104 protein-coding genes, 1 tRNA gene, 1 rRNA gene, 1 other RNA gene and 4 pseudogenes (1 of these 111 cut by a window edge) are annotated in these 113344 nt (G+C 67.9%); 51 read left to right on the forward strand and 60 right to left on the reverse strand.

Annotated features, from left to right (window positions below; translation table 11 throughout):
* Window positions 1–83: ribosomal RNA gene (locus ACFYTS_RS20790) — 16S ribosomal RNA — on the reverse strand; the annotation flags it as partial.
* A gap of 452 nt (window positions 84–535) precedes the next feature.
* A complete protein-coding gene (locus ACFYTS_RS20795; RefSeq protein WP_387306452.1) occupies window positions 536–1636 on the reverse strand; it encodes an FAD-dependent monooxygenase in 1101 nt (366 codons plus the stop codon).
* 124 nt (window positions 1637–1760) lie between these two features.
* On the opposite strand from ACFYTS_RS20795, the gene ACFYTS_RS20800 reads away from it, so the two are divergent.
* Both ACFYTS_RS20800 and ACFYTS_RS20805 read left to right on the forward strand, forming a co-directional pair.
* Window positions 1761–1967, forward strand: coding sequence for a hypothetical protein (locus ACFYTS_RS20800; protein WP_357288735.1), 207 nt, complete (start codon window positions 1761–1763; stop codon window positions 1965–1967).
* A 273-nt stretch (window positions 1968–2240) separates the two neighbouring features.
* On the forward strand, window positions 2241–3668 hold the full coding sequence (locus tag ACFYTS_RS20805; RefSeq protein WP_387306454.1) for a sugar porter family MFS transporter: 1428 nt from the start codon (window positions 2241–2243) through the stop codon (window positions 3666–3668).
* A gap of 21 nt (window positions 3669–3689) precedes the next feature.
* Here ACFYTS_RS20805 and tuf read toward each other — a convergent pair whose 3' ends face one another.
* Together tuf and ACFYTS_RS20815 are read right to left on the reverse strand one after the other, a co-directional pair.
* A complete protein-coding gene (gene tuf, locus ACFYTS_RS20810) occupies window positions 3690–4886 on the reverse strand; it encodes an elongation factor Tu (protein ID WP_387306456.1) in 1197 nt (398 codons plus the stop codon).
* A 139-nt stretch (window positions 4887–5025) separates the two neighbouring features.
* On the reverse strand, window positions 5026–5316 hold the full coding sequence (locus ACFYTS_RS20815; protein ID WP_387306458.1) for a hypothetical protein: 291 nt from the start codon (window positions 5314–5316) through the stop codon (window positions 5026–5028).
* Window positions 5317–5455: 139 nt separating this feature from the next.
* On the opposite strand from ACFYTS_RS20815, the gene ACFYTS_RS20820 reads away from it, so the two are divergent.
* Window positions 5456–6961 carry a leucyl aminopeptidase gene (locus tag ACFYTS_RS20820; protein ID WP_387306460.1) on the forward strand — a complete coding sequence of 502 codons (1506 nt, stop codon included), beginning with the start codon at window positions 5456–5458 and terminating at the stop codon, window positions 6959–6961.
* A 324-nt stretch (window positions 6962–7285) separates the two neighbouring features.
* Here the strand turns inward: ACFYTS_RS20820 and ACFYTS_RS20825 are convergent, their stop codons facing one another.
* Window positions 7286–7621 (reverse strand): oxidoreductase, encoded by a 336-nt coding sequence (locus tag ACFYTS_RS20825; protein WP_357288750.1) that lies wholly within the window; start codon window positions 7619–7621, stop codon window positions 7286–7288.
* A 460-nt stretch (window positions 7622–8081) separates the two neighbouring features.
* On the opposite strand from ACFYTS_RS20825, the gene sucB reads away from it, so the two are divergent.
* From sucB to ACFYTS_RS20855, 6 genes are all read left to right on the forward strand, one after another.
* Window positions 8082–9830, forward strand: coding sequence for a 2-oxoglutarate dehydrogenase, E2 component, dihydrolipoamide succinyltransferase (gene sucB / locus ACFYTS_RS20830; protein ID WP_387306463.1), 1749 nt, complete (start codon window positions 8082–8084; stop codon window positions 9828–9830).
* Window positions 9831–9864: 34 nt separating this feature from the next.
* On the forward strand, window positions 9865–10764 hold the full coding sequence (locus ACFYTS_RS20835; RefSeq protein WP_387306465.1) for a TIGR01777 family oxidoreductase: 900 nt from the start codon (window positions 9865–9867) through the stop codon (window positions 10762–10764).
* 132 nt (window positions 10765–10896) lie between these two features.
* Window positions 10897–11409, forward strand: coding sequence for a GNAT family N-acetyltransferase (locus tag ACFYTS_RS20840; protein WP_387306880.1), 513 nt, complete (start codon window positions 10897–10899; stop codon window positions 11407–11409).
* Window positions 11410–11447: 38 nt separating this feature from the next.
* Window positions 11448–12200: a lipoyl(octanoyl) transferase LipB gene (gene lipB / locus ACFYTS_RS20845; RefSeq protein ID WP_357288862.1), complete on the forward strand. Its 753-nt coding sequence runs from the start codon at window positions 11448–11450 to the stop codon at window positions 12198–12200.
* A 22-nt stretch (window positions 12201–12222) separates the two neighbouring features.
* Window positions 12223–13263 carry a lipoyl synthase gene (lipA, locus tag ACFYTS_RS20850; RefSeq protein ID WP_357288759.1) on the forward strand — a complete coding sequence of 347 codons (1041 nt, stop codon included), beginning with the start codon at window positions 12223–12225 and terminating at the stop codon, window positions 13261–13263.
* Window positions 13264–13477: 214 nt separating this feature from the next.
* Window positions 13478–15676 (forward strand): elongation factor G-like protein EF-G2, encoded by a 2199-nt coding sequence (locus tag ACFYTS_RS20855; RefSeq protein ID WP_387306467.1) that lies wholly within the window; start codon window positions 13478–13480, stop codon window positions 15674–15676.
* Window positions 15677–15679: 3 nt separating this feature from the next.
* Here ACFYTS_RS20855 and ACFYTS_RS20860 read toward each other — a convergent pair whose 3' ends face one another.
* Window positions 15680–16369: a TetR/AcrR family transcriptional regulator gene (locus ACFYTS_RS20860; protein ID WP_387306469.1), complete on the reverse strand. Its 690-nt coding sequence runs from the start codon at window positions 16367–16369 to the stop codon at window positions 15680–15682.
* 90 nt (window positions 16370–16459) lie between these two features.
* Here ACFYTS_RS20860 and ACFYTS_RS20865 point away from each other — a divergent pair, with 90 nt between their 5' ends.
* Both ACFYTS_RS20865 and ACFYTS_RS20870 read left to right on the forward strand, forming a co-directional pair.
* Window positions 16460–17896 carry an MFS transporter gene (locus ACFYTS_RS20865; RefSeq protein WP_387306471.1) on the forward strand — a complete coding sequence of 479 codons (1437 nt, stop codon included), beginning with the start codon at window positions 16460–16462 and terminating at the stop codon, window positions 17894–17896.
* 161 nt (window positions 17897–18057) lie between these two features.
* On the forward strand, window positions 18058–18801 hold the full coding sequence (locus ACFYTS_RS20870; protein WP_357288771.1) for a DUF4191 domain-containing protein: 744 nt from the start codon (window positions 18058–18060) through the stop codon (window positions 18799–18801).
* Between the two features lie 122 nt (window positions 18802–18923).
* Here the strand turns inward: ACFYTS_RS20870 and ACFYTS_RS20875 are convergent, their stop codons facing one another.
* The gene (locus ACFYTS_RS20875) at window positions 18924–19835 is read right to left on the reverse strand and encodes an alpha/beta hydrolase-fold protein (protein ID WP_357288774.1); all 912 of its coding nucleotides are present in this window, start codon (window positions 19833–19835) and stop codon (window positions 18924–18926) included.
* A 273-nt stretch (window positions 19836–20108) separates the two neighbouring features.
* Complete coding sequence (locus tag ACFYTS_RS20880) at window positions 20109–20639, reverse strand: RDD family protein (RefSeq protein ID WP_357288777.1); 531 nt, start codon at window positions 20637–20639, stop codon at window positions 20109–20111.
* 438 nt (window positions 20640–21077) lie between these two features.
* Between ACFYTS_RS20880 and glnA the strand changes: the two genes are divergently transcribed.
* On the forward strand, window positions 21078–22514 hold the full coding sequence (gene glnA / locus ACFYTS_RS20885) for a type I glutamate--ammonia ligase (RefSeq protein WP_357096934.1): 1437 nt from the start codon (window positions 21078–21080) through the stop codon (window positions 22512–22514).
* A 21-nt stretch (window positions 22515–22535) separates the two neighbouring features.
* On the opposite strand, the gene ACFYTS_RS20890 is transcribed toward glnA, so the two are convergent.
* The 7 genes from ACFYTS_RS20890 to ACFYTS_RS20920 are packed head-to-tail and all read right to left on the reverse strand — an operon-like array spanning window position 22536 to window position 27759.
* Window positions 22536–22670 (reverse strand): hypothetical protein, encoded by a 135-nt coding sequence (locus ACFYTS_RS20890; RefSeq protein ID WP_357288780.1) that lies wholly within the window; start codon window positions 22668–22670, stop codon window positions 22536–22538.
* Window positions 22671–22723: 53 nt separating this feature from the next.
* Window positions 22724–23200: a hydrogenase maturation protease gene (locus tag ACFYTS_RS20895; RefSeq protein WP_387306474.1), complete on the reverse strand. Its 477-nt coding sequence runs from the start codon at window positions 23198–23200 to the stop codon at window positions 22724–22726.
* Window positions 23197–24489: a Ni/Fe hydrogenase subunit alpha gene (locus tag ACFYTS_RS20900; protein ID WP_387306476.1), complete on the reverse strand. Its 1293-nt coding sequence runs from the start codon at window positions 24487–24489 to the stop codon at window positions 23197–23199. The genes ACFYTS_RS20895 and ACFYTS_RS20900 overlap by 4 nt, the downstream gene beginning before the upstream one ends.
* Entirely contained in the window at window positions 24473–25246 is a 774-nt protein-coding gene (locus ACFYTS_RS20905) for an oxidoreductase (RefSeq protein WP_357288788.1), read from the reverse strand. Before ACFYTS_RS20905 ends, ACFYTS_RS20900 begins: the two co-directional genes overlap by 17 nt.
* Entirely contained in the window at window positions 25246–26094 is an 849-nt protein-coding gene (locus tag ACFYTS_RS20910; protein ID WP_387306478.1) for an FAD/NAD(P)-binding protein, read from the reverse strand. The genes ACFYTS_RS20905 and ACFYTS_RS20910 overlap by 1 nt, the downstream gene beginning before the upstream one ends.
* A complete protein-coding gene (locus tag ACFYTS_RS20915; protein ID WP_387306480.1) occupies window positions 26091–26600 on the reverse strand; it encodes a cyclic nucleotide-binding domain-containing protein in 510 nt (169 codons plus the stop codon). The genes ACFYTS_RS20910 and ACFYTS_RS20915 overlap by 4 nt, the downstream gene beginning before the upstream one ends.
* The gene (locus ACFYTS_RS20920; RefSeq protein ID WP_357288797.1) at window positions 26587–27759 is read right to left on the reverse strand and encodes a 4Fe-4S dicluster domain-containing protein; all 1173 of its coding nucleotides are present in this window, start codon (window positions 27757–27759) and stop codon (window positions 26587–26589) included. Before ACFYTS_RS20920 ends, ACFYTS_RS20915 begins: the two co-directional genes overlap by 14 nt.
* Before the next feature lie 641 nt (window positions 27760–28400).
* Here ACFYTS_RS20920 and ACFYTS_RS20925 point away from each other — a divergent pair.
* Window positions 28401–29282 (forward strand): tyrosine-protein phosphatase, encoded by an 882-nt coding sequence (locus tag ACFYTS_RS20925; protein ID WP_387306482.1) that lies wholly within the window; start codon window positions 28401–28403, stop codon window positions 29280–29282.
* A 56-nt stretch (window positions 29283–29338) separates the two neighbouring features.
* On the opposite strand, the gene ACFYTS_RS20930 is transcribed toward ACFYTS_RS20925, so the two are convergent.
* Complete coding sequence (locus tag ACFYTS_RS20930; protein WP_387306484.1) at window positions 29339–29788, reverse strand: hypothetical protein; 450 nt, start codon at window positions 29786–29788, stop codon at window positions 29339–29341.
* A gap of 145 nt (window positions 29789–29933) precedes the next feature.
* On the opposite strand from ACFYTS_RS20930, the gene tsaA reads away from it, so the two are divergent.
* The 6 genes from tsaA to ACFYTS_RS20960 all read left to right on the forward strand — a co-directional run bounded on the left by tsaA (window position 29934) and on the right by ACFYTS_RS20960 (window position 36694).
* Window positions 29934–30368, forward strand: a complete 435-nt coding sequence (gene tsaA, locus ACFYTS_RS20935) for a tRNA (N6-threonylcarbamoyladenosine(37)-N6)-methyltransferase TrmO (RefSeq protein WP_387306486.1) — start codon at window positions 29934–29936, stop codon at window positions 30366–30368.
* Window positions 30369–30417: 49 nt separating this feature from the next.
* On the forward strand, window positions 30418–31620 hold the full coding sequence (locus ACFYTS_RS20940; protein WP_387306488.1) for a PucR family transcriptional regulator: 1203 nt from the start codon (window positions 30418–30420) through the stop codon (window positions 31618–31620).
* Window positions 31621–31795: 175 nt separating this feature from the next.
* A complete protein-coding gene (gene lpdA, locus ACFYTS_RS20945) occupies window positions 31796–33253 on the forward strand; it encodes a dihydrolipoyl dehydrogenase (protein WP_387306490.1) in 1458 nt (485 codons plus the stop codon).
* Between the two features lie 11 nt (window positions 33254–33264).
* Window positions 33265–34419: a pyruvate dehydrogenase (acetyl-transferring) E1 component subunit alpha gene (gene pdhA, locus ACFYTS_RS20950; protein ID WP_387306492.1), complete on the forward strand. Its 1155-nt coding sequence runs from the start codon at window positions 33265–33267 to the stop codon at window positions 34417–34419.
* Window positions 34420–34438: 19 nt separating this feature from the next.
* A complete protein-coding gene (locus ACFYTS_RS20955) occupies window positions 34439–35422 on the forward strand; it encodes an alpha-ketoacid dehydrogenase subunit beta (RefSeq protein ID WP_387306494.1) in 984 nt (327 codons plus the stop codon).
* Between the two features lie 15 nt (window positions 35423–35437).
* Window positions 35438–36694, forward strand: coding sequence for a dihydrolipoamide acetyltransferase family protein (locus ACFYTS_RS20960; protein WP_387306496.1), 1257 nt, complete (start codon window positions 35438–35440; stop codon window positions 36692–36694).
* Window positions 36695–36834: 140 nt separating this feature from the next.
* Here ACFYTS_RS20960 and ACFYTS_RS20965 read toward each other — a convergent pair whose 3' ends face one another.
* Together ACFYTS_RS20965 and ACFYTS_RS20970 are read right to left on the reverse strand one after the other, a co-directional pair.
* Window positions 36835–38019, reverse strand: a complete 1185-nt coding sequence (locus tag ACFYTS_RS20965) for a hypothetical protein (RefSeq protein WP_387306498.1) — start codon at window positions 38017–38019, stop codon at window positions 36835–36837.
* 27 nt (window positions 38020–38046) lie between these two features.
* The gene (locus tag ACFYTS_RS20970; protein ID WP_387306500.1) at window positions 38047–38880 is read right to left on the reverse strand and encodes a hypothetical protein; all 834 of its coding nucleotides are present in this window, start codon (window positions 38878–38880) and stop codon (window positions 38047–38049) included.
* Between the two features lie 316 nt (window positions 38881–39196).
* On the opposite strand from ACFYTS_RS20970, the gene ACFYTS_RS20975 reads away from it, so the two are divergent.
* Window positions 39197–40108 carry an oxygenase MpaB family protein gene (locus ACFYTS_RS20975; protein ID WP_387306502.1) on the forward strand — a complete coding sequence of 304 codons (912 nt, stop codon included), beginning with the start codon at window positions 39197–39199 and terminating at the stop codon, window positions 40106–40108.
* On the opposite strand, the gene ACFYTS_RS20980 is transcribed toward ACFYTS_RS20975, so the two are convergent.
* The 3 genes from ACFYTS_RS20980 to ACFYTS_RS20990 form a co-directional block, all read right to left on the reverse strand.
* The gene (locus ACFYTS_RS20980) at window positions 40089–41294 is read right to left on the reverse strand and encodes an MFS transporter (RefSeq protein ID WP_387306504.1); all 1206 of its coding nucleotides are present in this window, start codon (window positions 41292–41294) and stop codon (window positions 40089–40091) included. The two genes, ACFYTS_RS20975 and ACFYTS_RS20980, sit on opposite strands and share 20 nt — an antisense overlap.
* Window positions 41295–41602: 308 nt before the next feature.
* Window positions 41603–42904: a YhgE/Pip domain-containing protein gene (locus tag ACFYTS_RS20985; RefSeq protein ID WP_387306506.1), complete on the reverse strand. Its 1302-nt coding sequence runs from the start codon at window positions 42902–42904 to the stop codon at window positions 41603–41605.
* A gap of 21 nt (window positions 42905–42925) precedes the next feature.
* Window positions 42926–43909: an alpha/beta hydrolase gene (locus ACFYTS_RS20990; RefSeq protein WP_387306508.1), complete on the reverse strand. Its 984-nt coding sequence runs from the start codon at window positions 43907–43909 to the stop codon at window positions 42926–42928.
* A 262-nt stretch (window positions 43910–44171) separates the two neighbouring features.
* Between ACFYTS_RS20990 and ACFYTS_RS20995 the strand changes: the two genes are divergently transcribed.
* The 3 genes from ACFYTS_RS20995 to ACFYTS_RS21005 all read left to right on the forward strand — a co-directional run bounded on the left by ACFYTS_RS20995 (window position 44172) and on the right by ACFYTS_RS21005 (window position 48363).
* Window positions 44172–45830 (forward strand): CocE/NonD family hydrolase, encoded by a 1659-nt coding sequence (locus ACFYTS_RS20995; RefSeq protein ID WP_387306510.1) that lies wholly within the window; start codon window positions 44172–44174, stop codon window positions 45828–45830.
* A gap of 3 nt (window positions 45831–45833) precedes the next feature.
* Window positions 45834–47297 (forward strand): M20/M25/M40 family metallo-hydrolase, encoded by a 1464-nt coding sequence (locus ACFYTS_RS21000; protein WP_387306512.1) that lies wholly within the window; start codon window positions 45834–45836, stop codon window positions 47295–47297.
* Between the two features lie 226 nt (window positions 47298–47523).
* A complete protein-coding gene (locus ACFYTS_RS21005) occupies window positions 47524–48363 on the forward strand; it encodes an alpha/beta hydrolase (RefSeq protein WP_387306514.1) in 840 nt (279 codons plus the stop codon).
* A gap of 27 nt (window positions 48364–48390) precedes the next feature.
* Here the strand turns inward: ACFYTS_RS21005 and ACFYTS_RS21010 are convergent, their stop codons facing one another.
* Window positions 48391–49836 (reverse strand): metallopeptidase, encoded by a 1446-nt coding sequence (locus ACFYTS_RS21010; RefSeq protein ID WP_387306516.1) that lies wholly within the window; start codon window positions 49834–49836, stop codon window positions 48391–48393.
* A 93-nt stretch (window positions 49837–49929) separates the two neighbouring features.
* Here ACFYTS_RS21010 and ACFYTS_RS21015 point away from each other — a divergent pair, with 93 nt between their 5' ends.
* Window positions 49930–50751, forward strand: a complete 822-nt coding sequence (locus tag ACFYTS_RS21015; protein WP_387306518.1) for a class I SAM-dependent methyltransferase — start codon at window positions 49930–49932, stop codon at window positions 50749–50751.
* A 74-nt stretch (window positions 50752–50825) separates the two neighbouring features.
* The gene (locus ACFYTS_RS21020; protein ID WP_387306520.1) at window positions 50826–52112 is read left to right on the forward strand and encodes a hypothetical protein; all 1287 of its coding nucleotides are present in this window, start codon (window positions 50826–50828) and stop codon (window positions 52110–52112) included.
* Between the two features lie 396 nt (window positions 52113–52508).
* On the opposite strand, the gene ACFYTS_RS21025 is transcribed toward ACFYTS_RS21020, so the two are convergent.
* From ACFYTS_RS21025 to ACFYTS_RS21035, 3 genes are all read right to left on the reverse strand, one after another.
* Window positions 52509–53930, reverse strand: a complete 1422-nt coding sequence (locus ACFYTS_RS21025; protein WP_387306522.1) for a DUF1254 domain-containing protein — start codon at window positions 53928–53930, stop codon at window positions 52509–52511.
* A 155-nt stretch (window positions 53931–54085) separates the two neighbouring features.
* A complete protein-coding gene (locus tag ACFYTS_RS21030) occupies window positions 54086–55021 on the reverse strand; it encodes a DUF389 domain-containing protein (protein ID WP_387306524.1) in 936 nt (311 codons plus the stop codon).
* Between the two features lie 172 nt (window positions 55022–55193).
* The gene (locus ACFYTS_RS21035; RefSeq protein WP_387306526.1) at window positions 55194–56870 is read right to left on the reverse strand and encodes a hypothetical protein; all 1677 of its coding nucleotides are present in this window, start codon (window positions 56868–56870) and stop codon (window positions 55194–55196) included.
* Between the two features lie 456 nt (window positions 56871–57326).
* On the opposite strand from ACFYTS_RS21035, the gene ACFYTS_RS21040 reads away from it, so the two are divergent.
* A tRNA-Glu gene (locus ACFYTS_RS21040) sits at window positions 57327–57402 on the forward strand.
* A gap of 303 nt (window positions 57403–57705) precedes the next feature.
* Here ACFYTS_RS21040 and ACFYTS_RS21045 read toward each other — a convergent pair.
* From ACFYTS_RS21045 to ACFYTS_RS21055, 3 genes are all read right to left on the reverse strand, one after another.
* Window positions 57706–58608: a phosphotransferase family protein gene (locus tag ACFYTS_RS21045; RefSeq protein WP_387306528.1), complete on the reverse strand. Its 903-nt coding sequence runs from the start codon at window positions 58606–58608 to the stop codon at window positions 57706–57708.
* 328 nt (window positions 58609–58936) lie between these two features.
* Window positions 58937–59176, reverse strand: a complete 240-nt coding sequence (locus tag ACFYTS_RS21050) for a hypothetical protein (RefSeq protein ID WP_357283233.1) — start codon at window positions 59174–59176, stop codon at window positions 58937–58939.
* Window positions 59177–59230: 54 nt separating this feature from the next.
* Window positions 59231–59377, reverse strand: a complete 147-nt coding sequence (locus ACFYTS_RS21055) for a hypothetical protein (protein WP_387306530.1) — start codon at window positions 59375–59377, stop codon at window positions 59231–59233.
* A 255-nt stretch (window positions 59378–59632) separates the two neighbouring features.
* On the opposite strand from ACFYTS_RS21055, the gene ACFYTS_RS21060 reads away from it, so the two are divergent.
* The gene (locus ACFYTS_RS21060; protein ID WP_387306532.1) at window positions 59633–59929 is read left to right on the forward strand and encodes a three-helix bundle dimerization domain-containing protein; all 297 of its coding nucleotides are present in this window, start codon (window positions 59633–59635) and stop codon (window positions 59927–59929) included.
* 282 nt (window positions 59930–60211) lie between these two features.
* Here ACFYTS_RS21060 and ACFYTS_RS21065 read toward each other — a convergent pair whose 3' ends face one another.
* The 4 genes and pseudogenes from ACFYTS_RS21065 to ACFYTS_RS21080 all read right to left on the reverse strand — a co-directional run bounded on the left by ACFYTS_RS21065 (window position 60212) and on the right by ACFYTS_RS21080 (window position 61792).
* The gene (locus ACFYTS_RS21065; RefSeq protein WP_387306535.1) at window positions 60212–60550 is read right to left on the reverse strand and encodes a hypothetical protein; all 339 of its coding nucleotides are present in this window, start codon (window positions 60548–60550) and stop codon (window positions 60212–60214) included.
* A gap of 86 nt (window positions 60551–60636) precedes the next feature.
* Window positions 60637–61053 (reverse strand): annotated as a pseudogene (locus ACFYTS_RS21070) (hypothetical protein); the annotation flags it as partial.
* Window positions 60942–61178, reverse strand: coding sequence for a hypothetical protein (locus ACFYTS_RS21075; RefSeq protein WP_387306537.1), 237 nt, complete (start codon window positions 61176–61178; stop codon window positions 60942–60944). The gene ACFYTS_RS21075 and the pseudogene ACFYTS_RS21070, both read right to left, overlap by 112 nt.
* A gap of 134 nt (window positions 61179–61312) precedes the next feature.
* Window positions 61313–61792: a hypothetical protein gene (locus ACFYTS_RS21080; protein ID WP_387306539.1), complete on the reverse strand. Its 480-nt coding sequence runs from the start codon at window positions 61790–61792 to the stop codon at window positions 61313–61315.
* 303 nt (window positions 61793–62095) lie between these two features.
* Between ACFYTS_RS21080 and ACFYTS_RS21085 the strand changes: the two genes are divergently transcribed.
* Window positions 62096–62500, forward strand: coding sequence for a nuclear transport factor 2 family protein (locus ACFYTS_RS21085; protein WP_387306541.1), 405 nt, complete (start codon window positions 62096–62098; stop codon window positions 62498–62500).
* Between the two features lie 279 nt (window positions 62501–62779).
* Here the strand turns inward: ACFYTS_RS21085 and ACFYTS_RS21090 are convergent, their stop codons facing one another.
* On the reverse strand, window positions 62780–63448 hold the full coding sequence (locus ACFYTS_RS21090) for a hypothetical protein (protein WP_387306543.1): 669 nt from the start codon (window positions 63446–63448) through the stop codon (window positions 62780–62782).
* Window positions 63449–63698: 250 nt separating this feature from the next.
* Here ACFYTS_RS21090 and ACFYTS_RS21095 point away from each other — a divergent pair.
* Window positions 63699–64244: pseudogene (locus tag ACFYTS_RS21095) on the forward strand (recombinase family protein); the annotation flags it as partial.
* A gap of 358 nt (window positions 64245–64602) precedes the next feature.
* The gene (locus tag ACFYTS_RS21100) at window positions 64603–64857 is read left to right on the forward strand and encodes an IPT/TIG domain-containing protein (RefSeq protein WP_357289723.1); all 255 of its coding nucleotides are present in this window, start codon (window positions 64603–64605) and stop codon (window positions 64855–64857) included.
* Window positions 64858–65135: 278 nt separating this feature from the next.
* Here ACFYTS_RS21100 and ACFYTS_RS21105 read toward each other — a convergent pair whose 3' ends face one another.
* The 4 genes from ACFYTS_RS21105 to ACFYTS_RS21120 form a co-directional block, all read right to left on the reverse strand.
* Entirely contained in the window at window positions 65136–65303 is a 168-nt protein-coding gene (locus ACFYTS_RS21105; RefSeq protein ID WP_387306545.1) for a hypothetical protein, read from the reverse strand.
* An 820-nt stretch (window positions 65304–66123) separates the two neighbouring features.
* Entirely contained in the window at window positions 66124–67074 is a 951-nt protein-coding gene (locus ACFYTS_RS21110) for a LysR family transcriptional regulator (RefSeq protein WP_387306546.1), read from the reverse strand.
* Between the two features lie 1098 nt (window positions 67075–68172).
* Window positions 68173–68907 (reverse strand): PAS and ANTAR domain-containing protein, encoded by a 735-nt coding sequence (locus ACFYTS_RS21115; protein ID WP_387306548.1) that lies wholly within the window; start codon window positions 68905–68907, stop codon window positions 68173–68175.
* 468 nt (window positions 68908–69375) lie between these two features.
* Complete coding sequence (locus ACFYTS_RS21120) at window positions 69376–69987, reverse strand: hypothetical protein (protein WP_387306550.1); 612 nt, start codon at window positions 69985–69987, stop codon at window positions 69376–69378.
* Window positions 69988–70651: 664 nt separating this feature from the next.
* On the opposite strand from ACFYTS_RS21120, the gene ACFYTS_RS21125 reads away from it, so the two are divergent.
* Entirely contained in the window at window positions 70652–71305 is a 654-nt protein-coding gene (locus ACFYTS_RS21125) for a hypothetical protein (protein WP_387306552.1), read from the forward strand.
* A gap of 664 nt (window positions 71306–71969) precedes the next feature.
* Here ACFYTS_RS21125 and ACFYTS_RS21130 read toward each other — a convergent pair.
* Window positions 71970–72236, reverse strand: a pseudogene (locus ACFYTS_RS21130) (ATP-grasp domain-containing protein); the annotation flags it as partial.
* 209 nt (window positions 72237–72445) lie between these two features.
* Here ACFYTS_RS21130 and ACFYTS_RS21135 point away from each other — a divergent pair.
* Complete coding sequence (locus ACFYTS_RS21135) at window positions 72446–73876, forward strand: gamma-aminobutyraldehyde dehydrogenase (protein WP_387306554.1); 1431 nt, start codon at window positions 72446–72448, stop codon at window positions 73874–73876.
* Here ACFYTS_RS21135 and ACFYTS_RS21140 read toward each other — a convergent pair.
* Complete coding sequence (locus tag ACFYTS_RS21140; protein WP_387306556.1) at window positions 73857–75365, reverse strand: PucR family transcriptional regulator; 1509 nt, start codon at window positions 75363–75365, stop codon at window positions 73857–73859. The genes ACFYTS_RS21135 and ACFYTS_RS21140 overlap by 20 nt on opposite strands.
* Window positions 75366–75453: 88 nt before the next feature.
* On the opposite strand from ACFYTS_RS21140, the gene speB reads away from it, so the two are divergent.
* From speB to ACFYTS_RS21165, 5 genes are all read left to right on the forward strand, one after another.
* Window positions 75454–76449, forward strand: coding sequence for an agmatinase (gene speB, locus ACFYTS_RS21145; RefSeq protein ID WP_387306558.1), 996 nt, complete (start codon window positions 75454–75456; stop codon window positions 76447–76449).
* Window positions 76446–77918 (forward strand): APC family permease, encoded by a 1473-nt coding sequence (locus ACFYTS_RS21150; protein ID WP_387306559.1) that lies wholly within the window; start codon window positions 76446–76448, stop codon window positions 77916–77918. Before speB ends, ACFYTS_RS21150 begins: the two co-directional genes overlap by 4 nt.
* Complete coding sequence (locus ACFYTS_RS21155; RefSeq protein ID WP_387306561.1) at window positions 77915–79543, forward strand: N,N-dimethylformamidase beta subunit family domain-containing protein; 1629 nt, start codon at window positions 77915–77917, stop codon at window positions 79541–79543. Before ACFYTS_RS21150 ends, ACFYTS_RS21155 begins: the two co-directional genes overlap by 4 nt.
* Window positions 79540–79920: a cupin domain-containing protein gene (locus ACFYTS_RS21160; RefSeq protein ID WP_387306563.1), complete on the forward strand. Its 381-nt coding sequence runs from the start codon at window positions 79540–79542 to the stop codon at window positions 79918–79920. The genes ACFYTS_RS21155 and ACFYTS_RS21160 overlap by 4 nt, the downstream gene beginning before the upstream one ends.
* Before the next feature lie 122 nt (window positions 79921–80042).
* Window positions 80043–80615 (forward strand): hypothetical protein, encoded by a 573-nt coding sequence (locus ACFYTS_RS21165; protein WP_387306565.1) that lies wholly within the window; start codon window positions 80043–80045, stop codon window positions 80613–80615.
* A gap of 368 nt (window positions 80616–80983) precedes the next feature.
* Here the strand turns inward: ACFYTS_RS21165 and ACFYTS_RS21170 are convergent, their stop codons facing one another.
* From ACFYTS_RS21170 to ACFYTS_RS21185, 4 genes are all read right to left on the reverse strand, one after another.
* Window positions 80984–81451, reverse strand: a complete 468-nt coding sequence (locus ACFYTS_RS21170) for a hypothetical protein (RefSeq protein WP_387306567.1) — start codon at window positions 81449–81451, stop codon at window positions 80984–80986.
* A 445-nt stretch (window positions 81452–81896) separates the two neighbouring features.
* Window positions 81897–82196, reverse strand: coding sequence for a hypothetical protein (locus tag ACFYTS_RS21175; RefSeq protein WP_387306569.1), 300 nt, complete (start codon window positions 82194–82196; stop codon window positions 81897–81899).
* Between the two features lie 636 nt (window positions 82197–82832).
* Window positions 82833–83096 carry a hypothetical protein gene (locus ACFYTS_RS21180; protein WP_387306571.1) on the reverse strand — a complete coding sequence of 88 codons (264 nt, stop codon included), beginning with the start codon at window positions 83094–83096 and terminating at the stop codon, window positions 82833–82835.
* 230 nt (window positions 83097–83326) lie between these two features.
* A complete protein-coding gene (locus tag ACFYTS_RS21185) occupies window positions 83327–83518 on the reverse strand; it encodes a hypothetical protein (RefSeq protein ID WP_387306573.1) in 192 nt (63 codons plus the stop codon).
* A 347-nt stretch (window positions 83519–83865) separates the two neighbouring features.
* Between ACFYTS_RS21185 and ACFYTS_RS21190 the strand changes: the two are divergent.
* Together ACFYTS_RS21190 and ACFYTS_RS21195 are read left to right on the forward strand one after the other, a co-directional pair.
* Window positions 83866–84536: pseudogene (locus ACFYTS_RS21190) on the forward strand (TetR family transcriptional regulator).
* 370 nt (window positions 84537–84906) lie between these two features.
* Window positions 84907–85446, forward strand: coding sequence for a hypothetical protein (locus tag ACFYTS_RS21195; protein WP_387306575.1), 540 nt, complete (start codon window positions 84907–84909; stop codon window positions 85444–85446).
* 16 nt (window positions 85447–85462) lie between these two features.
* Here ACFYTS_RS21195 and ACFYTS_RS21200 read toward each other — a convergent pair whose 3' ends face one another.
* Window positions 85463–85654, reverse strand: a complete 192-nt coding sequence (locus ACFYTS_RS21200; RefSeq protein ID WP_387306577.1) for a DUF397 domain-containing protein — start codon at window positions 85652–85654, stop codon at window positions 85463–85465.
* Window positions 85651–86598: a helix-turn-helix domain-containing protein gene (locus tag ACFYTS_RS21205; RefSeq protein ID WP_387306579.1), complete on the reverse strand. Its 948-nt coding sequence runs from the start codon at window positions 86596–86598 to the stop codon at window positions 85651–85653. Before ACFYTS_RS21205 ends, ACFYTS_RS21200 begins: the two co-directional genes overlap by 4 nt.
* A gap of 529 nt (window positions 86599–87127) precedes the next feature.
* Between ACFYTS_RS21205 and ACFYTS_RS21210 the strand changes: the two genes are divergently transcribed.
* On the forward strand, window positions 87128–87562 hold the full coding sequence (locus ACFYTS_RS21210) for a DUF6959 family protein (protein WP_387306882.1): 435 nt from the start codon (window positions 87128–87130) through the stop codon (window positions 87560–87562).
* Between the two features lie 16 nt (window positions 87563–87578).
* On the opposite strand, the gene ACFYTS_RS21215 is transcribed toward ACFYTS_RS21210, so the two are convergent.
* From ACFYTS_RS21215 to ACFYTS_RS21225, 3 genes are all read right to left on the reverse strand, one after another.
* Window positions 87579–90593 (reverse strand): bifunctional [glutamine synthetase] adenylyltransferase/[glutamine synthetase]-adenylyl-L-tyrosine phosphorylase, encoded by a 3015-nt coding sequence (locus ACFYTS_RS21215; protein ID WP_387306581.1) that lies wholly within the window; start codon window positions 90591–90593, stop codon window positions 87579–87581.
* Window positions 90594–90794: 201 nt separating this feature from the next.
* Entirely contained in the window at window positions 90795–92135 is a 1341-nt protein-coding gene (locus tag ACFYTS_RS21220) for a glutamine synthetase family protein (RefSeq protein ID WP_357278199.1), read from the reverse strand.
* A gap of 128 nt (window positions 92136–92263) precedes the next feature.
* The gene (locus ACFYTS_RS21225) at window positions 92264–93790 is read right to left on the reverse strand and encodes an alpha/beta hydrolase (protein WP_387306584.1); all 1527 of its coding nucleotides are present in this window, start codon (window positions 93788–93790) and stop codon (window positions 92264–92266) included.
* Window positions 93791–93947: 157 nt separating this feature from the next.
* On the opposite strand from ACFYTS_RS21225, the gene ACFYTS_RS21230 reads away from it, so the two are divergent.
* The 5 genes from ACFYTS_RS21230 to ACFYTS_RS21250 all read left to right on the forward strand — a co-directional run bounded on the left by ACFYTS_RS21230 (window position 93948) and on the right by ACFYTS_RS21250 (window position 98595).
* Window positions 93948–95078, forward strand: a complete 1131-nt coding sequence (locus ACFYTS_RS21230) for a S1C family serine protease (RefSeq protein ID WP_387306586.1) — start codon at window positions 93948–93950, stop codon at window positions 95076–95078.
* A gap of 109 nt (window positions 95079–95187) precedes the next feature.
* A complete protein-coding gene (gene panB, locus ACFYTS_RS21235; RefSeq protein ID WP_357278204.1) occupies window positions 95188–96039 on the forward strand; it encodes a 3-methyl-2-oxobutanoate hydroxymethyltransferase in 852 nt (283 codons plus the stop codon).
* Window positions 96040–96307: 268 nt separating this feature from the next.
* Complete coding sequence (locus tag ACFYTS_RS21240; protein WP_357278207.1) at window positions 96308–96748, forward strand: hypothetical protein; 441 nt, start codon at window positions 96308–96310, stop codon at window positions 96746–96748.
* Complete coding sequence (gene pip, locus ACFYTS_RS21245) at window positions 96748–97704, forward strand: prolyl aminopeptidase (protein ID WP_387306589.1); 957 nt, start codon at window positions 96748–96750, stop codon at window positions 97702–97704. The genes ACFYTS_RS21240 and pip overlap by 1 nt, the downstream gene beginning before the upstream one ends.
* Window positions 97705–98595, forward strand: a complete 891-nt coding sequence (locus ACFYTS_RS21250; RefSeq protein WP_387306591.1) for a CHAD domain-containing protein — start codon at window positions 97705–97707, stop codon at window positions 98593–98595.
* 33 nt (window positions 98596–98628) lie between these two features.
* Here the strand turns inward: ACFYTS_RS21250 and ACFYTS_RS21255 are convergent, their stop codons facing one another.
* From ACFYTS_RS21255 to rnpB, 6 genes are all read right to left on the reverse strand, one after another.
* Window positions 98629–98781 (reverse strand): hypothetical protein, encoded by a 153-nt coding sequence (locus tag ACFYTS_RS21255; protein ID WP_387306593.1) that lies wholly within the window; start codon window positions 98779–98781, stop codon window positions 98629–98631.
* Window positions 98782–98838: 57 nt separating this feature from the next.
* Window positions 98839–99183, reverse strand: coding sequence for a Uma2 family endonuclease (locus ACFYTS_RS21260; protein ID WP_387306595.1), 345 nt, complete (start codon window positions 99181–99183; stop codon window positions 98839–98841).
* A gap of 19 nt (window positions 99184–99202) precedes the next feature.
* The gene (locus tag ACFYTS_RS21265) at window positions 99203–100693 is read right to left on the reverse strand and encodes an RNB domain-containing ribonuclease (RefSeq protein ID WP_387306597.1); all 1491 of its coding nucleotides are present in this window, start codon (window positions 100691–100693) and stop codon (window positions 99203–99205) included.
* A 14-nt stretch (window positions 100694–100707) separates the two neighbouring features.
* On the reverse strand, window positions 100708–101034 hold the full coding sequence (locus ACFYTS_RS21270; protein WP_357278219.1) for a hypothetical protein: 327 nt from the start codon (window positions 101032–101034) through the stop codon (window positions 100708–100710).
* A 388-nt stretch (window positions 101035–101422) separates the two neighbouring features.
* Complete coding sequence (locus ACFYTS_RS21275; RefSeq protein WP_387306599.1) at window positions 101423–102241, reverse strand: slipin family protein; 819 nt, start codon at window positions 102239–102241, stop codon at window positions 101423–101425.
* 233 nt (window positions 102242–102474) lie between these two features.
* An RNA gene (rnpB, locus tag ACFYTS_RS21280) (RNase P RNA component class A) lies at window positions 102475–102906 on the reverse strand.
* 30 nt (window positions 102907–102936) lie between these two features.
* On the opposite strand from rnpB, the gene ACFYTS_RS21285 reads away from it, so the two are divergent.
* Complete coding sequence (locus ACFYTS_RS21285) at window positions 102937–103824, forward strand: alpha/beta fold hydrolase (RefSeq protein WP_357278223.1); 888 nt, start codon at window positions 102937–102939, stop codon at window positions 103822–103824.
* Between the two features lie 37 nt (window positions 103825–103861).
* On the opposite strand, the gene ACFYTS_RS21290 is transcribed toward ACFYTS_RS21285, so the two are convergent.
* The 6 genes from ACFYTS_RS21290 to ACFYTS_RS21315 form a co-directional block, all read right to left on the reverse strand.
* Window positions 103862–105088, reverse strand: a complete 1227-nt coding sequence (locus ACFYTS_RS21290) for a bifunctional RNase H/acid phosphatase (protein WP_387306602.1) — start codon at window positions 105086–105088, stop codon at window positions 103862–103864.
* A 272-nt stretch (window positions 105089–105360) separates the two neighbouring features.
* Complete coding sequence (locus ACFYTS_RS21295; RefSeq protein WP_357278998.1) at window positions 105361–106098, reverse strand: C4-type zinc ribbon domain-containing protein; 738 nt, start codon at window positions 106096–106098, stop codon at window positions 105361–105363.
* Between the two features lie 170 nt (window positions 106099–106268).
* Window positions 106269–107399, reverse strand: a complete 1131-nt coding sequence (locus ACFYTS_RS21300) for a Nif3-like dinuclear metal center hexameric protein (RefSeq protein WP_387306604.1) — start codon at window positions 107397–107399, stop codon at window positions 106269–106271.
* A 34-nt stretch (window positions 107400–107433) separates the two neighbouring features.
* Window positions 107434–108483 (reverse strand): Rv2231c family pyridoxal phosphate-dependent protein CobC, encoded by a 1050-nt coding sequence (cobC, locus tag ACFYTS_RS21305; protein WP_387306606.1) that lies wholly within the window; start codon window positions 108481–108483, stop codon window positions 107434–107436.
* Between the two features lie 139 nt (window positions 108484–108622).
* On the reverse strand, window positions 108623–109111 hold the full coding sequence (locus tag ACFYTS_RS21310) for a hypothetical protein (protein ID WP_387306608.1): 489 nt from the start codon (window positions 109109–109111) through the stop codon (window positions 108623–108625).
* Between the two features lie 52 nt (window positions 109112–109163).
* Window positions 109164–110375: a serine hydrolase domain-containing protein gene (locus ACFYTS_RS21315; protein WP_387306609.1), complete on the reverse strand. Its 1212-nt coding sequence runs from the start codon at window positions 110373–110375 to the stop codon at window positions 109164–109166.
* Between the two features lie 123 nt (window positions 110376–110498).
* Here ACFYTS_RS21315 and ACFYTS_RS21320 point away from each other — a divergent pair, with 123 nt between their 5' ends.
* The 5 genes from ACFYTS_RS21320 to ACFYTS_RS21340 all read left to right on the forward strand — a co-directional run.
* Window positions 110499–111104, forward strand: coding sequence for a TetR/AcrR family transcriptional regulator (locus tag ACFYTS_RS21320; RefSeq protein WP_387306611.1), 606 nt, complete (start codon window positions 110499–110501; stop codon window positions 111102–111104).
* Window positions 111105–111226: 122 nt separating this feature from the next.
* Window positions 111227–111724: a low molecular weight protein-tyrosine-phosphatase gene (locus ACFYTS_RS21325; protein ID WP_387306613.1), complete on the forward strand. Its 498-nt coding sequence runs from the start codon at window positions 111227–111229 to the stop codon at window positions 111722–111724.
* An 8-nt stretch (window positions 111725–111732) separates the two neighbouring features.
* Entirely contained in the window at window positions 111733–112683 is a 951-nt protein-coding gene (locus ACFYTS_RS21330) for an SURF1 family cytochrome oxidase biogenesis protein (RefSeq protein ID WP_387306884.1), read from the forward strand.
* A 64-nt stretch (window positions 112684–112747) separates the two neighbouring features.
* Complete coding sequence (locus tag ACFYTS_RS21335) at window positions 112748–112903, forward strand: hypothetical protein (RefSeq protein ID WP_387306615.1); 156 nt, start codon at window positions 112748–112750, stop codon at window positions 112901–112903.
* A 15-nt stretch (window positions 112904–112918) separates the two neighbouring features.
* Window positions 112919–113344, forward strand: partial view of a cobalamin biosynthesis protein gene (locus ACFYTS_RS21340; RefSeq protein WP_387306886.1) — the start only. The gene runs 576 nt beyond the window's last position; only the first 426 of its 1002 coding nucleotides appear in the window; its start codon is at window positions 112919–112921; its stop codon lies beyond the right edge, outside the window.

The raw sequence follows: 113344 nt of genomic DNA on the forward strand, positions 1-113344 counted from the left end.
CCCGAAGGGCCTTACCGCTCGACTTGCATGTGTTAAGCACGCCGCTAGCGTTCGTCCTGAGCCAGGATCAAACTCTCCGTTGAAGACTCTAGATTTACTGCCGAAGCAGCGAATCAGAAGTATCTCGAACCAGAGTCCGAAAACCTAGCAAAACAGTCGGCCGGAAAATTGACCGACTTAAATGTCCGACCCCAACACACGGGGGGTGTGAGGCCGGAACCAAATTTCAAAATTTGGCACTGACATTCATCGACACACTATTGAGTTCTCAAAGAACACACGCACAAGCCATCGATCCGAGCGGTGAGCCCGTTCGACTAGCTAGGCAACTTTTCAAGCTTAGCCCCGGCCATGCAGCAGAACCAAATCCGCTGGTCAGGTGGAACTAGTGTGATCATCAGGCGCTCCTCGTCCAACCTCGTTTCCCAGGCCCTTGGGGCTCCGGGTCGGTGTCCGTGTCGCTCTGACCTGGAATAAGTTACGTGGTGCGTCGAAGCAAAGTCAAATCGCCTCTCTACCTGCGGTTTTCCGGCGACTACGCGGAGGACTGCGGGGGCTTCCAGCCTTCGAGGATGCGGCGGCTGTGGGAACGGAACATCGCTACCGAGACTTTGTTCGGGATCGCGAGGAATGCGGCGTCGCGCAAGGCGGCGAGAGTGGCCGAGCCCGGGGAGGTCATGCGGGTTCCGTGTTTGGACAGGAAGCTCATCCGGGCGACTCGGCTCCGGCGGGCGGCGGAATAGTGGGCGAGATCCGGTGCGCAGGCCGCCAGGGTGACGGCGTCCTCCAACGCCATGCCCGCTCCCTGGCCCAGGGTTGGGCGCATCGCGTGGGCCGCGTCCCCGATCAGGGCCACGCGGCCATTCCACAGGTGGCGCGGGACATCGATTTCGAGCAGTTCATCGGTCACCACGGTCGAGCGGTCGGTGACGGCGATGAGTTCCGGTAGCGGATCGGGCCAGTCGGTGAAGTAGTCCAGGTCCGAGATGCCGGGGCGGCCCGCGGTGAAGACATAGGTGCGGTCGCCCGCGATCGGCACCACTCCGGCTTCGCCATGCCGGCCCAGGATCACGCCCACGGGGTCGGGCGCGGGAAGGTCGAGGACCCATCGCCACGCGGCGATTCCGGTCCGCTGCACCGGGCGCTCCCGCGGCCACAGCCGGCTTCGGACCACGCTGTTGACGCCATCAGCACCGACGACCAGGTCGTATGGGTCGGCTCCGGTGGCGGTTTCGACCCGCCCGTCCGCGTGGACGTCGATAACCCGGGTACCTGTGCGGACGCAGTCCGCAGGCACCGCGGCGGCGAGGATCGCGATCAGGTCGGCGCGGTGCAGGGCGACCACCCCGCCGGTGAAGTCGCTGATGCGTGCGTCCACGAGGACCCGCCCGCGATCGTTCCGCGCGAAGCCACGTCGATCCGGCAGGGTCCCCGCTCTCACCGCCTCACCCACCCCGAGCAGGTCCAAGGCATTCAAGGCATTGGCCGCGAGGACGATTCCCGCGCCCACCTCGGTGAACTGGGGCGCGCACTCGTAGACGACGACCTCCCAGCCCGCCGCGCGCAGTGCGATCGCGGCGGCCAGGCCGCCGATTCCGCCCCCGACAATCCCGGCCCTGCCCTTGGCTTCGGCCATGATCCCTTCCTGAACGTAGGCGTGGCGCGATCGTAAATCTCCGATTCATCCCGAAGTCGTAGGAGTGCGCTGGATCGCGGCACCGAATACCTCCCGACCGGAAATCGAGTGGAGGGCAAGCGGTATGGGTGGACAGGCGGATCGCACCGGGGTGTCGCGGGCGGTGGAGGCGGCGGTGGAGGCGGCCAAGCGGGGTGACGTGATCGCGGCTCGGCAGTTGCTGGCGCTGGCCGACCAGTTGGCGGCCGAGGCGCTCGCGCGCGAGACGGCGCGGGCGAATCGGCTGGGGCGGCTGCGGGTTCCGCGGATACCGGGGCTGCCGCGGCGCTGAGAGGGCGTGGACCGAGGCCCTTCCGCCCGATTGGTCCGCCCTCCGATGGGTTCACGCATGGCCCCGGCCGAGGGTGGGCGTTGGCCGACCACGGAACCGAATGAACCACCGGAGAACCGGACGACCAGTTCGGCGTTGCGTTGAGCATTCATGGGCATTCCCCCAGCAAGAATGGTCGAAGTACGCCGTCTGACGGGGTCTGTGCGTCATCTCGGCCGAGCCCAGAGAGGATGGCTTGGGTTTCACGACCCGGGTCCGGACGAAGGAGTCGGCGTGAACTCAACAGTGGGGTCGCGAACCTCGGACGATCAGGAGCGCGGGGCCGACAGCCTGGTCTACGTCGTGTTCATCACCGCGGCGGCCGCGATGGGCGGATTCCTGTTCGGATACGACAGTTCCGTCATCAATGGCGCGGTCGAGGCCATCCGCGATCGGTACGACATCGGGTCGGCGACGCTGGCGCAGGTGGTGGCGATCGCGTTGATCGGCTGCGCGGTGGGCGCGGCCATCGCCGGGCGGATCGCGGATCGGATCGGGCGCATCTGGGTGATGCGGATCGCGGCGACGCTGTTCACGGCCAGCGCGATCGGGTCGGCGTTGCCGTTCGCGCTGTGGGATCTGGCCATGTGGCGGGTCATCGGCGGGATCGGGATCGGGATGGCCTCGGTGATCGGGCCCGCCTATATCGCCGAGGTGTCGCCGCCGGCGTATCGCGGGCGGCTGGCCTCGTTCCAGCAGGCGGCCATCGTGATCGGCATCGCGACCTCGCAGCTGGTGAACTTCGCGATCCTGAAGATGGCGGGCGGTGAGCAGCGCGGGAGTATCGCGGGGCTGGAGGCCTGGCAGTGGATGCTCGGCGTGATGGTGATTCCGGCCGGGCTGTACGGGCTGTTCTCCTTCACGATTCCGGAGTCGCCGCGGTATCTGATCTCGGTCGGCAAGATCGAGAAGGCGAAGCAGGTGCTGGCCGAGGTCGAGCGCGGCACGGGCGATCTGGACGCCCGGGTCACGCAGATCGAGCAGGCCATGCACAGCGAGCACCGGTCGACGTTCAAGGATCTGCTGGGCGGGGGGTTCGGGTTCCTTCCGGTGGTGTGGATCGGTATCGGGCTGTCGATGTTCCAGCAGCTGGTCGGCATCAATGTGGTCTTCTACTACTCGGCGACGCTGTGGCAGTCGGTCGGCATCGATCCGTCCAGTTCGTTCTTCTATTCGTTCACCACCTCGATCATCAATATCGTCGGCACCGTGATCGCCATGCTGCTGGTCGATCGGATTGGGCGGAAACCGCTGGCGCTCATCGGCTCCACGGGCATGGTCGTCGCGCTGGGGCTGGAGGCGTGGGCGTTCTCGGCCAAGACCGGGTCCGGCGACGACGTGTCGCTGCCGCACGCGCAGGGCATTGTCGCGCTGGTCGCGGCGCACTGCTTCGTGCTGTTCTTCGCGCTGTCGTGGGGTGTGGTGGTGTGGGTGCTGCTGGGTGAGATGTTCCCGAACAGGCTGCGCGCGGCCGCGCTGGGTGTGGCGGCGTCGGCGCAGTGGATCGCCAACTGGGTCATCACCGCCAGCTTCCCCAGCCTCGCGGATTGGAACCTGTCGGGGACGTACGTCATCTACACGCTGTTCGCGCTGCTCTCGATTCCGTTCGTGCTCAGGTTCGTTCCCGAGACCAAGGGCAAGGCGCTGGAGGAGATGGGCTGACACCCGCGCGCGGCGGCCGGGCTATTTCAGGATCTTGGTGATCTGGCCCGCGCCGACGGTCCGGCCGCCCTCACGAATGGCGAATTTGAGGCCCACCTCCATGGCGATCGGCTGGATCAGCACGACTTCCATGGAGACATTGTCGCCGGGCAGCACCATCTCCACTGCCGTCGGCAGGGTCACGACGCCGGTGACATCGGTTGTGCGGAAGTAGAACTGGGGGCGGTAGTTGTTGAAGAAGGGGGTGTGGCGGCCGCCCTCCTCCTTCGACAGGATGTACGCCTGACCCTCGAACTGTGTGTGCGGGGTGACCGAACCGGGCTTGATGACGCATTGGCCGCGTTCCACGTCCTCGCGGCGGACGCCGCGCAGCAGCAGGCCCACGTTCTCCCCCGCCTGGCCCTCATCCAGGAGTTTCCGGAACATCTCGATGCCGGTGACGGTGGTCTTGGTGGTTTTCGGGCGGATGCCGACGATCTCGACCTCGGCATTGACCTTGAGTACGCCGCGCTCGATGCGGCCGGTGACGACGGTGCCGCGGCCGGTGATGGTGAAGACGTCCTCGATGGGCATGAGGAACGGTTTCTCCACCTCGCGGGCGGGGGTGTCGATCCAGTCGTCCACGGCGGCCAGCAGTTCGGTGATCGTCGCGCCCCACTCCCCCGTCGGATCGGACAGCGCCTGGAAGGCGGAGACCTGAACGATGGGGCTGTTGTCGCCGTCGAACTCGTATTCGCTGAGCAGTTCGCTCACCTCGAGTTCGACCAGCTCCAGGATCTCCTCGTCCTCCACCATGTCGCACTTGTTCAGCGCCACCACGATTTTCGGGACGCCGACCTGCCGGGCCAGGATGACGTGCTCCTTGGTCTGCGGCATCGGGCCGTCGGTGGCTGCGACCACCAGGATCGCGCCGTCCATCTGGGCGGCGCCGGTGATCATGTTCTTGATGTAGTCGGCGTGCCCGGGGCAGTCGACGTGCGCGTAATACCGGTTCTCCGTTTGGTATTCGACGTGCGCGATGGAGATGGTGATGCCGCGCTGGCGTTCCTCGGGGGCCTTGTCGATGGCCTCGAAGGGGGTGTAGGGATTCAGGTCCGGATATCGGTCGTGCAGGACCCGGGTGATGGCCGCGGTGAGCGTGGTCTTGCCGTGGTCGATATGGCCGATGGTGCCGACATTGACATGCGGCTTCGTCCGCTGGAATCTCGCCTTCGCCACTGGAACCTCCTGCGCACCCGTCGATTCCAGGGTAGGGAGGACGGAGGGCGGAAGAGCTGGAAATCGGGCGAAACAGACGTCGAGGACCGTTGACGAAAACCCGTCCCGAACAGAGGTTTTCCGCGAATTCGCCGAGCGGTCAGCGGCCGCCTGGCTCACCGGCGGATGTCGGCGGGGTCGGCTCGGTCGAGGTGGCCTGTTCCTTCGGGACACAGACCCACCGGCCGTCGGCGGTCAGACCCCATTGCGCGACGATGCGGCCGTCGGAGCAGTCGTCGCCGACATTGTGCTCGGGCTGGACGGAAGTCGGCGGTATCGACGCCAGCGTGGTGACGGTGGTCGGCGTCGGGGCCGGACTGGTGCCGGAGCAACTAGGCAGCACGCAGCCGGCGGACACGGCCGCGACCAGGGCGACAGCCGACCCGGCCATACGCGCCTTCCTCGGTGACGCCATATGACGACCCTTTCGTGCCGAGACGATTCGGGGCAATCAGCAATCACTTAGCAATCTATCGTGCGGTCCGCGCCCAACCGGCTGCGGCCGGAGCGGCGCAGTAACGTGGGCAGCTATGACAGCTGTTGCAGATCGTTCGCTCGGGCCGGAACTCGCCCGCACCGAGGGCATCGGGGAGGCCGATGTCCTGGTCATCGGACTCACCTCGTCGGAAGACGGGCTGGTCATCGCGCCCGCCGACGCGTTCGAGGATGTGCTCGACGGCGACACCCGCGACGCCCTGGTGAGCGCGCTGCGGGCGGTCGGGGCCAAGGGCAAGGGCGAAGAGGTCACCAAGGTGCCCGCGCCCGCCGGGCTGGGCGTGGACTTCGTGCTGGCGGTCGGGCTCGGGGCAGTGGACAAGCTCGACGCCGAGCAGGTGCGCAAGTCGGCCGGCGCGGCCGGACGGGCGCTCACCGGGGTCGCCACCGCGGTCACCACGCTGTCGGGCCTGGATCTGGGCGCCGCGGCCGAGGGGTTCTACCTGGGCGCGTACCAGTTCACCGCGTTCAAGTCCGCCAAGAGCGCGCCCAAGCCCGAAGAACAGCCGGTGCAGCGGGTCGAATTCCTGGTGCCCGCACCGGGATTCGGCGAGGAGGAGCTGTTCCGGGCGCAGGCCATCGCCGAAGCCGTCGCCACCGCACGCGATTTCGTGAACACCCCGCCGAGCGACCTGTTCCCGGCCGAATTCGCCAACCGCGCGGCCGAACTGGCCAAGGCGGCCGGTCTCCAGGTCGAGGTCCTCGACGAGACCGAACTCGAATCCCAGGGCTACGGCGGCATTCTCGGCGTCGGCAAGGGCTCCTCGCGGCCGCCGCGCCTGATCCGCATCACCTACGCGGGCGGCGACCCCAAGGTCGCGCTGATCGGCAAGGGCATCACCTTCGACACCGGCGGCATCTCGATCAAGCCCGCGCAGTCGATGGAGAACATGACCTCCGACATGGGCGGCGCGGCGGCGGTCATCGCCACCACGCTGCTGGCGGCGCGACTGAGCCTGCCGCTCACCGTCATCGCCACCGTGCCCATGGCCGAGAACATGCCCTCGGCCACCGCGCAGCGGCCCGGTGACGTGCTCACCCAGTACGGCGGCACCACCGTCGAGGTCATCAACACCGACGCCGAGGGACGCCTCATCCTGGCCGACGCGCTGGTGCGCGCGGCCGAGGACGAGCCGGACTACGTCATCGACGTCGCCACCCTCACCGGTGCGCAGATGGTGGCGCTGGGCACCCGCACCCCAGGCGTCATGGGCACCGACGCCTTCCGCGACCGGGTGGCGCGCATCTCGCAGGCCGTCGGCGAGAACGCCTGGGCCATGCCGCTTCCCGCGGAGCTGCGCGCCGACCTGAACTCCAAGATCGCGGATCTGCAGAACGTCGCACCGCACCGCTGGGGCGGCATGCTGTCGGCGGGACTGTTCCTCAAGGAGTTCGTGTCCGAGAGCGTGCAGTGGGCGCACCTGGATGTCGCCGGGCCCGCCTACAACACCGGCGGACCGTTCGGCTACATCGGCAAGGGCGGCACCGGCGTTCCGGTCCGCACGCTGATCGCCACGCTCGAGGACATCGCCGCGGAGTAATCGCGCCCCTGGTCGTGACACGGGTCCTGTGACAAAACGCCCGCCCCGCTTGCACAGCGGGGCGGGCGTTCGCGTCAGCGCTCGGCGCGGGGTGCACAGCAACAGCGCGGCCCCGAAGCTGCCCGGTCGTAACAGCCGCAGATCCAGCATCGGCTCCGGACCAGCAGGAGACCCTTGCTCGGCCATGCAGGTCCGCAGACCAGCGTCAACACCCGGGGAATGGTCGCGGCACCGACATGTCGCCGCCGGCCTCGATCGTGTTGGCGGCGGTGCCGATCGAGCACGCGCCCCCGAACAGCTTGCGGCCCAGGGTGTCCACGGGGCTCAGGCCCATTGGGCGGTGCGGCGTTCCAGGATGCGGCGACGGGCGTCGTAGTCGCGCATGCGCTGCGGGTAGCCGACGCGACGGGCGTCGTAGACCGGAATGCCGAGGGCGCCCGAGAGGCGCTGCGCTCCGCGTTCGCCGACCACGCGACGGGTCCATTCGCCGTCATGCGCGACGAGCAGCACCGTGACATCGGTGACCGTGGTGCGCGGCTCGACGAAAGCCTCCACGCCGTAATGGTTTCGCGTCCAGGCCACGAGATGGCCCATGTCGGCCGGATCGGCCTCGCCTCGGCGCGCGGTACCGCTGTGCCCGAACAGATCCAGGAAACCCATTCTCGTCAACCTCCTCCCCGGCTTCGGAAAACCGCCGGATACTTCGATAGTGCGCAGCTCACGCCCACTTCGCCAGACCATCGGCCATTTCCATAGCAGCTGCACAGAATCCCTTCAGAATCGGCTCAGCGGGGGTGCGCGGTCCGGTCAGCGGCACGCCGGAAAGGCCAGGACGGCGCAAACGTGATACGTGTCATGGCATCCCGCTATTTCACCCGCGCGCCGTGGCGTTCGACGCTCACGCCGGGAAATGTGGCGAAGAGAGGTCGGCACAACCGCCGCCCTGTGACACGCCGCACCCGGACGAGTGCAAGGATGGGTGGCTGGAACAAGAACCAACACGGATCTCCGGTGCCATCACCCTGCGGTGGCCGTCCGGGACGACACCGCGACCCGCGGTGCCACGCCCGCGGAGAGACGAACTGTTTAACCCGACGAGCAGTCAGAGGAGTCAACGGACATGACCTTCTCCGTCCAGATGCCAGCTCTTGGTGAGAGCGTCACCGAGGGCACCGTCACCAGGTGGCTGAAGAAGGAGGGAGACACGGTCGAGGTCGACGAGCCGTTGCTCGAGGTCTCCACCGACAAGGTCGACACCGAGATCCCGTCCCCGGTCGCCGGCGTTCTCGTGAAGATCGTCGCCCAGGAAGACGATGTCATCGAGGTCGGCGGCGAACTCGGCGTGATCGGCGAGGCCGGTTCCGCTCCGGCCCCGGCCCCCGCCGCGACCCCTGCCCCGGCCCCCGCGCCGGCGGCTCCCGCCCCGGCCCCGCAGCCGGTCGCCGCCGCACCCGCCCCGGCTCCGGCCGCCGCGCCCGCCCCCGCCGCTGCCGCCTCCGGCACCCCGGTCAAGATGCCGGAGCTCGGTGAGTCCGTCACCGAGGGCACCGTCACCCGCTGGCTCAAGCAGGTCGGCGACCAGGTCGCCGTGGACGAGCCGTTGCTCGAGGTCTCCACCGACAAGGTCGACACCGAGATTCCGTCCCCGGTCGCGGGCACCCTGCTGGAGATCTCCGCGCAGGAAGACGACGTCATCGAGGTCGGCGGACAGCTGGGCGTCATCGGCAGCGGCGCCCCCGCGGCCGCCCCGGCGCCCGCTCCGGCCCCCGCGCCTGCGCCCGCTCCGGCCCCCGCGCCTGCGCCCGCTCCGGCTCCGGCCGCCGCGGCTCCCGCGCCCGCTCCGGCCGCTCCGGCCCCGGCTCCCGCGCCGAAGACCGCCCCGGTTCCGGCCGCGGCGACCCCGGCCGACGAGCCCTCCAGCAACGGTGGCCCCTACGTCACCCCGCTGGTGCGAAAGCTGGCCGCCGAGAACAACGTTGACCTCGCCGCCGTGACCGGCTCCGGAGTCGGCGGCCGCATCCGCAAGCAGGATGTCCTCGCCGCCGCGGAGGCCAAGAAGGCTCCCGCGCCCGCTGCCGCCGCGCCCGCCGCCGCTGCTCCGGCCGCCCCGGCCGCTGCCGCCGCCGCGCCGCGTCCGTCGCTGTCGCACCTCACCGGCACGGTCCAGAAGGCCAGCCGTATCCGGCAGATCACCGCGGCCAAGACGCTCGAGTCGTTGCAGACCACCGCGCAGCTCACCCAGGTGCACGAGGTCGACATGACCAAGATCGCGTCCCTGCGCAACCGCGCCAAGGCCTCGTTCAAGCAGCGCGAGGGCGTGAACCTCACGTTCCTGCCGTTCTACGCCAAGGCCGTCATCGAGGCGCTGGCCGTGCACCCGAACATCAACGCCTCCTACAACTCGGAGACCAAGGAGATCACCTACCACTCGGTGGTCAACCTGGGTATCGCGGTCGACACCGAGCAGGGTCTGCTCTCGCCGATCATCCACAACGCCAACGACCTGTCGCTGGCCGGACTGGCGCGCGCCATCGCCGACATCGCCAACCGCGCCCGCACCGGCGGCCTCAAGCCGGACGAGCTGGCCAACGGCACCTTCACCATCACCAACATCGGCTCGAACGGCGCGCTGTTCGACACCCCGATTCTGGTGCCGCCGCAGGCCGCCGAGCTCGGCACCGGCGCGATCGTCAAGCGCCCCATGGTAATCACCGACGACGGCAACGAGTTCATCGGCATCCGGTCGATGGCCTACCTGCCGCTCACCTACGACCACCGCCTCATCGACGGCGCCGACGCGGGTCGCTTCGTGACCACGATCAAGCACCGTCTGGAAGAGGCCGCGTTCGAGGGTGACCTGGGCCTCTGAGGCCGGAACGGAGACGGGTCGGGGGTTGGATCGGATGAAGATCGTGGTCGCCGGTTCGTCCGGACTGATCGGGACGGCACTCGTCGCGGCCCTGCGCCGCGACGGGCACGAGGTCACCCGCCTCGTGCGCCGTCCCGTGCACGCCCGCGACGAATTCACCTGGGATCCGGTCCGTTCCAACCTGGACGAGCGCGCGCTGCGCGGTGCGGACGCCGTGGTGAACCTCTGCGGCGCGAGCATCGGGCGGCGGCGCTGGAACGGCAGCTACAAACAGGAGCTGCGCGACAGCCGCATCGTCCCCACCGACGTCCTGGCCGCCGCGGTCGCCGACGCCGGAGTGCCGACGCTGGTCAACGCCAGCGGTGCGCACTACTACGGCGGCGAGACCGGCGAGCGGGTCGTCACCGAGAGTTCCCCCGCCGGAACAGGATTCCTGGCCCGGCTCTGCGCCGACTGGGAGGCCGCCACCGAACAGGCCGCCGACGCCGGAGTGCGCACGGTGCTGCTGCGTTCGGCGGTGGTGCTGGCACGGCACGGCGGCATGCTCGGAATGCTGTACCCGCTCTACTATCTCGGGCTCGGCGGGCGGCTCGGCAGCGGGCGGCAGTACGTCCCGTGGATCTCGCTCGACGACGAGGTGGGGGCGATCGTGTACGCGCTCACCCACGAGAACCTTTCCGGGCCGGTCAATATGTGCGGTCCCGCGCCGGTCACCAATGCCGAGTTCACGCGGGCGCTGGGGCGGGTCATGCATCGGCCGACGCCGTTGATGGTGCCCGCGTTCGCATTGAAGCTCGCGGTCGGCGAGTTCGCAAACGAGGCGATTCTGCACGGGCCCAGGGCGATTCCCACCGCGCTGGAGGAAGCCGGGTACCAGTTCCAGCACCCGACCATCGGCGCGGCGCTGACCGCGACGCTCGGCCACTCGGGCTGACTACGGGCCGACGGCGGCTGCGGCCAGGGCACTTTCGGCCGACGCGGGGACGCCTTCGGCTGACGCCGGGCGCGGTGCACGTCACAGCAACCGCGCGGATACCGTGGGGGCGTGACCAATCAACCGTCCGTCGTGGTGGTGCGGGACGCACGCGAGAGCGATCTGCCCGAGATCCTGGTGATCCACAACAACGCCATCGCCGAGACCACGGCCATCTGGGATACCGAACCGGCCGACATCCGCGAGCGCGAGGCCTGGTTCGCGGCGCGGACCGGCGCCGGCCATCCGGTGCTGGTCGCCGAGATCGGCGGCAAGCTGGCGGGGTACGCGAGTTACGGGCAGTTCCGGCCCAAGTCGGGCTACCGGTTCTCGGTCGAGAACTCGGTGTACGTGTCAGATATATTCCATCGCCGCGGCGTGGCCACCGCGCTCATGCGGGCGCTGCTGGCACGAGCCGAGAGCGGCGACGTGCACGCCATGATCGCGGCGATCGAGTCGAGTAACCGCACGTCGATCGCCCTGCACGAGAAATTCGGCTTCAGCACCGTCGGGCAGCTGCCCGAAGTCGGGCACAAATTCGGGCGCTGGATGGACCTGACGCTCATGCAACGGACCTTCCCCGAAGGAGTAGCGTCGCCATCGTGAGCGAGAGCACTACGGCCACCGCGGCGTTACCCCGCGCGGTGTCGGCTCGCTTCGACAGCACACCCCTCGCGGTCGAAGATCTGGGCCTGATCGACTATCAGCGAGCCTGGGAACTGCAGCGGTCCATCGCCGACGAACGCGCCGAAGGCATCGGGCAGGATCGACTGCTGCTGCTGGAACACCCCTTCGTCTACACCGCCGGACGCCGCACCGAGCCGCGGGATCTGCCCGTGGACGGCAGCCCGGTCATCGCGGTCGACCGCGGCGGGAAGATCACCTGGCACGGGCCGGGGCAATTGGTCGGCTACCCGATCGTGCGGCTGGCCGAACCGGTCGATGTCGTCGCGTACGTGCGCCGCCTCGAGGAGGCGCTGATCGCCGTGTGCGCGCGGCTCGGGCTGGAAACCGGTCGGGTGGAAGGCCGTTCGGGCGTGTGGGTCCCGGCGAACCAGTTCCTGCCCGAGCGCAAGGTCGCCGCGATCGGCGTGCGCGTGCAGCGTGGCGTCGCCCTGCACGGCATCGCGCTCAACTGCGATTCCAGCCTGGACGGTTTCGACGCGATCGTGCCGTGCGGCATCCGCGATGCCGGGGTCACCACCCTGAGCCGCGAACTCGGCCGGGACGTCACCGTCGCCGAGGTGCGGCCGCTGGTCGCCGACGCGATCGCCCGCGCCCTCGACGGCGAGTTGACGGTGGCCGACCACACCGTGTCCCGTTGCGCCGCAGCCGCCGCCGAATGCCCCGAACCGATCCCCGCGGCGCGCGACGAAGCGCCCGTCAAGGCCGAATGACCACAAGCGTAGGGTGAACCAAGTGACCTCCGTCGATACCCCGACACCTAACGATCCGGCCGCACCCAACGGCCGCAAGCTGCTTCGCATCGAGGCCCGCAACGCCGAGACCCCGATCGAGCGCAAACCCTCGTGGATCCGCACCCGCGCCACCATGGGCCCCGAGTACACCGAACTCAAGGGCCTGGTGAAACGCGAAGGGCTGCACACGGTCTGCGAGGAAGCCGGGTGTCCCAACATCTTCGAATGCTGGGAGGACCGCGAGGCCACCTTCCTCATCGGCGGCGAGCAGTGCACGCGGCGCTGCGACTTCTGCCAGATCGACACCGGCAAGCCCGCCGCCCTCGATCGTGACGAGCCGCGGCGCGTGGCCGAGAGCGTGCAGGCCATGGGGCTGCGCTACTCCACCGTCACCGGCGTCGCGCGCGACGATCTCGAGGACGGCGGCTCGTGGCTGTACGCCGAGACCGTGCGCGCCATCAAGCGCCTCAACCCGCACACCGGCGTCGAACTGCTGATCCCCGACTTCAACGCGGTGCCCGAGCAGCTGGCCGAGGTGTTCGAGTCGCGGCCGGAGGTGCTGGCCCACAATCTGGAGACGGTGCCGCGCATCTTCAAGCGCATCCGTCCCGCCTTCCGCTACGAGCGGTCGCTGGCGGTCATCACCGCGGCCCGCGAGGCCGGTCTGGTCACCAAGTCCAACCTGATCCTGGGCATGGGCGAGACCCCGGAGGAAGTCACCCAGGGCCTGCGCGACCTGCACGAGGCGGGCTGCGACATCATCACCATCACCCAGTACCTGCGGCCCTCCCCGCGACACCACCCGGTCGACCGGTGGGTGAAGCCGGAGGAGTTCGTCGAGCACTCCCAGGCCGCCGAGGAGATGGGCTTCGCCGGTGTCATGGCCGGTCCGCTGGTCCGGTCCTCGTACCGCGCGGGCCGCCTCTACGCCCAGGCCATGCGCCACCACGGCCGCGAGATCTCCCCGGAGATGGCGCACCTGGCCGAGGAGGGCAGCGCCGCGCAGGAGGCCACCAGCGTGCTGGCCCGCTTCGGCTCCTAGCCGCACCCGATTCACCGCAGACCGCGCGCCGCGACCCACGAGGGACGCGGCGCGCGGTCGCATATGCGGAACCGCTGCTCCGGTGGCGCGGACGTGAATGCCGCGCGGCCTTCGCCGAAACGCCGGTAGACGAGTTATCCCGCGATTCGTGGACGGGAGCGCGCCGCTGGTGGGAAGCTCGAAGGACCGCAATGATCGACCCACGGAGCGAGCCATGGTCGAGCGAACGATTTCAGCGCACGGTGTCAACGGCAAGGCGGTCGTGGCCGAACGGCCCGGCGATATCCGCAATGTGGTGCTGGTCGGGCACAGCGGGTCCGGGAAGACCACGCTGGTCGAGGCGCTCGCGGTGGCCGCCGGGGCGGTGCCCAGAGCCGGGCGCGTCGAGGACGGCACCAGCGTCTCCGACTACGACGACATCGAGCAGCGCCAGCACCGGTCGGTGCAGCTGTCGGTGGTGCCGATGGGGTGGGAGAAGGTCAAGGTCAATCTTCTCGACACCCCCGGATACGCCGATTTCGTCGGGGAGCTCAGGGCCGGTCTGCGAGCAGCGGACGCGGCCCTTTTCATTCTCTCCGCGGCCGCCGGGGTCGAGGGCGTCAGCGGACCCACGCTGGCGCTGTGGGAGGAGTGCGCAAGCGTCGGCATGCCGCGCGCCATCGTGCTCACCCATCTGGACACCGCACGGGCCGATTTCGAGGACATGACCGAGACCTGCCGCCAGATCCTCGGCGGCGGGCGCGCGGAATCCATACTGCCGCTGCATCTTCCGGTGTACGGGCCCAAGAACCCCGACGGGCACCGGCCGGTGACCGGGCTGATCGAACTGCTCACCCAGCACGTCTACGACTACGCGACCGGGGAACGCGTCGAGACGCCCGCCTCCGCCGAACAGCGCGAGCAGATGGAGGAGGCCCGCAACCGGCTCATCGAGGGCATCATCGCCGAGAGCGAGGACGAAACCCTCATGGACCGCTACATCGGCGGGGAGGAGATCGACCTCGCCTCGCTGGTCGCCGACCTGGAGAAGGCGGTCGCGCGCGGAAGCTTCCACCCGATGCTGATCGCCGCTCCCCCACCCGAGAGCGCGCGCCAGGGGCTCGGCACCGTCGAGATCCTGGACCTCATCACCCGCGGATTCCCCACGCCCGCAGAGCATCCGGTGTCCGCGACCGGCAGCGGCGGCAAGTCCGCGGCGCTGGCCTGCGATCCGGACGCGCCGCTGGCCGCCGAGGTGATCCGCACCGCCTCCGACCCGTACGTGGGCCGGTTGTCGCTGGTGCGGGTGTTCTCGGGCACCCTGCACGCCGACGACACCGTGCACGTGTGCGGGCACGGCACCGGCACGAACGGAGATCACGATGCCGACGACCGGGTCGGCGGGGTGTCGGCGCCGTTCGGGAAACAGCAGCGGCCGCTGCCGCAGGCCATCGCCGGGGACATCGTGTGCGTGAGCAAACTGACGCACGCCGAGACCGGGGACACCCTGTCCGCCAAGGACAGCCCGCTCATCATCGAGCCGTGGACCATGCCGGATCCGCTGCTGCCGGTCGCCATCAAGGCGCACGGCAAAGCCGATGAGGACAAGCTCTCCCAGGGGCTGTCGCGACTCGTGGCCGAGGACCCCACGGTCCGGGTCGAACAGAATCCCGACACCCACCAATTGGTGTTGTGGTGCCTGGGCGAGGCGCATCGCGAGGTGGCGCTCGAACGGCTGCGGTCCCGGTTCGGGGTGCAGGTCGACGTCGTCGACCACAAGGTGGCCCTGCGCGAAACCTTCGCCACCCAGGCGGCCGGTCGCGGGCGGCATGTGAAGCAGTCCGGCGGACACGGGCAGTTCGCGGTCTGCGAGATCGAGGTGGCCCCGCTGCCGGAGGGTTCGGGCATCGAGTTCGTGGACAAGGTGGTGGGCGGAGTCGTTCCGCGCCAGTTCATCCCGTCGGTGGAGAAGGGTGTGCGCGCCCAGGCCCTGCGCGGGGTGGCGTCCGGATATCCGCTGGTCGACGTGCGGGTGACGCTCTTCGACGGCAAGGCGCACTCGGTGGATTCCTCCGACGCGGCCTTCCAGACCGCGGGCGGCCTGGCCTTGCGGGAAGCCGCCGCCACCGCCCGCATCAGCGTGCTGGAACCCATTGCCGAAGTGCTGGTGGTGGTTTCGGACACCTACGTCGGCCCGGTGCTCGGCGACCTGTCGAGTCGCCGCGGCCGGGTCCTGGGCACCGAGCCGGCGGGGTTGGGCCGCACCGCGATTCGGGCCGAAGTCCCCGAGCTGGAGCTCAGCCGCTATGCCGTGGATCTGCGTTCACTGGCCCATGGCGCGGCGAGTTTCACCCGCGCCTACGCGCGCCACGAACCGATGCCGCACCAACTGGCCGACAGTCTGCGGGAGCAGGCCAAATCCGGCCACGCCTGACCGTCAGGACTCCTCCGCGCCGACCCGCGCGGGCAGCGGCAGCGCGGCCAGGGCCGTCATGAAGAAGTCGAGGCCGAAGCCGTAGTGCCGATCGGCCTCACAGGAGGTCAGCGCGTCGGCGGCCTGCACGATCCGCGGATAACGCTGCCGCGGAAGGGTTTCCAGCCGGAGGCGCTTGCGGCGAATCATCTCGGCATTGTCGTCGGCGGACTGCTGCGGCGCCGGAGCGCCGGGCTCGCCCAGCACCAACATGACGGCGGTTCGCAAGGTGTTGCCGCAGATCGCGGCGGCGGAGTCGACGTCCACGCCGTATTCGGTGAGGATCTCGAGCGCGGCCTCGGTGGCATCCAGGAATCCGGGACTCGGGTCGTTGTCACGGGACACCTGGAACAGCGGCACCAGGGTGCGGTGCCGGCGCAGCACCGTCACCAGCGATTCGGCCAGGGCGCGGAACTGTTCCAGCAGCGAGCGCGACCGGTCGCGGGTGGTGTCGACCTGTTCCCACAGCCGGTCGACGACGCCGGCCAGCAGTTCGTCCTTGTTCTTGAAATGCCAGTACAGCGCCATCGGGGTGACGCCCAGTTCCTGGGCCAGTCGCCGGATGGTCAGCGCGTCGAGGCCCTCGGCGTCGGCCAGCGCGATCGCGCCGTCGGCGACGGTCTCCCGGCTCAATCGGTTCTCCGCTTTTGCCACTTGACAAATATACAACGTACAGGCTTTCCTGTACCACGTACATGTACAACGTATGCGAATTATGTACAGGAACAACGCATAGGAGTTGTGATGCCACTATTGCCCCGCCGCTGGTGGGCCCTGATCGGGGTTTCCCTGGCGACCTTCATGACATTTCTCGACAACAACGTGGTCAACGTCGCGCTGCCGTCCATCCAGAGCGACCTGGGGCTGTCCATCTCCGGCTTGGAATGGGTGGTGAGCAGCTACATCCTGGTCTTCGCCGGGCTCATGCTGGCCGGTGGACGACTCGCGGACCTGTTCGGCCGCCGCCGGATGTTCCTCGGCGGACTGGCCGTGTTCACCCTCGCCTCACTGCTGGCCGGACTCGCCGACAGCCCGGCCATGCTCATCGGGGCCCGGGTGCTGCAAGGCGTCGGCGCTGCCGCCGCGATCCCTCCGACCCTCGCCATCATCGCCGGACTGTTCCCCGACGACGCCGAACGCGCCAAGGCGGTCGGCGTATGGAGTGCCATCGGCGCACTGGCCTTGGCGCTCGGGCCGTTCACCGGCGGCGTGCTCAGCCAGCACGTGGACTGGAGCTGGATCTTCCTGATCAATGTGCCCTTCGGAGTCATCACCTTCGCGCTCACCGCGCTGACCCTCGACGAAACCCGCGAACGGGTGCGGCACCGGCTCGACCTGCCCGGACTGGTGACCTCCGCGATCGCGCTGTTCGCGGTCACCTACGCCCTGATCGAAGGACACAACCGCGGCTGGACCTCGTCGGTGATCGTGGGCTGCTTCGCGGTGGGCGCGGCCGCGCTCGCGGCGTTCGTCGTCATCGAATCGCGCCGGCCGGACCCGATGGTGGATATGTCGATGTTCCGCTCTCGCGCCTTCAGCGGCGGCATCGCCGTGATGATGCTGTGGGGGTTCGGGGTGATGGGTATCTACTTCTTCACCGCGATGTATCTGCAGAACGTGCTCGGCTTCTCGCCCACCGCGGCGGGGGCGGCGTTCATTCCGATGGCGGTCGCCATGGTGCTGGTGTCGCCGCTCGCCCCGCTGGCCGCGCGCCGGCTGGGCACGAACGTCACCGTGGCACTGGGTGTGGCGGGCATCGTCGGTGCGCTGCTGGATATTTCGACGATCGGCGAGCACGGGCACATCCTCGACCTGATGCCCGCGTTCATCGGCTTCGGCATCGGATCGGGCCTGCTCATGACTCCGTTGAACACGGCGATCATGGACCGGATGCCGCCCGCCGTCGCGGGCGCGGCGGGGGCGGTGGTCAATGCGAGCCGCGAGATCTCGGCGCTGCTCGGTGTCACGATCGTCGGCGCGATCCTCACCACTCGCGCGGCGACCGTGGCCGGGCAGGGCGCGGCTCCGATGCACGCGTTCCTCGAGGGCTACCGCCTGGCGATCATCGTCGCGGGCGTCATTGTCGCCGTGGGTATTCCGCTGGCCCTGATCACCCTGCGGACCCCGCGCGCCGAAGCACCCGTGGCGGCGGCCACCGAACCGGTCGGGGCGGCGGTCTGACGCCACGAGCGCCGCATCGACTGGAAGAACTCCGGCCGATGCGGCGGCTCCGGCCGACAAACGCTCGCGCCGACCGCGATTCGGGCCATCGGGCACCGACCGGTCGCGTCACTGTCCATCCCATCGCGAACCGGGCGTACCCGGCGATTAAGCTGGACCGCATGGCAGCAGGCAAGGGCGGTAATCCGTCGAAGGAAGCGAAGGCCGCGGCGAAGGCGGCGCGCAAGCAGGCGTCGAAGGACCGTCGCAAGCAGCTCTGGCAGGCGTTCCAGATGCAGCGCAAGGAAGACAAGCTGCTGCTGCCGCTGATGATCGGCGCACTGGTCGGCGTGACCGTGCTGTTCCTGGTGATCGGCCTGATCTTCGGGCTGCAGTGGTTCCTGCTGCCGATCGGCCTGGTGCTGGGCGTGCTGGCCGCGTTCATCATCTTCGGGCGCCGGGTGCAGAAGAACGTGTACGCCAAGGCCGAGGGCCAGGCCGGCGCGGCCGCCTGGGTGCTGGACAACCTGCAGGGCAAGTGGCGGGTCACCCCGGGTGTCGCGGCCACCACCCAGCTCGACGCGGTGCACCGCGTGGTCGGCCTGCCCGGTGTCGTACTGGTCGCCGAGGGCTCGCCGCAGCGGGTGAAGTCGCTTCTGGCACAGGAGAAGAAGAAGGTGTCGCGACTGGTCGGCGACACCCCGATCTACGACATCGTGATCGGCAACGAGGAGGGGCAGGTTCCGCTCAAGGAGCTGGAACGCCACCTGCGCAAGCTGCCGCGCAATATCGACGCGGCGCGCATGGACAATATCGAGGGACGTCTGTCGGCCCTCGCCACCCGCGGCGGCCCGGCCCTGCCCAAGGGCCCGCTGCCCAACGGCGCGAAGATGCGCGGCGTCCAGCGCTCGATCCGCCGCCGCTGATCACTCGAAAGCAGAAGGCCCGCATCCCCCAGGATGCGGGCCTTCTACTTTTTCGCCGAGTGGCACATGGTGGCGGAGAAATCGGACGAATCCCCTCCCGGGTGTGCCACTCGGCGAACGGGTCAGCGGAGGTGGCGGGAGAGGAAGCCGATGACGTCGGGGGTGACGGTGCGCCAGTACTCCTCGGTGTGGGTGCCGGGGGTGATCAGGCCGACCTCGGGGCGGGCGGTCGCGATGAAGCGGCGGCAGCCCTCGATGAAGCGGTCGCGGTCGCCGCACCACAGGCCGACGGGGACCGGGCCGAGTTTGTCGAGGTTGCGTAGCGGGTCGAGGGCCGCCCACTGGTCGGCATTGATGAACGCGTTGCGTTTGGCCATTTCGGTCCACGAGGTGAGCAGACCCGGCGACATGGTGGCTACCGCGCTCAACGGGCGGTTCTGCTCGGCGCGGCGACGCGCGTAGACCAGAGCGCCGAAGCCGCCCATGGAGGTTCCGGTGCAGGCGAAGGGCTGTCCGTCCTTACCCGCGAGGCGACGCTGGGCGAGCCAGCCGGGGACCTCGTCGAGCAGCATGGCCATCGGGTCGTCGCCGGTGCCGTGGTCGTGCCAGTAGTTGTCGCCGCCGTCGAGGGCCACGAAACCGAAGGCCGGGGTGAGGCGGGTGGCGACCGCGGCGGCCAGCAGGTCGGCGATATTGCCGACGGCGGCGTTGCGGGCGGTGCCGTGCAGGCCGTGCAACAGCAGCGAGATGGGGATGTTGTCGGCGGAGACGCCGGGCGGCAGGATCGTGACCAGGTCGACCTCGCACCGGCGGGCCTTCGAGTAGACGCGTTCGGTGCTGATGATCGGGGCGGGACCCATTGCCGTCTGGCCGATGTCCTCGGCATGCTGGGTGCGCTGGACGCCGTCTTCGGTGGCGGCGTTGACGCCCGCGGCGACGGCCGCACCCGCTGCGGCCAAACCAACCAGTCCGGTGGTCGCGAGCAGAGACCGGCGGCTCAGGGTCCGCGCGGCCGCCCGGTAGTCCTCGACCATCGATCCCTCCATCGGCACAGCAACAGCTACCGCCCTGACAACGACCGGGTGGCTGCATCAGGGCAAATCGCCGCCACCATACCGATCGAAAGCAAACAGCGGTGAACATTTGGCAACGCCTTGCAACACACTGCACCAACAGCATCGCAGGTAACGCGGCTGATCCGCGCCGACTCGACGCGGCGTGATGTGTTCGAATCACCCCGAGCACAAATTGTGACCGGAATCGACGGGTCCGTGACCGGGGCCGGTGAACGCGGTGACCGCGCGGGGTCAGCGGCTGTAGACGAGGGCGGTGCCGGTGGCGCGGTCGTGCATGCCGCGGCCGTCACTGTCGGTGAACAGGGCGGGGATGACGAACAGCAGGATGAGCTGCCGGCCCAGCGCCCGGACGAAACCGACCGGCGCGTCGGCGTCCACGCGGCTGACCTTGATCTTCAGGAAGTACTGCCCCGGCGTGAAACCGAACAGTGTGACCGCGACGATCCCGAGCACGAACCACACGACCAGCGTCGGAGTCGACAGCGCCTGGGTGACGACCTCGAAATGCGAGGGCGGCTGCTGTCCCTTCGGGATGGTCATCTTCGACAGGATCTTGTCCGCGTCGGGCCGCACGATGATGGCGGCCAGGCCCATGGAGATGAACCAGTCCACCAGCACGGCCAGCACGCGGCGGGTGAAAGGGGCGAGCGCGCCGGGGCCGGAGGCCGGGAGGCCGAGTTCCTTGCCCTGGTAGTCACCGAGCGGGTTGTCTCCGGATTCGGCGTTCGGTCCGGACAGCCATGAGCCGGTGATGCGTGCCATGGACTCAGCTTATGCGCCGCCTGCGGGCGGGTCGCCGACGCCCGTCGATCGGCGGACGAGAGGGGAATCGTATATGTTGTCGGCGCCTTTCCGGAGGCTGTCGCAACTGTCCGGCGGCCCCGGTTGCCAGGCGGATGCCCGGCGGTGAGGATTGTCACCATCACCGGGTCGGACGCGGTGAGGCCTCTAACTTTTCAGAGTCTTAACAGCCGGTTCGAGCAGGTCGGTGGCAGGATATCGGTGCTGGTCGAGCATTGCTCGGCGACCGCTGCGGCGTCCACGCGAACCCGGGGGCACCGCCGAACCCCCGGCCAGCAGTGCGTGTAACACTGGCGAAACACAGCCTTGATTGCAGGGAAACACCGCATCCATACCGTGTGGTCGCGACGAACCCATGCAGTCACCACTGGCTGGGAACCGATCCGTAAGGAGTACTAAGTGGCGTTCAGCACGGCCGACGAGGTCATCAAGTACATCAAGGAGGAGGAGCTCGAATACGTCGATATTCGCTTCACCGACCTCCCCGGTGTGCAGCAGCACTTCTCGATCCCGGCGAAGGCGTTCACCGCTGATCTCGCCGAAGAGGGCCTGGCGTTCGACGGTTCGTCGGTCCGCGGCTTCCAGTCGATCGACGAGTCGGACATGCTGCTGCTGCCCGATTACAGCACCGCGCGGGTCGACCCCTTCCGTGCCGCGAAGACGCTGAACATGAACTTCTTCGTGCACGACCCGTTCACCCGTGAGGCGTACTCCCGCGACCCGCGTAACGTCGCCCGCAAGGCCGAGGAGTACTTGGCCGCGACCGGCATCGCCGACACCTGCTACTTCGGCGCCGAGGCCGAGTTCTACATCTTCGACTCGATCCGCTACGACTCGGCGATGAACGGCTCGTTCTACGAGATCGACTCGGTGTCGGGTTCCTGGAACACCGGCGCGGAGTACAACGCCGACGGCACCCCGAACCGTGGCTACAAGGTGCGCAACAAGGGTGGTTACTTCCCGGTCGCGCCGTACGACCACTACGTCGACCTGCGCGACAAGATCTCGACCAACCTGCAGAACGCGGGCTTCGAGCTGGAGCGCGGCCACCACGAGGTCGGCACCGCCGGTCAGGCCGAGATCAACTACCGCTTCAACACCCTGCTGGGCGCCGCTGACGACCTGCAGCTGTTCAAGTACATCGTGAAGAACACCGCGTGGCAGGAGGGTAAGACCGTTACCTTCATGCCGAAGCCGCTGTTCGGCGACAACGGCTCGGGCATGCACGCCCACCAGTCGCTGTGGAAGGACGGCAAGCCGCTGTTCCACGACGAGGCCGGCTACGCGGGCCTGTCGGACCTGGCGCGTCACTACATCGGCGGCATCCTGCACCACGCCCCGTCGCTGCTGGCGTTCACCAACCCGACCGTGAACTCGTACCACCGTCTGGTGCCGGGCTACGAGGCCCCCATCAACCTGGTGTACTCGCAGCGCAACCGTTCGGCCGCGATCCGTATCCCGATCACCGGCTCGAACCCGAAGGCCAAGCGCATCGAGTTCCGCGCGCCGGACTCCTCGGGTAACCCGTACCTGGCCTTCGCCGCCATGATGATGGCCGGCCTGGACGGCATCAAGAAGAAGATCGAGCCGATGGCTCCGGTCGACAAGGACCTCTACGAGCTCCCGCCGGAGGAGGCCAAGAACATCCCGCAGGCCCCCACCTCGCTGGCGTCGGTCATCGACCGCCTCGAGCAGGACCACGACTACCTCACCGAGGGTGGCGTGTTCACCGAGGACCTGATCGAGACCTGGATCAACATCAAGCGTGAGCAGGAGATCGCCCCGGTCAACCTGCGCCCGCACCCGTACGAGTTCGAGCTGTACTACGACGTGTAATCCTGACCTGCGCGAACGCGGCTAATCCCCGCGTTCGGTGCGCAGTGCGTACGCGGTAGACGGATCAGAGTCCACCCGCTGGGCGATCATCTCGGTGATCACTTGGCGGGTGGACTCGTCTGTATCGGGCCAGCGCTGTACCGAATCCAACAACACGTCGCCATCACCTACGGAATCGGGATCGGGGCTTCGGACCCACCGTTGAGCGTTCATTCATTCGTCGGGATGCCGAGACGGGCGAGTTCGGTCCGGACGGCGGCGATGATGTCGGGGAGGGCGGCGGCGACCGGGGCGGAGAGGCCGACGCCGAGGTCGAGGCGGTGGGCTTCGACGGCGAGGACGACGAGTTCGGCGGGGACCTTACCGAGGGCGCGGCCCAGGGGGAGGGCGTCGGGGATGCCCATGGCGTGGGAGCTGGCCGCGTGGGTGAGGCCGCGCAGGGCATCGACGGTGGTGCGCCAGACCCGGCCGGGGGTGGAAGGTTCACAGAGGACGGCATCGACCACGATCGCCAGCTCCGCGGCGGCCCAGAGATCCAGCAGACCAGTCGGCTCGCCGTCGCTCGATGCCACGAGAACGTCGGGCAGGCCCAGCCTTTCGAGTTCGGTGGCCACGGCGGGGCCGATGCCGTCGTCGTGCCGGTACTCGTTGCCGACGCCGATGACAACGGCTCGCGGACCGCTCATCGGCGCACCACGTCGAGCTCGAGGAAGTGGGCCGAGCAGGAGATGCACGGATCGTAGTTGCGGATGGTGCGCTCGCACAGGGTGGTCAGCGCCGCGTCGTCCAGGTCGAGGTGCTCGGACACCACCTGGCGTAGATCTTCCTCGATGGCGGCCTGGTTCTGGGAGGTCGGCGGAATGATGGTGGCCGCCCGGATGGAGCCCGCGGCGTCGATTTCGTAACGGTGATAGAGCAATCCGCGCGGGGCCTCGCTGATGCCGTGGCCGGCGCCAGGCTGTGGGGCGCAGGGCACCGCGGGGTGGGCTGGCGGCACGTAGTCGGCAATGAGACGTAGCGCCTCATCGATGGCGTACACCACCTCGACGGCGCGAACCACGATGCTGCGAAACGGATTACGGCACTCCGGGCCGAGTCCGGCCGAGGCGGCGACCTGGCGGGCGAGTGGGGAGAGTCGCCGGGAGTTGAGACTGTATCGAGCCAGGGGACCGGTCAGGTAGCGTCGCCCGTCCAATCGCGCGTGCAGCGCGGTGGAATGCGGAACCTGTTCCTCGACCACGTGCTCGCCGAATTCACTTGCGGGGAAGTCGAGTCCGGTGCTGGTCGACACGGTGCCGTCCTCGATGGCGTAACGGTCCGGTGTGGTGGCTGCGAGTAGATCGTGGTCGAGCTCCAGGTCCGGGAAGTCGAACTGTGCGACCCGGCAGGCGGTTTCGATCGCGTAGTCCTGGGCCCGGCGCAGCTGTTCGGCGACCGGTTCCAGATCGGCGCGGCCGGGCACCGAATAGAAACCGCCGACCCGGACATTGATCGGGTGGATGGGACGGCCACCGATCAGTTCGAGCAGTGTATTGCCCGCCTTTTTGATGGCCAGCCCGTGCTCGACCAGTTCGCGATGGTCGGCGGCCAGGGCGATGGCGTCCGGGTAACCGAGGAAGTCGGGCAGGTGCAGCAGGTGGATGTGAAGGGAATGACTCGAGATCCACTCGCCGCAGTACAGCAGGCGGCGCAGCGCGGTCAGTGGCGGATCCAGTGCGATGCCGCAGATCTGTTCGAGCGCGTTGCAGGCGCTGGTCTGATACGCCACCGGGCAGATGCCGCAGATCCGGGCGGTGATATCGGGTGGCTCGGTGTACGCCCGGCCGCGCAGGAAGGCCTCGAAGAATCGCGGCGGTTCGTAGATATTGAGCTCTGCCCGCTCCACCCGGCCGTCCTCGACGACAACCCGCAGCGCGCCCTCGCCCTCCACGCGCGCCAGCGAGCTGACCCGCAATTGCCTACTGCGATGGCTCATCCCGGCTCCTCTCGGCGAAGTCCGGCGCGGCGACCGCGACCGTGCTGAACACTCGGTCGATAGCGACGGCATCCATGCCGTTGATCCGCAGGATCGGCAGCAGCGCACCGATATTGGGCCGTTCCATCGGGCCGAAGCAGCCGTAGCAGCCGCGATGGTAGGACGGGCACAGGGCGCCGCATCCCGCCTGGGTGACCGGGCCGAGACAGGGAATGCCGTCGGCGACCATCACACAGGTATTGCCGCGGCGTTTGCATTCGGTGCAGACGCTGGTGTTCGGCAGGTCGGGTTCGCGCCCGGCCAGCAGCGCGCACAGGGTTTCCAGCAGTTGGCGGCGGTCGATCGGGCAGCCGCGCAGCTCGTAGTCGACCGGCACGTGCGCCGCGATCGGCGTCGCGGTGTCCAGCGTCGAAATGTACTGCGGGCTGGCATATACCACCGACGCGAATTCGGTGATGTCGGCGAAGTTGCGCAGCGCCTGGATGCCGCCGTGACTGGCGCAGGCGCCGATCGTCACGAGAATCCGTGACTGCGAGCGGATCTCGAGGATCCGGCGCTGCTCGTCGGGCGTGCTGACCGAACCCTCGACCAGCGAAACGTCATAGGGCCCGGGCTCGACCGCGCTGCTCGCCTCGATGAAGTGAGCGATGCGGACCCGGCCCGCCAGCGCGAGCAGTTCGTCCTCGCAATCCAGCAGGGTGAGCTGGCAGCCGTCGCAGGAAGTGAACTTCCAGACCGCGAGAGTGGGCGTCGTCATCAGAGCTCCCGTACCGACAGCAGGGGTTCGGCTACCGCGTAGTCCACGACCGGGCCGTCGCGGCACAGCAGCAGCGGACCGAGCTGGCAATGGCCACAGCGGGCCACACCGCATTGCATATTGCGTTCGAGGGTGACTCGGATATCGGTGGGCGGGACGCCCTTGCGCAGCAGGGTGTTCGCGCAGAACCGCATCATCGGTTCGGGACCGCAGAGGAATGCCGTGGTGTTGCCCGGATCGACGACCAGTTTCGCGAGCGGTTCGGTGACGAAGCCGATCGGTCCCGTCCAGCCGGGAGCCGGATGGTCGACGGTCTGATGCAGTTCGAGCAGGCCGTCGCTGGCCCAGACCTGCTGGTCGTCGCGGAAAAGGATGTCATCGGGTGTGCGCGCACCGGTGATCAGGACGATCCTCCGAAACTCGGTGCGCCGCGCCAGCGCCTCCAGTACGACCGGGCGCAGCGGCGCCAGCCCGACTCCGCCGCCGACGATCACCAGATCGCGCCCGATGGCGGAGCCGAGATCCCAACCGGTCCCGAACGGTCCGCGCACTCCGATCGCCGCGCCGACCGGGGCGTCGTGCAGGGCCGCGCTCACCGCGCCGACCGCGCGGATGGTGTGCTCGAGGAAATCGACTGCGGCACAGGGATTTCCACTGACAGAGATGGCGACCTCGCCCACGCCGAAGCGGTAGAGCATCATGAACTGCCCGGACCGGAACCGTTGTGCGGCAGCGTCGACCGGGGCAAGCACCAGGGTCGCGGTGTCGCTGGTCTGCGGGATGCGGCGGGTCACCCGATACGGGAGCATGGTGTCCGCGGACGCGCGGGCGCGGGCCTCGGCGATCATCGATCGTCACCTGACGTGCCCAGGCGTATCGGTGTGGCGGTGCAGGTTTCGCCGGGATTGCGGTAGAGATCCAGCAACCGGGCGCGGGTGGCCTGCAGTCGCTCGAGGAGCGCCTCGAACAGCAGCAGCGTCAGTGCATGGCCGAAACTCGGGTCGGCGGCGGCGAATTCGGTCAGCCGAGTCGAATCGAATTCGATCGCTCGCACGGGTTCGGCGGTGATCGCACCGAAATGCCATCGGTACGGCGGAACCAGCCACGACCAGCCGAGCAGATCGCCCGGACCGAGTGTCTGCACCACGACATCGCCACGCCCCGGCACCCCCGCGTCCAGCACTACCCGTCCTTCGCTGATGAGCCAGCAGCGGTCGGCCCGTCGGCCTTCCACGATCAGGCGCTGCCCGGCCGGATAGTGCACCGCATGCCCGGCCCGGGCCAGCGTTTCCAGTTTCGCGCCGTCGAGTGCGGCCAGCGAGGTGAACGCGGACAGTTCCTCAGTGGTGACCATCGTCGGCCTCCTCGCGCAGTTCGACGAGCCGGCCCATCTCAGCGGTCAGATCGATCCCGGCCGGGCACCATGCGATGCAGCGTCCGCAGCCCACGCAGCCGGAGCTGCCGAACTGGTCGTACCACGTGCCGAGTTTGTGGCTGAGCCACTGCCGGTACCGGCTCTCGCCCGACTGCCGGACGCTGCCGCCGTGCACATGGGAGAAATCCAATTCGAAGCACGACGCCCAGCGCTCCCAGCGTTCGGCATGGTCGCCGGTGAGATCGGTGACGTCCTCGGTAGTGGTGCAGAAGCAGGTGGGGCACACCATGGTGCAGTTGCCACAGGTCAGGCAGCGGCTCGCCACGTCCTCCCACTGCGGTGATTCGTGGGATTCGCGAATCACCGCGCGTAGGTCCGCGTCCGGCATGCTGCGGCCCATGCGACCCGCCGCGGCTGCCACCTCGGCGCGGGCATCCGCGATCTCGGCCTGGGTCGCCGGGTGCGAGCGGAGCTCTGCGAGTATGCGCTCGCCCGCCGCAGTGCCCACCTCTACCAGGAACCGATGCCCGCTGTCGTCGATGCGTTCGGTGAGCGCGAGATCGTATCCGACGGAGACGCCCGGCCCGGTGCCCATCGACGCGCAGAAACACACCCCGCCCGGCTCGGTGCAGTTCACAGCGACGATGAACAGACCGGCGCAGCGGGCCGCGAAAGCCGAGTCCGGGTAGGCGTCTCCGCCGAGCACCCGCCCCAGAATGCGGATGGCGGCCATATCGCAGCCGCGCACACCGAAGAATGCGGCGGGGCGATCCGGTTGCGGTGGCTGCGACGACGGCCCGGTCGCCGGTGTCGGGCCCTCTCCGGCCGCTTCGAGATTCAGGTCGGCGTCGAGTCGTGCGATCAGGCGGTGCGGTGGATGCAGGAACTGTTTCCACGACCCCGGCCCGGCCGAATGCGCGAAGACCGCCTGGTCGGAGCGGCGATACACGCGATACCGGCCTGGCTCGGTGTGCACGCCCCACCCGGCGGGCAGTGCGGCCGGAGTGTCGAGTTCGTCGAGGATGATCGCGTTGTCACGCATCGTCGGGCCGATGACCCGATATGAGTTCTCCTGTAGCACCGCGACCAGCCGGTCGAGCCCGTCGCGGTCGATTGTCACGGTGTCGCCGATGGTCACGGAAGCCTCCGTTCTCCCACACGTCGTTCGATTCCAGTCTGATCGGCACGGCGCGGCCGCGAACAGCGCCGAAGGTCCTCGGTGCGGGGCCGGAGTGCCCGGGTCGGCAGGTCAGTGGCGAGAGCCGACATCCTCGCATCCAAGGTCCCGAACTCGCTCCAGTTCTTGGATACCGCCGGTAGGTCCATCCCGAAGGTGCGACTTGCACGGCCGGGCCCCGGGCGGCGAGAGCGGAATCGCGATCCGCTCTCACGCGTCCCGAGGACCCATGACCGCCGTATTCGCCGCCACCATCACCGTCACCGGAACGCTCCTGGGATCGGCGCTCACGTACTTCTTTCGACGCCAAAGATCCGAGCGGGCTCCGCGTGCTCACTCGAGCTGCGGGAAACTCCCGCAATCGCACCAAGCTGGGTCAGGTCACATCCCCGAGATTCGGTTCCAGGACCTTCGGGAGTAGAATGGTTGCGCGAGAGTTACTGGGGTGCAGAGGCGTTCGGGGTGGTCCAGGTGGGGTCCCGGTGGGTGGGGACGGGGCACCGGTGGGTGGGAGGACCGGTGGGTAACCGGGCGGGGTGCGCGTAAGCACCCCTAGCGTCGCGGCCGTGAACATCAAACGATTTGCACGACTTCGTATTTCAATGCTCGTTGTGACTGCTGCGGCGGGGGCGCTGCTCGGGGGCGGGGTGGCCGGGGTGCCGTCCGTGGCTCTGGCGGCGCCGCCGATCATGCACACCGAGGCGACTCGGATCACGTTGCAGGGGGCCGTCAATGTGCGCGATATCGGGGGGTATGCGACCTACACCGGGGATTCGACCAAGTCGGGGAAGGTGATTCGGGCGGATGCGCTCGGGAAGCTGACCGACGCCGATGTGCAGCAGCTGGGGGCGCTGGGGATCAAGTCGGTGATCGACTTCCGGACGCAGGCCGAGGTGGGGGCGCAGGGCGCGGATCGGGCGATTCCGGGGGCCACCGCGGTGTCTCGGCCGATCAGCGACGGGGGGATGTATCTGAAGATGGTGCAGGCCATCGGGTCGAAGGATCCGGCGGTGCAGCAGGCGGCGCTGGGTGACGGCAAGGCCGAGCAGATGATGCGGGACATGTATCAGAGCTTCCTGACGCCGGATTCGATGGCGAAGTTCGGGCAGACGATCAAGGACATCGCGGCATCCGGCGGCGCGACGCTGTACCACTGCACCGCGGGCAAGGACCGCACCGGGTGGATGACGTATGTGATGCTGCGCGCCGTGGGTGTGCCGGAAAACGTTGCCCGTCAGGACTACCTGCTGTCGAACCAGTACCGGTCGGCCGCGGATGCCGCGCAGCGCGCGCAGCTGAAGCAGGCGGGCATCATGCAGAACCCGGATCTGCTGATCCCGTTGCAGGTCGTCAGCGACGAGTACCTGAACAACGCGATCGACAAGATGAACGCGCAGTACGGTGATTTCGGCAAGTTCCTCACCAAGGGTCTGGGCATCGACGCCGCGACCATCGTGAAGCTGCACAAGACCCTGGTGGGCTGACCCTCACTCGTTCCGGCCCCGTCGTACCGCGTGCGGCGGGGCCGTCGCGTGCCCGGCTATCGCCGGGAACTCAAGGCGGACAGGTCCAGAGCGGTTGTCTCCGCCCAGGCGCTGGCGCGCAGGTCGCCGGGGTCGCCGACGCCGAGGGCCTCGTGCAGGCCGCGGGTGGCGGAGCGGGCGAGGTCCTCGAAGGCGGTGCGGGTGATCGGCCAGCGCAGGGTGCGCCGCCAGTTCTCGATTTCGCGTTGCAGGGCGGGAGCGGTCCAGCCGAGGTCGCGCAGTAATTGGGCGGCGGCCTCCGAAATCGGTTCGGGCAAATAGTAATTACCGGTGAGTTCGGCGGAGAGATTGATGTCGAACTGCTGGAATTGCACGTATCGATTGCCGGTGGCGACGAGGGTGAGGGTGGCGCGGGATGGCAACCCGGCGAGAAAGGTGGCCAGCCTGCGCGCGAACACTTCCCAGTCGGTGGTGACTATTCGTTCGCGCTGGCCCTGGATGCCCATCCCGGCCGATCATACGCCGTCCAGTGCAACCACCGGACGAATTACCGTGCCGCCCAGTCCGATCACGGAAATATTGGCGACTTCGATCAGCACAGACGATCATGGACATCGCCATCATCGCCACGGTGCAAGGAGCAGAAGATCCATGTCCTCGGAATTCTCCGGCAGCCCTGACCATTTCGAGGTGCGCCCGGTCGGCCACGTCCGCTCCCCGCTCACCGGCCGCGCCGGGGCGCCGCGCCAGCCCGATGAGGACGCGCCGCCCGCCGAGGTGGTACTGGCGCCCGAATTCGCCGCGGCGGCGGCGGATCTTCAGCCCGGTATGCGGGTGATCCTGCTGACCTGGTTGCACGCGGGCAACCGGGAAGTGCTCGCGGTGCATCCGCGGGGGGACCGTTCCCGTCCGGCGACCGGTGTCTTCGCGACCCGCTCCCCCGACCGGCCGAACCCGATCGGCCTGCACGAGGTGACGCTGACCGAGGTGTCGCCGGACGTGCTGGGGGTGGCGGGGCTGGAGGCGATCGACGGGACGCCGATTCTCGATATCAAGCCGGTGCTGGGCGGGGTCGAAACCCGCTGACCGGCCCGGATGGGACGGGCGGGCGGCCCTCGGGAGTAGGTTGAGTGCCATGGCGGCACCCAGGCATCCGATCCCGGCGGTCGGCACTCAGAGGCTGGCCGCGGCGTGTCAGGCCGAGGTGCCCGCGTTGACCAAGCAGTTGATGGCGGCGATCTTCACGGACAACCCTGGGTGGACGGATTACACGGCGGTGCCGCGCGCGGATCTGCGGGACGGCTGTCGCCGGTATCTGACGCGGATTCTGGATCTGCTGGGCGGGTTGCCGCGGAATCCGGACGGCGACGATGTGGCCGCGGCGATCGGCAGGCGGCGCGCCGAGCAGGGGGTGCCGCTGGAGGCGATGCTGCGGACGTTCCGGCTCGGCGGCCAGATCGTGTGGGAAGCGTTGCTGGACAAGGCCGATGACATCGGGTCGGCGGAGACCCGGCAGGTCGGGTCGGCCATGTGGGCGGTGGTGGACGGCATGTCGTCGGCGCTGGTCACCTCGTACCGGAACACCGAGCTGGATCGGGTGCGCAGTGATGAGCGGCGCCGGCATTCGCTGATCGAGGACCTGCTCGCCGGGCGCGCCCACGACGCCACGTTCGCGGCGCGCGCCGGGCGCGAGCTGAATCTGCCCGCGCACGGCGCGTATCTCGTGGTGGTGGCGCGCGGTGAGGGCGGGCCGCGGCTGCACACGGGTGCGGAGGCGGCGCTGGGGGTTTCGGGGGTGCGCTCGGTGTGGCACGAGCGGGTGGATTCGACGGTCGGGCTGGTGTCGCTGGAGCATCGGGACAGTTCGGTTGTGCTGCAACAGCTTCGGCCGTTGATCCGGGGCCGGGCGGGGGTCTCCCCCGCGGTCGCCGGGCTGGCGGGCATCGATACCGCGCACGGGCTGGCGGTGCTGGCGCTGGATACCGTGCCCGGGGACGCGGCCGGGCTGCTGGTCTCGCTGGACGAGCGCTATCCGGAGGCGCTGCTGCTGCGCTCCCCCGATCTGACCGATCTTCTGGTCGCCCGGACCCTCGGCCCGGTCCTGGAATTGCCGCCGAAAGAACGTGACATTCTGCTGCGGACTTTGGCCGTCTGGCTCGCCGAGAACTGCTCGGCGGCCAATGCCGCACCCAAGTTGCACTGCCATCGGAACACGGTCATCAACCGGTTGCAGCGCATCACCATGCTGCTCGGCCGACCCTTGGAAGGCCAGCGCGCCTACCTGGAACTTTCGCTCGCACTGGCCGCTCTGGAATTGCCCGGGACCACCCTCGGCTGAACCGCCGAAAGCACGCTACTCACTGGTACAAATTGTGCTCTCCGCCCAGTCACGCACTGACATATATGGGCTTCGAGTGCATTGATTGTGCAAATGGGGACCGACAGACTCGTTCGCAATGACTCGCATCACAACCGATGGCGGGTCGAGTTATCGAGAACGAGGAGCACCACGAGTGCCGGAATTCGATCTTCTGGTGATCGGTGGCGGTCCCGGCGGGTACGTCGCCGCCATCCGCGCCGCTCAACGAGGCCTCACCGTCGGCCTGGTCGAGAAGGAACGCCCGGGCGGCGTCTGCCTGAACTGGGGCTGCATCCCGACCAAGGCGATGCTGCGCTCGGCGGAGGTCTTCCACACCATCGCGCACGCCGCCGAATTCGGCATCTACGCCGATAACCTGCGCTTCGACTACGCCGCGGTGCGGCAGCGCAAGGACGGCATCGTCAAGGAACTGACCGACGGGGTCGCGGGCCTGCTCGAGGCCAATGGCGTCACCGTCATCGAGGGCCACGCCCGGTTCACGAGCCCGACCACGGTCGAGGTCGTCGAGGCCGGTCCGTCGCCGATCTTCGAGGGCGGCCCACGCTACGCCGCCGCCCCGACCGCCAACGCCGTGCGCACCGTCAGCGCGAAGGACGTCATCGTCGCGACCGGATCGGTCCCGGCCGTCCTGCCGATCCCGGGCGCGGACCTGCCCGGCGTCATCACCTCCGACGGCGCGTTCGGTCTGACCGAGGTGCCCAAGCGCCTGGTCGTCATCGGCGGCAGCGCCGTGGGCGCGGAGTGGGCCAACCTGTTTCACGAGTTCGGCGCGGACGTCACCGTGGTGGAGATGCAGGATCGCCTGGTTCCGTTGGAGGACAAGGAGATCGGCGCCGCGCTGGTCCGCTCGTTCACCAAGCGGGGCATCACGGTGCTGACCGGCGCGACCGTCACCGCCATCGCCGAGGGCGATGCGGGTCTGACCGTCACGGTCGGCGGAGACAAGCCGCAGGAGCTGCCCGCGGACGTGGTGCTGGTCGGCGTCGGCCGCCGCCCCAATACCGCCGGGCTGGGCCTGGAGGTCGCCGGAATCGCCACCGACGCACGGGGTTTCATTCCGGTTGACGAGCACCTGCGCACCGGCGTCGAGCACGTCTACGCCATCGGTGACGTCACCGGTAAGGCGCTGCTCGCGCACGTGGCCTCGCATCAGGGCCTGGTCGCCGCCGACACCATCGCCGGTCACGCCGCCCACATCGACTACAACGTGATCCCGGCGGCCACCTTCACGCATCCGGAGATCGCGAGCGTCGGCCTCACCGAGGACGCCGCCAAGGCCGCGGGCCACGACATCGTGGCCGCCAAGTTCCCGTTCGCGGCACTGGGCCGGGCCAAGTCCTTCGGCGATCAGGAGGGCTTCCTGAAGATCGTCGCGGGCAAGAAGCACGGCGAAGTGCTGGGCGTGCACATCATCGGCCCGTCGGCCAGCGACCTGATCACCGAAGGGGCCCTGGCGATCTCGCTGGAGGCGACCCTCGACGAGCTGGCCGAGACCATTCACGCCCACCCCACCCTCGGCGAGATCGGTATGGAGGCCGCCCTGGTCGGGCTGGGCCTGCCGATTCACGTCGCGCCGCCCCGGAAGCGTTGAGGAGTTCCGTCATGACCACGACCACTGCAGCGGAGCTGACACAGACCACCGCCGCGCCGCGCAAGCCGGCGCGCAAGGCCACCCGCCCGGCCGACCAGTCCGCGGACGTAGCCGTATCCGGCGCCGAAACCCTGCTCGGCGGAGCCGATTTCGGTGGCACCGACGCCGCGACCCTGCGCGAGCTGTACAGTGAGATGCTGTTCATCCGCCGCTTCGAGGAGCGCACCGCGCAGGCGTATCAGCAGGCCAAGATCGGCGGCTACTGCCACCTGAACCTGGGTGAGGAAGCCACCGTCGTCGGTGTCGGGCGGGCCATGCGTCCCACCGACTACCTGTTCACCAACTACCGCGAGCACGGCTACGCGCTGGCCAAGGGCATCGAGCCCGGCCGCGTCATGGCCGAGCTGTACGGCCGCTCCACCGGCACCTCCAAGGGCTGGGGCGGGTCGATGCACATGTACGACACCGAGACCCGGCTGCTCGGCGGTTACGCCATCGTCGGCGGCCAGGTGCCGCTCGCCATCGGCGCGGCGCTGGCCATCGACTACCGCGGCGGTGATGACGTCGTGGTGTGCCAGATGGGTGAGGGCACCACGAACATCGGCGCGTTCCACGAGTCGCTGAACATCGCGGCGCTGTGGAATCTGCCCGTGGTGTTCCTGGTGATCAACAACCAGACCGGTATGGGCACCACCGTCGAGAAGTCCTCGGCCGAACCGGATCTGTGGAAGCGCGCCGCCTCGTACCGCATGCGCGGTGAGCGGGTGGACGGCACCGATGTGCTGGCCGTGCGCGAGGTCGCCGCCGATCTCATCGAGACCGCGCGCCGTGAGGGCAAGCCCGCGCTGCTGGAGGCCGTCTCCTACCGGCTCAAGGGGCATTCGGTGGTGGACCCGGCCAAGTACCGCGCCGAGGACGCCGTCTCCACCGCGGTCGCGCACGACCCGATCGTGTTGTGGCACAACCGTCTGCTGGAGGCGGGCGTACTGACCGAGGAGTCGGCCGCCGCCATCGAGGCCGATGTGAAGGAACGCGTGCGCGTCGCGGTCGATTTCGCCGACCAGTCCCCGCATCCGGACCCGGCCACCCTGTTCGATTACAACTACGCGACCCCGGTCGCGGGCGATTCCCATCGCCTGCCCGGTGATCCGCTCTTCACCGCCTAAGGACATCACCGTGGCTGTCATGACCTACCGTGAAGCGCTGCGCGAGACCCTCCGCGAGGAGATGCGGCGCGACGACGACGTCTTCCTCATCGGTGAGGAGATCGGCGTCTTCGAAGGCTCGTACAAGATCACCGCCGGCCTGCTGGCCGAGTTCGGTGAGAAGCGGGTGCGCGACACCCCGATCGCCGAAGAGGGTTTCGTCGGCGCGGCCATCGGCGCCGCCATGCTGGGCCTGCGCCCGGTCGTCGAGATCATGACGATCAACTTCTCGCTGCTGGCGCTGGACCAGATCGTCAATCATGCCGCCAAGATCTACGGCATGTTCGGCGGGCAGACCGCCGTACCCATGGTCATCCGCACCCCCGGGGGCGGCGGCCAGCAGCTGGGTGCGACGCATTCGCAGAACATCGAGCTGTACTACGCGTTCGTGCCCGGCCTGAAGGTCGTCGCGCCGTCGACGCCCGCCGACGCGGCGGCGCTGATGAAGGCCGCGATCGCCGACAACGATCCGGTGCTGTTCCTGGAGAACCTGTCGCTCTACAACACCAAGGGCGAGGTCCCCGAGGACCTGCCGCCGGTCGAGATCGGCAAGGCCGCGGTCACCCGCGAGGGCACCGACATCACCCTGATCGGCTACTCCCGAATGGCGAACGTCTGCACCCAGGTCGCCGAACAGCTTGCCGCCGACGGCATCTCGGCGGAGGTCATCGACCTGCGCAGCCTGCGCCCGCTGGACCGCGACACCATCATCTCCTCGGTCAAGAAGACCGGCTGCGCCGTCATCGGCGAGGACGACTGGCTGACCTACGGCATCGGCGCGGAGATCGCGGCGTCCATCTCCGACGGCGCGTTCGACTACCTCGACGCCCCCGTCCGCCGCGTCGCCATGGCCGAGGTGCCGCTGCCCTACGCCAAGCCCCTGGAGAAGCTGGCGCTGCCCTCGCCCGAGTCGCTGTACCGGGCCGCCACCGAAACCCTTGCCGCCGTGGGCAAGCGCCGCTGAGATCCGGAAGGAACCATGTCCGAAGTAACCATGCCCCGGCTCTCCGACACCATGGAGGAGGGCGTCGTCGCGGCCTGGCTCAAGCAGGTCGGCGACCAGGTCAAGGCCGGCGAGATCCTGGCCGAGATCGAAACCGACAAGGCGCTCATGGAGCTCGAGGCCTATGAGGACGGGGTGCTCGAGCGGATCATCGCCGAAGCCGGTGCGCGCGTGCCGATCGGTGAGGCCATCGCGATCCTGGGTGACGGGAGCGGGTCCTCCTCCGCCCCGGCCGCGCCCGCCGCCGCCGCGGCTCCGGCCCCCGCCGCTCCTGCCGCGCAGGGCAATCCGGCCGCCGTGAACGGAAGCGGCGGCACCCCCGCGGTTTCCGCTGACGGCGAGCGCAAGAAGTCGTCTCCGCTGGCCCGCAAGGTCGCCAAGGAGCTCGGCGTCGACATCACCGCGGTGACCGGCACCGGCCCCGGCGGCCGCGTCACCAAGCAGGACGTCGAAACCGCGAGCAGTACAGCCGCTCCCGTCGCGGCCGCACCCGCCGCCCCTGCCGTGGCTCCGGCTCCGGCGTCCGTGTCCCCGGCCACCGGCGACTACGACGAGATCCCGCTGACCACCATTCAGCGCGTCTCGGCCCAGCGCCTGACCGAGTCCATGCAGCAGGCGCCGCACATCTACCTGACCAGCGCCATCGACGTGACCGAGCTGCTGGCCTTCCGCGCGCAGATCAACAAGACCCTGGAGGAGACCGGTTCCGGCAAGGTCAGCGTGAACGACCTGCTCGTGAAGGCGGTCGCCACCGCGCTGCGCCTGGATCCGTCGGTGAACGTCTCCTTCGCGGGCGACAAGCTGTTGCGGCACAAGGCGATCAATATCGGCATCGCCGTGGCCACCGACGCGGGCCTGTTCGTGCCCGTCATTCATGACGCGGACCGCAAGTCGGTGTCGGCCATCGCGGCGGAGGGCCGGGAGAAGGCCGGTCGCGCCCGCGACCGGAAGCTGAAGGGCGAGGACATGTCCGGCGGCACCTTCACCATCTCCAACCTGGGCATGTTCGGTATCGAGCAGTTCACCGCCGTGATCAACCCGCCGGAGTCGGCGATCCTCGCGGTCGGCGCCGCGCAGGACGAGTTGAAGCTCGACGGCGAGAAGGTGGTGTCGCGCAAGACCCTGCGCGTCACGCTGTCGGCGGATCACCGTTCGATCGACGGCGCGGTCGCGGCGAAGTTCCTGCAGCAGCTGAAGGAACTCATCGAGCACCCGCTGCGCATAGTGACCTAGTCACCCCGAGACCGTCGTCCGATTTTCTGATCCAGGATCGGACGGCGTTGCCCGCCGTGAGCCGAACTCACCCGGTGGCGGGCGGAATCGCCGGATGGCGTGGACCGGTTTTACCCGGCCGGTCCCCGTCATCCGGCTTTTCACGTTTCGGTCGATGGCGCGGGCCGGGACTGTCCGGGTCCGGCCGCCAGTTCGACGACCACCAATGCGGTGACGGCGGCGAGCACCGTCCAGATGACCACCGGTCCGGTCGGGTACGACCAGAACGTCAGCGTGATCGCCACGACGGCGAGAACGGCGATCCGCAGCGAGCCCCGGTAGCGGGCCACGACGGATCGGATCGCCCGTGGATCGCGCACGACTCGGTGCGATTGCGCGGCCAGCGCGATCACCACGGCCAGAGCGAACATCGCTCGCACGGTGGTGTCCAGCCGTATCAGGAAGGCGTCGATCACCGCCGCGGCGGCTTGCGGGGTGAGCACGTCGTCCGGCACCGCGTCCAGGTAGGCCGATCGTGCGATGCCGACGGCGACCGCGAGCAACGCCATCGCCAGCGCCAGCGTCGCACCCAGCCAGGTGAGGGCGCGACGCCGCGCGCCCGCGGGTGCGACCCAGACCGCGACGGCCGCGACGAGCACCGTGATCCAGGGCAGCACGTCGGCCACCCGATCGAGGAGCATCACCCAGCGTCGCGCCTCGACCAGTTCGGGAGACCGGAAGAGCACGAACGAGCGGTCGATCGCGGGCACCTGGTCGGCGAACGTGAAGCCCCGGTCGGTCAATTCGGACCGGACCCTGTCGATGATCGGGCCCAACGCCACACTCACCGCGCCGTTCTGGTCCATTCCGACCGCCGCCGGGGCCTCCCCGGTCAGCACCACGACCAGCCCGCGATGCGCCTGCCGATTCGCCTCGATCCATACGGTTCGGAATTGATCGGACGCCAGAACGGATTCGGCCGTGTCACGCACGAGACCTCGCGCTTGCCGGGTGGCCAAGGGAGCCAGCCCCGTCACCGCGCGCGGAACGCGCGGGTTGCTGTCGGCCAGCGCCGCCAGGGCCTGGGCGGTGACGGATTGGACGTCGACGCTATCCATGATCGCGTCGGTGGCCCGGTCGGCCAGCATTTCTCGCAGTGCGGGGTCGGCGGACAACGGCGTGACGGTCCGGACGTAGCGGTCGGTGTCGAGCAATTCTCGGTGCGCGAATCCAGCGAGGACCGATGCGATCGCCAGGACGGCGAACAGTGTCAGCAGTACGGCCGTGGCCGTCCACCGTCCCGCGCTACGGCGTGGGCGTTCGGGTTCGGGTTCGGAAGCCGCCATGACTGTCCCGCCTCGATCGTGCGATGGTCAATTCGAGCCGTGCAGAAACCGTCCGATCACGGTCTCGTCCTGGGCGAAGGCCTTGATGATCGAGGCAGCGCCGACGATCACCACCGACATCACGAAAAGCCAACTGACAGAAGTGAAAGCGAGCCCCAGGGGTCCGAAGTGCCGCATGGCGTTGGCCGTGATCCGCGGCAGCACGACCCGCCCGGCCAGATGCACGGCGGTCAGCCCGGTCGCGGTCAGCAGCCCGGTCGCCCAGGCCACGCGCCCGGTCAACGCGCCCTTCGTGAGCAGGAACGGCGTGAACGCCCACACCAACGTCCAGATGACGAGCTCGCCGGCCAGCACGAGCGGCCACCCGACATAGCTGACGTGCGCGAGGTTCTGGGTCTGCCCGACCAGCGCGACCGCCAAGGCGACCGCGAACAGTGCCGCGAACCACCGCCACGCATCCCGTGGACCGATCGAATTCACCTGCCACACCGCCCCGTAGACGCGTCCGAGCGCGCGGGCGAACGACGTGCCGCTGAATACGACCATCAGCAGCCCGACCACACCGAACGCGGCCAGCGACGAATCCGACACCTGCGCCGCGTCACCGACAGGCAGCGCCCCGAGATCGAACCCGAACTGGAAACGGATCGCGCCGGACGCGGAATGCCAGCCACTCAGGGCCGTTGCCGCCATGATGACCGGCAATACCGATGTGAAGATCTGCGCGGACAGCGCCAGCGATCGATCGACGAGCTCGATCTCGAACAGGCCCTGGAACACCCGCCCAGCGGTCCGGCCCCAGGGTGTGCCGCGCAACCAACCGGCAGCGGTGTCGATCACCGCCGCAGCCGTTCTCGGCATCGCGTCCACGACGGGCTCAGCCGTTCGTCCTGCCTTCGAACACCGTCGATCGGGTGCGGCCGCCGGGTCCGAACGGCCGGAAGTCCACGCTCACCTCGGTCATCTCGCTCCTAACGCATGGATTCGTCAGTACGGATATTCGGGTATCGCATCGTCATTCATGACTTCGGACCGAGACTCGGGCCGGAATCGATCGTATCCCGTTCGATCGTGACGGTTGCCACTCCACCGACATGATGAGAAGATTCGGTAGTTACTCTCTCATCCTGTCGGCGCGTGACAGCCGTCAGGAACGGTCGATCAAAGGAGATCCACCATGACCGCCGCCGTCGCGCTCGCCGAGGGATCCGGAGCAGCCCGCCCCGAACGCCGTCCGTTCGAACCCGGCAGCCGGATGTGGGAGGACACCGGGCTCATCACCTTCTCCCTCACCGCCGGCTCGGCCTTCCTGCTGCAGACCATGGAACCCAGCATCGCCGCGGTGGTGGACGAGCACTCCAGCTTCCGCACCGACGCGCTGGGCCGCGCGGCCCGCAGTATCGCCTCGGTCATGATGTGGATCTACGGCGGCGAGGAGGCTCTTGCCGAGGCCGACCGGCTGCGCAAGATGCACGCCACCTTGAATTCCACCGACGCCCACGGCGTCAAGCACCGCGCACTGTCCTCGGGCCCGTGGGCGTGGGTGCTGCACACCGCGGTCTTCGCCTTCACCGAGGGCAACAAGTACTTCTCCAGCGACAAGCTGACCGAGGCCGAGAAGGAGTCCTACTACCAGGAAGTCGTGCAGCTCATGCGCAACTTCTCGGTGCCGCCCAAGGAGATTCCGGCCACCTACGCCGAATGGCTCCCCTGGTTCGAGGACCAGATCGAGAACCACCTGGTTCCCACCAACGTCGCTCAGGACTACCTGAAGGTCATTCGGAACATTGCCCCGCCCAGGCAGATCCCGTCCGCCCTACACCCGGTGTGGCGCGTGGCGACCCAACCCATCGGCCGCCTCCAGTACTTCTGCACCGTCGGCACCACCCCCGGCTCCGTCCGCGACCGCCTCGGCCTGGAGTGGACCGCCAATGACGAACGCGCCCTGCGATTCCTGGGCTGGGCCATCGGCCGAACCGTACCGAAACTGCCCGAGCGCATCCGCTACTTCCCCATCGCCTACGAGGCCCGCCGCCTCGAACGCGACCGCGCCCGCCTGCGCAAGATGATCACTCTGCGCCCGATCTGACCGTCACCCGCGCCGGGAACCAGCGGCGGATGGCGACCGCACCCGCGGTCGCCACCGCTCCCAGCGCGACCCCGGCGGAGCCGAGTGTGGCTGCCGCACCGATGATTCCGACCGCGATCGGGCCCGCGAACATGCCGAGATCGTGGGTCAGCCGCCAGGCGCCGAGGAATTCGGCCCGCGCTGACGGTGGGGCGACATCGGAGCCGACGGTCATGATCAGACCGTTGCTGAGGCCGTTGGCGATTCCGAGGATCACGGCGATCACACACAATCCGGAGGCCGTCGTGGCCAGGGGCAGAGCGGTGTAGCCGAGCGCGAACAACAGCAGCGAGGGTGTCCCGGTCGCGCGTCGCCCGTACCGGTCCAGCCAGATACCGGACGGATAGGACAGCAGGACGTCGACCGCTCCGGCGATCCCGAAGATCAGTCCGATGGCCGGGGCGCTCATCCCGATATGCGCCGCCCACAGCGGCAGCAGCGACACACGTGCCGCCCGCGCCGCCCCGGTCGCCAGCGCCCCGAACCCGAGTGTGCCCAGCACACGGCGGTTTTCGGTGACCACCGCCCGCAGTCCGCGCCGGATCCGCTCCGGTCCGTCGTCGATATCGCGCACCGACATCATCAGGGTCCCGCCGACGAGGATCGCCGCCAGTTGCAGCCACATCGCGCCGGTCACCCCGAACGCGTGCGTGGCGCCCGCGCCGATCAAGGGCCCCGCGAACACCCCGAACCGCTGTGAGCCCGCCAGCAGGGACAGTGCCCGCCCGCGGTCGCCGTCGGGCACGACGGCCACCAGATAGGTCTGCCGCGCCAGTCCCCACAGCGCCGAGGCCGCACCGGTGAGCAGCATCCCCGCGGCCAGCCACCCCAGATTCGGCGCGACGATGGCCAGCACCACACCGACCGCGCCGCCCACCGACGCCGCGGCGACCGCCCGCCGCTCCCCGACCCGGGCGATGAGCTGTCCCGCGGGCAGATCCGCGAGCAGCTGCCCGAACCCCGAGAGCGCTACCACGATTCCCGCCGCCCCGGCGCTCGCACCCAGTTCGAGCGCGCGCAGCGGATACATCGGGGCGGCCGCTCCGCCACCCATCCCGAACACCGCGGTCGGAACGAACACCTGCCAGGTCAATGCCCGCAGCCGCATCACCGGCGCCGCGAGGTCGGCGACGCCTTCACCGCTCATCGCACTCGAACCCCGAACAACCCCACGGCAATATCCCGGCTACAACCACGTCCGCATCGAATCAACCGGCGCGGTGGCGGAACACCCTTTTCCTGCCGCTGATTCCAACCCCGGAACTGGCGACTCGATGGCGAGCCGACTCATCAGCCAGCACAGAGAGCCGAGGAAGGCTGGTCGCGCAACGCCCGCCAGTCGCCGAGATCGCCCAGCGCCTGGGCCATCTCGAGGTGTCGAGCTGCTCGCGGGCGTTCCGCCGCTGGAAGGGCATGGGCCCGCGCGCCTTCCGGCAGTTGCGACCGGCCTGAGCGCTATCGGGCCGCGGCGGGCGCGCGGTGCAGTTGTTTGCGGTCGTAATAGCCGGTCACGATCAAGCCCACCAGCAGACCGATCAGCAATCCGAACAGGGTCTTCCAGCACGCGTGACTCAATCCGGCCGACCCGTCGCCGTTGAAATAGAGGATGGCGCGCACGCCGAGGTACACCTGGTGCATCGGTTCGAACGCGGCCAGCCAGTCCATCGGCCTCGGAATCGCCTCGAGCGGCACCGTGCCGCCGGAGGAGGGCAGACCGAGCACGATGAACAGCACCAGGTTCACCAGCAGGCCCATGGTGCCCAGCGCGGACACGATCGACAACGCGGTGACGCCGACCGCGGTGATCGCGAAGGTGCTGTAGAGGAACAGCAGCAGCGGCCGGTCGATGGGCATGCCCAGCCACTGGCCGACTCCCATGAAGATGCCCGCCACCACGGGCGCGGTCCCGGCCATGACCGCCCATTTGAGGAACAGGGTGCGCAGACGAGAAATCGGCACAGACGGATTGTGCACATACCAGGGCCCGAACTCGGTAGGTGCGAAACCCAGTGCGGCATCGACCATTCCATTGATCACCATGGCGCCGGTGAAGCCCGCCAGCAGGATCATCACCGTGTAGAAGAAGGCGGTGAGACCTCCGCCGGTGCCGCCCGGCAGCGGATGGAACGGCGTGACCGTCACCTCGATCGGTGCGGCCAGCATGAGCTTGCTCAGCCCCGGTAGTGCGGCGACGCCACCGGAGGGTTGCAGCCGGGTGTTCACGGTGCCGGTGAGCTGTTGACCAACAGTGTCGTTGGCCTGTTTCAGCGCCGTCGCCGCGATGTTCTGCATCACCTGCGATCCGAAGGTCCCGGTACGCGGATTGGTGAACACCGTGATCTGCGGGCGGGTGACGTCGCCGGGCACGGCGCTGGCGGCCGCGAAAATGCCCAGCCGCTTGGTGAAATCACTGGGGATGACGATCGCCCCGTACACCTTGCCCGTGTTCAGCTGCTGCTGCGCCTCATTGATGCCCAGCACCCGCAGATCGAACTTGTCGGCCGGAATCTGTTGCACCAGCGCGTCATTGATCTGCTTGCCGACATTGGTGGGCTGCCCGCCGATCACATCGCCGGAGTCCTGATCGACCAGGGCGACGGGAAAGCCGTGCAGATGCTTCGACGGATCCACCACGTACGCCAGGTACATGGTGGCCAGCAGGGCCATCAGCAGCGACACCACGACCGCCGGGGCCAGCCACACCCGGGGGCTCTTGCGCGGCAACGATTCGGGAGCGGTTTCCTCTACATTCGCCATGGGGTACCCGACTCTCTGTGATCAAGGGTTGGTGCCGGTGACCTCACGCACGAACGCGTCGACGGCCTCCTCCATCTGGGTGAGACCAGGTTCCTCGAGCGGATAGTGCCCCGCGTTCTCGAGCATCACCAGCGTCACCGGAACCTTCTTGATCGGGTCGAGCGCGGGTTTGCTCAATTCCAGCGGCGTCCAATGATCCTCGGCGGGCTGGGTGTGGAGAATCGGGCAGACGTCGAAGTCGGCGGGTTCGATATCCGGGACATAGGTGCGGTAATCGGCGAGGAATTTCATCGACGCCGCACTGCCCGCCGAAGTCTTGTCGGCCAGAAAGACTTTCATGGCGTCCGCGTTGTTGCACAACGCGCTCATCTTCGAGGCGAGGCTCATCGGAAACTCCAGGCCCTTCATCGGCGAACGGGCCAAAGCCCCGACGCCTTTCATGCCCACGGTGGCGCTGAATTTGTAGCGCGCGGTCGCGATCCACACGTCCCGATTGCGCTGGTCGAGGAAGGTCAGGCCGACGATTCCGTGCACGGCGCCGCGCGGTGCGTGCGCGGCGACGTGGTAGGTGACCATGCCGCCGGCCGACAGCCCGAAGAGCACGATCGGGCGATCGTCGCGCGACTTCTCGTAGGCGAGATAGTCGGTGACCATCTGGATCCACTGGCCATACCCGTAAGTGCCGCCGGGGCGTACCTGCGTCATGCCGTAGCCGAGATTGTCGATGGCGGTGACTTCCCAGCCCTGGTCCGCCAACGGTTTACCGATAATGAGGTTCATCTGCCGTCCGTTGGTGCCGACGCCGTGATGCAGGATCACTTTCGCCGGGGCCCCGGGGTTCAGATATTGATCGAGATGGATGTTGTTGCTCTCCCACTCCCAGAAGTCCTCGGTGGGGAGGTCCGCTTCGACCGTGAGCCGGAGCCGGGGCGGGAGGAACTCCTGGAGCTTCCACCACGCCGATTGATCGTGGTACAGGGTGTCGCGCCCGGTTTTGCGCTTCATCGAAAACCCCTCATGTAAGAGCAGTTTGCGAGCCGTTCGATCTCCACTGTGGCCAGCGCGTCCAGGGCGCCAACAGTCGGCCACCCCTCGCCGATAGAGCCTACAGAACAGTACCTACTACACAGGTATACGATCGCCGCCCAGGAACGGTTCTTGGTCCGGAAACTCGCGGCCGACACCCACTGAATGACCGGCGCCGCCGACCGCCGTGCACCCCGGTTCCTGGGGCTGGTCAGGGGCGCGCACAACCACCAAGGTCACTATGGTGAGCATGCGGATGGTGGTGTGGCGCGCGGTGGTCGGCGTGCTGTTGGTGATGGGAGCGGTGGTCGCGCCGGGGCAGGCGAGCGCGGATCCGGGGTATCAGTGGCGGGAGGAGTTCATCACCGCACCCGACGGGACGCGGTTGCACGCCGACGTGCTGCGGCCGGTGGGGCTCGGGGACGAGGTGCGGACACCGGTGGTGATGACGGTGAGTCCGTATCGGTCGCACGAGGCGCGGCTGACCGAGTTGCGGCCCGGCGGCGGGCCCTCGACCGGGGATCTGCCGGTGCCGATGCTTTTGGCCGCCGGATACACCTACGTGATCGTGGACCTGCGCGGGTTCGGCGGATCCAACGGGTGCCCGGATTTCGGCGGGCCGGGTGAGCGTTCGGATGTGAAGACCGCGGTGGAATGGGCGGCGGCACAGCCGTGGTCGACCGGGCGGGTCGGGTTGTACGGGGTGTCCTACGAGGGGTGGACCGGGCTCATGGGGCTGGCCGAGAAGCCGGCGGGCCTGGCGGCGGTGGCCTCGTTCGAAGTCGTCGCCGACCCCAACGCGTACCTGTACATGCAAGGCATCGCGTGGAAGTTCTCGCTGAAACCGATCAGCGAACAGGGCTTCCGGCCCGGGGACATCGCCGGATTCGAGCACCTGCTGATCGCGTCGACGCCCGCGCACCCCAATGACTCGGCCGAGTACAAGGCCAACGCGTCGTCCATCGACCCGGCCTGCTACCAGCAGTATCTGGCCGAGACCAGCAACCACGACGCGAGCACGCCGTTCTGGCGCGACCGCGATCTGGTGGAGAAGCTGCGCGGCAACACCATTCCGCTGTTCCTCGGCCAGGGGTTCGTCGACTACAACACTCGCGCCGACCGGGTCTTCCAGCTGTGGAACGGGCTCGGCCCCGGCGAGCACAAGGCCATGTTCGGGCAGTGGGGGCACCGCGATTGCAGCGAGAAGTGCGGTGCCACACAGTTCTCCTCGGAACTGCTGGCCTTCTTCGACCGGCAGGTGGCGGGCAAGGATGTGACGGTGCCCGGCCCGCGCGTCACGGTCGGGCAGTTCGACGGCCGCTGGCGGGCGGAGACGGCGTGGCCGCCGGCCGACAGCCGCGCCGTCGACATCGATCTGCGCACGGGACGGTATACCGATCGCGGTCTGCTGCCCGGCGCGGACCGGGAGATATGGACCGTCTCCCCACCGCTCGCCCAGGATCAGCAGCTGTCCGGTGCGCCGACCGCCACGCTCACCCTGGACGGTCCCGCCGCGGCCAGCGTCACCGTCGAGGTCTACGACATCGGACCCGACAATCGGGCCACCGTGATCACCCGCGGCATCGCACCGGTCACACCGACCACACAGGTCCGGCTCCTCGCCCAGGACTGGCCGATTCCCGCCGGACATCGCATCGGCATCCGCGTCACCGACGTGGTCGACGACGTGTGGGCGCATCAGCCGGCCAACGCCCCCGTCACCGTGACCGCCGCCCAACTGCACCTGCCGCTGCTGTCCGGAATCCGCACCCCGGACCTGCCCGGCGACCTCAGCGAGGCGATTCCGAAGTGGCGAAACGAGAAGACGGTCTCCCTGATCGCCGATGTGGTGAACAATGCCACTGTGGCCGTGACCTTCCCTCCCCGGACCGGCGGTTAGCCCGTGACCAGCACCGCGCCGACCCACGCGCCCACCGTCGACGACGCCACCGCCGAGCGGCTGGCGGGGGCGCTGCGCTGCCGCACCGTCTCCCACGAGGACCACAGCCGCATCGACCCGGCCGAATTCGAACGCCTCGCCGGCCACCTGGAGAAGTGCTTCCCCCTGGTCCACGCCCACCTCACCTGGGAGAGCTTCGGCCATAGCCGCCTGTACCGCTGGGCGGGTAGCGCGGCGACCGAGCACCGGGCGGGCACGGCCGGGCCGGAAGCGAAGGCAGCCGCCGCCGGGGCGGCCGGGAGCGCGCGGCAGGGCACGTACGCCGGAGAGCCGGGGGCCGAGGCCGTGGCGGCGATTCTGCTGGCGCACATGGATGTCGTGCCCGTCGACGACCACGACGGCTGGCCGTATCCGCCGTTCGGCGGGGTCGTGGACGACGAATTCATCTGGGGCCGGGGCGCGATCGACGACAAGAGCCGGATGATCGCGATTCTCGAGGCGGTCGAAGCGGCGCTGCGGGACGGCGTCGCGCCCACGCAGACGGTGTATCTCGCGTTCGGCCACGACGAGGAGATCTTCGGGGCCGACGGCGCGGGCAGGATGTCGCGGCGGCTGCGGGACGCGGGGGTGCGGGCCCGGCTGCTGGTGGACGAGGGCGGTGTCATCACCGTCGGCGTCGCCGAGGGCATCGACGTGCCGGTGGCCACGATCATGGTGGGCGAGAAGGGCTTCGCGACCGTGCGGCTCTCGGTCACCGACGTGGGCGGGCACTCGTCCATGCCGGGGCGGCAGACCGCGGTCGGGCGGCTGGCGCGGGCGGTGGCGCGGATCCAGGACCACCCGTTCCCGCTGCGACTCACACCGGTCGCCGTCGACATGCTCACCCGGGTGAGGAAATTCGTGACCGAACCGCGGCGCACCCTGCTCGGGCTGGTCAATGTGGCCGGGCCGATCGCGGCGCGGGTGCTGGCCGCCCGGCCGCAGACCGAGGCGCTGGTGCGGACCACCACCGCCCCCACCGTGATCAGCGGCGGGGTCAAGTCCAACGTGCTCCCGCAGCGGGCGGAGGCGTACGTGAACTTCCGTATCCTGCCCGGTGATTCGGTGGCCGGGGTGCTGGCGCACTGCCGGAAGGTGGTGCGCGACAACGGCGTCACCATCGAACTCGACGGCACCTGCTCCGAACCGTCGGCCGACCCGAGCGCCGGACCCGATTTCGACGTCGTCGCCGATGTCGCGCGCGCGGTGGTGCCGGGGCTGGCCGTCACCGTCGGCGTGGTTCCCGCCGCCACCGACTCCCGCTACTACGACGATCTGGCGCGGACCCGCTGCAACTTCGCCCCGATCATGCTGTCCGCCGCCGACCTGGAACGCATCCACGGCACCGGCGAACGGATCTCCCGCGCCAACTATGCGCGATTGATCCGGTTCAACCGGCTGCTCATCGACCGCATCGCCGCCTTCTGACCGGCGCCGCCGTCCCCGGTGCACCGGCCGCCCGCGCGCGATCGGCGCCGGCACCGATGATCGATCGTGCGCGCGGCTACCGGTGCCCGCCCCCATCACGCGTCCGATGAGCGAGAATGGCTCCGCCGGTTGGCGACATTTCGGACGCATACGGTGGCGTCCGAAACCGCGACCCGGCACCCTTGCCCTCGTAGGTACGTGACGACCTCGACTCGAAGGAGCGGCGATGACCCGCACGGAGACCGGTGAATTCCAAGGCGCGGGCGGCCGCGTGTTCTGGCAGGCGTGGCTGCCCGACGGCGACCCTCGCGCCGTGGCGGTGATCGTGCACGGCTACGCCGAGCATTCCGGCCGGTACGCGCACGTCGCGCAGCGGCTCACCGAATCCGGGTTCGCCGTCTACGCGCTCGACCACACCGGGCACGGCAAGTCCGAGGGCGCCCGCGCCAATATCGGCTCACTCGACACCGCCGCCGACAATGTGCGCACCATGCTCGCCACCGCCACCGGCCGCCACCCGGGACTGCCGAAATTCGTCATCGGCCACAGCATGGGCGGGCTCACCACGGCTTACTTCGCCACCCGCGACCAGCCCGAGGTCGACGGCCTGGTGCTGTCCGCCCCCGCGATCGACATCGAGGCCGGCAATGCCGTGCAGCGCCTGGCCGCGCCGCTGGTGGCCAAGTATCTGCCGAATGTGCCCGTCGTGAAACTGGATTCGAAGCTGGTCAGCCGCGACCCCGAGGTGGTGCGCGCCTACGACGACGACCCGCTGGTGCATCACGGCGGCGTGCCCGCCCGCACCGCCGGGGAGATGCTGCGCGCCGGGGAGTACGTCAAGGCGCACCTGGATCGGCTGACCGCGCCGCTGCTGGTCCAGCACGGCAGCGCCGACGGCCTCGCCTCACCCACCGGCACCGACAAGGTGGAACGCGACGCCGCGTCCAAGGACAAGACGGTCATCCGCTACGACGGGCTCTACCACGAGATCTACAACGAGCCCGAGCAGGACAAGGTGCTCACCGACGTGGTCAACTGGCTCGAAGCGCACCTGCCCAGCGCCTGATCAGGTTTCACCGGAGCCCGACCGGGCTCACTTGTAGGTCTTCAGGCAGGCGTCCTCGCCGTCGAGGACGCCGGTCCGGAACGCCTCCAGCCGGACGAAACCACTGGGCACCACGGCGCCGTTGACATCAGCGGCGGCCAGGCCGTCCATCAGCAGTCCGGAGATGGCGGCGTCGAGATCGGTCGCGGACAACTGCAGATCGCTGCCGGGGCGGCTCAGCTTGGTGCTGTACGCCCCGGAGAAGCAGGCGGCGCGCAGCCCGGCGGTATCGGCTCCGGAGATGCCGAGCCGGCGGGCCTGCTGCACGGCGATCATGTAGCGCGAGACGAAGACCACGAAGGCGTTGTAGTCGCCGCCGACGGTCGCGGAGAAGAGGTCACCCCTGTCGCCGGTGGCCGCGCGCGCGGCCAGGCTCGGGATGTCGGTGCCGATCACATTGGTGGTCGGGCAGTACGAAACCGGCTGGGTGACGGTCACTTTCGGGCAGGTGCGGGAGACGCCGCCGTAGTCGAAGGCGGGTGCGGGCTGGATCGGGTAGGCGCGGGTCAGCGACTGCGCCACCAGCGCCAGATCCGGCTGGTCCACCGGCAGCTGGCGATCCTTGTCGCCTGGCTGGAAGCTCGTCGGCAGGGTGCCGCGGCGCTGCTTCAGTTCGGCGCGGGTGATGCCCTTGCAGGCGGTCGCGCCGTCGGTGTAGCCGATCTGCACGGCGGTGACCCGTTCGAACGCGGTGCCGTGCTCGTCCGGGGACGCGCCCGGTTCGCGGTCGCGGAAGGAGATCACCGCGGCCAGCACGCCATTGAGGCCGTCGGTGGTGTTGAGGGTGAAATGGCGCGAATTGCCTTCGGCCACCGAACGCAGGAAGACGCCGGCGAAGCAGTCGGCCTGCTGTTCGCGGACCACGGTCGGGGTGAAGAAGCCGTTCAGCTTGGCCTGCGCCTGGATCGAATGGCCGTACTCGTGGGCGAGGACCATGACCACCGCCATCGGGCCGAACTTCTTCACCAAGCCGGGCAGTAGAGTGCCGCGGTCGAATCCGATGGTCTTGTCGACACTGCAATAGGCGGCGTTGACCTCCTGAAAGGTACTGCCGCGGCAGAATTCGACGGCCTGGGCGCGCGGGGCGGTGGAGTCCCAGGAAATGAACCGGGTCACCGGTTTGAACACGCCCGGAAAAGTCTTGGCGTACTGGCCGTTCCAATAGTCGGCGATATCCGCGATGGCATTGAGGGCCAGTTTGTCGACCGCGCCGCCGTCCCCGTTCTCGGCGGTGAGGGTCGCGTCCGCCACCCCGGAGCGGGGTCCGCTGGGCCCGGCGGCCGAGGTCTGGCCCGCCACCACCCACGGATTGTCCGTCACCGGAGCCGAAACCTGCTGCGAGTCGGTGCTTTTCACCGTCGAGCAGCCGGTCAGGGACACCCTCGCGACCGCCAGCAGTACGACCAGGCCCCGTCGAATCCGCGACGTCCCCATCTCGCCTCCCACACCACTCGGGACCAGTATCCACCGAGATATCGCGCGAAGTCCCCGGTCCCGCAACGACAGTTCGTGACACAGTCGAGGATCATGAGCGACTATCGCGGCCTGAACCGGGCCAATTGGAACGATCGCGCCCCACTGCACGCCGATTCCCTCGACTACCACTTCGACGACTTCCGGACCGACCCGTCCTTCCTCAGCCATGTGGTGCGCTTCGATCTGCCACGGCTCGGCGACATTCGCGGGGTCGACGCCGTGCACCTGCAATGCCACATCGGCACCGACACGCTGTCACTGGCCCGGCTCGGCGCGACCGTGACCGGACTGGACTTCTCCCCCGCATCACTGGCCGAGGCTCGCAAGCTGGCCGACGCCGCCGCCACGCCGATCGAGTACGTCGAATCCGATATCTACGAGGCGGTGTCCGCGCTCGGCGGGAGGCGGTTCGGGCTGGTCTACACCGGGGTCGGCGCGTTGTGCTGGCTGCCCGATATCCGCCGCTGGGCCACGACCGTGGCCGCGCTGCTGCGGCCCGGTGGCCGCCTGTTCCTGCGGGAGTACCACCCGGTGCTGTGGTCGATCGACGAGACCCGCACCGACGCTCTGACGATCGGCTACCCGTATTTCGAGACCGCGGAGCCCATGGTGTTCAACGACGAGACCACCTATGTCGAAACCGATTCCACGGTGACCAACACCATCACGCACGAGTGGAACCACGGCCTCGGCGAGATCGTCGAAGCCCTGCTGCAGGCCGACCTCACCCTCACCCAGCTAATCGAACACGACAGCGTCCCGTCGAACCCGTTGCCCGGCCGCATGGTCCACGACGAACACTGGGAATGGCGTCTGATCGACCGCCCCGAACGCCTGCCCCTCAGCTACACCCTGCAAGCCCGCAAGGGCTGAGCGGCGGCAGCGGGAACCCGCACCGACCCTCCCGCGTCCAAGTACTCGGAAGCTGGACGACGGGAGGGACGCCGATGGAACCGGAAGCCTTGCGGCGCAGCGCCCGCCTGAGCCAATCGGGCGCCGAACACGACCAGGCCCGCCTCGCCGACCGCACCACCGACCCCGACTACATCGACCACGTCGAAGACTTCACCCGGCTCTCCCACCAGCAGATCCACGACGCCGTCCAAGCCATGAACCCCGCCGACATGCACGCCGCCGCCGACACCTGGGTCACCATCGCAGACAGCATCTTCGGCGCCGTCACCGCCCTGCACGCCGCCGTCCACACCGCCCTCGCCGACAGCATGACCGGCCACCTCGCCGACGCCGCCGCGGCCGCCGCCCGCCGCTTCGTCCAGGACGCCACCGACACCGCCGAGATCGCCCACAGCACCGGCCACCGCATGATCGCCGCCGCCTTCGGCGCCGAAGCCCTCCGCAAAACCGTGCCCCCACCGGTTACCCACGGCCCCCAATCCGACCGAGACGAGCAATATCAGCTCGCCCTCGCGGCCTTGGACGCCAACTACACCCCGATCTACCCGCCCGCAGGCTCGGGAATACCGGCGTTCTTCACGATCACCACACCGGGCGCTGCCGATGCCTCCGGGAAACGCAGTGGCGCAACGGATCCGAGCCCCGCCTCCGATGCGCGAGCCATTACCACGCCAGGGTTCACTCCGAACCTGGACGCGTGGCGCAATCCGACCGACCTCGACACCCACCGGCCACAAGCAGGTGAGGAGACCGCCACGGCGACCAATTCCCCATTCGCACAGCACATCCCCCAGGATCAAGCGGCCACCGACGAGCCGGACGCACGCCATCGAAGCGCGACCGACCCCGGCGCGGATCGGTGGCGACCGGACACCGATCCCGATCACCGCTCGACCACCACCGAAACCCACCCCACGGCGATCCTCCCGACCTCGACGACGCCCACCGACGATCCCACCCGTGCAAGCCAGCCCAGCTCCCCCACCGGCGCCCCATCGAACCGATACTTCCCCAACCCCTTTCCCGACCTCGCCCACAGCTTCCGGGGCCCGACCGTGCCCGATCCGACCACCCAGCCCCGCCCCCTCACACCACAGCTTCGCCCCGAATCTCCCGGCACCGCCATGCCGCCGGGCATGTTCGCTCCGGGCACCCGCCCGACCACGCCCGAATCGGCCCACACCTGCCCACCCTGGCTGATCCGCAACCGCGAGGTCGAGCTACTCGGCAGCCCACTCCCGCACGTCCCACCCACTCTCGGAGCCGAATTCCCCTCCGCCCGAATCGACCCCGCACCCACGCCGGACGACCACCTGTGACCCGCAGGCCGAGAAGTGCCTGCCGCGAAATTCTCCGCCCAACGGGTTTTCGCCGCCCGACCCGGAAGGCGTGCGTTCGTACCGAGCGCCCATTGGCCCGCCGCCAGACGATCATCAATACGCTCTTTGAGTCGGCGGCGCCGATCGACCCCGGATCCATTGTGGAATGAGCTGTTCGTGCCGATGCACTGCGACCGCATTCGGGCACTGTTGCTGTTCGACGCCTCGAGCATGGCGCGGGCCCCGCGAACTGCTCGACGCTCGAAGACATCGAGCTCGCATCGGAGCCGACTCGGCACAGTTCCAGCGGCAGACCGCAGCCTGCGGCCGGTTAGGTCAGCGCGGTATGCGCCATGAGCGTGCGCTCTGCACCGCACCAGGCTCCGAGTGACGCTCTCAGCTGGTCTTCTTGACGGGAGGCAGGTACTTGCCGAGGGTTGCGGGATCCTTGGCGTCGGCGGTGGGGAGGTAGATTCGGTAGTTCAGCCGGAACAGTCCGCTGGGTGCCGAGGGCAGCCAGTTGCTCGCGTGGTCTGCCGGTTGCTGGTTCTGGATGTAGATGTCGAGTGATCCATCGGGATTCTTGGTCAGGCCCGGCGTGCGGTCACCGATGGAGTAGCGGTTGATCGGGTTCTTCACCAGCTGAAAATCAGCGCCGTACATGGTGATCGACCAGAATCCGTTCGGCAGTGTGGGTGGGAGCTGGTCGGCGTTGAAGTGCAGCACGTATCGCTGTGATCCGTCGAGCAGGTTGGCGTCGCCGTCTTCGTAGGTGCTGAAGTACTCGGCCTCGTCGCGGTCGTGAACGAACAATCCCTCCAACGCTCCGGCGGCACGGTCGAAGTAGTTGACTCCGTAGGTTCCTGGTTCGAGGTTGTTCCAGCGAGTGGGGTACGGGGTGCCGCGGTACTTCACCTTCCACGACATGACTTGCGGACCGTCGACGGCCGCGCGCGCCAGGCCCTTTCGCGTCGGTTCGCTGAGAGCGTTGACGTCCATGGGTTTGCCGAGGGTGATCCCACCCCGGCGAAGTAGTTCGATGGCCGCTTCGTTGCCTGGGGCCGGTGGGTTTTCGGCCGCCAGATCGGCGATCGTCTGGAAGATCGCCAGATCGCCGTCGTAGTGCGGGCGCTTGCCCAGATCGGGCACGGTCACCTGGCCGTGTTTGGCCGGATCACTCCAGTTGGACAAGGCGGTCGTGGTGAACTTCTCTTGCAGCGCATTGACTTCGGCGAGATCGGTGGCGTTTTCGGGCAGCACGCCGATGCGGATCGCCACCATCGCGCTGTTGTTGGGCAGCCGATGCTCGATCACGCCGGGCGGCAGTTCACCATGCCAGTTCGGTCCTACGAAGGCGTGGTCGCCGCCCTTGCCGCCGGTCGCACGGGTTCCGATATAGAAGACATTGTTGGTGTAGGCGTCGGCGACCTCGACCGACCAGTATCTGTCCATGATGTCCGGGGCCGTCAGGATCATCGGCTCATCGCGAAGTTCCATCCCCACACCGCTGTAGACGGTGTCGTTGTTCGGCGTGTACGGCATCTTGTCGTCTGCCGTAGCAAGGGTTTTCATGTGGCCGATCTGGTTCAGCGGAGCAGCCGGCGCGTACGCCTTGGCCTTCTCCAACGCCACCGGATCCAGCCGCAGTGCGCGCTCCCGCTCCGAGATCGTCAGCGGGAGTCCGAACACGTAGTTCTGAATGCCGACCGAGTAGGCCCAGTCCTCCTCGGCCTTGGCATCCGCTGCCCGAGTGTCCGAACTCTGGGGCGAGGCGTTGTCACTCTGGTGATTCGTGCCGGTCGAACATCCCAGCACCATGGCAGACACCCCCAACAGCACCATCGGTACCCGAACACAAACCGATAGCCGTCGCAGCAGGCGGGGAAGATCGACGTAGCGTGCACTCATTGGGCAATGATGGCACCACTGAGCGAACTTGTAGCAACACTCGAGGGGTCGAGTTCCGAAGCGGGTCAGCGTTTGCGGGGAAGTACGCCGTCGCGACGGTCGGCGGCCTGCAGTAACAGCAGCACAGCTACCCCGGCGACGACGATCCCGATCAGGTTGACGCCGAGTTGAGCGAGAGAGCTCAGTGCGGCATGCCATTTTCCCGCGAAGGCCGCGACCGCCGCCAATCCGGCGGCCGGCACGGTCGTCACCGAGATGAACACACCCACCAGCACGGCGGAGGTGGAGGTGACCACGGCCAGCATCCCCGCTACCCCGGCCAGCAGGGCGACCACCAAGGAGAACGGCCCGACCTGGTAGATGAAGTCGAAGGCGTGGGCGCTCTCGACGTTTCCGACCCCGATCCAGCCGAGGCGGACCCACAACAGCGTGGCCAGCACGGTGATCGCCATCGCGGCCGGGAACGAAATGGCCAGGGTGCGTGCCGAAGCCCGCACCAGCCGCGCATCGCGGCGCACCAACCCCACCGAAAGCGCTGCCAGCGGCCGGAATTCGGGTCCGACCACCATCGCGCCGACCAAGGTGAGTGGCGACGCTGTCGTCACCCCGACCGCCGACAGCAGGATCGCGATCGTCAGGAACGCGAGGAAGGTGGGCGTGAAGCGGGCCCCTTCGCGCGCCTGCTCGAGCAACTGCTCCCACACCACCGCCTGGTCCGGCGGCCGGGGCGCTGCGGCATCGGCCCGCCGCGCTGAACTGGACAACATGGTTCCCGTCGGCGCGAACGAGATACTGCCCGTCCGAGCAAGATCCAGCGCGCTCAGCGCGGAGACCACGGCATTGACGGAGCCACGCGCCAGATCGGCTTCGATCACATCGCCGGGTGGATCCACGGCCTCACCGCGTGCGAGCGTCACATGGGCGGCACCGGGTTCCGCGACCAGGATGCGCAGCACGTCGCCGCTCCGCTCACTCGGAGAAACGATGCGCAGATGCAGCACGGTATGGCCTCCTTCAGCCCGGTGGTGGGCTGAGTCAGCGGCGGAGGCAGCCCGGTTCATTTCCAGCAACCATAGCGGCAGCGGGCCCGAATACCGTCCCGCCCCGGGGCTGACGCGTGACGGCCTGTCCCGGTGGGATCGGGGCCGCCTGTCGGGTGTGAGTGTCGCGGCGTTACTTGGCGATCTTGGCGCGGAAGGGTCCGCCGATGCTGTTGAACAGCAGGTCGCCGTTGGGGAGACCTTCGATGATGGCGTAGGCGCCGTTGCCGAGGTTGGATTGGCCGAAGATGGTGCGGTGCACGGTTTCTCCGGTCTTCCAGTCCAGGCCGGTGACTTCCCAGCCGTCGGCTCTGCTGTAGCCGTTGACGAACACGACCCCGGTGGTGCTGGAGATGGCTGGGACCATGGAGGTCGAGGCGACATCGCCACGTGCCCACACCGAGTTCCAGCGGTGCCCGGCAAGGTCCCACTCGAAGCGTTGCATGCCGTGCGGCGGGGCGTCGACCGGGCCGTTGGCGAGGACGTCGATGAGCCGGTCGGGTTCGCCGCCGCTACCGATGTTCTGGACCACGAACGCACCAAACCCGTTGACCACGACCGACTGTTCGGATTGCACGAACTCCGGTAGCGGGTCGGGCAGGCCCGCGGTCACCTGGACCTGGTCGGCGATGCGGTTGGACTTGGTGCCCGGCTTCTGCTGGAACCCTTCAGGGATCTTGTTGCGCCAGAACGCGACCAGATGCATCTGGTCCGCGCCGTCGGTGATCACGACCAGCTCATCGGATTTGCCGTCGAATCCCATCAGGGTGGGGGTCGAGCCGGTGCCGGTGCCGAACTTCACCGCCGGGGGCCGGCGACCGGTGTCATAGGGCGAGGACCACGCGCCGTCGGCTTCGTCGGTCGAGAGTTTCGACCCGGTCCACACGATCTTGCGCATGATCTTGTTCGAGGCGATGTAGATGCCGTTGTGCTCGTCGATGGACATCGAGTTCGACACGGTCTCGTCGGCACCGAAACGCACCCGCTGCGGGGCGGCGTCGAGGTTGGTGCGGTCGAAGGCCAGCAGCCCACGGGTGGCGGCCACTACCAGGTGGCCGTCGTAGGTCAGATTCACCCCGACCACGTTCTCCGGCAGGCCCGTGGCGGTGGTGCCGGTGCCCAGGAACGGCTTCAGGTCGAGGTGCTTGATCACCTGGACGCCGTCCTCGGGCTTGTCGTTGTTCACGAGCCCGAACACGTACAACTGAGAATCGTTGGTGGTGTAGTAGACGCGATTGTCCTTGTCCACCAGGCTGTAGACGCCGTTGGCGATACGGGTCCAGTTCGCCGCACCCCAGTCCTGATTCACCGCGTCCTGGATCTGGGCGACGTCGGTGAAGTTCTGATTCAGCACCGCGTCCAAGGCCGGCGCGGAGATCGGCGCTATGCCGGGGGCGTCCATCCCCGCGACTTCCTTGAATCCGTCGTCGGAGACATCGACATACCGCACGCCCGCGGACGAGGAGACCCACCGATACTTCGGGTCGGTGCCGGCCAGGGTGATGATGCTGACCGGACCCACCGTGACGCGCGGCATCTGCGCCGGATCGATGTGGAAGGTGCCCCGCGGTACCGGGTCGTCGAAGGTGTCGGTCTGGCCCGAGTCCAAGTGGGTGACCGCATACTTGTCCGCGGCCAGATAGGGATTACGAGCCGGACCCTTCCCGGCGGCGGCCGGAGAAGAGGTGCCCGACGAGCCGCTGTCACCCGAATCCGAAGAGTTGCTGCTGCAGGACGAAACCGCCAGTGCCGTGGCTAGAGCCACCGCGGCGGCAACGGCGCCCGTGCGCAGATATCGAGGCGAACTCACCGGTGCATCACTCCTGTCCCTCGCGGCCGAAAGGACGCGAACTTGCAGCTGGAAAGCCGGAAACCGCTGCAGCCCGCCCGGCGAGGGCCAACTACCACAGCCGGTCGAAACGAACAGAAGTCTCCGAGTTCAGCGAACGTAACACGCCTTTTCGGCGGGCCAGGAAATTGATTGCCACTGTGTTGCTGAAGGCTCTCGACTCTCTGGGGCGCGCGTCCGCGAACGCGGGTCTCCCCGGAGTGCACGCCTTTCGGCAGATGCGGACGTTCTGAACAGCACCGGGTCCCGGCCGCCGGACGCCCCGCGCTGGCCGGTTCGGTCAGCGCGCGCAGCGGCATGACCGCGCACTACCCGCAGCCGTATGACGCGGCCCAGTCGACGTCCAACCTCGGTTCAGGCTCTGTAGCGGGAATTCCCTTGCTGCAACGACCTTCAGTCCTTACGCTCACGAATGGTCGCGGAGTAGCTCAGTTGGTAGAGCACCCTTCGCTCAGTCGGGGAGGCGCGGGTTCGATTCCCGCCTTCGCGGCCAGCCAATCACATGCCTCGGCCCCGTCATCGACAGCCGCGGACGCTCCCTGAAACACAAGCGGTCTGAGACGATCTTGGGCCGCTCGTCTTCCGCCAAGATCAATGCCCATGACCGCGCTCAATGCGGCAATACCGTGCATAGCTGGCGGGCCCGGTCAGGTGAGATGATCTCAGCCCGTTGATCTTCGGAGACCCCCGCTGGCCGGTTAGATCAGCGTGGTCAGCGGCCACTTGAAGAGCCCACTTTCTGTGGCTCTGGTCAGGGTTGCCGCTCGGAGTCCATTGATGGGCTGCCCGGTGGCGGTCAGTGGGCGGTCGGGAACAGCCATTGCAAGGAGTCGAGGCTTTTGTCGAGGTATTCGGTGTGTCCGGTTCGGAGTGCGTAGGCGAGGTCTTCGAAGACACTGCACCGGGCGTAGAACTGGGCACGGGCGTGGGTGCCTTCGTCGGCGCGGGTTCGGGTTCGGTAGGTGCGCATTGCGATGGTCAAGGCGGTGGGGCCCAGGTCGCGGTAGAGGAGCCCGAAGTCGTAGGCGGGGTCGATCATCGCGGCGTCGCTCCAGTCGAGGATGCCAGTGACTCGGGCGGCGCGGGGATCGAACAGGATGTGCTCGATTCCCAGATCGTTGTGCGAGAAGACGATGTCGGCGCAGTCGGCTGGGGGCGGGGTCGAGAGGAAGGTCTCGGCCGCGCGGCGATGGATCGATGGTAGGGCCGTGGCGACGGCAGCGTAGTTGTCCGCGGCCTCGGTCAGCCACAATTGCATTGGCTGAACGTCGATCTCGACGAGGTCACCGATCTGGCTGTGTGTGGTGGCGTGCAAGGCGGACAGTACCTCGCCCATTACGGCGGCGACGGAATCGGTGTGAGTGGCCCTGATTCTGCTGGGTAGATCGATCATGGGTCGACCGGCGAGTTTGCGGTAGGCCAGATACCCCAGCTCGGGAGCGATGAAGATCGGATCGGGGACCGGTACCGGCGATATAGAGGCCACCATAGCCAGTAGACGTGCTTCGTCGCTGACCAGCTTCGCTCGGCGATCCGGATCGCGTTCTTTACTGAATCGGATGATCAACTCGCCGTTGATCTCATAGGAAACGTTGTCCAGTCCTTGGCCGAGACATACCGCCGAAGCAACCCGCAAACCCGGAAGATAATGGCCGAGGAGGTCGGTCACCGCCTCCGCATCAGGAACTCGAGCGTCCATCACATCACCTCTTCGATCGACTTCACGACAGACCGGCGGCCACGAAGTGCCTGTTGCCGTCAGCGAACCCGACATCTAGGCGAGCACAGCCTGCACGCACCATACGGTGCGCCGGCTAGATCAGCCGGCTCGATATCGCGTCGGTCATGGTTTCGTCATCGACGCCGACTCGAGCCGGGGTCCGGCTACGTGGCAATTGGAACGAGGCGAGCAATGCATGCACTGCATTCGGCAGTAGCGGATGTCTCTGCGCCGCTGTCGGTCTCGCCGTCGGCCGCACCGCTTTCGGTAACCTTCAGTGGGATTGGGCGGAACGTACAGCGGCAGGTCAAGCGTTGTCGTCCGGTGCGCGGCGTCCGAGGAGGAAGTATGCGACGGGGAGGGCGCCTATCGAGTTCACCAGCACGATCGAGGTTGCCCATACGCGTTTGGAGCCGCGGATCTGCTCGGGCGGCCGTTGGAGCAGATCCAGCAGGGCCGCGACCTTCGCGATACCGTCGATCACGCCCGCGCCCACGATCAGCCCGCGAGTGCGCACGTTCAGATCATGCCACTGCTTTCGGATCATCTCCGATTCTCCTTCTTCGGCTCAGGTGTCGATTTGCATGCATAGGGTCGCCGGTCAGCGTGCCATTCGGAGTGTCTGCAGGGCCGAGCTGGTTTCGGCGTACATCACCCCGTGCCACCAAGAGTCCAAGGGACTGGGGTCGGGCCAGACTACCGAGTTCCGTACGCGGCCGATGGCGGGCTGGGCGGTGGTGTCGCTCATGCGATTCTCCTGATGTGCACGAACATTCCGGAGGGGGCAGCGACTACGCTGGCGCTGCCTGATCCAAGATCGCCCGCCACGCTGGCTCACCACAGGGGCCGAAGGTCAGTTGTGGGGACCCCGAAGGGCACATCACCGTTGCCACAACCGAGCCGTCGGTCCTGGACGCTGCGCACAACCGTTGGTGGCCAAGGCAAATCGGGAGAAGCCTTTCGGCCCTGCCGTGGCGTCGACGCGCACTGCAGCCTGGTAGCCGTGATCATGGTTCTCGATACCACGCAGTCGCGGCACACGATCGATCCCGGAATGTACGAGCGGACGGTGACGCGGCTATCCGCGGAGTTCGGCGGCGAGGTATCGCGGCGGCAGGTGGAGTCGGTACTGCGAAGGTGCCTGACCGATCTGGCGGGCAGTCCGGTCGGTGCGATGCCGGAGCTGAGCGAACGCCTGGCCAGGCAGCGATTGACGGATGAGCTCGACGTCGGCGTGCTGCTGCCGGTCGTGTGGACCTACACGGGCGCTCCGTTACCGGCGTCGAACCGCGTGGCATGAGCAAAGCCGCTGTGCTGGTCCAAGTTTCGACGGCCCCCAACTGGTTTCCCGGTGATGCGCCCCCGCCGAGCAGCCGCACATCCAGGATGGTGACATCGGGTCGCAACGCCGGCACCTCCGCCAGAGCGGTGACGACATCACCAGCTCCACGAGGTTGAGGCGGTATGCCCATGCCCCTACATCGGGCCCTGCCGCTGTCGCGGTGTAATCGGCTATTACAGGGCGTTCGCCCGCGCCGCATTGCCGTCATACACCGCGGTCTGCGGCTTGCGGATGGGCGGATCAATTGGTCTCGGGGATGGTGATGTCCTCGGGTGCGCGGTCGAATCGCAGTCCGCGCCAGGATGGATGGCGCAGGCCGGTGGCGGTGCGTTCGCGGTAGGCGATATCGCCGACCAGCCGCGGGGTGACCCAATGCGCGGTGACCGCGATCGACGCCGGTACCGTGCCGGCGACCGGTGGGGTGGCGGTGGCCAGCGCCAGCAGGGAGCGGCGTGCGGCGTCGGAGAACCCGGTCCTGACCGCGCCGAGGAGCACCAGCTGCCCGTCATGGTCGTGGGCGGCGACGAGCAGGGATCCGAACACCTCGCCGCCGGCGTGGCCGGGCAGCCAGCCGACCACGACCGCCTCGGTCGCCCGCGCAGGGGGAGCTTTCGCCAGGCCTGAGACCTGCCGGCCCTGTATGTGGAGTCGATGCGCTTGCCGATGACGCCTTCGATGTCGTGTTCGGCGGCGACTTCCAGCATCCGCGAGACCGAGATATCGCGGTAGGACGGCGAGAGCAGGATCGGGCCGTGCGGCAGCGGCAGTCGTTCGAGGCGTTCGCGGCGGTGCAGGTAGGTCAGCGTGCGCAGGTCCCGGTCCCCGAACCCCAGCAGGTCGAACACGTACAGCCGCACCATCACTCCCCGGATCAGCGCGGGGCTCGGATGGGTCATGCCCAGGCGGCGGCCGATGCGGGAGAACCGCGGTACCCCGTCGCGGTCGGGGGCCACGAGCTCGCCGTCGAGGGTCATCTCCCGGCCGGCGGCGAGGTGACCAGGGCGTGGGCGATCTCGGGGAAGGCCGCGTTCAACGAGTTGCCGCTGCGGCTGACCAGGTGGCACACCCCGCCGGAAATCCATGCCAGGGCACGGATTCCGTCGTACTTCCATTCGTAGGCGTACCGGGTGTCGTCATCGGCGGGTACGGGGCCCGGGGTGGCGAGCATCGGCGCCGGATGGCGCACCATGACCAGCAGCGTACCCACGAAACAAACCGAAAGGTCTCAACCATTGCCGGTCAGGGGGAACTCACGGCCAGACGCCCGGACCACCTGAATCCTGGGGGCGGCCCGAGCGGCGCCACTCGGTACCGCCGCCTGTGTTGGCGGTGCAGCCAGGCTCAGGCGCCGAAACTGCCGGTAGGGCTGTTGGTACCGCAGCTGGTCTGAGCCGGGATCGGGGTACCGGGCGGGGCCGGTTCGACGGTGACCGTCACGGTTTTGGCGCGCGAGCCCCACCTGACCTGCAGTGTGTGCGTGCCGGCGGTCGTCGGTGTCCAGTTCATCATCTTGATGCCGGTACCGTTCGCCCCGACCATGTCGTAGTGGACGCATTGACCGTTGTCGTAGAGCCAGATCGGATTGGGGCCGGTGAACGGGTTCGATGATGAACCGGTGCTTGTTTCCCCCGAAGTGACCTTCAGATCGTCCACCACTTGGTAGGTGCTGCCCACTTGCACAGGCATCGGACTGCCTTGGATCGTCAGGCTCGGCGAGTCCGCCGCCGCAGCGGAGCCCGCCGTCCCGAGGACGGTCGCGCTCGCGACCGCCAATCCACCTGCAGCCCAGCCGATTCGACTCAGAATATGGCTCGATGCCATATGCCCTCCCCGTGTGTTCGTAGCGCTCCCGCCGGACCCCGGATGGTGCGGGAAGCCGGTCGGGCGCCGTGAATACTAGCGGTGTCGAATTCCGGAGTGGCCCGTTTCAGATCGGCGGGGGTGCCCCAACTTCCGGGGGCGAAGGCCAGCCCGAGATGGCCGCCGGACGCGACGCCGTGAGCGCCTGGCGCCCATTCAGCAGCGTTCGGAAAACGATCCAGCGAGTGCCGGGCCTCGAAGGCGAACGACAACACGACGGCGCCATTCACCCCTACGCGAGGAACACCAGTTACCGTCCCCAGCATGGACACCGACCTCGACGCGCCCACGGCAGTGCTGCTCCAGTACGTCGATGCCTTCAACAACAGTGACCCGAAGGCGATGACTGCGCTGTGCGCTGACCCGATGCAGATACTCGACGGCATGTCCCCGCATGTCTGGCAAGGACCGACAGCCAGCGAGGACTGGTGGCGAGACGTACTCAGGGAGGGCGAGCACACGGGAGCATCGGGCTACCACATTGTGCTCGGCGAGCCGCGGCATGTCGACGTCACCGGTGACCACGCCTATGTCGTTGTTCCCGCCACCATGACGGTCAATCTGCAGGGCAAGCAGGTAACGCAGACCGGCTCCCTTTTCACCGTCGCGCTCGGCAAGGTGGGGACACAGTGGCGGCTGACAGCCTGGGCTTGGGCAAAAGGTGCCTGAGGTGGCGTGCGATGGCTGGCGATGCCGCTTGACCTAAAGCACCCGACATCTCTCTCGCTACATCGGTGTTCGGAAAACGATCAGCTAGCAGCGGCCATAACGAGCTAGTTGCTGTGGAGGTCGTCGCGCGCCTGGTCGACGAACCGGTGAGCGATATCGGCATTCTTGTTGAGGTAGCCGTCGAGTGCGGCGGCGATCACAGCCGCGTCCCGGTCCATACTCGTGTCGTCGCCGGCGGCGCCACCAGTGAAACGTGCTGGTGGACAGCCAGATCAGCTCTCAGAGGGCCTGCGGATAGCCGATTTCGGAGATGTCTTTGGCCAGGTCCGCCAGGGTGACCTCCACGTTCAACGACGACACGAGTTCCTGGTCCAGCGGCCGCAACGCATACACCTCACTCACCGCTTCCAGGTCCACAGAGACCTCGTAATAGTCCTCGGCGAAGCGCTGGAACGCTTCAGGTGAGCGGTCGACCAGAAGTTGGAACAGACCTGTCGCCCCATCAGGATCGGAACGATCCGAGGGGAACTCGATCGTGCCGTGGTGCCACCGATCATCCGTCGCCTCCCGCCACAAGCAGGCTGTCACCACGGGCACACCGTCTTCGTCGGTGAACGCCGGCTCCTCGACGAAGGGTTTGAAGACATCGGGAACATGGTCGATCACTCCCGGCCAGGGCTCGCAGTCATGGCCATATGGGCTCATCGGCGATTCGTGGCTGAAGCCGCGGACATAGACCCCGGCCACCGAGAACACGATGGAGTACTCGTCTCCCGACCCGTCGCTCATCGAGGCCACCTCCTCGCCTTCAGCCCAAGCGGCATTGAAGGAGTAATACCGGCTTTCCCAGTCCGGGCTCAGGATCGCGTCGAGCATCGCAAGCGAGCGGCACAGGTCCCGCAGGCCGGCGATGGTCGGAAGCTTGCGGGCTACGTCATAGACAGTCACGGGCTCATCCAACCGGATCCCTCTGGCAGCAGCCGCGCCTCTGCCAGACATCACGCGGTTCACAACACCCGCGACACCTCGGCGCGGTGTGGTTCGGAGTCCCAGGTCGCCCGAACCGGCCATGTGTCGAAAAATGTTGGTGTCCAACAAGTCTTGTCGGCCTTTCTCGCACAGTCCGGGTATGGCCACCGCGACACGCGATCCAGACAGCCCAGCCCCGCTCGTCCTCGACGGCGACGCGCTCGACCCGATCGGCGGCGGGGGTGCGCTCGTCGGCTACGCGCGGGTCTCGACCACCGACCAGCTGCTCGACCGCCAACTGCTCGCGCTTCGCGCGGCCGGATGCCAGAAGGTATTCGCGGACAAGAAGTCCGGCAAGAACGCCGAGCGCGAGAAACTGCAGCGCTGCCTGGAGTACCTGCGCCCCGGCGACACCCTCGTGGTGCCGGCGCTGGATCGGCTCAGCCGCTCGATGCAGGACCTGCTCGCGATCGTCGCCGAACTCCGCCGCCGCGGCATCGGATTCCAGTCCCTGCACGAAGCCTCGACACCACCACCCCCGGCGGACGCCTGGTCTTCCACGTTTTCGCCGCGCTCGCGGAGTTCATCCGCGAGCTGATCGTCGAGGGCACCAACGAGGGCCTGGCCGCCTCCCGCGCCCGCGGGCAACGCCTCGGGCGGCCGCCCGGCCATGACCGAGGAACAGATCCGCCAGGCCCGCGCTCTGCTGACCCGGCCCGACGAATCGGTGTCCTCGATCGCCCGACTGCTCGGCGTCTCGCGGTCCACGATCTACGAGTACGTACCCGAGCTGACCCAGGGCGGCCCAAGGCAACTCATCGCCGGAGAGGACCGACTGATGCCCAACGTCAGCAAGTACGACGAGCCGCTGCCGTCTCGCCGAGCAGCCGAGGCGTAGCACTCAGTTCATGCTGCGACCTCGCGCACCGGCTGGGTGTGGGGGTGAGTTGTCCTGACCCTGTTGCCGCGAATCACCGGGTCGAAACCGGATAAAACCGGAAGGGTAACGAACTGTGGATCCCGTTGCCGAAGTGCCAGCGCCGGAGGCTTACTGGATAGGTAACGGTCCGCAGCAAGATCGGCATCCGTTGCAAGGCAACCATTTTCATTCATTTTCGGCTTGGAGTCCGACCATGGCACCTGTTCTCACTTCCCTGACACCCGCTTCCGGCCCTGCGACGACTTTCAGCTCTGTGGTGATCACCGGCTCCGGGTTCGCCAATGTCGGTCCCTTGACCGTGCGGTTCGGTACCACGGCAACCACATTCACCATCGACTCCGACACCCAGATCACGGCCATCTCCCCGACGGGGACAGGCACGGTGAACGTCACCGTCAAGGTGGAGCTGGACGGCACCAGCAACGGACTGCCCTTCACCTTTGTCTGACGGCGGGTGTGGCTGGGCCGTCGGTGGGCAATTGCCTGCCGACGGACCAATCCGCGTTGCGGTCACGGGTAGGGGCAGTAGATACCGCGGGTCCGATCCGGCGTCGAACTCGTCGAGTTTGGTCTGCCGCACCGTGGTCGCCCACCCGAGCTGCGCGTCGGTCCCGGTCAGCTCGGGCCAACCCGCGGCCCGGGCCCGCTCGACGTTGCGTTGTGTTCGTTGATGGCGTCGTACTCACCCATCCGACGATGTTGCGCCGCAACCGATCTGCCGCGCACCTAGTAGAGCGTTCGGTACGGCTGCCTTCTCGGCGGGCACCAGGTGGGCCAGCCGCGCTGGGAACGGGTAGCGGCCGGGCGCATCGGCGTCAGCGATTCGACGACGGCGTGGTCGCCGTCGATCTCGCGGACCTCGAACACCGATAGCCCACCAGCCACCAGCAGCACGCACCGACGTTCACCATGCCCGCAGCCTATACCGGCCACACGATCTGTTTATGCAATGATCGAATGCGTGTTCGAGTACTGGGATAGCGAGTTCGCCGCCGCGCAGCGCCGCGTCGTCGACCCGGGACACCGGGTTCTCTGGGGTCACCAGGAGGGCAAAGCGGTTCGAGCGCAAGTTTCTGCAGCTCAGTAGCTTTGGCGGGACTGTAGCAAATCCCAACAGGTGTCGTGCTGATCATCGGGGATTCTGAGTTGCCTCGATTTGCTCTGCGCGCCGTTCGCGCGGCTCAGTTCGGCAGGGCTGGCTGATCTTCTACCGCTGGGCGCTGGCCGGTCTGGTCAGCGCGGGAAGCGGCATGTGCGGACGTTTGAAGCGGTGTTGGATGTCGACGTGGCTGTGCGTCCAGAGCGTCGGGCAGCCATCGACCGGTGAGGACGGTCGGTCCAGCTCAGAAACGGCAGTGCGACGCGTTCGGACGAGTCGAAGTTCTCGTCGGGAACACCAACGGCCTTGTCCGCCAATGCCTTCCCCGACACCTCGACCTACGCACCTAAACCAGACCGACCTCGACGCCATTGCTGACGAACTCAACGGCCGCCCTCGACAAACCCCCGGATTCCGCACACCAATCAGAAGCACTCGAAGAAGTGTTGCGATGACCGCCTGAGCCCGCAGGCAGTAGCGGACGTTCTGCGGCGTAACGGGTTCCGGCTGCCGGCGGGACCTCCCACCACGGCCCCGGACCGCGCGGGTAGCCGCATGAAAGTACCACTTCAGAGATATCAGTGACTCCGACTGTCGAGGGGCCAGGGGTGTGGATCAGAGGTGAGGCGGCATCGTGCAGTCCGCGAAATCGGGTTCCTGCAAGAGCTTGACCAGCTCCGGGTGGGTGTCGCGGATGCCGCGGGCGACCTCCACGAACGAACGGACCAGCGCCGATTCGTGTGCACGGCGCCAGCCGACCGCCACCTCGTTGGACGGGGCATCGGCGACCGGCAGCAGGTGCACACCCGGAAAAGGGATCCAGCGCGCACAGGCCGCAGTGAGGACGATGCCGACCCCGGTGGCGACTTTGTGCAGCTCCTCGAGCAGTGAGTTCGACCGGGACACCACCGGGGCCGGAGATCCGTCGCGGAAAGCGTCCAACTCCCAGAACGCGTTCCACACCGGATCGGTGGTGGCGGCTCCGAGGAGAGGCTCGTCGAGCAACTCGTGCGCGAAGACCTCGGTGCGACCGGCCAGCCGATGACTGGCGGCCACCATGACCATCAGTGGTTCGGCGAACAGCGGCTCGAAGTCGACCCCCGCGTCGACGAACGGGCGGCGCGCGAAGGCCACGTCCACCGAGCCCGTGGCGAGCCCCGCCGAGGGGTCCTCGTAGGTGAAATGCCGCAACTCCACGGTGATCGCAGGATGGCGCTGGCGGAAAGCCGACAGGATCGGCTCGGTCAGGGTCAGGGCCGCGCCCTCCAGCGCGCCCAGAACCAGCCTGTCCTGCTCACCGCGATGCACCGACCGCGCCCGCTCGATCGCGACGTCCAAGCCGGTCAGCGCACCACGGACATCCTGAAGGAATGCGGCGCCGGCGGCCGTCAGTTCGACATTGCGGGTGGTGCGGGAGAACAACACCACGTCCATCGCGTGCTCGAGCTGCTTGATCTGGATGCTCAAGCCCTGCTGGGAGACATGCAGTCGCTGCGCCGCGCGGGTGAAGCTCAGCTCCTCCGCCACCGCGATGAAGTATTGCAACTGACGGGTGTGCACTTCCATGGCGCACAGTCTAGGTCGATTGGTTATCGGAACTGAATTCTATCGTCGAATCGCCCTATTCATTCACAAGCCGGGCTTGTGGACTATCCACGAATATTGGTTTCTCTTCGACTTCCCGGTGCTCTAACGTTTTCAGGGCATTCACTGTTACCGGAGCAGGAAGCATTGCTTCTTAATTGCGTTAATCGCGCAGTTCGGTGGGTGAACCAATTTCCGGCATCGCATCGTGACGGCTGACGATTGGTCAGCCGCCCGAGATGCCCTGGGCCCGTTGATCTTCCGATATGCAGCGCTGGCCAGTTCGGTCAGCGACATGACAGCGCATACGAATCTCGACGCTGAGTGCCACATTCCAGGCTTCTCACAACCCCGTACGGATCGAAACCCGAAATACGCGGGGCCAGAAGCAGAGGAGACCGGCTGTCGGCCCCGCGTCTTATCGTGGCGGCGACGGTTCAGAACCTGCCGGTGTGGTGTTCGATTCGGTGCCCGATTCGGGCGGAGAATTCGGTGATGAAGTCCTCGGTGAGGGGCCCCGTGCGGTGGCCTCAGCGTCGGTGTCGTTCGGTTCGCGTGTTCTGGGGCCAAGGTCACTACCGGTGCGGACGCGCCGGTGCCACGCTGAAGGCGTCGGCGTGTCGCCACAGAATCGAGACGGCCATGTGTGAGATCGAGCGAAGGGTTCATGACGCTCCGTACCGGATTCGGTGGTCTCCGGCCCAGCAGCAGTTCGTCGCCTGCACCGACACCTTCCCCGGCCTCAGCCACGGAGCCGACTGGCCTGCCGCCGCGGTCCGCGGCCTGCAGGACACGATCCGCCGACACCTCCTCGCTCAGAGCAACTGATCCGATCGCCGCAGTCCAGCGCAGTACGGCCACCGTGGGAGACAGCATGGGATGACATCCCTGCGGCACAGTTGGTCAGTGGACCGATCGCCCTGTCGTTTTCCCGATGGGGTAGGCACGCCGAGCCATATAGCCAGGTCCTGAGGCGCGCCTGGCGTGCGGTCTACCTGCCCATCGGATGTGCGCTACACGGCCAGGAAGGGCAGGGGTCAGCGTTTGCCGACGGCTCACCAACTCCGGAGCCTTGCGCAATCAGCGCCGTTCAGTCCCTGGGTGAGTTTTCGAGGTGTGAGGCCCTTGGTCGACCGGCGTGGGAGGGGCGTGCTGGTGCAGGGTTAGCAGCAGGTGATCGAATTGCGAGCGTGTCGCCGGTGTGATCTGGATGGCGGCGATTTCGGTGATCAGCCGGGCCGCGAGATCTCGCAGGCGGATGTTGGTTTCCTGTGAGCGCCACACCAGTACTCGGAATGCTTGCTCGGCGCTGATGCCGTAGACGAGCATCAGCGCTCCTTTGGCCTGCTCGATCACTACCCGATGTTGGAGTATCCGCGGTAGCAGGTCGTCGAGGATTGCGTGGGTCTGTGCGGGGTCGCGGTCGGTCAGGTCGATGTAGTAGCCCTCGGTGCCGACCACGGTGCCGGCGTCGTCGGTGACCGAGTCCGACACCACCACGACATGGTGCTCGATGCCGTGGGTGTCGATGATGCGGTGGCGGCTGGAGAAGGGCGCGTGGTCGTGCACCGAGGAGACCAAGGCCGCTTCCACCCGGTCGCGGTCATCTGGATGTTTGTGCGACAGCAACAGCTCGGTGGTCGGGGTCACGTCGCCGGGCGTGTAGCCGTGCATGTGGGCCACCTCGTCGGACCACTCCCAGCGTTGGTCGGCGAAGTGGAACCGGAACCAGCCCGCTTGCAGTGCGTTGCCGGCGGCGACCACCTTCTCCACCGAGGCCACCACCTCAGCGGTGCCGCGGTCGTCCTCGGTCATGGCCTCAGTGTCGCACCCGGCGGCTGGGCGGGAGCCATGATGGTGTTCCACCAGGATCGCAGGGGGCTGGGTTCGGGCCAGTGCACCACCGGTGCGTCACCGGAATCGGGGGCGGTGGTGGGTGTTGAACCAGGCGCTGAGCGACCTCGACCGTGCCGCAGCCGCCGGGCGCAACGAGGATGCCGGCACCGATGGAATGCGCCCGATCTCTGATGTGCCTGTGTCCCCGGATTTCCATGTGGCGCAACGCGGTAACCCCCACGATGCGCATGGAGGTTACCGCCTTGGTGCTACCGCAGACGGCGGCACGGCGCGTGGCCCCGGGGCCGTCGCCTGCCGTGGGAGTCGGCCGAGACCGTGGCGTATTTCGCCAGGCGTAGCCCTGATGTGTGTCCAGACAACGCAATCAGCATCGGTGACGGCGTAAGGACATGTGACAGCTTCTCCGCGCCTTCGGGGCGTCGCGATTCACGACCCGATCGCCACACGGACGGCGGATTCGGTGCAGCCGGCGCCGAGCCGCTGGTGGCCTTCCTGGACCCCACGCGTTGTCCGGTGTTGTCTTCTCATCGACCGGCCTCCGTAGTACTGCGGTCTCACCGGAGGGCAGTACCGCAGGCCCAGCAGCCCGAGCATGGCGACCAGGGCGAAGTCCGGCGGGTTGTCCGAGTCGCGGGCGGCGCACAGCAGTGCCTCGAACTGCGGGGGTGAAAGTCCCAGTGTCGGTGACTCGTTCGATACCCGCGGCCGGCGGACATACTCGGCGGGTGAGCGGTCCAGGACGCCGTCGATAACGCAGGTGCGGTAGAAGCCTGCGACGACGGCCAGGCGGCGGGCGACGGTGGCGGGTTTGAAGCGGCGGACCTCCTGCATCCACCGCGTGCACCGTTCGACCTCGGTGCGGGCGGCCGCGAGTGGGGTGAGGTGCTGGTCGGTGCACCAGTAGAAGTACAGGCGCAGATCGGATCTGGCGTGGGTGCGTGAGACCGCGGAGAAGCGGGCGAGGTAGGCGAGGGCGGCCAGCCGGAGCACGAGTTCGTCAGCGGCGAAGGTGACATCGATGTCGGGAGAGGGAGCCATCCTTCACGATGCCGCGATCCCGGAGAACCGCCCGAACAGACGCGCGGTATGCGGTGCGGGCTCGCGGTCATCGCAACACGTCTTCGAGCGCTTCTGATGGTGTGTGGTGCACCAGGTTCCGGCCGGCGTCGCCCAGCGCCGGCCGGTTCGGTCAGCCCGGTATGCGGCAATAGCGTGCGTTCCGGCGTTCCGATATAGGGAGAGGCAGTTGGAGATTCTGGCGATGGACTACAGCCGGATTGGTTTGTTGCAGGGCGCGGTATCCGGCTGCCTCGGAGTCTTGGCGGCTGACGGCAGCAATCAGGCAGATCGGATTGATAGTCTGGATGTGGCTGCCCGAGGGGCGGTTCGGCCGGGTTTTCCCTCCGACCCGCACGCAAGTGGTAGGCGAGGGGCGGTGTGTGGTGTGCAGCAGATCAAGGCTGGCTAGCTCTCGTTGCCGCCGCGATGGACCATGAAGACGTTCCAGGCGTTGGTGTCTGGGCACGTGGAACGTCCTCCTGATGCGCTAGTGGGGCTCGCGCTTCCAATTCCATTTGAGCGGTAGCGGGAGATCGGACCCCCCGCTGGCATGCCGAAGCGTGTGAAACGATCGTACGTAAGATCGGTGATGGATTTCCTGCCGGAGCAGTCGCGGCGGCGGGTTGTGGACGAAAGGACCCCGATGACCACCGAGACCACCGAAGACACCCGCCAGGCGGAGACCCCGCAGGCGCCGATGACACGGGCCGATCAGTTGCGCGCGGTGGTGACGCTGGTCAAATCGGGTGGATTGAAGCCGCTGGCGATCTACGTGTACGGCGAGCGGAAGAAGGCCGCCAAGAACTCCATGTACCAGTACCTCGGCAAGGGGGTCATGGCGGGAACAGCCGCGCTGCACCGCGCCCTGGTGCCTGTGGCGACCGCACCCGGCGCGGGGCCGGTGCGTGACCGGCTGATCGAGCTGCTCGACCGCCAGGCCGAGGTCATCCATGCCGCACCGGTGCGCAAGGTGGCCCTGACCTGGCTCGCCGCCGGCACCCCGGTCGATTTGAGCGCGCAGCTGAGCAAGGCTGACATGTTCCGGCTGGCGTTGAACTACCACTACCGCCAGCCGTTCGAAGAGTTGTTCGCGACCGAGGACGGCCGTGCGGCGATCGGTACGGACAACGTGGCCGCGGCGGTCGCGCAACTGGTCGGCCCGATCGCCTACGGTCGGCTGGTCGGAGCCGCCCGCACCACCCACAACGACCACGTTCGCATCGTCGACGAGTTCCTGGCCGCGCACCGGCAGCCGGAGACCGAGGCCGAGCCGGCCGACGCCGCTGCGGAGTCCTGACACAGGTCGCAGGTTCGAATCCTGTCCTCGCTACTACGAAAAGGTCAGCGAACCCGATCTGCTACGTGGTTCGGCAAAGACGATGGCCTCCTCGCTTCGCCGCTCAACAAGTCTGTGTCCGAATGGTTCTCGGAAATGTGTGCTGATCTCGAGAACCAATTCGACTGGCGACCGTAAGCCGGGTCACCCGCTGCCGATCCTGTCTTGGCAGCGATGGTTCCGGTGATGGCGACAGCCGATCCCTCCGAGATCCGGGCCGCAGTGTTGTGGGTGCTCGATTCCGGGGAGGCCCGTGCCGGCGCCGAGCTCGGTCGCTACTTTGCCCACCGCTTCCGATGGGACTGGCTCGAAGACGAGCTCCGCCACCGGTTCCGAGACCGCAGTAGTGCCAGAGACTGGCGTGCGACGCGCCGGTACGAGTGAATCCTCGAAGCCTTCGATGACGACTGGGACGATATCGACTTCTACCCGTCGCGGAGGACGCCGCCCCAACAGTGATTGGGACATGCGCACCGGCCACCGAACGTGTACTGATCGTCGATCTTTCGAGACTCGCTGGCCGGTTCGGTCAGCGCGGTATGCGGTCTAACAGGATGGCCGAATCTTCCGGAGAGGGGCTGCTGGGTTCGCGCAGAGTCGAGAAGTTCGTTCCACCGACGCAAGATCAGCTCCGCGTATTTGTCGGCGTCGTTACTGTACGCACCCAGCATGTACCGTCGTCGGCTTCGACGAGAGTGGTCTCACCAGTTGCGAGGACCCCGAAATCGATGCCGTACGCACTCGGCGCCGTCGCGGAACCGTGGTACGCGGCCAGCGCCGAGTCCACCGCGCCCATATCGAGCAGAATCTTCGAGTCGCCCTCGTAGTGGTCGACGGAGACAACTCGCTGATCGACTACGTCGAGGGGGTATTCCGCCACCTGACGGACAACCTCCGAACATCCTGGAGCCGAAGCCGCCGAGCGGGGAGCCGGGCCAGATCGTCGCCCTCACGCTCGCAGATCACTCGCATCGCCACGGTCCAGGACGGCTGACGTGGTGTCGAATGGGCCGCCTGACGGTTGTACATGACGTCGTAGCGCAATGTGGGCTACCACCGGCAGACTCGATCTGATCACTCCCCACAAGGATGGACAGAAGCATGGCGAGTCGTGTGCTCGAGAACTTCATCGATGGCAAGTTCGTGGCCTCGGAATCGACGGACACCCTCGAGCTGGTGAATCCGGTTGACGAGACCGTCACCGGTCGCGTGCCGGTGTCGACCGATGCCGAGGTCGATTCAGCAGTCATGGCCGCCGCACGGGCTTTCCAAGCCTGGGGCAGAACTACGCCGGGGTACCGCCAGACCGCTCTGCTGAAGCTGGCCGATTCCATCGAGGCGCACAGCGCCGTACTGGTCGAGGCGCAGTGCCGCAACACCGGCCAGCCGAAGGCGGTGATCGCCGCTGAGGAGATCGCGGCGGGGGCCGACCAGCTGAGGTTCTTCGCTGGCGCGGCCCGTCTGCTGGAGGGTAGGTCCGCCGGAGAATATGTCGACGGATTCACCTCGTACGTGCGTCGCGAGCCGATCGGCGTGGTCGCGCAGATCACGCCGTGGAACTACCCGTTTCTCATGGCCATATGGAAGATCGGTCCGGCGCTCGCCGCCGGGAACACCGTGGTACTCAAGCCGAGCGACACGACGCCGGAGAGCACGCTGGTGCTGGCGGGACTGACCCGAAGTCTGTTGCCGGACGGAGTTTTCAACGTGATTCTCGGCGACGCAAGGACAGGCGCGGCACTGGTGGCGCATCCGGAGCCGGGTTTGGCCTCGATCACCGGATCGGTGCGGGCCGGGATCGCGGTCGCGGAATCGGCTGCGCGCGGGCTCAAACGCTCTCATCTCGAACTGGGCGGTAAGGCTCCGGCAGTAGTGTTCGCCGATGCCGATCCCGCGTCCACGGCGGCCGGCATCGCGCAGGCGGCATTCTTCAATGCCGGCCAGGATTGCACTGCCGTCACCCGCGTGCTCGTGCACGAATCCATCCATGCGGATCTGGTGGAAGCACTGGTGAAGAGTGCCCAGCATCTGCGGCCGGGGCAGCCCGGGCATCCGGACAGCTTCTGCGGACCGCTCAACAATGGCCGCCACTTCGACTCCGTACTGGGCAAGCTGGCCGCACTGCCTTCCCACGCGACCGTCGTGACAGGTGGAAAGCGGTTGGGCGAGAAGGGTTTCTTCGTCGAGCCGACGATCATCACGGGTGTCCGTCAGAGTGATCCGATCGTGCAGGAGGAGACCTTTGGCCCGGTGCTGACGGTGCAGTCGTTCACCGACGAGGCCCAGGCCGTCGCTTACGCCAACGATGTGCCCTATGCGCTGGCATCCAGTGTCTGGACCCGCGACCACGGCACTGTCGAGCGAATGGCGCGCGCGCTGAATTTCGGTGCGGTATGGGTGAATTGCCACATGGTGCTGACCGCGGAGATGCCACACGGCGGATTCAAGCAGTCCGGCTACGGAAAGGACCTGTCGATCTACAGCATGGAGGAGTACACCCGTATGAAGCACGTCATGAGCGCTCACCACTGACCGGTGCGGCGAGGGTGTCCCGAACTTGCAAGGCGAGCCACAACTCGTGCCGCGTGGCTGCGGGATCCAATGACCGCGCCAGCAGTTTTTCGATCTTGGAGATCCGGTTGCGGACCGTGTGACGGTGCACGCCGAGCCGCTCGGCTGTGACATCCCAGGTTCCGTTGGCGTCGAGCCAGGCTCGGAGTGTGCTGACCAGCTCTCCGGTCTGATCGGCGAGATCGATCGACGCAAGAGTGTTGTCGGCGAACGCAGTGAGCACATCGGGGGAGGCAATCGACAGCAGCAGGCTGCTGGTGCTGTCTTGCCGCGAGGTTGCCGGGCGCCCGAGCCGAGCGCTCACGGGAATCAGCGAACGCGCCTGCTGTACAGACAATGCCGCCATTTCGGGCGCTACGGTGTCGCCGATGCCCACGGGGTGATCGGCGGCGAAGCGACGCAGCAGCAGCGGCAGATCCGTGCCGTCGATCACCATCGCCTCCACGCCATCACCTACGGTGCGAACAAGACCGCCGGGTAATGCGTACGCCAGGTCTGCGGCAAGTTCTTCGATGCGCCCCGGCAAGGGCTGGATGGCCAGCCCGACGACCGAGGCGGTGCGAATGCCGAACTGGTCGAACATGTCTCGGATAGCGGATGCGCTCGCGCCGGGGGCGAGGACCCGATCGAGTGTCTTCGCCCGAGCACGCCGCTCGGCGTCACCCGCCAGATACCGTTGCTCGAGTTCGAGAGTGACCAATGAGGTCAACGCCGACTTCATGAGCCGGATTTCGCGGGCATCCGATTCGACCAGCAGGGCGTACCCTCGTACTCGCCTCGCGCCGACCGGTTGCACGCTGAGGGTGCGTCCGTCGATATCGGTCACCGAGCTGCCTCGCAGCCCGTGGGGTGCCACTTCGTCGATGAGCTCGCGCGCGGCATCCAGCAGCCGGTTCGTCCCGGGGCCGGCGGTGGCGATTTCCCGGCCCAGCGGATCGGTGATCAGCGCGGGCAGTTTGGTCGAGTCGAACCACACCCCGATCAATCCATCCAGGCCGCGGCCCGATGCGGCCGCGACCGTCAATTTTCGTTGCACGGTCAGCGTGCGTTCGAGTCGCTGCCGTTCTTCGGCGGCATGCGCCGCGAAAACCGCCTTGGTGACGGCGATGAACGGAGTCTCGTCCGGCACCAGCAACAGCGGAATCCCTTCGGCCTCAGCGGCTTCGATCAGGGCGGCGGGCGCTTGCCGATAGGGCAGGCCGTGACCCAGCCCCAGCGCCAGCGCGCTCGCCCCGCCGCCGACGACGTCACGCACGAAGTCGCGACATTGCGTCTCGTCCGTTGACAGCTGGAGTCCGGCGGTCATCAGCAGTTCGCCGCCCTGGAGCCAACTACCAGGCCGCAACAATTCGGTTACATGAGCGGCATCGATCGGCCGGTGGATCGCTTCTCGTCCGGCGATCAGCTCGAGTCGCAATTGCGGCTGTTCGAGTAGGGCCGCGACGGTCAAAGGCATAGACGCAGTGTCCAACAAGTGTGCCGGGATTTCTACCTCGCGTCGATGGATGGTGGACTTGGCGCACACCTAGCATCTGTCCATGTCTTCCCAGCAATCCCTCGGCTCGATCGATGCGAGCCGAGTTCCCCGGTACTGCGGCCCGGCCACCTTCGCCCGGCTGCCGGGTATCGACGAGGTCGGCAGGGCCGACGTCGCGATCGTCGGAGTTCCCTTCGACACCGGGGTCAGCTACCGTCCCGGAGCGCGCTTCGGCCCCGGACATGTCCGCGCGGCCAGCAAGCTGCTGCGGCCGTACAACCCCGCGCTGGATGTCCACCCGTTCGCGGTCCATCAGGTCGCCGACGCAGGGGACATCGCGGTCAACCCGTTCGACATCGACGAGGCTGTGGCGACCATCGAGAGCGAGGCTCGGGGCTGGCTGGCGAAGGGGACCCGCCTGCTGACCATCGGCGGTGATCACACCATCGCGCTACCGCTGTTGCGTGCGGTCGCCGCCCAGCACGGCCCCGTCGCCGTCGTACATTTCGACGCGCACCTCGACACCTGGGACACCTACTTCGGTGCGCGCTTCACCCACGGCACCCCATTCCGGCGCGCCGCGGAGGAGGGTCTGCTGGATCCGCGGCGTTGCCTGCACGTCGGCGTGCGCGGCCCGCTGTACAGCTCCGATGATCTGCGATCCGACGAGTGCCTGGGTTTTCAGGTGGTGCACGCCGACGACTATCAGTACGAGGGCGTAGTGCAGGTCGTGGAGCGCATACGCCGACGACTCGGCACGGGTCCGGTGTACGTGTCGGTAGACATCGACGTGCTCGACCCCGCCTTCGCCCCCGGCACGGGTACTCCGGAATCGGGCGGTCTGTCCAGCCGTGAGCTGCTGGCCACCCTGCGCGGGCTGGTCGGGCTCGACATCGTGGGCGCGGACATCGTGGAGGTCAGCCCGGCCTACGACCACGCCGAGATCACAGGAATCGCCGCCGCGCACACGGCCTATGAACTGCTCTCGGTGCTGGCATGTAACCGAGCAGCCGCCGCCGGGCATGCCTTGCCGCGCGCGGAGAAGGTGCGCCCGTGAATGTCGCTGAATCTGGTGCGCCGCAAGAGTCTTCCACCGAACTCGGATCCGGCGTGATCGGCTCCACCCATCTTGTGTTCTTCGTTTTGTCCGCCGCCGCACCGCTGACAGTCATGGCCGGTTTCGCCGCGCTCGGATTCATGGTCGCCGGCCAGGCCGCGCCCGCTGGATACCTGATCGCGGGAATCGTCTACGCGGTGTTCGCGGTCGGCTTCACGGCCATGAGCAAACACGTGCGCAACAGCGGCGCGTTCTATGCCTACATCAGCCGGGGTATCGGACCCACTGTGGGAGCCGGCGCGGCCATGGTCGCCTATCTTTCCTACGCCCTCGGTCAAATCGGATTCCTTGCTGCCACAGGAGTTTTCGGATCAACGGCGATTTCGATGATCACCGGAGTCTCCGTGCCGTGGCAGGTGACGGCGGTCATACTCGGGCTGATCGTCGCGCTGCTGTCGTATCTCAAGGTCGACATCGGCGCGAAGGTGCTCGCGGTCTTGTTGGTGACCGAGGTGGGAATTCTGTTCGTACTGGCCGTCGCCGTGTTGATTCGCGGTGGCCGTGAAGGGCTTTCGGCGGGCAGCTTCAACCCCGCACACCTGATGACCGGATCGATCGGTGCGCTGTTCGCGATCACCTTCGTGGTGTACATCGGATTCGAGCAGACCGCCATCTACAGCGAGGAGGTCCGAGACCCACACCGCACCGTCCCGCGTGCCACTTATATCGCGATCGGCGCGCTGGCGGTGGTCTACACCTTCATCTCCTGGGTCATCCTCATGGCCGCGGGCCCGAGTCGGCTGGCCGCGCTGTTGGCCGGTGACCCGTCCCAGCTGGTTTTCAACCTCAATACCGAATATGTCGGCGCGACAATGACTTCGGTCATGCAGATGCTGATCATCACCAGCTTCTTCGCGGGCGCGCTCGCACTGCAGAACGCCGGAGCGCGGTACCTGTTCGCGCTCGGCCGGGACGGTGTGCTGCCGGCGTGGTTCAGCCGTGCCGGGGCACGCACCAAGACCCCGAGTTCGGCGGGGCTCGCACATACCCTCGTGGTGACCGGTACCCTGATCGGCTTCGGCCTGACGTCGCTGGACCCGTACAGCCAGATCGTGCTGTGGACCAACACTCCGACACTGGTCGGGGTCATGGTGCTCGAAATCGCCGTCTGCACAGCGGTGATTCGCTATCTGCGGCCTGCCCCGGGCGGAGAAACTCTGTGGCAGAGGCTGATCGCACCCGGGTTGGCCGCAGTATCCCTCGCCGTCGTACTGGTGCTGCTCATGCAGAACATGCCGATGCTGACCGGGCTCGGACCGATGGGCAACGCGATCATGCTCTCCCCCTTGGCGGTGGGATTCCTCCTCGGAGCCGGACGAGCATTGTGGCTGCGCACCGCGGCGCCTGATCGATACCGGCAGCTGTCCGGCGGTACCGAAGTCCTACTCACAGCAGAGGTGGTTCGATGACTGAACAACAGCGGTTTCCGCGACACGCCTGGACCGTGCCGGGCTGGCAATGCGAAGTCCCCGGCGGCGATCCATCGTCACCCGAGATCTGGTGCTACACAGACCAATTCTCCTATAGCGCAGGAGACACGGTCGCGGTGCACGTGCACACCACCGCGGACCGCTACCGTCTCGAAGTGGTGCGCGACGGCGCGCACCCGGAGACCGTGTACCGGCTCGAAGACCTGCCCGGCGAGTCCCATCCAACCCCGGCCGACAGCTATACCGTCGGCTGCGGCTGGCCCGTCGCCGCGCGCATCCCCGTCGACCCGCAATGGCGCTCGGGTCTGTACCTGGTGATCGCGCGGATCGAGGTCGAAGGCCGGATCTACGAGCGCGAACATTTCTTCGTCCTGCGGGCGGCCGTCACCGGACGCACCCGGTACGCACTGATGCTCACCACCACGACGATGACCGCCTACAACGACTGGGGCGGCGCCAATCACTACCGCGGTCTCGGTGACGACCCGGAGATCGACGTCCCCGCAGCGGTGGTGTCCACCCAACGCCCCATCGCCCGGGGGATGCTGCGCAAACCCGTCGGCGCACCGCGCAGCCGCCACGAATACACTCCGCCACCGTTCTGGCAGCCGCACCACGAAGCCTATGAGTGGGCGTTCGCCAACGGCTACTCCCGCCATCACGCCGACGCGTTCTGGGCGACCTACGAACGGCCGTTCGTGGTGTGGGCGGAGAACCACGGCTACGACTTCGACTACCTGACCCAGCACGATCTGCACTTCCGCCCGGAATCACTGCGTGACTACCAATGTCTGGTGATCGTCGGTCACGACGAGTACTGGACGGCCGAAATGCGGGACGCCGTCGACAATTTCGTCGACAACGGGGGCAATGTCGCTCGTTTTGCCGGAAACTTCCTCTGGCAGGTCCGCCTCGACGACACCGGTGCCACCCAGACCTGCTACAAGCTCCCCGCTTTCGACCCGCTCTACGAAACCGATCCGAGCCGGGTCACCACCGTGTGGGACGCTCCGATCGTCGGCCGGCCCGGCGCACAGACCATGGGTTTGACCGGTTTCGGCGGTGTGTACAGCAGGTACGGCAACGCGGTGCCGCGCTCCAGCGGCGGATTCACCGTATACCGGCCCGAGCATTGGCTTTTCGAGGGAACCGACCTGTACTACGGCGACGTGATCGGCGGCGCCCCGGTCTGCACCGCGGCGTTCGAGCTCGATGGCGTCGACTACACCTTCCGGAAGGGGCTGCCCTACCCGACCTTCGAAGATGGCGCCCCGGAGACCCTCGAGATCCTGGCGCTGGCCCCGGCGGTGGTAGGTGCCGAGGACCGGTGGAACGCGGAGGTCCCGCTCGGCGCACCGGAGTTCGAGGCGGAAATGATGCTCCCGTTCATCTATGGCGACGACGTACCCGAACACCAGCGCGATCGACGTTACGGCGCGGGCATGGTCGGCGTCTTCACCCGCGGCGCGGGCACTGTCGTCAACGCCGGGTCGTGCGAATGGGTCAACGGCCTCATCGAACGCGACTTCTTCACCGAACAGATCACACACAACACACTGCGCCGGCTCGGCGCGGCCCCGGATGCGGAGAGGGAAAACTCATGACCATCGGTGTCAAGGATGTGCGCGCCATCGGTTTGGGCATCGGCACCCGGGTGGTGCCCGAGTGGCCCGAAGGGTGGACCGCCTCCCCGGACTGGGAGGAAGTCGAATGGCGCGGCTGCTCCGACGCCACCGGTCGCATGATCGGCAGCGCCTGGGAAGGCCAGGCAGGCATCTTGAACGTGGTCGACTATCCGGTCGACGAAATCTGCGTACTGCTCACCGGCAGCGTCGCGGTGACCGACGACTCCGGCGAGCGGCGAGTGTTCCGAGCCGGGGAGGCATTTCTGTTCCCGCGCGGATTCACCGGGCAATGGGAGACTCTCGAACCCTCCTCGAAAATCTTCGTCGTCCTGGAACCCGCCCCTGAATCCGCGTAAACCCGCGGTCCTAGAACGAGATCGAGGCAGACCGTCATGCAACCGGTTTGTCTCCGATTTCCGTGCCGCACAGTTTATTTCGGCTGGCGGCACAGCAACGAAGTAACAACCAAGGAGATCCAGTGAATCGCCGCACCCGTGTCATCGTCGCCTCCGCGGTGGCCACGACTTTGATGACCCTCACGGCAGAGGCGGCCACGGCCGCACCCGCACCGACCACTCTGACGGCCGGAGAAGCCGAACCGACCCTCCTGAGCGCCGATTCCCGGAACAGTCCTACACCGTCGACGCCGTCGGCCACTGAGATGACCGCAAATCAAGCTGATGCCACCGCGGCACAGCTTGTTTCACCGTTCGCCGCGGTTGCGACTCCAGTTGCGGCGATCGACGGCTCCGATCCGCAGGCCGATATCGACTATGCGCTGAGTCAGGCAGGCAACGAGTTCATGCTGGCCGCGACCATGGGCACCATGGCCGGCGGTGTTGCAGGACTCGTGGGCGGATGCGTCATCGGCGCGATCGTCGGTGCGATCGGCGGCTGCATCCCCGGGCTGGGGATCGGGGCAGCCGTGGGCCCCATCATCGGTGGCGTGGTAGCCGGCGTCCCGGCCGGAATCGCAGCATTGGCACAGGCGTACAACACGTTGCACGCCGTCGGTGATATCAGCGCCCCGCTCGCAGCTCAGGTCGGCTGACATCGGAGGAACGAGCGAACGCTCCACCCGCGGCCCTGCCTGAATAAGAATCACGCAAGCGAAACAACCGGCTCGTCGATACGGGCCGGTTGTTGTCCCGCCCCGAGTATCCAGTCCACATTCACTTCAACGATGCCGTGACCACATCCTCCCGATGTCCGGGACAACCTCGGACTGGACTCGCGATTGCGCTAGCCGTGATGGTGTCGTCGGGTGTACCTCGGTAGAGGACGGGCCAAGTCAGCAGATGCGCAAGAACGCCCTTCATTCGGCAGAAGCGGACCTTCAGCACCGCACCGGGTCCCGGCCCGTCGGCGTCCCGCGCTGGCCGGTTCGGTCAGCGCGGCACGCGGCAGAATAGTGCGTTGTCAGCCATGGCAGTAGACCCGGACAAGCACTGTGTCTTCGGGAATTGCCGCCAGGTAGTTCTCGTTGCCGCCAGGTGGTACCTGGCAGTCGGGCTTGTCTTCGTAGGACGTGTGTTCGTCCCAGTCCTCATGCGCCCAGACGCCACTCGGCTCCACCCACCAACCGTCGAGTGTGAGCACATCGGTCCATCGGAGAGTGTCAACCGGAACGTTCAGCAATGCCTTTGGGCCACCCGCGCATTCGCCTCGGTTGGTGGGCAGCACGAAGCCGGCGTAGTCGGGGGTGTCGTAGATCAGTCGAGGATCGTCCTCATAGCCCGGTCGTACATCAAACCTGGCTCCCTCGCCGCCAGCCCGAATACGCCATGTGTCCCACATACCCCGGTCAGCGGGCTGTTCGTACATCTCGAACGGAGCAAGTGCTCGAGTGAGCGTGGCCTGAACGTCATCGATCGCATCCGGCGGCAAGCACACAATCACCTAGATATGCGCCAAAATCCATCCTCTCCCGCATCTCCGAGCGCCCAGGCTATCGCTCAGGATCAACAGACACAGCTGGATTTCTGACCAGTCCGCCGGGCACAGCGGCCCGGTCATCAGCAGTAGAGTGCGTTCGCCCGCACCGCACGGCCGTCATACACGGCGATCTGCGGCTTGTGGCCAGGGCGCGGTCGGCTCCGGCTGGTGCAGGGGCCGACCGCCCCAGGACAGACATTGCCCGTGCGCTACGTCATGGACCACTACGTCGCCCTAGCCCGGGACGCGGACCCCGCCCACGTGCAGCAGCTCTCTGACGAGATCGCGAGCCGCAAGCCATTGGCCGGATCCCTGCGGCGGCCAACGCGTGGGCGTCCGCTCGGAAAACGACGGTGGCTGACGCGAAGTCGGGGTCATCGCCTGTATGTATGCCCGCTCAGCCGATGCTGCCCGTGGAGCCGCAGCCGCGCCAGGGAGATGGGGCAGGCGCGCCCGGCGGGGCCGGTTCGACGGTGACCGTCATGGTCTTCACACTCCAGCCGGATCTGAACTGCAGGGTGTGCGTGCCAGCAGTCATCGGTGTCCAGAGCACAGATTTCAGACCGGTGCCGTTCATACCGATGATGTCCGAGGTAACACACTGGCCGTTGTCGTAGAGGTACACGTAGTTCCCGGACGAGCCCGTCAAAGAGGGCATCATCGTTTCCCCCGAATTGTCGTGCAGGTCACTGGTCACCCAATGGCTCGTCCCGACCTGGACCGGGAGCGGGCCGTCGATCGTCAGGCCGGGGTCCGCTGTCGCGGGACCGGCCGTCATGATCGCAGCAGCGCCCGCAACCGCTAACCCCTTTAGGCTCCAGCCGATTCGAGTGCTGATTCGCCGTGATGTCACTGTGGTATTCCCCCTTCGTTCGTTTCGCCCTCGCCCGCGTTGATCCCCGACGGGTCGGGCGATCAGTCAGGCGCAGCGAACGGTAACGGCATCGAAGACCGAGCGGGCCGATTCCCGTCGCCGAAGACGCCCCAAATTCCTGGGGCGTGCCCGATGCCGCCGCACAGCCCCATGTCCTACGGCAGATCCCGGCATTGCCTCACGATGTTCCCGAAAACAATCGCTTTCGAGATCCGTTGTGCAGCAGCCAGCTTCGCTAGATGGATCGGTCTTGGAACCCCGTCTCCGAATCAACCTTTCCGATCACCCAGGGGCCACACCCTCTTCGGCCAGCTTCCAGTGAAGCCTGCTCCGGGAACGTTCGGAAAACGATGGCGGCCTGAACCACGTGGGCTCCGCGCGCCGCGACGGGGTGTTCGCAGGCGGCCATGCCTTGGCGGCTGGGACCCAAACCGGCCGCGCGGAGCTGGCGGCGGGTTCTCAGGTGAGGCGGGGCGAGGCTCCAGTCGTACTCCGGGCGGGAGTCGTCGGGGAGCCTCGTCGATGCTGGTTACCGCGACGCCTTGGGCGCCCGGCCAGGCGGGTCCGTAGGTGGCGGACTCGCGCGGCAAGTTCCACGATGACCCCCGCCGGATCGAGATAGTGGCTGGCGATTTCGGGATTGGCCAGGATGTTGTTGGCGAGCAGGTCGACCGCCGACGCTGCGGCAGTGACGTCCGTGGCATGGATGGTGGTGTCGGACATGGCGTTTCCCTTCTGGGATTGTGCTCCCGGGGTTCCGGGGCAGGGGTGTTCACAGCCTCGGCCGTTGTCGACGGGGCCTTTGGTGTGGTTGATGGAGTGCACACCGCCCGCGCCGATGTCGGTGTGGCGCAGTCCGGTGCGGAATTTGACGCCGACCGCGGCCTCGGCCGTTGTCGTCGGGGCGTTGGTGTGCGCTGTGCGGCGAGGGCGTCGCCGCGCTCGTCCGCTGCTCAGCGATGCGCATTCTCGACGACCGCACGAACCTTGTTGCGCAGCGGCTCGTTCACTCCGACCGCGGCGAACTCGGCGATGCGAGTCTGCTCATAGTCGGACAGGCCCGCGCGTCTGGCTGCCACGGCGGCGTGGGTGCCGGAGAGCTTGGTCAGCTCGTCACGGGTGCGCCGCGACGTCGCGCGCGGCACCGCGTTGGCGTCGAGGGCCTGGCCCCGAAGGACCAGAAGACCTGCATTTGGATATCTGGGACAGAGTGCGTGCCGTCCGGGGAAAGGGTTGCGGTGGTGTGCATTCTGGAAAGGTCCCAGGCGGCGGTCTGGACGACCTCTGTATCCATCCAAGCCCGAGTCAAGTCGCGCAGTTCGCGCTGCGGCTTGCCGTGTTCGAAGTTCATGGGTTGCGATGGCCCCTAACCGAACGCTGTTAGGTTTGTGACCCGAAGTTAACCGAACACCGTTCGGTTAATCAAGGGCCGAGTGATACATTCGACATCCGCCGGGGCCGCCTAGGTCTTCGACCGACGGAGACGAGCCGCATGGCCAGGCCGAAAGTGCCTCTGCTGAACCGCGAACGCATTCGCGACGCCGCGCTGACCCTGATCGACCGCGACGGCCTCGCCGAACTGTCCATGCGCAAGCTCGCCGCCGAACTGGGCGTGCAGGCCGCTTCGCTCTACACCCACTACCCCACCAAGGATGCCGTCCTCGACGACATCGCGCTCGGCCTCATGACGCGGGTCGATGTGTCGGCCTTCGACCAGGGCTGGCGCATCGGCCTCGCCTCGTCGGCCCGCTCCTACCGCGACGCCCTGGTCCGCCACCCCAACTTCGTCGCCTATCTGGCCGCTGGACCCGGCACCCGCGACGAGAACCTGCGCGCCGCCAACGCCGTCCACGGCGCCCTGGTCTCCGCCGGCTGGCCCCCGCGCGAGGCCACCACTACGGTGCGGCCACCCGCTACCTGGTCATGGGCGCCACCATCGGCTCGTTCTCCCGCGGCTTCGTCGACGACGTCCAGGTCTACCGCGACCGCTACCCACATCTGGAACAGGCCCACCTACTCCGCGCCAAGGCCGACGAGATCGATGCACAGAGTTTCGAATTAGCGCTGTCCGCCTTCACCGACGGCCTGCAAATCCGGTTCGACGCCATCGAGGAAGAACGGGCCCGCCAAGGGCAGACCCGCTCGAACACCCCCTCCGGCTGAGGAATACGCCCCGCCGATGTTTCACTCAGCGGGATTGTGCGCGATTGCACGGGTCGTCCGAAACTCGATACGGTCTCAGGCAGTCATCGCGACACTTGTTCGAGTGCTTCTCATGGTGTGCGGAATCCGAGGGTTTGTCCAGGGCGTCCGTTGAGTTCGTCGGCGATGGTGTCGGGGAAGGTATTGGTGGAGCAGCCATTGGTGTTTCGGCAGACCACTTCCCCATGTCCAACCCACCCTCGGAGCCGAATTCACCTCCGCCCGAATCGACCTCGTACCCGCGATCGATGACTTCCTCGAATGACCCGGCCCGCTGACTGTGCATGCCGAGAAGTCGGACCAGCGGCCTCGGGTCGAGATCGGGATCCTCGTGCACCAGCATGCCGACCGTGACCGACGGCCTGACCGTCCCCGAACCGGCCACGGCTCCCTCCACGCCGTCAACTACTACAACCCGCGAATCTTCGACGCGCAGGCCAATATCGAACGCGTGGCACTCGCCCAGCGGAGCGCCACCGCCTACCCCTCCGGTCTAGCCGTCGTCGTCGCACTCGACGCCGCCTGGCCGCTGGTCCACGACTCCGCCCGCCGCGAACCCGACGACCGCCGACTGATGACCCGCTGGAACATCGGCATGGGCCTCACCGACTTCCTCATCACCCGCGTGGCCGAACTCGCCCTCCACGGTCTGGACCTCGCTACCGCCCTCGACCGCACCCCCTGGACCACCCCGGAGGCCGCCGCCATCGTCACCACCCTGCTGCTGGTCTCCGGCAACCCCGACGACCTCGCTCCGCTGGGCTGGGACCCCATGACCTATCTCGCCAAGGCCAGTGGCCGCACGCCACTGACCGCGGACGAGGCGGCCCACATCGAACAGGTTGGCGTGGAATGGATTCCACTCGGCTGAGCCGCGCGTCCCCGCGTCAGCGGTCCCAGATGCGACTGCCGAGGAAGACGTCCCACTCGGAGCCGTCGAAGAACAGTTCCGGGCCACCGGGATTCTTCGAGTCGCGAACGCCGACCTCTCCGTCAGCGAAGCAAACCTCCACGCAGGTTTCGGAGGCCTTCGACCGGGTCGATTTGAACCATCCAGGCCCGGATGACTGGCTGCTCACGCCTCGTACTCCTTCGCGATCCGCACAATGATGTCGGCTGTGTCGCTTTCGCTCAACGCTACCGCTCTGATCCGGTCCGCCGCCTCTCGATATTCATCGACGACATCCGTTTTGGAGTGATAGACGCCCGCGGAACCGCTTTCGAGGTAGACCACCGGTGCGTCCACGACGTTGCTGCTCAGTGCCGGGAACTGGACCAGGGTGAATGGCTGGATAGCCAAACCCTTGTGGGAACCCGCCGCGAAGGGAATGAGCCTGATGCTGATGTTGTCGCGCCGACCTGCCTCGGCGAGCCACCGCAGCTGCCCAACCATCACGCCTGGGCCACCCGGCTGATGCCGCAGGACTGATTCCGACATGAGCAACTCCAGGCGGAAGTCGGTATCGTTCAATCTCTTTTGCCGACGGACGGCGAGCTCGACGCGGCGCTCGGTATCGACGATGGACAAATCCGGGTCATCGATTCGAGCCATCGCGCGCCGATAGTCGGGAGTCTGCAACAGCCCGTGAACCAGCACGTGCTGATAGGTGACGACCCGATGAGCGGCGGCTTCGAGACGCAGGTAGCGGGGTAGGTGGGCGGCGACCTGGTCGGCGTACGGCTGCCAGTACCCTCGCGAATCGCCCTGCTGTTGAGCGATTTTCTCCTCGGACCGGACCTCGCTCCAGAGACGCAAGGCCTCCTCCCGGTCCTGTGCCGATGCCCCGTAGAACTCGAGCAACCGTTCGACGTCGTTGGTGCTGGCATTCGTCGGATATCCGTTTTCCATGCGCACGACCGTCTGACGCGACTTGTCGATCTCGAGCCCAGCGGCCAAGGGCTTCTTGCCACTTCGAGTTCTGAGACCCCGGAGATACGAACCGAACGCAATACGAGAAGCGGCCAAACCAGTCATTCGATCAGCCTCGCTATCTGGATAAATGTCCACGATGGCTATGTTCACGATCACCGGTGTCCACGGCCGATACCGTTCACCGTGGACACTTCAGCCTAATCCGTGGACAGGTCACCATGAACCCAATTTCCGCGACCTCCTGGGTGTCTACTGGGACATGTATCGAGCGGTGACAGCGCGCAGCCGCTCGGGCATTCAAACCATCACCAGCGGTATGCAATTCGAGGGGATGCCGTAATGCTTTGGGACACATGGGCGCTGCTGTCGATTCTCGCTCTCTGTCTGGCCGTGATCGGCTGGAGCGTGTGGGGTTTCTACCGGGATGAGCATCCGGGTGGTGAGGCCCGGTTTCTCCGACTGTGTCTCGACGGTTCGAGGTATGTGGAGGCGCCGGCGAGCGGGCGGGCGGGGCGCCGGCATCGCGGGCGGCATCGGACCGGGTCATGGCGTGGGGGTTCGTCGTTCCCCGCGTCGCGGACGTAGGGCGGTGAGGACGTTGTCCTAGACCACATCTCGCGTGAGCCATCACCGACTGCCGCTGACGCCGTCGATGCAGACTTCCGACAGCGTGAAGATCATGCTGTGGCCGCATCGGCTGTGCACCGAAGGCGATGGCCACCGGCCCGGTTCGTGCAGCGCGCGCAAGCAGCTACTCGCCATCGCCCGCCAGGCCGGCTGGAGCTGGGTCGATGACGTTCCGGACAACTCGCGAGTTTCTTCGATCCACGGTAAGAGAGAGAAGGTGATCATGGATGTACCGGCGCAGTTGCTGGGTGTACAGGGAAACTACTCGTTGGTCAGGTGGGAAGGTCGCCATTTTCCCGGTTTGAGCATCCAAGGCGACAGCCTCCATATCCTGCGGGCGGTCTTGGAGGAGGCTGAGTCGGAGCTGACCGTCGGAAGCCTCGAGGACGCGCTGTTCGCGGTCAGGGAGGCTTTGGACACGGTGATCGAGATGGACCTCTCCTACCAGGACATGATGGGGCAGCGGAACTTGAAGCTGCCCTACTGACGCCTCCCGTGAGTTGCTATTCGCCGCCGAAGACCCTCTCCACCACCGTTTTCGCGCGGCGGGTGACGCGCATGTAGTGGTCGAGGAATTCGCTGCCGTCGTCGTTGGGCCAGCCCGCGACGCGGGCCACCGCCGACAGGAGGGTGCCCGGGCCGGGGAGTTGGTCGGCCGGTTTGCCGCGGACGAGGACCAGGGCGTTGCGGGCCTTGGTGGCGGTCAGCCAGGCGTCGCGGAGGAGTTCGGCGTCGGCGGTGTCGATGAGCTCGGCACGCTCGATGGCGTCGAGGGACTGGAGGGTGGAGGTGTTGTGGAGGTCGGGGACCTCGTGGGCGTGCAGCAGCTGGAGGAGCTGGACGGTCCATTCGATGTCGGCCAGTCCGCCGCGGCCCAGTTTGGTGTGGGTGGCGGGGTTGGCTCCGCGCGGGAGGCGTTCGGAGTCGACGCGGGCCTTGATGCGGCGGATCTCGCGGACACCCTCCGGTGACATGCCGCCCTCGGGGTAGCGGACCGGATCGATGGTGCGCAGGAAGCGGATTCCGAGTTCGGGGTCGCCCGCGACCTGGTGCGCGCGCAGCAGCGCCTGGACTTCCCACGGCTGCGCCCACTGCTGGTAGTAGGCGGCGTACGCGGCCAGGGTGCGGACCAGCGCGCCGTTGCGGCCCTCGGGGCGCAGTCCGGCGTCGACCTGCAGCGGCGGGTCGGTGCTGGGCGCGCCGAGCAGGCGCTGCACCTGTTCGGCCACGCCGACAGCCCATTTCACGGCGACGGTCTCATCCTCGCCCGGCCGCGGGTCGCAGACGAACAGCACGTCGGCGTCGGAGCCGTAGCCCAGTTCCATGCCGCCGAGCCGCCCCATGCCGATGACGGCGAAGTCCGCGGGCGCGGGTCTGCCGAGTTCGGCTTCACTGGCCCGGATCACGGCCTGCAGCGCGGCTTCCAGGGTCGCGATCCACACCGAGGACAGCGCCTCGCACACCCGCTGGACGTCGAGCATGCCGAGTACGTCGGCGGAGGCCACGCGGGCCAGTTCGTGCCGGCGCAGCGAGCGCGCCGTGGCGACCGCGCGCTTGGGATCGTCGTAACGCCGTGCCCCGGACAGGATTCCGCGCGCCACGTCCGAGGGCTTGGTGGCCAGCAGCAGCGGCCCGTTGGGGCCGTCGGCGTACATGCGGATGGTCTCGGGCGCGTTGATCAGCAGGTCCGGCAGGTACGCCGAGGAGCCGAGCACGATCATCAGCCGTTGCGCGATGGCCCCTTCGTCGCGCAGTTCGCGCAGGAACCAGATCTCGTTGTCGAGGCCCTCGGACACCCGCCGGTAGGCGAGCAGGCCCGCGTCGGGATTCGGTGTCTCGCCGAGCCATTCGAGCAGGGTGGGCAGCAGCAGCGCCTGGATGCGGCCCTTGCGCCCGACCTCACCGGTCAGCGCCTTGAGGTGGCCGAGCGCGTTCTCCGGGGCGACGTAGCCCAGCGCGGCCAGCTGCCGCACGGCCGCCTCGGGGCTCAGGCGCAGCTGGGCGGCGTCCATGCGCGCCACCGAGTCCAGCAGCGGCCGGTAGAAGAGCTTGGCGTGCAGCCGCCGCACCCGCACCGCGTTGCGTTTGATCTCGCTGGTGAGCACCCCGACCGCGTCCTGGCGGCCGTCCGGGCGCATGTGCGCGGCGCGCGCCAGCCAGCGCATGCCCTCCTCGTCCTCGGGGGCGGGCAGGGTGTGAGTGCGCTTGAGCTTCTGCAGCTGCAGCCGGTGTTCGAGCAGCCGCAGGAATTCGTAGGAGGCGGTGAGGTTGGCGGCGTCGTCGCGGCCCACGTAGCCGCCCGCGGCCAGCGCGCCCAGCGCCTCCACGGTGCTCTGCACGTGCAGCGACTCGTCGGCCTTGCCGTGCACCAATTGCAGCAGCTGGACGGCGAATTCGACATCGCGCAGACTGCCATGCCCGAGTTTGAGCTCGCGTTCGCGCAGATCAGCGGGCACCAGGTCCTCGACGCGGCGGCGCATGGCCTGCACGTCGGCGACGAAGTCGGGTCGCTCGTTGGCCGCCCACACCATGGGCATGAGGGCCTTCTGGTATTCGCGACCGAGGTCGAGATCGCCGGTGGCGGGCCGCATCTTGAGCAGCGCCTGGAATTCCCAGGTGCGCGCCCACCGCTTGTAGTACGCGATGTGCGAGTCCAGGGTGCGGACCAGCGCGCCCGCCTTGCCCTCGGGGCGCAGCGCGGCGTCGATCTCGAAGAACGCGGCGCTGCCCACGCTCATCATCTCCGCGGCGAGCCGGGTGGCGGTGGTATCGGCCGGTTCGGCGACGAAGATGACATCCACATCGGAGACGTAGTTCAGTTCCCGCGCACCGCATTTGCCCATGGCGATGACGGCCAGGTGCACCGGCACCTCACGGTCCTGGCACACCCGCGCGACCGCGACCGACAGCGCCGCGGTGAGCGCGGCGTCGGCCAGATCGGTGAGGTGCTGACCCACCTGCTGGTACGGCAGCACCGGTTCGTTCTCGACGGTGGCGGCCAGGTCGATGGCGGCCAGCAGCATGAGCTGATCGCGATACCGCTTGCGCAGCAAGGCGATCGCCTCGGGCCCGGAGATCCCCGCCCGGTACATCATGGGCCCGGCCGCGGCCCCGTTCTCCGGGACGGCGTGCACGGCGTCCAGCAGATCCGCCAGCACTTCCGCGCGGCTGGGCAGTGTGGGCCGCCGCAGCAGCCGCCACGCGCCCGGATCGGCCACCAGGTGGTCGGCGAAGGCGCTGGAGGAGCCGATCAGTGCGAACAGCCGCCCGCGCAGCGCGGAGTCGCGGCGCAGTTCGGAATCCACGGCCGCCCAATCGCTCCCGAGTTGCTCGCGCAGCCGGATCAGCGTCAACAGCGCCAGATCGGCGTCGGGGGAACGCGACAGCGCCCACAGCAGGGGAACACTGTCCACGTTGTCCCACGCCAACTCTCGCAGAGAGGCGGCGGCCGACGGCTCGAGCAGACCGAGCCGCCCGACACCGGGCACAGCGGAACGAGCAGTCGGAGGCCGAACCATGTCCTTCAAATTACAGGTCGTGCCCACCAGACATGTCACCCATCCCGCCCAAACCAGACACTGTGTCCAATCCGCCTCCAGTCCGCGACGCCGCCGAGTGGCCGTGGTGACGTGCCGATCCGGGCATGAGAGTGGTGGGGGGAGACACGAATCGGGCCGCAATCGCGAGGATTGCGGCCCGATTCGGGTGCTTCGCCGGGATCAGAGACCCAGGTACTCCTTCAGCTCATAGGGGGTCACCTGGGCGCGGTAACCAGCCCATTCGCGGCGCTTGTTGCGCAGGAAGAAGTCGAAGACGTGCTCGCCGAGGGTCTCGGCGACCAGTTCGGACTTCTCCATCGCCTTGAGCGCCTCGTCCAGCGACGCGGGCAGCTCACGGAAGCCCATGGCGCGACGCTCGGCCGAGGTCAGCGACCACACGTCGTCCTCGGCCTCCGGCGGCAGCGTGTAGCCCTTCTCGATACCGCGCAGGCCCGCGGCCAGCAGCACCGCGAAGGCCAGGTACGGGTTGCAGGCGCTGTCAGGGCTGCGGATCTCGACGCGACGCGACGCCGACTTGTTCGGGGTGTACATCGGGACGCGCACCAGCGCAGAACGATTCGAGCGACCCCAGGAGGCGGCCGTGGGGGCCTCGCCGCCGTGGATGAGGCGCTTGTAGGAGTTCACCCACTGGTTGGTGATCGCGGAGATCTCGTGCGCGTGCTCAAGGATGCCCGCGATAAAGGCGCGCGCGGTCTCCGACAGGTTGTCCGGGTCGTCGGGGTCGGCGAAGGCGTTCTGCTCGCCCTCGAACAGCGACATGTGGGTGTGCATGGCCGAACCCGGGTGGTCGGCGAACGGCTTGGGCATGAAGCTCGCGCGCACGCCCTCGTCGATGGCCACTTCCTTGATCAGGTAGCGGAAGGTCATGACGTTGTCGGCCATGGACAGCGCGTCGGCGTAACGCAGGTCGATCTCCTGCTGGCCGGGCGCGCCCTCGTGGTGGCTGAACTCCACCGAGATGCCCATGGACTCCAGCGAGTCGATGGCGTGGCGGCGGAAGTTGGGGGCCTCGTCGTGCACGGCCTGGTCGAAGAAGCCGCCGTTGTCGGCCGGGATCGGCGAGGTGCCGTCGTGCGGGCCGGGCTTGAGCAGGAAGAACTCGATCTCGGGGTGCACGTAGCAGCTGAAGCCCAGGTCACCGGCCTTGTTGAGCTGACGCCGCAGCACGTGCCGGGGGTCGGCCCACGACGGCGAGCCGTCGGGCATGGCGATATCGCAGAACATGCGCGCCGAATGCTGGTGGCCCTTCGAGGTGGACCACGGCAGCACCTGGAAGGTGGACGGATCCGGCTTGGCCACCATGTCGGCCTCGGAGACCCGGGCAAACCCCTCGATGGCCGAACCGTCGAAGCCGATACCCTCCTCGAACGCACCCTCGAGCTCGGCGGGCGCGATCGCCACGGACTTGAGATATCCCAGGACATCGGTGAACCAGAGACGCACGAAACGGATGTCCCGCTCTTCGAGCGTCCGGAGCACGAATTCCTTCTGACGGTCCATGACCGCGAGCGTAGGGTCCCGGAGTTAAATCCGTGTTACATACGCCGACAGATTCAACTCTCGGAACTGTCAGCAGTGACGACCCCGAACCGCGCGGAGATTCCGGCGCGCGGCCCGGGCGTCAGCGATCAGCAGGTGAGGCCCTGGGCGGGCTGCTTCAGGTCCACGAGATAGTCGATGACGGGGTCGTCGACGCATTTCACACCGGACAGCGACACCGTGTGGCGTGTCCCGTTGAAGGTGATGAGGGAGGCGCCGAGCTGCTGAGCCAGGTTCACGCCCGCCTGATAGGGGGTGGCCGGGTCCTCGGTCGTGGAGATCACCACGACCTTGGGCAGGTTCGGGATCGAAATCTTGTGCGGGGTGCTGGTATTGGGGACCGGCCAGATGGCGCACAGTTCCAGCGGGGCGGCATCGCTGCCGTGACCGTCGTCGAGGAAAGGCGCGACGCGGCGGTAGTCGGCGTCCTGCTTGGCGGCGACGGCGCGGTCGGTGACGGCCGGATCGTCCACGCAGCGGATGGAGTTGAAGGCGTCGGCGCTGTTGTCGTAGGTGCCGTCGTCGTGACGGCCGTCGTACATGTCGGCCAGCGCGAGCAGCGTGTCGCCGCTGCCCTGGGCCAGCTCGCGCAGGCCCTTGGTGAGGGCGGGCCACAAGCGGTTGGAGTACAGGGTCTGCTGGGCGCCGGTGATGGCGTCGCCGTAGTGCAGGCCGCGACCGTCCTGGGTGGGCACCGGCTTGTCCCACAGCGGGTCGACGAGGGTGCGGAACTTCTTGGTGGCCTGACCCGGGTCGTCGCCGAGCGGGCAGTTGGTCTTCTCCTTGGCCGCGCAGTCCGCCGCGTAGGCGTCGAACGCCTTCTGGAAGCTGGCCGCCTGCGCCACCGACTCCTTGACCGGATCCTGTTCCGGATCCAGCGCGCCGTCGAGGACCAGGGCGCGCACCTTGTCGGGGAACTTCTCGGCGTAGGCGTAACCCAGGCGGGTGCCGTAGGAGTAGCCCACATAGCTGAGCTTGGGGTCGCCGAGCGCGGCCCGGATCACGTCCATGTCCTGCACGACCTCGCGGGTGCCGACGTGGCCGAGGAACTCCTTGCCGGTGCGCTCCACGCACTTGCCGGCGAAGTCCTTGTTCTCCGCCTCGAGCGCGGCGATGCCGGCGGGCGAGTTGTCCCGGTTCGGCTCGGCGCGCTGGGCGTCGTTCTCGGCGTCTGTCCGGCATTTGATCGCGGGCTGCGACGCGCCGATACCGCGCGGATCGAAGCCGATCCGGTCGAAGCGGTCGGCCAGCGCGGTGCTGTCACCGAGGGCGACCATGCTCAGGCCGGTCACGCCCGGTCCGCCGGGGTTGAACAGCAGCGAACCGATCTTGTCGCCGCTCGCCTTCACCCGCGAGATGGCGATCTTGGCGGTGGTCCCGCCGGGATTGGCGTAGTCGACCGGCACGGTCACCCGGGTGCACTCGGCGTCGCGCGGCATCTGGTCTTCGCTGTACTCGCGGCAGCTGCCCCAGTTCAGGGTCTGGTTGTAGAAGGATTCCATCCCCACCGGTGCCGACGCGGTGGGGTTGCCGTCCACCACACTGGTGCACGCAGCCGCGGTCATCGCCAACGCCGTCGCCATGAGCACGACCCGGCCGGTTCGCATCAACGCCATCCCACGATCGTGCCATGTCACGGTTTCGGCCATGGTGGAGGTTCGGTGCGGGTCCTCCCCGGTCCGTGGGTGTTCGCACGGAAAGTCCCCAGGCCGCTCTCAGAAACCGCATGCTTAATGGGAGAGAACCGGGGGGCTCTACGCACGAGGGGATGCCATGTCCGTACAACCACTTTCGCCGAATCGGTCCACCACCCGCTCGTCCCGCCCCCGCGCGCTGCGTATCGCCGCGGCGGCGGCGGTCGCGCTGACCGCCACGCTGGGACTGGTCGCGTGCGGGCCCTCGACCCTGCCGGGTGCGCCGATCGCGGAATCGCCGGGCGGGGTGACGAAGAGCCAGCCCATCGACTTCACCACCGCGCCAGCCGATCTCGACGTGGCCGCGCGAAATGTGGTGCCGGGCATCGTGGATATCGACACCGAGCTGGGGCTGCAGAACGGCGAGGGCGCGGGGACCGGCATCGTGCTCGGCTCGGACGGCATCGTGCTCACCAACAATCACGTGGTGGAGGGCGCGACCAAGATCTCGGCGACCGATCTCGGGAACGGGCGGACCTACGAGGCCACCGTGGTCGGGTTCGACCGCAGCGAGGACATGGCCGTCATCAAACTGACCGGGGCGTCCGGATTGCAGACCGCGCCGCTCGGCGACTCCGACAAGGTGGCCGTCGGCGACCCCGTGGTGGGTGTCGGCAACGCCGGCGGCCGCGGCGAGCCCACTCCCGCCCAGGGCACGGTCACCGCGCTGAACCGGTCCATCACCGCCAGCGACGACGCCACCGGCAGCTCCGAGCAGCTGACCGGCCTCATCCAGGTCGCCGCGAGTATCGAACCCGGCGACTCCGGGGGCCCGCTGGTCGACTCGACCGGCAAGGTGATCGGCATGGACACCGCCGCGTCCAAGGGGTTCCGGTTCAGCATCGGCGGCGGTCAGGGCTTCGCCATCCCGATCAACAAGGCCGCCGGGGTGGCCAAGCAGATCCAGGCGGGCCAGGGCTCGGACCGCATCCACATCGGCGACACCGCCTTCATCGGCGTCTCCGTGACCTCCGCCGGGGGCGGCGCGCAGATCCGGGGCGTGGTCCAGGGCGGGCCCGCCGATCAGCTCGGGATGGCCGCCCGCGACGTCATCACCGGCCTCGACGACCACACCATCACCACGGCCACCGACCTCACCGCGACCATGGACCTGCACCACCCGGGCGACACCGTCACATTGAAATGGACCGACCCGAGCGGGCAGAACCGGTCGGAGCGCGTCCAGCTGGCGAAGGGACCGGTCGGCTGAGATGTGAGCAATTGCATCGCTGGGGTGAGCGGCCGCAATGGCAGACTGAGGACGTCAGAACAACCCGGGGACCCGGCACGGGCCTCGAGGAACGACGAAAGGGACGATGATGTCCGTATCCGATGCGGAAACCCCTGTGTACGGTTCGGCGCCGACAACTCCCGCGCGGCGGAAGACGCGAGTGCAGCACCTGCAGCAGATGAAGCAGGCGGGCGAGCGCTGGTCCATGCTCACCGCCTACGACTACTCCACCGCTCGGCTCTTCGAAGAGGCCGGGATTCCGGTTCTGCTGGTCGGCGACTCGGCCGCCAATGTGGTGTACGGCTACGACACCACCGTGGCGATCACCGTCGACGAACTGATCCCGCTGGTCCGCGGCGTCGTGAAGGGCGCTCCGCACGCGCTGGTCGTGGCCGACCTGCCGTTCGGCAGCTACGAGTCCTCCCCCGAACAGGCGCTGGCCACGGCCGTGCGGTTCATGAAGGAGACCGGGGCGCACGCGGTGAAGCTGGAGGGCGGCGAGCGCGTGGCCGACACCATCCACACGCTGACCGCCGCCGGCATTCCGGTGATGGCGCACATCGGGTTCACCCCGCAGAGCGTCAACACGCTGGGCGGATTCCGGGTGCAGGGCCGCGGTGACGGGGCCGAGCAGCTCATCGCCGACGCCATCGCGGTGCAGGAGGCCGGGGCCTTCTCCGTCGTGATGGAGATGGTGCCCGCCGAGCTGGCCGGGCAGGTCACCCGCAAGCTGACCATTCCGACCGTCGGCATCGGCGCGGGCGTGGAATGCGATGCGCAGGTGCTGGTCTGGCAGGACATGGTGGGCTACACCGGCGGCAAGACCGCCAAGTTCGTCAAGCAGTTCGCGGATGTGGGCGGGCAATTGCGTACCGCCGCAGCCACTTACGCCGACGAGGTACGGCGCGGGGTGTTCCCCGGCCCGGAGCACAGCTACTGAGCGGTCCGGCCGCGCAGTGAACGGGAACGCCCCCGCGATGATCGCGGGGGCGTTTCGCCGCTCGGTGGGCCGATACGGAGATGCCGCGGGCCGACACGGCGACGCCGTGGACCGATGCCGGGACTCGAGGTCACCCACCGACACCCTGCCCGGCACTTTTCATAGCTTCCGGCTATCCCCCAGCCTTCGGGGCCCGTCATCTCGGTCCACAGCCCGATTTTGGTGGCAGACTCGAAAGCCAACGAGCTGGAACGACCAAAGGGAATTCATGGATCGTGGAACTAGTCGCTGGATCCGCCGTACCTCGCTGCTGGGCGCGGCGTTGGCCGCCGTCGCGCTGACCGCCGCGTGCGGGGACAACACCTCCACCGGGTCGTCGCAGCCCAAGGGCTCCGGCTCATCGCTCACCTCCGCACCGTCGACCCCGCCGAGCACCGCCGCACAATTGAACATTTCCGAGGATCAGGCCAAGCAGCTGTGCGACATGCTGCGCCCGCAGCTGTCGGACTGGCGGGTGCAGGGTCCGACGCTGGGCAAGATCGCGTTCAACGCGACCGTCGCCCAGTGGGCGGTGCAGAACGGCCTGTTCATTCCCAGCGAGCGGGGCGTGGTCGACCGGGTCACCACCAAGAGCTGTGCGGATGTGCGCGATCAGACGCTGTCCGCGCTGGAGATCCCGAACATGGCCGCGGGCCTGGTGGCGGGCTGATGCGCACTCTGTACCCGGCGATCGAGCCCTACGAGCAGGGCAAGCTGGATATCGGCGACGGTCAGTCGCTCTACTACGAGGTGAGCGGCAATCCGGACGGCAAGCCCGCCGTCTTCCTACACGGCGGACCGGGCGGCGGCACCGCGCCCTACCACCGGCAGTTCTTCGATCCCCAGGCGTACCGGATCGTGCTGTTCGATCAGCGCGGGTGCGGGCAGTCGACGCCGCACATCGCCGACGGGGCGAGCCTCGAGCACAACACCACCTGGGACCTGGTCGCCGATATCGAAAGGCTGCGAACGCATCTGGGCATCGAGCGGTGGCTGGTGTTCGGCGGATCGTGGGGTTCGACGCTGGCGTTGAGCTACGCCCAGACCCACCCCGACCGGGTCACCGAGCTGGTGCTGCGCGGCATATTCCTGTTGCGGCGCAAGGAAATCGATTGGTACTACAATGGCTCCGCGGGGTACGTGTACCCCGACGAGTGGGAGAAGTTCCTGGCGCCGGTGCCGGAAGCCGACCGCGGGCATGACCTCGTCGAGGTCTATCACCGCCTGCTGCACTCCCCCGATGCCGCTCTCGCCACCGACGCGGCCGTCGCGTGGTCCACCTGGGAGGGTGCCACGAGTTCCCTGCTGCCCCAGCCGGATCGGGTCGCCGAGACCGCCGATCCGCGCTTCGCGCTGGCGTTCGCGCGCATCGAGAACCACTACTTCGTCAATGGCGGCTTCCTCGACGAGGGACAGCTGCTGCGCGACATCGACCGCATCGCCCACATTCCCGGCGTTATCGTGCAGGGCCGCTACGACGTCGTGTGCCCGGCCACCAGCGCCTGGGATCTGCACCGGGCCTGGCCCGGCTCGGAACTGCACCTGGTGGCCGACGCCGGCCACGCGGCCCTCGAACCCGGCATCACCCACCACCTGGTGGAAGCCACCGACAAGTACAGGACGTAGATGAGCACCACAGCCGGTCCCGCCTTGGTCGACGCAGTAGCCGCCGATGTGGACCGGCTGTGTACGGCCGAACCCGATGTGCGCCAGGACCTTCCGGACTCGGTGCACAAGATGCGGGTGGCCACCCGGCGGCTGCGCAGCGTGCTGAAGTCCTACCGGCGGGTGCTGCGCCGCGCACCGGTCACCGAGATCACCGATGAATTGCGCTGGCTGGCGGGATTGCTGGGGGTGGCCCGGGACGCCGAGGTACGCGCCGAACGCTTCACCGAGCTGCTCGCCGCCACCGGGGCACCGCGCGAGCAGACGGTGCCGATGGACGAGAGACCCACTCACCACCAAGGTTTCGCCCAGCGGCTCATCGCCGAGGAGCGCGATACCTATGCCGGAGCCCACCGCGCGGTGGTCACCGCGTTCGGCGACCACCGCTACGCCTCGCTGATCCGCGGTCTGCAGGATTTACTCACCGACCCGCCGCTGAAGGACTCCCGCGCCGGCGAACCGGCGGAACCGGTCTTCACCAAGGTCCTGCGCCGTGACCTCCGGAAGCTGCGCCACCTCGTGCACGCCGAGCACGGCCTGTCCGGGGACGAGCGCATCGAGCGCCTGCACGATATTCGCAAGGCCGCCAAACGATTGCGCTACTCCGCCGAGGCCGCCACCGCCGTCCTCGGCAAACCCGCCGAGGACCTCGGCAAGAAGGCCAAACACCTACAGGGAGTGCTCGGCGACCACCGTGACGCCGTGGAAGCGCTCAACACGATCCGCACCCACGCCGTCGACGCCGACTACACCTACCAACACCTGTGTGACGCCGAGGCGGCAGCAGCCGCCCAGGCCCTCGACCAGTACCCCGACGCCGTCGAATTCGTCCACCACCACCCGCTGGGCTGACCCGGACGAGCGGTTCGCACCCGCGAAATGCAGTCAGAGCAAGTCGATCTCGGTGAGATCGATCTCCAGCTCGAACGGAACGGTCAGCTGAAGCCGATCATGGTGGATTCCGGTGAGCGCGTAGGCACCCGTGGCCGGGTCGAGCTCATAGACGTAGACAACCGGCCGCCCATCCGCATTCTCCACGCGCCAGAAATGCGATATTCCAGCCTTCGCGTAGAGCTGCGGTTTGCGTTCCCGATCTCATGTTCGCGACTCGGGCGATACGACCTCGACAGCCAGCAGGACATCATCAGCCCGGTACGTCGTCAGTGCGGGAACGCCCGCGCGATCGGCACGCACGGCGATGACAGCTGGCTCGGGTCGCTGGTTGCGATCCAGCGTCACCGTCATTTCGCGCCGAATTCGAACGGTGGAGGGCGCGCAACGCCGCAACGCCGTTTCGAACATGCTGACTGCCAGCGCGTGAAACTGGGCTTGCGGGCTCACGAAGACGAGGCTCCCGTCGATCAGCTCGGTGTGCGGGGGCAGATCGGGCAGGCGATCGAGGTCCTCTGCGACGAAGCCGCCCGGCGGCGGCGTAGCCACTGCGGAAACGGTTCGACGGTCATGACGTCGAGTATGGCATCGAAAGCGTAGGTCCAGTGGCGTAGCTGAAGGTGACGGTGCGGGTGACGGGGTCGGCCTCGGTGAGGCGGACCTGGACGTTCTCGCCTTCCGGCGGGGCGCCGGTGCATTTGGCCAACACCGGTGGGTCGGCGATGAAGATCTCGGCGGGGCGGGTGCCGTTGGCCTCGCGGAGCACGACGGCGTCGAAGTCGGTGTGCAGGCGCGGGGACAGGACGGTGGCCTCGGTGAGGTCCAGGCAGGCGCGTTCGACCTTGCCGGCGAGGGCGTCGGTGCGGCGCATGGTGTCGACGGCGATGGCCAGTTCGTCGACGACCCACTGCGGCACTGCGGTTTTCGCGCACAGGGCCAGGCAGATCTCGGTGGCGTAGCGGTCGGCCAGGCGACGCAGCGGGGCGGTCACGTGTGCGTACGGGGCCCCGATCGCGCTGTGCCGCAAGGTGTTCGGGTCCTGGCCGTTCAGGATGGTGTAGGAGGCGCCGCGCAGCAGGCCGGTGGCCTCCGACATGAGCACCAGGGCGGCGGGCGTATTGCAGTCCAGTTCGGCCAGCATGCGGCCCGCGGACTCCCCGGGCGGCCACGGCACCCCGACCGCGGCGGCGGTGCGGCGCATGGACTCGATGGCGGCCGGCGCGGGCGGCGGCATGGTGCGCAGCAGACCCGGCGGCTCGGGGTTGCCGGAGCCGTTCGAGTTATGTCCGTCGAGCATGATTCGGGCCGCACACATTCCGGTCAGCAGGGAGATCTGCTCGTTCCAGTCGTTGGCGGCGGTGCGCGGTTCCAGCGCCAGCTGCCAGTGGTCGATCCCGGTTTGCTCGGCGTCGCGGACCACGGTCTGGTCGGGCAACCGCAGCGTGATCGCGCCGCGCTCGATGCCGGCCGCGATGCGCAGCCGCCCGAAGTCGGGCAGCGCGGCGATCGACGGGTGCAGGCGGCCGTTGTCGGCGTCGGCCTGTACGCCCTGATAGTCGAGGCGGGCGCGGGAGCGGACCAGCGCGCGGGTCACCGAGAACCGCACCGGTTCGGCGTGCGCGTCGCATTCGATGGTCCACAGCGCGGCCGGGCGGTCGACGTCGGGTAGCAGGCTGGCGAGGCCCTCGCTCAGCACCGGCGGGTGCAGCGGGACGGTGCCGTCGGGGAAGTAGAAGGTCTGGCCGCGGGCCAGGGACGCGCGGGCCAGCGGCCCGCCGGGGACGACCACCGCGGCCACATCGGCGATGGCGTAGTGGAGAAGGAATCCGCCGCTCGGGGTGCGTTCCAGGCAGACGGCCTGGTCCAGATCCAGGGCACCCGGGGGATCGATGGTGACCAGCGGGATCTCCCGCCGGTCGGCTCGGGCGCCCGCGAACGCGTCGACCGCGTCGCGGGCTTCCGAGACGGCCTCGGACGGGTAGTCCGAGGCCAGTCCGAACTCGGTTCGGACGGCACCGAAGTCCACCGGCGCCGACACGATCCGTTGATGCAGTTCCACTGCGGAGACTGGCCCTACTGCAGGGCCAGCATCGTGCCGTTCAGCTCGTTGAACGGACCGTACACGGTGAACACCACGCGGCCACCCGGGTACTGCGACGACAGCGCCGCGGCCGAGTCCAGGGCTTCCCCGAACGACGCGGCCGACGGATGCGGCAGGCCGGCGATGACCTGTCCGAAGTGGTTCTGCGCCACCCACTGCGTGTCCGCCGCGGTGAGATCCACCTGAATCCCGCCCGGCAGCGGCGTCACGGCCACCGCGGAGGCAGAACCGGCACCCAGCACAGCGGAAGCGGCAGCGGCGAGAAACGCTCCCACTGCCAGTTTGCGAGCAATTCGCATTGAGACGAGACCTGCTTTCCGACGTTTGTTGAGCCCTTGTCCCGTCGCGGACCGCTACGGAACTTTCCAACGCGCAACACTTTATGACGTCGATCACGTTCGGTGCCAGTTCAAGGCCGATAACCCGCCCGACACGCCGAGCCGCGCCGGTACACACCGTGAGGCGCGCCGCCATTCTCATCCATGCGGAGGAGATGCGCGGGGAAACGGGCGAGCGGTGTCGATCACGCCGCCCGCCCGCCAGTTTTCCCGCGGCCGCACCGCTCGCCGCGCGGACCGCCTACCTACCGCGCAGTCCGCCCGGGAACTTGGCACTGAAGAGTTTGAATCCATACGCGATGGCGAACAGCACCACGATGGCCGCCGGTTGAACGACACCAGCCATGACTTACTCCCTCATCTCTTGCGACGCGTCGGGCTCCTCCGGCGCGGTCTCGGCCGGCGTCCGGCCGCTGCGTTCGAGGAAACGCAGCAGCTCCACCGGGAACGGCAACACCAGGGTCGAATTCTTCTCCGCCGCAACCTGAACCACGGTCTCCAGGAATCGCAGCTGCAATGCGGCGGGGGCGTCGGACATGTTGGCGGCGGCCTGGGCCAGCTTCTGCGACGCCTGCAATTCGCCCTCCGCGGAGATGACGCGGGCGCGGCGTTCGCGTTCGGCCTCGGCCTGGCGGGACATGGAACGCTTCAGAGCGTCCGGCAAGGCGACGTCTTTGATCTCGACGCGGTCGATGTGCACGCCCCAGTTCAGAGCGGGCGAGTCGATGAGCAATTCCAGGCCCTTGTTGAGCTGCTCCCGATTCGACAGCAGATCGTCGAGTTCGCTCTTGCCGATGATCGAACGCAGCGACGTCTGCGCCACCTGCGCGACCGCGAACAGATAGTCCTGCACCTCGACAAGGGCGCGCATGGGATCGATGACCCGGAAGTAGACGACCGCGTCCACCCGGACGGTCACATTGTCGCGGGTGATGCCCTCCTGCGCGGGCACCGGCATCGTGATCACCTGCATGGAAATCTTGGACATCTTGTCCACGCCGGGAATCAGCAGCCGCAGTCCCGGCTCCCGCACCGCCCGCACCCGCCCGAGCCGGAACACCACGCCCCGCTCGTATTGCGTGACCACCCGTACCCCGGCCGCCAGGCCGATTCCGGCGATCACGACGATGGCGGCGAGCCATCCGATCAGCAGATACAGAACATCCATGGCGAGCTCCGCGAAAATATCTCCGCGCCACCGCGAATCCGGTGGTGTGCCTTCCATGATGGCACCGGGAGATCGCCCCCGCGACGCCAAATTCTCGCCGACAGATCACCCCCAGTTCGCGGCCGTCCCGATTCTGGACCGACGTAGCGGGGGAGCGAAGCGGAGGAGGGAAGAATCGGGACCACAGGCCGCGAACCCGCCCCGCAGCGAAGCGGAGGGGCAGAAAATACGGGCGGACGAGTCGGTCTGTAAGCCGGATCCTGTCCCCGACGTCGAAACGCCGGGTGGCGACCATCCATCTGGACACACCGTTGCCGGGTGCCTCGAGCGGTCCACCCGCAGGCTCGGGCGAGCAGCCCTCGAACACCTGCGCAGCCGCACTCTCGCGAGTGCGGCCTTCGACCTTGCTCCGGGCGGGGTTTACCTAGCCGCGCCGGTCACCCGGCGCGCTGGTGCGCTCTTACCGCACCGTTTCACCCTTACCGGCGGTGCACTTCTCGCGAAGTGCGGCCCGCCGGCGGTTTGTTTTCTGTGGCACTGTCCCGCGGGTTGCCCCGGGTTGCCGTTAACAACCGCCCTGCTCTCCGGAGTCCGGACTTTCCTCGGCGACAGGCTGCGGCACACGCGTTGCCCGTTCCTCTCGCCGCGGCCGCCCGACCGACTCGTCCGCGGCCACCAGGGTACGGTAGGGCGTCATGGAGCGTGTCGAGGTGGGGTTCCCTTCGGGTGTCGAACAGTGCGCCGGCTGGCTGTATCTCCCGGATGGACCGCCGCGTCCGCGCCCGCTGGTGGTCATGGGGCACGGGCTGGGGGCGGACCGGGAAATGGGGTTGGATCGGTACGCGCGACGTTTCGCGTCGGTGGGAATCGCGGCTCTGGCCTTCGACTATCGGCATTTCGGGGCCAGCGGGGGCGAGCCCCGGCAGGTGATCAATATCGCGCGGCAGCGTGAGGACTGGCATGCGGCGATCGCGTTCGCGCGCACCGTCCGGGGGATCGACGCGACGCGAATCGCATTGTGGGGCAGCTCTTTCGGCGGCGGGCATGTGCTCGCGGTGGCGCCGGACGACCACTACATCGCGGCGGTGGTGGCGCAGTGCCCGTTCACCAGCGGCTGGTCCTCGGCGCTGGCGAAGGGGCCGTTCAGCCTGATCAAGACCGGGACGCTGGCGGTGACGGATCAGGTGTTGGGGCCGATCATTCGGCGCCCGATCACCGCGCGGCTGGCGGGCAAGAAGCACTCCGCGGCGTTGATGAGCGCGGCCGACGTGCCCGCCGGATTCGGGCGGCTCGCCGAGGAGAGCGCGCAGTACCGGCCGAAGGTGGCGGCGCGGATCGGGCTGTCGACCCTGTTCGACAATCCGACGCGGCACGTCAAGGACATCAAAGCGCCTGTGCTGTACGCGATCTGCGACAACGACTCGGTGGCCCCGGCGGGCCCCACCGTGAAGGCGGCCGAACGGACCAAGCACGCCACCGTGAAGCGTTATCCGATCGGCCATTTCGACATCTACTTCGACGACTGGTTCGAGAAGGCCGTCTACGACCAGACCGAGTTCCTGATGGCGACCCTACGTCCGTGAACCGAACCCCCTGCGGCACAGGCGGTTACCAATCTCCTCAGAGATACGACGTGTCGTTGACCAGGCGCACCGACGAGCCGCCGTCAGGGTAGAACTCCGCGATCGACAGCGACGCCAGATCCAGGTGCAGCCGGTAGAGCAGCGACGGACCCACTCCGAGCGCCAGTTGCAGCAGCGTCTTGATCGGCGTGACATGGCTGACCACAAGCACATTCGCGCCCGGATACAACGCCACCAGATCCCGCCGCACCGACTCGACCCGCTCACGCACCTGATCGAAGCTCTCACCGCCCGGCGCCGGGGTCGACGGATCGCCCAGCCACTGCCCGTGCAGCTCCGGATCCTGTTCGCGGGCTTCCAGGAATGTCATTCCCTCCCAGGCCCCGAAGTCGGTCTCGGTCAATCCTTCCAGCACCCGCACCGGCAGCCCGAGCGCCTTCCCGGCCGCCTCCGCGGTCTCCCGCGCCCGACCCAGCGGCGAGCACACGATGGCCTCGATCCCGCCTTTGCGCGCGAGCATGGCCGCCGCGTTCGCGGCCTGCTGCCGGCCGAGTTCGGTCAGCGGCGGATTGCCGCGGCCCGAATACCGGCGCTCCACCGACAATTCCGTCTGCCCGTGCCGGAGCAGCAGCAGCCGGGTCGGCCGCCCCAGCGCCCCGGTCCAGCCGGGCGCGGGCGTGGCGGCGGATGCGGGACTGTCCACGACGCCGCCCGCCACCGCGGCGGCGACCTGCCCGAGCGTGCCCCGGTCGCTACCGGAATCGCGTTCGGCCGCCGTCGAATTCGATGCGCCTGATCCCAGTTCGGCCGGTCGGCCGAGTGCCTGGCCCGACTCCCGCAGCGCCGTACGGACCTCGGCGACGGTATCGGCGTCGTCCATCGCCTCGTTCGCCAGCCGGTCGGCGTGCGAGTTCTCCTTGCGCGGAATCCACGCGAAGCTCACCCGCTCGAACCCGGCCACCAGCCGCCGCGCCCGATCGGCGAGCGGAATCATGGCCTCGTGCTTGACCTTCCAGCGCCCGGACATCTGCTCGACGACCAGCTTCGAGTCCATGCGCACCGACACCTCCCGCGCACCCAGCTCGGCGGCCGCCTCCAGACCCGCGATGAGGCCGCGGTATTCGGCGACATTGTTGGTGGCGACCCCGAGGAATTCCTTGCGCTCGGCCAGGACGCGCGCGCGATCGGCGTCCCAGACCACCGCGCCGTACCCGGCGGGGCCGGGATTGCCGCGCGAGCCGCCGTCCGCTTCCACAATCACCATGTCCACCAACGCTGTTCACCTTCCGTGCAGGTCCGAGAATCCGCCGGCGGGTCACGCCGCCGTGGCGTCGAGGTCCGCGCCGCGCGGCACCCGGTTCGCGGGTCGGCCGCCGCGCCGCCTCACCGTGTCCTCGCCTCGGGTATCCGGTGCGGGCCAGGCGTCGATCCTGTCGCGTCGCCGTGCTGGTTCGCGGTATTCGGGCTGTCGTGTCGTGTGCCGGTCCCCGCCGGGCGGCACGGGTGCCGCGCGCCGGTGAGCGCGCGGCGGTCCGGTCAGAGCCCGGAGTGCTTGGTGCGCACCAGGATCGCGCCGCATTCGGGGCAGCGGACCACGACGTCGGGGGCGGTCTGGGAGATGCGGGAGATCTCGCCGCGGTCCAGTTCGATGCGGCAGGCGCCGCAGCGGCGCGCCTGGAGCAGGGCCGCGCCGACGCCGTAGGTGGTGCGCTGCTTGTCGTAGGTGGCGATCAGGTCGGCGGGGAACGACCGGGTCAGGGCTTCGCGGTCGGAGTCGCAGCGCTGCTGGGCGACGTTGAGGTCGGCCAGGGCGCTGTCGCGCAGGCGCTCGGCGTCGACCAGTTCGGCCTCGGCCTGGTCCAGGTTGGCCCCGGCGTGGGCGTGCGCGGCGGCCGCGGCCTCGCGGCGCTCCATCACCTCGATCTCGTCGTCCTCGAGGACCTTGCGGCGGCGTTCCAGGCTGGTCAGCTCGTGCTGCAGTTCGGAGAGCTGCTTGGCTCCGACCGAACCGGCGGTGAGCAGGCCGCGGTCGCGCTCCTCGCGCTTGCGGACGGCCTCGATCTCGCCTTCCAGCTTGCGGATGTCGCGGTCGAGGTCGTCGATCAGGATCTCGGCCTTCACCGCCTCGTCCTTGCGGGTGGTGCGCTCCGCGGCCAGCCGATCCACGTCCTGCTGCTCGGGCAGCACCTTGCGGCGATGCTCGATCCGCGTCAGCTCGGCGTCGACGGCGGCGAGGTCGAGCAGCTTGGCCTGGATCGATGGTTCGGCATTCAACGCGAAGGTCTCCTGGACGCTATGGACGAAATTCAAGACTCCCACCGTACCGCCCCGGCGGGGCCCGCAACGCCAAGCCCGCCCCGAGCAGGACAAACGATCACGCGGACCGGGCCGAGCCGGAAAATCGCCGGGGGCGGCCGGGCCGGCGACGTCGCGCGCGGACGGGCTCAGCAGTCGGACTCGCCGAGGGTCCAGGGGTCGGTGCGCAGGGCGGAGACGCGGGTCTCGAGGCCGGGCAGGGCGTGGCGGACCACACCCTCGGCCTGGCCGCACCAGGGGAACTCGGTGGCCCAGTGGGCGGCGTCGATCAGGGCCGGGCCGCCCGCGCGCAGGTGTTCGTCGGCGGGGTGGTGACGCAGGTCGGAGGTGACGTAGGCGTCCACGCCGAGGCGGGAGACCTTGCCCAGGAAGGAATCTCCCGCGCCGCCGCACACGGCGACGGTGCGGATGATCCGGTCCGGATCACCGGCGGCCCGAACACCCCAGGTGGTCGCGGGCAGGGCGGCGCGCACGCGAGCGGTGAACTCGCGCAGGGTTTCCGGGGCCGGCAGCTCGCCGACCCGGCCGATGCCCAGCCCGGACGGCAGGCCGGCGCGTTCGGTGACGTGATAGGCGGGTTCCTCGTAGGGGTGCGCCGCGCGCAGGGCGGCCAGGATCGCGGCCCGCCGCGACGGCGGGGCCACCACCTCGAGGCGATCCTCGGAGACCTCGTGCAGCTCGCCGACCATTCCCAGCGCCGGGTTGGCTCCCTCGAGGGGCCGGAACTGGCCGGTGCCCGTGACCGTCCAGGCGGCGTCGGAGTAGGCGCCGATCCTGCCCGCGCCCGCCGCGAACAGGGCGTCCAGCACGGCGTCGCGGTGCGTGACCGGCACCTGCACCACCCACTTGTCCAGGGCGGTCAGCGGTTTCGGATCGAGCGGCCCGGTGACGGTGAGCCCGATCGCCGCCGCGAGCGCGTCGGAGACGCCCGGATCGGCGGAGTCGGCGTTGGTGTGGGCGCTGAACAGCGCGCAGCCGGAGCGGATGAGCCGGTGCAGCAGCGCGCCTTTCGGGGTGTCGGCCGCGACCGTGTCCACCCCGCGCAGCAACAGCGGATGGTGCACGACCAGCGCCTGCGCGCCCCACTCGATGGCCTCGTCCACGACCGCGGCCGTGGCGTCGACGGCGAACAGCACCCGCGAGACCGAGTCCCGCGGGTCACCGCACACCAAGCCCACCGAATCCCAGGACTCGGCCAGGCCGGGCGGGTACGCCGCTTCCAGCGCCGCGATGAGATCCGACAGCCGCACCGTCGTCACAACCGAACCTCCTTCTCGATCCTGCCTGCCACGATCACAACCCCACGTCGCGAATGGCCGCGACGAGCCGGTCCACCGCACCCGCCGACCGCACCGCGACCCGCAGGAAGCCCGTTTCCAGCCCGGGGAACGTATCACCGCGGCGCACCGCGACGCCCTTGTCCGCGAGCCGCTTTCGCAATAATTCCGCGTCCGGCACCCGGATCAGCAGGAACGGGCCCGCCGCGGGCTCGTGCACCTCGACGCCCAGTTCCCGCAGCCGCGGGATCATGGTGGCGCGATCGGCGGCGATGCGCTCGGCCATCCGCCGCGCCTGCGCGACCGCGGCCGGTTCGCTCACCGCCGCAATGGCTTCCAGCTGCAAGGTGCCCAGCGGCCAGTGGGCGCGACCGTGATTCAAGCGCGCCAGCACCTCCGGCGCGCCGAGCGCGTACCCGCAGCGCAGTCCGGCCAGCGCCCATGTCTTGGTCAAGCTACGGAACACCAAGACATTCGGATGACTCTCTCCGGCAAGGGATTCCGACTCGCCCGGCACCGCGTCGGCGAACGCCTCGTCCACCACCACGATACGTCCCGGCCGCCGCAGCGCCCGGATACTGTCCGCCGAGTGCAGCACGGAGGTCGGGTTCGTGGGATTGCCCACCACCACCAGATCCGCGTCCTCCGGCACCACGACACCGTCGAGCGAGTACGGCGGCTCCAGCACCACCCGCGCCACCGGCGCCCCCGCCTCGCGCAACGCCAGCTCCGGCTCGGTGAACGACGGATGGATCACCGCCGCCAGCCGGGACACCAGCCGCGGCAGCATCGCGAACCCCTCGGCCACCCCGGCCAGCAACAGCACCTCGTCGACCGACCGCCCGTGCCGCGCGGCCACCGCTGCCCGCGCCGCCCGCTCATCCGCCTCCCCCGGATACCGCCCCAGCTCTTCCAGCCGTCCCGCCAGCCGCTCCCGCAGCCATTCCGGCGGCGCGCTCCCCTGAACGTTCACCGCGAAATCCACCATGCCCGGCCGCGCGTCCACGTCCCCGTGGTGCCGCAGCCTGGCATGGTCGAAATCCTGGAACTCGGTGTCGTCCGGCACAGCCGTCCACCCTACGTGTCCGAAGTTCACGTCCCGGCAGCGCGATCGCACGTGCGCGTTTCGTCGGCCCACCGGCCACGACCCGTGCCGGGCGGCGTGACCGGACCGGCACGCCGCCGTTTCGGCGCCGCTGCGAGATTCAGTCCGCCGCCACGGCCAGCGGAGCACTGATCTCACCGGCGGCGTGCAGGGTGCTGTACGCCTGCGCCAATGCGGCGATCGCGGCCGGAACCCCCACGATCAGGCCACCGACGATCGGCCCCACGGCCGCCCCGATTCCCAGCCCGGGAATGCAGCCGCCGATCGCGCCCACGACCGCGCCGATGACGCAACCGCCCACCAGGCCCACCACCCCGCCGGCCATGGTGCCCACGGTGGCGGCCAACATGAATTCGTTGCCGACCTGGTTCAGTGCGGTGTCGATGTCGGCCTGCGGATCGCTGGTCAGCACCGACACCGGGGTCGCGACCGGAGCCTGCGGCGAAAGCTGCTGCCCCGCATCAGCATTCGCTTCGACATTCACTTCGGTGGCGTTCGGGGCGGGCGCGGCGGTGGCCGCCTCCGTGGTGAGCGTCATCAGGGTCGCGGCGAGGGCGGCGGCGACGAGGACACGGGCGTTGCGGTTCATGAGATCTCCAATATCGAGGGGTTGTCGGTTCGGTTCGGGTGATGCGCCGGTGTCAGCGCCCGGCGCGCGCGAGGTCGCGGAACACGGCGATGGTGTCGAGTTCGTCCTGGCCGGTGCCGTAGTCGCTCAGTTTCACGATGACCGTGTGGCTGGGCGGGTCGACGTAGATGTACTGGCCATAGACGCCGACCGCGGACAGATCGGCGCCGTCGCCGCCGACCGGGTGCCACCACTGCGCCGAGTAGCCCCAGCCATCCACTTGGTGCGGCGCGGGGTTGCCGATCCGGGTGATCCAGGCGGGCGGAATGATCTGAGCGCCGCCGGCCCGGCCGCCGTCGAGCACCAGCTGCCCGATCTTGGCGTAGTCGCGGGCGGTGGCGTTGAAACAGCAGAACGCCTTTTCCTGCCCGCCGTCGTGGTCGAGATTCCACAGCGCGGAATCCTGGGCGCCCATCGGCCCCCAGATGTCACGCTCGAAAAGCTCGGTGAGGGGTTTGCCTTCCACTCGCGCCATGATCTGGCCGAGCAGCTGGGTGTCGACGCTGCGGTATTCCGCCGTGGACCCGGGCGTGAAGCGCAGGCCGCGGTGATCGCGCAGGAATCCGGGCAGGTCCTCGGTGAGATACATACGCGCGGTGCCCGACAGCGGTAGGTACTTGTTGTAATTCTCGCCGACGTCGACGCCCGAGGTCATGTCCAGCAGTTGCCCGACGGTCACGCTGTCGTAGTCGGTGCCGGTCCGCAGCTCGGGCAGGAGGTCGCCGAGCCGATCGCTCTCCCGCAATTTCCCGGCGTCGATCGCGCGGCCGACGAGCAGGGACACCAGCGATTTGGCCAACGACCACGAGGACAGCCGGGTCGTCGCGTCGACTCCGTCGCGATACCACTCGTAGGCGACGGCGCCGTCACGTACGACCACGAACGCATTGGTCTTGGTGGTGTCCAGGAACTGCCCCACCGGAATCCGGTCCTGTTTCCACGGGACGGTGCCCGGCAACTCGCTCGTACGGACGGGCAGCGGTCGTGGCGTGCCGGACGCCGCGGCGGTCCGGCTGGCGAACAAGACGCCCTGCTGGGACGGCGGCGCGGTCTCGAGCCGGTAGAGAGTCAGTGGTCCGGGAATGTTCAAGATCGCGGTGCCCGCCCACGCGGCGGCGGTCGTCAGCGCCACCACCAGGGCGAATGCGACCGCGACGCGCGGCCCGTAACGCCGAGCGCGGGAGCGGGCGGGAGCGGGCGGCCTGTCTTCGAGCGCTGTTGTCATCGATTACCTCGGTTCGAGCAGTGAGAGCCGGGCCAAGATAACTTAAAAGACGATCGTACGAATAGTTTTCTGTAGATTCGCCCTCCATTCATCAGGCAAGATTGGGCCCAGGAGGAGGTGACGGTGACAACCGGATACACGGACGGGCGGCGCGCCCGCGGCCAACAGCGCTACCAGCTCGTCCTCGACGCCGCGCTCGAACTGGTGGCGCGTGACGGATTGCCCGCGTTGACCACCCGCGCGCTGGCGGCCGCGGCCGGAGTTTCCCTGGCGTCGATCACCTACCACTTCCCCACCCGCGCTGAACTGGTGTATTCGACCTGTGAGGAGGCAGTGCGCCGCGACATCGCCTCGACCCGGGAGATGCTCGGGGAGTTGCGCCGCGACTTCGATCTGCGCACCGCCTCCCCGGCCGACCTGGCCGACCGCTGGCTGCTGATGAGCATGGCTCCCACACGCCGCATCATGTCCGTGTTCAGCCTGTACCTCGAGGTGGTCCGGCAACCGGATCTGGCTCCGCTGGTGGTGCGGTGGAACGACGAGACCCTCGAGCTCGTCGTCGCGACCCTCACGGAAGCCGGCGCTCCGCAACCGATCGCGGCCGCGAGGGTGCTCAGCGCGGCACTCGACGGCCTGCGCCTGCCCATGGTCGCCCTGCCCGATTACACGCTCACCCGCGCCGACCACGACGATGTGGAACTGCTGTTCGGCTGGGCCCTCGGCAGGTGACGGCCGGGATGCCGAGTCACACCGGCGCGTCCATTACCGTGAGGATGAATGCTGACCGGTCCGACAGGGACGACACCGAGCTACCGGAAGTGGCGTAAGAACAAAGGCTGGGCTGGGCGATCATGGGTGAGCTGCATGTGACCTTCATCTGCACCGGCAATATCTGCCGGTCCCCGATGGCCGAGAAGATCTTCGCCGCGCATCTCGAGCGCGCGGGATTGGCGGATCGGGTGCGGGTGAGCAGTGCCGGGACCGGGAACTGGCATGTCGGGGACGAGGCCGACTACCGGACCGATCGGGAGCTGAGCGCGCACGGGTATCCGACCGGGCACACTGCCGCGGTGATCGGGGCCGACCATCGCGACGCCGATCTGGTGGTGGCGCTCGACACCGGGCACGAGCGGGACCTGGCCCGGATGGGGGTGCCGTCGGACCGGCGGCGGCTGCTGCGCAGTTTCGACCCGGACGCGGACGGTCGCTCGGTGCCGGACCCGTACTACGGCGACCAGTCCGATTTCACGTTGGTGCGCGAACAGATCGAGGCGGCCGTGCCGGGGATGCTGGACTGGGTGCGCGAACAGCTCGGCGAGGATCCGAGGGACGGAGGCCGGGACGCATGAGCGCACTGCTGCGTCGCCTCACCTTCCTGCTGCGCCCGAGCTGGCTGATCCTGGCCGTGGTGGTCGCCGGTTTCGCCTACCTGTGCTTCACCGTGCTCGCGCCCTGGCAGCTGGGCAAGAACACCCGCACCTCCGATCGCAACGACCGCATCGCCGCGTCGGTGCACGCCGACCCGGTGGACATCGCCGGGCTGCTGTCGGGCGACGGCAAGAACACCGAATGGCGGCGCGTCACCGCCACCGGCAGCTACGTCCCGAACTCGACGGTCCTGGTGCGCTTGCGCCACCTCGACGGGCAGCCCGCCTACACCGTGCTCGCCGCGTTCCGGCTCGACGACGGCCGCACCCTGCTGGTCGACCGCGGCCAGATCGCGGCCGCGCAGGGCGGCACCCGCCCGCCCGCCATCGCCGACCCGCCGACCGGGCCGCAGCACCTCGAGGCCCGTATCCGCGCCTCCGAGGGCGTCATCGAGAAGAAGCCGCCGACCACCGAGGACGGCTTCCGGCAGGTGTACACGACCGACACCGCCCAGGAGGCCACCGTCCTCGGCCTCCCCCTCACCCCCATCCCCACCGACGGCCTCGGCGGCTACCTCCAGCTCGACGTGGGCCAGCCGGGCGCCTTCACCCCCGACGCCCTCCCCCAGCTCGACGCCGGCCCCTACCTCTCCTACGGCCTGCAATGGCTGGCCTTCGGCGTCATGGCTCCCCTCGGCCTCGGCTACTTCGTCTGGGCCGAGATCCGTGCCCGCCGCCGCGAGAAGTCCGACGCCGCCGCCCAACCCGCCACCCCGGCCGAACAGGTCACCGAGGCGCCCGAGACCGCGACGACAGCCGACACCGCCGAATCTCCCACTCCCTCGCCGACGGCCAAACCCAACGATCCGGCCCCGATCAAGGCGAAGACCACCGCCAACGAGGCCCGCCTCGCCGACCGCTACGGCGGCACCCGCCGCTGACTCCGGCCGAGCGCCGCCGACCGCGACCGCACCGCAGCCTCCCGAGACTCCTGAACTCCGCACGGTGTCCGAGCGCGCGAATCCGAGGGTGCACGGCCATCGGGGCGTCGGCACCTGGGCCATCGTCACGTTCGTGCTGAGCGCACCGATCTCCCGCCAGGACGGTCGCCTGACGGTGTGCGCGGCGGCCGGGGGCCGGGCGTGCCGTCGGCTCGGCTAGCCTCGCCGGGTGCGTATGGGGACTGCTACTGCGGCCGGGTTGCTGCTCGGCTTCGGGCTGGATCGGGTGCTGGGCGATCCTCGGCGCGGGCATCCGGTGGCCGGGTTCGGTTCGGCGGCAATGCGGGTCGAGCAGGTCACTTATCGGGACAGCCGCGCCGCCGGTGTTGTGCACGAGATCGTGCTGGTCGGCGCCGCGACGGGGCTGGGAATCGGGTTGCGGCGCCTGGCGTCCGGGCAGGCCGGCGCGGGGCGGCGGATCTCGCGAGGGCGTTCGGCGGGCCGGGGTGGGATCTCGCTCGGGCGGGCGGTGGCGGAGGTGGCGCTCACCGCGGCCGTGACCTGGACCGTGCTCGGCGGGACCACGCTCGCGAAGACCGGGCGGGATATGGCTGATCGGCTCGAGTCCGGGGACATCGATGGGGCGCGGGCGTTGCTGCCG

Origin of the sequence: Nocardia sp. NPDC004151 (assembly GCF_042874235.1) — a bacterium.
Lineage (GTDB): Bacteria > Actinomycetota > Actinomycetes > Mycobacteriales > Mycobacteriaceae > Nocardia.

What these genes read in the sequence shown, in the direction of transcription:
- ACFYTS_RS20795 (WP_387306452.1), bottom strand. Translation starts at nt 1,636, where the DNA reads ATGGCCGAAGCCAAGGGCAGGGCCGGGATTGTCGGGGGCGGAATCGGC.
- ACFYTS_RS20800 (WP_357288735.1), top strand. Translation starts at nt 1,761, where the DNA reads ATGGGTGGACAGGCGGATCGCACCGGGGTGTCGCGGGCGGTGGAGGCG.
- ACFYTS_RS20815 (WP_387306458.1), bottom strand. Translation starts at nt 5,316, where the DNA reads ATGGCCGGGTCGGCTGTCGCCCTGGTCGCGGCCGTGTCCGCCGGCTGC.
- ACFYTS_RS20820 (WP_387306460.1), top strand. Translation starts at nt 5,456, where the DNA reads ATGACAGCTGTTGCAGATCGTTCGCTCGGGCCGGAACTCGCCCGCACC.
- ACFYTS_RS20825 (WP_357288750.1), bottom strand. Translation starts at nt 7,621, where the DNA reads ATGGGTTTCCTGGATCTGTTCGGGCACAGCGGTACCGCGCGCCGAGGC.
- sucB (WP_387306463.1), top strand. Translation starts at nt 8,082, where the DNA reads ATGACCTTCTCCGTCCAGATGCCAGCTCTTGGTGAGAGCGTCACCGAG.
- ACFYTS_RS20835 (WP_387306465.1), top strand. Translation starts at nt 9,865, where the DNA reads ATGAAGATCGTGGTCGCCGGTTCGTCCGGACTGATCGGGACGGCACTC.
- ACFYTS_RS20855 (WP_387306467.1), top strand. Translation starts at nt 13,478, where the DNA reads ATGGTCGAGCGAACGATTTCAGCGCACGGTGTCAACGGCAAGGCGGTC.
- ACFYTS_RS20865 (WP_387306471.1), top strand. Translation starts at nt 16,460, where the DNA reads ATGCCACTATTGCCCCGCCGCTGGTGGGCCCTGATCGGGGTTTCCCTG.
- ACFYTS_RS20870 (WP_357288771.1), top strand. Translation starts at nt 18,058, where the DNA reads ATGGCAGCAGGCAAGGGCGGTAATCCGTCGAAGGAAGCGAAGGCCGCG.
- ACFYTS_RS20875 (WP_357288774.1), bottom strand. Translation starts at nt 19,835, where the DNA reads ATGGTCGAGGACTACCGGGCGGCCGCGCGGACCCTGAGCCGCCGGTCT.
- ACFYTS_RS20880 (WP_357288777.1), bottom strand. Translation starts at nt 20,639, where the DNA reads ATGGCACGCATCACCGGCTCATGGCTGTCCGGACCGAACGCCGAATCC.
- ACFYTS_RS20895 (WP_387306474.1), bottom strand. Translation starts at nt 23,200, where the DNA reads ATGAGCGGTCCGCGAGCCGTTGTCATCGGCGTCGGCAACGAGTACCGG.
- ACFYTS_RS20900 (WP_387306476.1), bottom strand. Translation starts at nt 24,489, where the DNA reads ATGAGCCATCGCAGTAGGCAATTGCGGGTCAGCTCGCTGGCGCGCGTG.
- ACFYTS_RS20905 (WP_357288788.1), bottom strand. Translation starts at nt 25,246, where the DNA reads ATGACGACGCCCACTCTCGCGGTCTGGAAGTTCACTTCCTGCGACGGC.
- ACFYTS_RS20910 (WP_387306478.1), bottom strand. Translation starts at nt 26,094, where the DNA reads ATGATCGCCGAGGCCCGCGCCCGCGCGTCCGCGGACACCATGCTCCCG.
- ACFYTS_RS20915 (WP_387306480.1), bottom strand. Translation starts at nt 26,600, where the DNA reads ATGGTCACCACTGAGGAACTGTCCGCGTTCACCTCGCTGGCCGCACTC.
- ACFYTS_RS20925 (WP_387306482.1), top strand. Translation starts at nt 28,401, where the DNA reads ATGCTCGTTGTGACTGCTGCGGCGGGGGCGCTGCTCGGGGGCGGGGTG.
- ACFYTS_RS20930 (WP_387306484.1), bottom strand. Translation starts at nt 29,788, where the DNA reads ATGGGCATCCAGGGCCAGCGCGAACGAATAGTCACCACCGACTGGGAA.
- tsaA (WP_387306486.1), top strand. Translation starts at nt 29,934, where the DNA reads ATGTCCTCGGAATTCTCCGGCAGCCCTGACCATTTCGAGGTGCGCCCG.
- ACFYTS_RS20940 (WP_387306488.1), top strand. Translation starts at nt 30,418, where the DNA reads ATGGCGGCACCCAGGCATCCGATCCCGGCGGTCGGCACTCAGAGGCTG.
- pdhA (WP_387306492.1), top strand. Translation starts at nt 33,265, where the DNA reads ATGACCACGACCACTGCAGCGGAGCTGACACAGACCACCGCCGCGCCG.
- ACFYTS_RS20955 (WP_387306494.1), top strand. Translation starts at nt 34,439, where the DNA reads ATGACCTACCGTGAAGCGCTGCGCGAGACCCTCCGCGAGGAGATGCGG.
- ACFYTS_RS20960 (WP_387306496.1), top strand. Translation starts at nt 35,438, where the DNA reads ATGTCCGAAGTAACCATGCCCCGGCTCTCCGACACCATGGAGGAGGGC.
- ACFYTS_RS20965 (WP_387306498.1), bottom strand. Translation starts at nt 38,019, where the DNA reads ATGGCGGCTTCCGAACCCGAACCCGAACGCCCACGCCGTAGCGCGGGA.
- ACFYTS_RS20970 (WP_387306500.1), bottom strand. Translation starts at nt 38,880, where the DNA reads ATGCCGAGAACGGCTGCGGCGGTGATCGACACCGCTGCCGGTTGGTTG.
- ACFYTS_RS20975 (WP_387306502.1), top strand. Translation starts at nt 39,197, where the DNA reads ATGACCGCCGCCGTCGCGCTCGCCGAGGGATCCGGAGCAGCCCGCCCC.
- ACFYTS_RS20980 (WP_387306504.1), bottom strand. Translation starts at nt 41,294, where the DNA reads ATGAGCGGTGAAGGCGTCGCCGACCTCGCGGCGCCGGTGATGCGGCTG.
- ACFYTS_RS20985 (WP_387306506.1), bottom strand. Translation starts at nt 42,904, where the DNA reads ATGGCGAATGTAGAGGAAACCGCTCCCGAATCGTTGCCGCGCAAGAGC.
- ACFYTS_RS20990 (WP_387306508.1), bottom strand. Translation starts at nt 43,909, where the DNA reads ATGAAGCGCAAAACCGGGCGCGACACCCTGTACCACGATCAATCGGCG.
- ACFYTS_RS20995 (WP_387306510.1), top strand. Translation starts at nt 44,172, where the DNA reads ATGGTGAGCATGCGGATGGTGGTGTGGCGCGCGGTGGTCGGCGTGCTG.
- ACFYTS_RS21005 (WP_387306514.1), top strand. Translation starts at nt 47,524, where the DNA reads ATGACCCGCACGGAGACCGGTGAATTCCAAGGCGCGGGCGGCCGCGTG.
- ACFYTS_RS21010 (WP_387306516.1), bottom strand. Translation starts at nt 49,836, where the DNA reads ATGGGGACGTCGCGGATTCGACGGGGCCTGGTCGTACTGCTGGCGGTC.
- ACFYTS_RS21015 (WP_387306518.1), top strand. Translation starts at nt 49,930, where the DNA reads ATGAGCGACTATCGCGGCCTGAACCGGGCCAATTGGAACGATCGCGCC.
- ACFYTS_RS21020 (WP_387306520.1), top strand. Translation starts at nt 50,826, where the DNA reads ATGGAACCGGAAGCCTTGCGGCGCAGCGCCCGCCTGAGCCAATCGGGC.
- ACFYTS_RS21025 (WP_387306522.1), bottom strand. Translation starts at nt 53,930, where the DNA reads ATGGTGCTGGGATGTTCGACCGGCACGAATCACCAGAGTGACAACGCC.
- ACFYTS_RS21045 (WP_387306528.1), bottom strand. Translation starts at nt 58,608, where the DNA reads ATGGACGCTCGAGTTCCTGATGCGGAGGCGGTGACCGACCTCCTCGGC.
- ACFYTS_RS21050 (WP_357283233.1), bottom strand. Translation starts at nt 59,176, where the DNA reads ATGATCCGAAAGCAGTGGCATGATCTGAACGTGCGCACTCGCGGGCTG.
- ACFYTS_RS21055 (WP_387306530.1), bottom strand. Translation starts at nt 59,377, where the DNA reads ATGAGCGACACCACCGCCCAGCCCGCCATCGGCCGCGTACGGAACTCG.
- ACFYTS_RS21080 (WP_387306539.1), bottom strand. Translation starts at nt 61,792, where the DNA reads ATGGCATCGAGCCATATTCTGAGTCGAATCGGCTGGGCTGCAGGTGGA.
- ACFYTS_RS21085 (WP_387306541.1), top strand. Translation starts at nt 62,096, where the DNA reads ATGGACACCGACCTCGACGCGCCCACGGCAGTGCTGCTCCAGTACGTC.
- ACFYTS_RS21100 (WP_357289723.1), top strand. Translation starts at nt 64,603, where the DNA reads ATGGCACCTGTTCTCACTTCCCTGACACCCGCTTCCGGCCCTGCGACG.
- ACFYTS_RS21110 (WP_387306546.1), bottom strand. Translation starts at nt 67,074, where the DNA reads ATGGAAGTGCACACCCGTCAGTTGCAATACTTCATCGCGGTGGCGGAG.
- ACFYTS_RS21115 (WP_387306548.1), bottom strand. Translation starts at nt 68,907, where the DNA reads ATGACCGAGGACGACCGCGGCACCGCTGAGGTGGTGGCCTCGGTGGAG.
- ACFYTS_RS21120 (WP_387306550.1), bottom strand. Translation starts at nt 69,987, where the DNA reads ATGGCTCCCTCTCCCGACATCGATGTCACCTTCGCCGCTGACGAACTC.
- ACFYTS_RS21125 (WP_387306552.1), top strand. Translation starts at nt 70,652, where the DNA reads ATGACCACCGAGACCACCGAAGACACCCGCCAGGCGGAGACCCCGCAG.
- ACFYTS_RS21135 (WP_387306554.1), top strand. Translation starts at nt 72,446, where the DNA reads ATGGCGAGTCGTGTGCTCGAGAACTTCATCGATGGCAAGTTCGTGGCC.
- speB (WP_387306558.1), top strand. Translation starts at nt 75,454, where the DNA reads ATGTCTTCCCAGCAATCCCTCGGCTCGATCGATGCGAGCCGAGTTCCC.
- ACFYTS_RS21155 (WP_387306561.1), top strand. Translation starts at nt 77,915, where the DNA reads ATGACTGAACAACAGCGGTTTCCGCGACACGCCTGGACCGTGCCGGGC.
- ACFYTS_RS21160 (WP_387306563.1), top strand. Translation starts at nt 79,540, where the DNA reads ATGACCATCGGTGTCAAGGATGTGCGCGCCATCGGTTTGGGCATCGGC.
- ACFYTS_RS21180 (WP_387306571.1), bottom strand. Translation starts at nt 83,096, where the DNA reads ATGTCCGACACCACCATCCATGCCACGGACGTCACTGCCGCAGCGTCG.
- ACFYTS_RS21210 (WP_387306882.1), top strand. Translation starts at nt 87,128, where the DNA reads ATGCTGTGGCCGCATCGGCTGTGCACCGAAGGCGATGGCCACCGGCCC.
- ACFYTS_RS21215 (WP_387306581.1), bottom strand. Translation starts at nt 90,593, where the DNA reads ATGGTTCGGCCTCCGACTGCTCGTTCCGCTGTGCCCGGTGTCGGGCGG.
- ACFYTS_RS21220 (WP_357278199.1), bottom strand. Translation starts at nt 92,135, where the DNA reads ATGGACCGTCAGAAGGAATTCGTGCTCCGGACGCTCGAAGAGCGGGAC.
- ACFYTS_RS21225 (WP_387306584.1), bottom strand. Translation starts at nt 93,790, where the DNA reads ATGGCGTTGATGCGAACCGGCCGGGTCGTGCTCATGGCGACGGCGTTG.
- ACFYTS_RS21230 (WP_387306586.1), top strand. Translation starts at nt 93,948, where the DNA reads ATGTCCGTACAACCACTTTCGCCGAATCGGTCCACCACCCGCTCGTCC.
- panB (WP_357278204.1), top strand. Translation starts at nt 95,188, where the DNA reads ATGTCCGTATCCGATGCGGAAACCCCTGTGTACGGTTCGGCGCCGACA.
- ACFYTS_RS21240 (WP_357278207.1), top strand. Translation starts at nt 96,308, where the DNA reads ATGGATCGTGGAACTAGTCGCTGGATCCGCCGTACCTCGCTGCTGGGC.
- pip (WP_387306589.1), top strand. Translation starts at nt 96,748, where the DNA reads ATGCGCACTCTGTACCCGGCGATCGAGCCCTACGAGCAGGGCAAGCTG.
- ACFYTS_RS21250 (WP_387306591.1), top strand. Translation starts at nt 97,705, where the DNA reads ATGAGCACCACAGCCGGTCCCGCCTTGGTCGACGCAGTAGCCGCCGAT.
- ACFYTS_RS21270 (WP_357278219.1), bottom strand. Translation starts at nt 101,034, where the DNA reads ATGCGAATTGCTCGCAAACTGGCAGTGGGAGCGTTTCTCGCCGCTGCC.
- ACFYTS_RS21275 (WP_387306599.1), bottom strand. Translation starts at nt 102,241, where the DNA reads ATGGATGTTCTGTATCTGCTGATCGGATGGCTCGCCGCCATCGTCGTG.
- ACFYTS_RS21285 (WP_357278223.1), top strand. Translation starts at nt 102,937, where the DNA reads ATGGAGCGTGTCGAGGTGGGGTTCCCTTCGGGTGTCGAACAGTGCGCC.
- ACFYTS_RS21290 (WP_387306602.1), bottom strand. Translation starts at nt 105,088, where the DNA reads ATGGTGATTGTGGAAGCGGACGGCGGCTCGCGCGGCAATCCCGGCCCC.
- ACFYTS_RS21310 (WP_387306608.1), bottom strand. Translation starts at nt 109,111, where the DNA reads ATGAACCGCAACGCCCGTGTCCTCGTCGCCGCCGCCCTCGCCGCGACC.
- ACFYTS_RS21315 (WP_387306609.1), bottom strand. Translation starts at nt 110,375, where the DNA reads ATGACAACAGCGCTCGAAGACAGGCCGCCCGCTCCCGCCCGCTCCCGC.
- ACFYTS_RS21325 (WP_387306613.1), top strand. Translation starts at nt 111,227, where the DNA reads ATGGGTGAGCTGCATGTGACCTTCATCTGCACCGGCAATATCTGCCGG.